Origin of the sequence: Streptomyces sp. cmx-4-9 (genome assembly GCF_046548835.1) — a bacterium.
Lineage (GTDB): Bacteria > Actinomycetota > Actinomycetes > Streptomycetales > Streptomycetaceae > Streptomyces.
The window spans coordinates 554,124-666,687 of the sequence record NZ_JAEBEE010000002.1; the positions used below are offsets into that span (position 1 = coordinate 554,124).

General features: G+C 74.1%; 105 protein-coding genes and 2 pseudogenes (2 of these 107 only partly in view). 64 read left to right on the top strand and 43 right to left on the bottom strand.

The window, feature by feature from the left end; translation table 11 throughout:
- From ACLJTM_RS08560 to ACLJTM_RS08570, 3 genes are all read right to left on the bottom strand, one after another.
- On the bottom strand, window positions 1–385 hold the beginning of the coding sequence (locus tag ACLJTM_RS08560) for a TOMM precursor leader peptide-binding protein (protein WP_411102823.1). Its footprint begins 1,607 nt before the window's first position; 385 of the gene's 1,992 nt are visible here — the first part of the coding sequence; it begins with the start codon at window positions 383–385; its stop codon lies off the left edge, out of view.
- The gene (locus ACLJTM_RS08565) at window positions 375–2,612 is read right to left on the bottom strand and encodes a TOMM precursor leader peptide-binding protein (protein WP_411102824.1); all 2,238 of its coding nucleotides are present in this window, start codon (window positions 2,610–2,612) and stop codon (window positions 375–377) included. Before ACLJTM_RS08565 ends, ACLJTM_RS08560 begins: the two co-directional genes overlap by 11 nt.
- A gap of 134 nt (window positions 2,613–2,746) precedes the next feature.
- Entirely contained in the window at window positions 2,747–4,369 is a 1,623-nt protein-coding gene (locus tag ACLJTM_RS08570; RefSeq protein WP_411102825.1) for a BTAD domain-containing putative transcriptional regulator, read from the bottom strand.
- Between the two features lie 578 nt (window positions 4,370–4,947).
- Here ACLJTM_RS08570 and ACLJTM_RS08575 point away from each other — a divergent pair.
- Together ACLJTM_RS08575 and ACLJTM_RS08580 are read left to right on the top strand one after the other, a co-directional pair.
- Window positions 4,948–5,610, top strand: a complete 663-nt coding sequence (locus tag ACLJTM_RS08575) for an NADPH-dependent F420 reductase (protein ID WP_411102826.1) — start codon at window positions 4,948–4,950, stop codon at window positions 5,608–5,610.
- 127 nt (window positions 5,611–5,737) lie between these two features.
- Window positions 5,738–7,186 carry an MFS transporter gene (locus ACLJTM_RS08580; RefSeq protein WP_411102827.1) on the top strand — a complete coding sequence of 483 codons (1,449 nt, stop codon included), beginning with the start codon at window positions 5,738–5,740 and terminating at the stop codon, window positions 7,184–7,186.
- Here the strand turns inward: ACLJTM_RS08580 and ACLJTM_RS08585 are convergent.
- The 3 genes from ACLJTM_RS08585 to ACLJTM_RS08595 form a co-directional block, all read right to left on the bottom strand.
- Window positions 7,176–7,382 (bottom strand): cold shock domain-containing protein, encoded by a 207-nt coding sequence (locus ACLJTM_RS08585; protein ID WP_411102828.1) that lies wholly within the window; start codon window positions 7,380–7,382, stop codon window positions 7,176–7,178. The genes ACLJTM_RS08580 and ACLJTM_RS08585 overlap by 11 nt on opposite strands.
- A 282-nt stretch (window positions 7,383–7,664) precedes the next feature.
- Window positions 7,665–8,174, bottom strand: coding sequence for a mycothiol transferase (locus ACLJTM_RS08590; RefSeq protein ID WP_411102829.1), 510 nt, complete (start codon window positions 8,172–8,174; stop codon window positions 7,665–7,667).
- 86 nt (window positions 8,175–8,260) lie between these two features.
- Window positions 8,261–9,814, bottom strand: coding sequence for an MFS transporter (locus ACLJTM_RS08595; protein ID WP_411102830.1), 1,554 nt, complete (start codon window positions 9,812–9,814; stop codon window positions 8,261–8,263).
- 145 nt (window positions 9,815–9,959) lie between these two features.
- Here ACLJTM_RS08595 and ACLJTM_RS08600 point away from each other — a divergent pair, with 145 nt between their 5' ends.
- Complete coding sequence (locus tag ACLJTM_RS08600) at window positions 9,960–10,400, top strand: MarR family winged helix-turn-helix transcriptional regulator (protein WP_411102831.1); 441 nt, start codon at window positions 9,960–9,962, stop codon at window positions 10,398–10,400.
- Between the two features lie 5 nt (window positions 10,401–10,405).
- Entirely contained in the window at window positions 10,406–11,005 is a 600-nt protein-coding gene (locus ACLJTM_RS08605; protein ID WP_411102832.1) for a HutD family protein, read from the top strand.
- Window positions 11,006–11,039: 34 nt separating this feature from the next.
- Here the strand turns inward: ACLJTM_RS08605 and ACLJTM_RS08610 are convergent, their stop codons facing one another.
- Window positions 11,040–12,956 (bottom strand): galactose oxidase-like domain-containing protein, encoded by a 1,917-nt coding sequence (locus ACLJTM_RS08610; protein WP_411102833.1) that lies wholly within the window; start codon window positions 12,954–12,956, stop codon window positions 11,040–11,042.
- Between the two features lie 80 nt (window positions 12,957–13,036).
- Window positions 13,037–14,080 carry a LacI family DNA-binding transcriptional regulator gene (locus ACLJTM_RS08615; RefSeq protein WP_411102834.1) on the bottom strand — a complete coding sequence of 348 codons (1,044 nt, stop codon included), beginning with the start codon at window positions 14,078–14,080 and terminating at the stop codon, window positions 13,037–13,039.
- 249 nt (window positions 14,081–14,329) lie between these two features.
- Between ACLJTM_RS08615 and ACLJTM_RS08620 the strand changes: the two genes are divergently transcribed.
- The 4 genes from ACLJTM_RS08620 to ACLJTM_RS08635 all read left to right on the top strand — a co-directional run bounded on the left by ACLJTM_RS08620 (window position 14,330) and on the right by ACLJTM_RS08635 (window position 21,062).
- Entirely contained in the window at window positions 14,330–15,610 is a 1,281-nt protein-coding gene (locus tag ACLJTM_RS08620) for a peptide ligase PGM1-related protein (protein ID WP_411102835.1), read from the top strand.
- A 138-nt stretch (window positions 15,611–15,748) separates the two neighbouring features.
- Window positions 15,749–16,864: a glutamate--cysteine ligase gene (locus ACLJTM_RS08625; protein WP_411102836.1), complete on the top strand. Its 1,116-nt coding sequence runs from the start codon at window positions 15,749–15,751 to the stop codon at window positions 16,862–16,864.
- A gap of 282 nt (window positions 16,865–17,146) precedes the next feature.
- Window positions 17,147–18,928: an N-acetylglutaminylglutamine amidotransferase gene (locus ACLJTM_RS08630; protein WP_411102837.1), complete on the top strand. Its 1,782-nt coding sequence runs from the start codon at window positions 17,147–17,149 to the stop codon at window positions 18,926–18,928.
- A gap of 37 nt (window positions 18,929–18,965) precedes the next feature.
- Entirely contained in the window at window positions 18,966–21,062 is a 2,097-nt protein-coding gene (locus tag ACLJTM_RS08635; RefSeq protein ID WP_411102838.1) for a S9 family peptidase, read from the top strand.
- A gap of 116 nt (window positions 21,063–21,178) precedes the next feature.
- Here ACLJTM_RS08635 and ACLJTM_RS08640 read toward each other — a convergent pair whose 3' ends face one another.
- On the bottom strand, window positions 21,179–21,400 hold the full coding sequence (locus tag ACLJTM_RS08640; RefSeq protein ID WP_411102839.1) for a hypothetical protein: 222 nt from the start codon (window positions 21,398–21,400) through the stop codon (window positions 21,179–21,181).
- A 320-nt stretch (window positions 21,401–21,720) separates the two neighbouring features.
- On the opposite strand from ACLJTM_RS08640, the gene ACLJTM_RS08645 reads away from it, so the two are divergent.
- On the top strand, window positions 21,721–21,918 hold the full coding sequence (locus ACLJTM_RS08645; RefSeq protein WP_411102840.1) for an acyl-CoA carboxylase epsilon subunit: 198 nt from the start codon (window positions 21,721–21,723) through the stop codon (window positions 21,916–21,918).
- Between the two features lie 62 nt (window positions 21,919–21,980).
- Here ACLJTM_RS08645 and ACLJTM_RS08650 read toward each other — a convergent pair whose 3' ends face one another.
- Entirely contained in the window at window positions 21,981–23,609 is a 1,629-nt protein-coding gene (locus tag ACLJTM_RS08650) for an FAD-dependent oxidoreductase (RefSeq protein WP_411102841.1), read from the bottom strand.
- A gap of 275 nt (window positions 23,610–23,884) precedes the next feature.
- Between ACLJTM_RS08650 and ACLJTM_RS08655 the strand changes: the two genes are divergently transcribed.
- From ACLJTM_RS08655 to ACLJTM_RS08685, 7 genes are read left to right on the top strand one after another with little or no spacing between them, the layout of a single operon-like run.
- Window positions 23,885–24,985 (top strand): SchA/CurD-like domain-containing protein, encoded by a 1,101-nt coding sequence (locus ACLJTM_RS08655; RefSeq protein WP_411102842.1) that lies wholly within the window; start codon window positions 23,885–23,887, stop codon window positions 24,983–24,985.
- A gap of 60 nt (window positions 24,986–25,045) precedes the next feature.
- The gene (locus ACLJTM_RS08660) at window positions 25,046–25,489 is read left to right on the top strand and encodes a cupin domain-containing protein (RefSeq protein ID WP_411102843.1); all 444 of its coding nucleotides are present in this window, start codon (window positions 25,046–25,048) and stop codon (window positions 25,487–25,489) included.
- Window positions 25,486–26,757, top strand: coding sequence for a beta-ketoacyl-[acyl-carrier-protein] synthase family protein (locus ACLJTM_RS08665; RefSeq protein ID WP_411102844.1), 1,272 nt, complete (start codon window positions 25,486–25,488; stop codon window positions 26,755–26,757). The genes ACLJTM_RS08660 and ACLJTM_RS08665 overlap by 4 nt, the downstream gene beginning before the upstream one ends.
- Window positions 26,754–27,992 carry a beta-ketoacyl synthase N-terminal-like domain-containing protein gene (locus ACLJTM_RS08670; protein WP_411102845.1) on the top strand — a complete coding sequence of 413 codons (1,239 nt, stop codon included), beginning with the start codon at window positions 26,754–26,756 and terminating at the stop codon, window positions 27,990–27,992. Before ACLJTM_RS08665 ends, ACLJTM_RS08670 begins: the two co-directional genes overlap by 4 nt.
- A gap of 41 nt (window positions 27,993–28,033) precedes the next feature.
- Window positions 28,034–28,288 carry an acyl carrier protein gene (locus ACLJTM_RS08675; protein WP_411102846.1) on the top strand — a complete coding sequence of 85 codons (255 nt, stop codon included), beginning with the start codon at window positions 28,034–28,036 and terminating at the stop codon, window positions 28,286–28,288.
- 1 nt (window position 28,289) lies between these two features.
- Window positions 28,290–28,769 (top strand): SRPBCC family protein, encoded by a 480-nt coding sequence (locus ACLJTM_RS08680; protein WP_411102847.1) that lies wholly within the window; start codon window positions 28,290–28,292, stop codon window positions 28,767–28,769.
- Window positions 28,770–28,797: 28 nt separating this feature from the next.
- Entirely contained in the window at window positions 28,798–29,130 is a 333-nt protein-coding gene (locus tag ACLJTM_RS08685) for a TcmI family type II polyketide cyclase (protein ID WP_411103275.1), read from the top strand.
- 76 nt (window positions 29,131–29,206) lie between these two features.
- On the opposite strand, the gene ACLJTM_RS08690 is transcribed toward ACLJTM_RS08685, so the two are convergent.
- Together ACLJTM_RS08690 and ACLJTM_RS08695 are read right to left on the bottom strand one after the other, a co-directional pair.
- A complete protein-coding gene (locus ACLJTM_RS08690; RefSeq protein WP_411102848.1) occupies window positions 29,207–31,693 on the bottom strand; it encodes an ATP-binding protein in 2,487 nt (828 codons plus the stop codon).
- The gene (locus ACLJTM_RS08695; protein WP_411102849.1) at window positions 31,690–32,430 is read right to left on the bottom strand and encodes a response regulator; all 741 of its coding nucleotides are present in this window, start codon (window positions 32,428–32,430) and stop codon (window positions 31,690–31,692) included. Before ACLJTM_RS08695 ends, ACLJTM_RS08690 begins: the two co-directional genes overlap by 4 nt.
- A 198-nt stretch (window positions 32,431–32,628) precedes the next feature.
- Here ACLJTM_RS08695 and ACLJTM_RS08700 point away from each other — a divergent pair, with 198 nt between their 5' ends.
- The 4 genes from ACLJTM_RS08700 to ACLJTM_RS08715 all read left to right on the top strand — a co-directional run bounded on the left by ACLJTM_RS08700 (window position 32,629) and on the right by ACLJTM_RS08715 (window position 35,227).
- A complete protein-coding gene (locus ACLJTM_RS08700) occupies window positions 32,629–33,012 on the top strand; it encodes a hypothetical protein (RefSeq protein WP_411102850.1) in 384 nt (127 codons plus the stop codon).
- 124 nt (window positions 33,013–33,136) lie between these two features.
- Window positions 33,137–33,424 carry a hypothetical protein gene (locus ACLJTM_RS08705; RefSeq protein WP_411102851.1) on the top strand — a complete coding sequence of 96 codons (288 nt, stop codon included), beginning with the start codon at window positions 33,137–33,139 and terminating at the stop codon, window positions 33,422–33,424.
- Window positions 33,425–33,601: 177 nt separating this feature from the next.
- Entirely contained in the window at window positions 33,602–34,525 is a 924-nt protein-coding gene (locus ACLJTM_RS08710) for a MurR/RpiR family transcriptional regulator (protein WP_411102852.1), read from the top strand.
- A gap of 315 nt (window positions 34,526–34,840) precedes the next feature.
- Window positions 34,841–35,227, top strand: a complete 387-nt coding sequence (locus tag ACLJTM_RS08715; RefSeq protein WP_411102853.1) for a hypothetical protein — start codon at window positions 34,841–34,843, stop codon at window positions 35,225–35,227.
- A 71-nt stretch (window positions 35,228–35,298) separates the two neighbouring features.
- On the opposite strand, the gene ACLJTM_RS08720 is transcribed toward ACLJTM_RS08715, so the two are convergent.
- Window positions 35,299–35,673, bottom strand: coding sequence for a toxin Doc (locus tag ACLJTM_RS08720; RefSeq protein ID WP_411102854.1), 375 nt, complete (start codon window positions 35,671–35,673; stop codon window positions 35,299–35,301).
- Window positions 35,674–35,851: 178 nt separating this feature from the next.
- Between ACLJTM_RS08720 and ACLJTM_RS08725 the strand changes: the two genes are divergently transcribed.
- The gene (locus ACLJTM_RS08725; RefSeq protein ID WP_411102855.1) at window positions 35,852–36,271 is read left to right on the top strand and encodes a MazG-like family protein; all 420 of its coding nucleotides are present in this window, start codon (window positions 35,852–35,854) and stop codon (window positions 36,269–36,271) included.
- A gap of 99 nt (window positions 36,272–36,370) precedes the next feature.
- On the opposite strand, the gene ACLJTM_RS08730 is transcribed toward ACLJTM_RS08725, so the two are convergent.
- A complete protein-coding gene (locus ACLJTM_RS08730; RefSeq protein ID WP_411102856.1) occupies window positions 36,371–37,201 on the bottom strand; it encodes a serine protease in 831 nt (276 codons plus the stop codon).
- Window positions 37,202–37,509: 308 nt separating this feature from the next.
- On the opposite strand from ACLJTM_RS08730, the gene ACLJTM_RS08735 reads away from it, so the two are divergent.
- The 4 genes from ACLJTM_RS08735 (at window position 37,510) to ACLJTM_RS08750 (ending at window position 39,819) form a co-directional block, all read left to right on the top strand.
- The gene (locus ACLJTM_RS08735) at window positions 37,510–38,004 is read left to right on the top strand and encodes a hypothetical protein (RefSeq protein WP_411102857.1); all 495 of its coding nucleotides are present in this window, start codon (window positions 37,510–37,512) and stop codon (window positions 38,002–38,004) included.
- 140 nt (window positions 38,005–38,144) lie between these two features.
- On the top strand, window positions 38,145–38,396 hold the full coding sequence (locus ACLJTM_RS08740) for a hypothetical protein (protein ID WP_411102858.1): 252 nt from the start codon (window positions 38,145–38,147) through the stop codon (window positions 38,394–38,396).
- 175 nt (window positions 38,397–38,571) lie between these two features.
- A complete protein-coding gene (locus tag ACLJTM_RS08745; protein WP_411102859.1) occupies window positions 38,572–39,012 on the top strand; it encodes a hypothetical protein in 441 nt (146 codons plus the stop codon).
- 234 nt (window positions 39,013–39,246) lie between these two features.
- Entirely contained in the window at window positions 39,247–39,819 is a 573-nt protein-coding gene (locus ACLJTM_RS08750; RefSeq protein ID WP_411102860.1) for a GNAT family N-acetyltransferase, read from the top strand.
- Window positions 39,820–39,877: 58 nt separating this feature from the next.
- Here ACLJTM_RS08750 and cutA read toward each other — a convergent pair whose 3' ends face one another.
- Window positions 39,878–40,225, bottom strand: a complete 348-nt coding sequence (gene cutA / locus ACLJTM_RS08755; RefSeq protein WP_411102861.1) for a divalent-cation tolerance protein CutA — start codon at window positions 40,223–40,225, stop codon at window positions 39,878–39,880.
- A gap of 281 nt (window positions 40,226–40,506) precedes the next feature.
- On the opposite strand from cutA, the gene ACLJTM_RS08760 reads away from it, so the two are divergent.
- Window positions 40,507–40,941 (top strand): GNAT family N-acetyltransferase, encoded by a 435-nt coding sequence (locus ACLJTM_RS08760; RefSeq protein ID WP_411102862.1) that lies wholly within the window; start codon window positions 40,507–40,509, stop codon window positions 40,939–40,941.
- Window positions 40,942–40,945: 4 nt separating this feature from the next.
- On the opposite strand, the gene ACLJTM_RS08765 is transcribed toward ACLJTM_RS08760, so the two are convergent.
- The 6 genes from ACLJTM_RS08765 to ACLJTM_RS08790 all read right to left on the bottom strand — a co-directional run bounded on the left by ACLJTM_RS08765 (window position 40,946) and on the right by ACLJTM_RS08790 (window position 48,658).
- Entirely contained in the window at window positions 40,946–42,376 is a 1,431-nt protein-coding gene (locus ACLJTM_RS08765; protein WP_411102863.1) for a multicopper oxidase family protein, read from the bottom strand.
- A gap of 225 nt (window positions 42,377–42,601) precedes the next feature.
- Window positions 42,602–42,913, bottom strand: a complete 312-nt coding sequence (locus ACLJTM_RS08770) for an NIPSNAP family protein (protein WP_411102864.1) — start codon at window positions 42,911–42,913, stop codon at window positions 42,602–42,604.
- Between the two features lie 7 nt (window positions 42,914–42,920).
- Window positions 42,921–43,583, bottom strand: a complete 663-nt coding sequence (locus tag ACLJTM_RS08775) for a hypothetical protein (protein ID WP_411102865.1) — start codon at window positions 43,581–43,583, stop codon at window positions 42,921–42,923.
- A 142-nt stretch (window positions 43,584–43,725) separates the two neighbouring features.
- Window positions 43,726–45,750 (bottom strand): RICIN domain-containing protein, encoded by a 2,025-nt coding sequence (locus ACLJTM_RS08780; protein ID WP_411103276.1) that lies wholly within the window; start codon window positions 45,748–45,750, stop codon window positions 43,726–43,728.
- A 454-nt stretch (window positions 45,751–46,204) separates the two neighbouring features.
- Window positions 46,205–47,596, bottom strand: coding sequence for an AMP-binding protein (locus tag ACLJTM_RS08785; RefSeq protein ID WP_411103277.1), 1,392 nt, complete (start codon window positions 47,594–47,596; stop codon window positions 46,205–46,207).
- A 417-nt stretch (window positions 47,597–48,013) separates the two neighbouring features.
- The gene (locus tag ACLJTM_RS08790) at window positions 48,014–48,658 is read right to left on the bottom strand and encodes a LysE family translocator (RefSeq protein ID WP_411102866.1); all 645 of its coding nucleotides are present in this window, start codon (window positions 48,656–48,658) and stop codon (window positions 48,014–48,016) included.
- A 123-nt stretch (window positions 48,659–48,781) separates the two neighbouring features.
- Here ACLJTM_RS08790 and ACLJTM_RS08795 point away from each other — a divergent pair, with 123 nt between their 5' ends.
- From ACLJTM_RS08795 to ACLJTM_RS08815, 5 genes and pseudogenes are all read left to right on the top strand, one after another.
- Window positions 48,782–49,441: a DUF2278 family protein gene (locus ACLJTM_RS08795; protein WP_411102867.1), complete on the top strand. Its 660-nt coding sequence runs from the start codon at window positions 48,782–48,784 to the stop codon at window positions 49,439–49,441.
- Window positions 49,442–50,415: 974 nt separating this feature from the next.
- On the top strand, window positions 50,416–51,783 hold the full coding sequence (locus ACLJTM_RS08800; RefSeq protein ID WP_411102868.1) for an MFS transporter: 1,368 nt from the start codon (window positions 50,416–50,418) through the stop codon (window positions 51,781–51,783).
- A pseudogene (locus ACLJTM_RS08805) lies at window positions 51,780–52,984 on the top strand (anhydro-N-acetylmuramic acid kinase). The gene ACLJTM_RS08800 and the pseudogene ACLJTM_RS08805 overlap by 4 nt, the downstream one beginning before the upstream one ends.
- Before the next feature lie 141 nt (window positions 52,985–53,125).
- Window positions 53,126–54,580 (top strand): Ig-like domain-containing protein, encoded by a 1,455-nt coding sequence (locus ACLJTM_RS08810; protein WP_411102869.1) that lies wholly within the window; start codon window positions 53,126–53,128, stop codon window positions 54,578–54,580.
- Window positions 54,581–54,776: 196 nt separating this feature from the next.
- Entirely contained in the window at window positions 54,777–55,040 is a 264-nt protein-coding gene (locus tag ACLJTM_RS08815) for a hypothetical protein (protein WP_411102870.1), read from the top strand.
- On the opposite strand, the pseudogene ACLJTM_RS08820 reads toward ACLJTM_RS08815, so the two are convergent.
- Window positions 54,952–55,389, bottom strand: a pseudogene (locus ACLJTM_RS08820) (GNAT family N-acetyltransferase); the annotation flags it as partial. The gene ACLJTM_RS08815 and the pseudogene ACLJTM_RS08820 overlap by 89 nt on opposite strands.
- A 238-nt stretch (window positions 55,390–55,627) precedes the next feature.
- Here ACLJTM_RS08820 and ACLJTM_RS08825 point away from each other — a divergent pair.
- From ACLJTM_RS08825 to ACLJTM_RS08880, 12 genes are all read left to right on the top strand, one after another.
- Window positions 55,628–56,500, top strand: a complete 873-nt coding sequence (locus ACLJTM_RS08825) for a SigB/SigF/SigG family RNA polymerase sigma factor (protein ID WP_411102871.1) — start codon at window positions 55,628–55,630, stop codon at window positions 56,498–56,500.
- Between the two features lie 285 nt (window positions 56,501–56,785).
- The gene (locus ACLJTM_RS08830) at window positions 56,786–57,028 is read left to right on the top strand and encodes a hypothetical protein (protein WP_411102872.1); all 243 of its coding nucleotides are present in this window, start codon (window positions 56,786–56,788) and stop codon (window positions 57,026–57,028) included.
- 42 nt (window positions 57,029–57,070) lie between these two features.
- Window positions 57,071–57,976, top strand: a complete 906-nt coding sequence (locus ACLJTM_RS08835) for a S41 family peptidase (protein WP_411102873.1) — start codon at window positions 57,071–57,073, stop codon at window positions 57,974–57,976.
- A 562-nt stretch (window positions 57,977–58,538) separates the two neighbouring features.
- Window positions 58,539–58,778, top strand: a complete 240-nt coding sequence (locus tag ACLJTM_RS08840; RefSeq protein ID WP_411102874.1) for a polyprenyl synthetase — start codon at window positions 58,539–58,541, stop codon at window positions 58,776–58,778.
- Complete coding sequence (locus ACLJTM_RS08845; protein WP_411102875.1) at window positions 58,775–59,845, top strand: polyprenyl synthetase family protein; 1,071 nt, start codon at window positions 58,775–58,777, stop codon at window positions 59,843–59,845. The genes ACLJTM_RS08840 and ACLJTM_RS08845 overlap by 4 nt, the downstream gene beginning before the upstream one ends.
- Before the next feature lie 14 nt (window positions 59,846–59,859).
- Window positions 59,860–61,026: an oxygenase MpaB family protein gene (locus ACLJTM_RS08850; protein ID WP_411102876.1), complete on the top strand. Its 1,167-nt coding sequence runs from the start codon at window positions 59,860–59,862 to the stop codon at window positions 61,024–61,026.
- A 146-nt stretch (window positions 61,027–61,172) separates the two neighbouring features.
- On the top strand, window positions 61,173–61,718 hold the full coding sequence (locus tag ACLJTM_RS08855; protein WP_411102877.1) for a hypothetical protein: 546 nt from the start codon (window positions 61,173–61,175) through the stop codon (window positions 61,716–61,718).
- A 138-nt stretch (window positions 61,719–61,856) separates the two neighbouring features.
- Window positions 61,857–62,348: a DUF2243 domain-containing protein gene (locus tag ACLJTM_RS08860; protein WP_411102878.1), complete on the top strand. Its 492-nt coding sequence runs from the start codon at window positions 61,857–61,859 to the stop codon at window positions 62,346–62,348.
- A complete protein-coding gene (locus ACLJTM_RS08865) occupies window positions 62,345–63,220 on the top strand; it encodes a cytochrome c oxidase assembly protein (protein ID WP_411102879.1) in 876 nt (291 codons plus the stop codon). Before ACLJTM_RS08860 ends, ACLJTM_RS08865 begins: the two co-directional genes overlap by 4 nt.
- Before the next feature lie 34 nt (window positions 63,221–63,254).
- Complete coding sequence (locus tag ACLJTM_RS08870; protein WP_411102880.1) at window positions 63,255–63,998, top strand: hypothetical protein; 744 nt, start codon at window positions 63,255–63,257, stop codon at window positions 63,996–63,998.
- A 2-nt stretch (window positions 63,999–64,000) separates the two neighbouring features.
- Window positions 64,001–64,435 carry a phage holin family protein gene (locus ACLJTM_RS08875; protein WP_411102881.1) on the top strand — a complete coding sequence of 145 codons (435 nt, stop codon included), beginning with the start codon at window positions 64,001–64,003 and terminating at the stop codon, window positions 64,433–64,435.
- Complete coding sequence (locus tag ACLJTM_RS08880) at window positions 64,411–65,079, top strand: DUF3618 domain-containing protein (RefSeq protein ID WP_411102882.1); 669 nt, start codon at window positions 64,411–64,413, stop codon at window positions 65,077–65,079. The genes ACLJTM_RS08875 and ACLJTM_RS08880 overlap by 25 nt, the downstream gene beginning before the upstream one ends.
- A gap of 114 nt (window positions 65,080–65,193) precedes the next feature.
- On the opposite strand, the gene ACLJTM_RS08885 is transcribed toward ACLJTM_RS08880, so the two are convergent.
- From ACLJTM_RS08885 to ACLJTM_RS08910, 6 genes are all read right to left on the bottom strand, one after another.
- Complete coding sequence (locus ACLJTM_RS08885) at window positions 65,194–67,467, bottom strand: catalase (protein ID WP_411102883.1); 2,274 nt, start codon at window positions 67,465–67,467, stop codon at window positions 65,194–65,196.
- 387 nt (window positions 67,468–67,854) lie between these two features.
- Window positions 67,855–68,088 carry a hypothetical protein gene (locus ACLJTM_RS08890; RefSeq protein ID WP_411102884.1) on the bottom strand — a complete coding sequence of 78 codons (234 nt, stop codon included), beginning with the start codon at window positions 68,086–68,088 and terminating at the stop codon, window positions 67,855–67,857.
- A gap of 75 nt (window positions 68,089–68,163) precedes the next feature.
- A complete protein-coding gene (locus tag ACLJTM_RS08895; protein WP_411102885.1) occupies window positions 68,164–69,708 on the bottom strand; it encodes an FAD-dependent oxidoreductase in 1,545 nt (514 codons plus the stop codon).
- A gap of 143 nt (window positions 69,709–69,851) precedes the next feature.
- Complete coding sequence (locus ACLJTM_RS08900; RefSeq protein ID WP_411102886.1) at window positions 69,852–70,256, bottom strand: STAS domain-containing protein; 405 nt, start codon at window positions 70,254–70,256, stop codon at window positions 69,852–69,854.
- A complete protein-coding gene (locus ACLJTM_RS08905; RefSeq protein WP_411102887.1) occupies window positions 70,253–70,387 on the bottom strand; it encodes a hypothetical protein in 135 nt (44 codons plus the stop codon). The genes ACLJTM_RS08900 and ACLJTM_RS08905 overlap by 4 nt, the downstream gene beginning before the upstream one ends.
- Window positions 70,384–71,976 (bottom strand): PP2C family protein-serine/threonine phosphatase, encoded by a 1,593-nt coding sequence (locus ACLJTM_RS08910; protein WP_411103278.1) that lies wholly within the window; start codon window positions 71,974–71,976, stop codon window positions 70,384–70,386. Before ACLJTM_RS08910 ends, ACLJTM_RS08905 begins: the two co-directional genes overlap by 4 nt.
- A 307-nt stretch (window positions 71,977–72,283) precedes the next feature.
- On the opposite strand from ACLJTM_RS08910, the gene ACLJTM_RS08915 reads away from it, so the two are divergent.
- Both ACLJTM_RS08915 and ACLJTM_RS08920 read left to right on the top strand, forming a co-directional pair.
- The gene (locus tag ACLJTM_RS08915) at window positions 72,284–72,781 is read left to right on the top strand and encodes a MarR family winged helix-turn-helix transcriptional regulator (RefSeq protein ID WP_411102888.1); all 498 of its coding nucleotides are present in this window, start codon (window positions 72,284–72,286) and stop codon (window positions 72,779–72,781) included.
- A 163-nt stretch (window positions 72,782–72,944) separates the two neighbouring features.
- Window positions 72,945–74,141: a PP2C family protein-serine/threonine phosphatase gene (locus tag ACLJTM_RS08920; protein ID WP_411102889.1), complete on the top strand. Its 1,197-nt coding sequence runs from the start codon at window positions 72,945–72,947 to the stop codon at window positions 74,139–74,141.
- Here ACLJTM_RS08920 and ACLJTM_RS08925 read toward each other — a convergent pair.
- The 3 genes from ACLJTM_RS08925 to ACLJTM_RS08935 all read right to left on the bottom strand — a co-directional run bounded on the left by ACLJTM_RS08925 (window position 74,133) and on the right by ACLJTM_RS08935 (window position 76,977).
- Window positions 74,133–74,615 (bottom strand): MarR family winged helix-turn-helix transcriptional regulator, encoded by a 483-nt coding sequence (locus ACLJTM_RS08925; RefSeq protein WP_411102890.1) that lies wholly within the window; start codon window positions 74,613–74,615, stop codon window positions 74,133–74,135. The genes ACLJTM_RS08920 and ACLJTM_RS08925 overlap by 9 nt on opposite strands.
- Before the next feature lie 212 nt (window positions 74,616–74,827).
- Entirely contained in the window at window positions 74,828–75,997 is a 1,170-nt protein-coding gene (locus tag ACLJTM_RS08930; RefSeq protein ID WP_411102891.1) for a PP2C family protein-serine/threonine phosphatase, read from the bottom strand.
- A 293-nt stretch (window positions 75,998–76,290) separates the two neighbouring features.
- Window positions 76,291–76,977, bottom strand: coding sequence for an HSP18 transcriptional regulator (locus tag ACLJTM_RS08935; protein ID WP_411103279.1), 687 nt, complete (start codon window positions 76,975–76,977; stop codon window positions 76,291–76,293).
- 142 nt (window positions 76,978–77,119) lie between these two features.
- Between ACLJTM_RS08935 and ACLJTM_RS08940 the strand changes: the two genes are divergently transcribed.
- The 4 genes from ACLJTM_RS08940 to ACLJTM_RS08955 all read left to right on the top strand — a co-directional run bounded on the left by ACLJTM_RS08940 (window position 77,120) and on the right by ACLJTM_RS08955 (window position 80,007).
- Window positions 77,120–77,566, top strand: coding sequence for an Hsp20/alpha crystallin family protein (locus ACLJTM_RS08940; RefSeq protein ID WP_411102892.1), 447 nt, complete (start codon window positions 77,120–77,122; stop codon window positions 77,564–77,566).
- A 106-nt stretch (window positions 77,567–77,672) separates the two neighbouring features.
- A complete protein-coding gene (locus ACLJTM_RS08945; RefSeq protein WP_411102893.1) occupies window positions 77,673–78,068 on the top strand; it encodes a DUF2267 domain-containing protein in 396 nt (131 codons plus the stop codon).
- 352 nt (window positions 78,069–78,420) lie between these two features.
- Entirely contained in the window at window positions 78,421–78,750 is a 330-nt protein-coding gene (locus ACLJTM_RS08950; protein ID WP_411102894.1) for an STAS domain-containing protein, read from the top strand.
- Between the two features lie 906 nt (window positions 78,751–79,656).
- Window positions 79,657–80,007, top strand: coding sequence for a MerR family transcriptional regulator (locus ACLJTM_RS08955; RefSeq protein ID WP_411102895.1), 351 nt, complete (start codon window positions 79,657–79,659; stop codon window positions 80,005–80,007).
- A 112-nt stretch (window positions 80,008–80,119) separates the two neighbouring features.
- On the opposite strand, the gene ACLJTM_RS08960 is transcribed toward ACLJTM_RS08955, so the two are convergent.
- Entirely contained in the window at window positions 80,120–80,275 is a 156-nt protein-coding gene (locus tag ACLJTM_RS08960) for a hypothetical protein (RefSeq protein ID WP_411102896.1), read from the bottom strand.
- Between the two features lie 191 nt (window positions 80,276–80,466).
- Here ACLJTM_RS08960 and ACLJTM_RS08965 point away from each other — a divergent pair, with 191 nt between their 5' ends.
- A complete protein-coding gene (locus ACLJTM_RS08965; RefSeq protein WP_411102897.1) occupies window positions 80,467–82,101 on the top strand; it encodes a hypothetical protein in 1,635 nt (544 codons plus the stop codon).
- A 62-nt stretch (window positions 82,102–82,163) separates the two neighbouring features.
- Here the strand turns inward: ACLJTM_RS08965 and ACLJTM_RS08970 are convergent, their stop codons facing one another.
- Window positions 82,164–82,505, bottom strand: a complete 342-nt coding sequence (locus tag ACLJTM_RS08970; protein WP_411102898.1) for a HopJ type III effector protein — start codon at window positions 82,503–82,505, stop codon at window positions 82,164–82,166.
- A 276-nt stretch (window positions 82,506–82,781) separates the two neighbouring features.
- On the opposite strand from ACLJTM_RS08970, the gene ligA reads away from it, so the two are divergent.
- Together ligA and ACLJTM_RS08980 are read left to right on the top strand one after the other, a co-directional pair.
- A complete protein-coding gene (gene ligA / locus ACLJTM_RS08975; RefSeq protein ID WP_411103280.1) occupies window positions 82,782–84,974 on the top strand; it encodes an NAD-dependent DNA ligase LigA in 2,193 nt (730 codons plus the stop codon).
- Between the two features lie 99 nt (window positions 84,975–85,073).
- Entirely contained in the window at window positions 85,074–85,718 is a 645-nt protein-coding gene (locus ACLJTM_RS08980) for a LysE family translocator (protein ID WP_411102899.1), read from the top strand.
- Between the two features lie 7 nt (window positions 85,719–85,725).
- Here the strand turns inward: ACLJTM_RS08980 and ACLJTM_RS08985 are convergent, their stop codons facing one another.
- A complete protein-coding gene (locus ACLJTM_RS08985; RefSeq protein ID WP_411103281.1) occupies window positions 85,726–86,970 on the bottom strand; it encodes an MFS transporter in 1,245 nt (414 codons plus the stop codon).
- A 298-nt stretch (window positions 86,971–87,268) separates the two neighbouring features.
- Window positions 87,269–87,511 carry a DUF6296 family protein gene (locus ACLJTM_RS08990; RefSeq protein WP_411102900.1) on the bottom strand — a complete coding sequence of 81 codons (243 nt, stop codon included), beginning with the start codon at window positions 87,509–87,511 and terminating at the stop codon, window positions 87,269–87,271.
- 193 nt (window positions 87,512–87,704) lie between these two features.
- Between ACLJTM_RS08990 and ACLJTM_RS08995 the strand changes: the two genes are divergently transcribed.
- A complete protein-coding gene (locus ACLJTM_RS08995) occupies window positions 87,705–88,094 on the top strand; it encodes a DUF4180 domain-containing protein (RefSeq protein ID WP_411102901.1) in 390 nt (129 codons plus the stop codon).
- A gap of 597 nt (window positions 88,095–88,691) precedes the next feature.
- Here ACLJTM_RS08995 and fusA read toward each other — a convergent pair.
- Both fusA and ACLJTM_RS09005 read right to left on the bottom strand, forming a co-directional pair.
- Window positions 88,692–90,794 (bottom strand): elongation factor G, encoded by a 2,103-nt coding sequence (fusA, locus tag ACLJTM_RS09000; protein WP_411102902.1) that lies wholly within the window; start codon window positions 90,792–90,794, stop codon window positions 88,692–88,694.
- 469 nt (window positions 90,795–91,263) lie between these two features.
- Window positions 91,264–91,659 carry a hypothetical protein gene (locus tag ACLJTM_RS09005; protein ID WP_411102903.1) on the bottom strand — a complete coding sequence of 132 codons (396 nt, stop codon included), beginning with the start codon at window positions 91,657–91,659 and terminating at the stop codon, window positions 91,264–91,266.
- 61 nt (window positions 91,660–91,720) lie between these two features.
- Between ACLJTM_RS09005 and ACLJTM_RS09010 the strand changes: the two genes are divergently transcribed.
- From ACLJTM_RS09010 to ACLJTM_RS09025, 4 genes are all read left to right on the top strand, one after another.
- Window positions 91,721–92,314 (top strand): hypothetical protein, encoded by a 594-nt coding sequence (locus tag ACLJTM_RS09010; protein WP_411102904.1) that lies wholly within the window; start codon window positions 91,721–91,723, stop codon window positions 92,312–92,314.
- 271 nt (window positions 92,315–92,585) lie between these two features.
- Window positions 92,586–92,996: a hypothetical protein gene (locus ACLJTM_RS09015; protein ID WP_411102905.1), complete on the top strand. Its 411-nt coding sequence runs from the start codon at window positions 92,586–92,588 to the stop codon at window positions 92,994–92,996.
- A 7-nt stretch (window positions 92,997–93,003) separates the two neighbouring features.
- A complete protein-coding gene (locus ACLJTM_RS09020) occupies window positions 93,004–93,951 on the top strand; it encodes a hypothetical protein (protein WP_411102906.1) in 948 nt (315 codons plus the stop codon).
- Between the two features lie 59 nt (window positions 93,952–94,010).
- Complete coding sequence (locus ACLJTM_RS09025) at window positions 94,011–97,616, top strand: CHAT domain-containing protein (RefSeq protein WP_411102907.1); 3,606 nt, start codon at window positions 94,011–94,013, stop codon at window positions 97,614–97,616.
- A 110-nt stretch (window positions 97,617–97,726) separates the two neighbouring features.
- Here the strand turns inward: ACLJTM_RS09025 and ACLJTM_RS09030 are convergent, their stop codons facing one another.
- Complete coding sequence (locus ACLJTM_RS09030) at window positions 97,727–98,776, bottom strand: tetratricopeptide repeat protein (protein WP_411102908.1); 1,050 nt, start codon at window positions 98,774–98,776, stop codon at window positions 97,727–97,729.
- Window positions 98,777–99,171: 395 nt separating this feature from the next.
- On the opposite strand from ACLJTM_RS09030, the gene ACLJTM_RS09035 reads away from it, so the two are divergent.
- Entirely contained in the window at window positions 99,172–100,380 is a 1,209-nt protein-coding gene (locus tag ACLJTM_RS09035) for a cytochrome P450 family protein (protein ID WP_411102909.1), read from the top strand.
- Window positions 100,381–100,445: 65 nt separating this feature from the next.
- Here the strand turns inward: ACLJTM_RS09035 and ACLJTM_RS09040 are convergent, their stop codons facing one another.
- The gene (locus ACLJTM_RS09040; RefSeq protein ID WP_411102910.1) at window positions 100,446–101,702 is read right to left on the bottom strand and encodes a histidine kinase dimerization/phospho-acceptor domain-containing protein; all 1,257 of its coding nucleotides are present in this window, start codon (window positions 101,700–101,702) and stop codon (window positions 100,446–100,448) included.
- Between the two features lie 191 nt (window positions 101,703–101,893).
- Window positions 101,894–103,084, bottom strand: a complete 1,191-nt coding sequence (locus ACLJTM_RS09045; RefSeq protein WP_411102911.1) for an MFS transporter — start codon at window positions 103,082–103,084, stop codon at window positions 101,894–101,896.
- A 418-nt stretch (window positions 103,085–103,502) separates the two neighbouring features.
- Between ACLJTM_RS09045 and ACLJTM_RS09050 the strand changes: the two genes are divergently transcribed.
- The 3 genes from ACLJTM_RS09050 to ACLJTM_RS09060 all read left to right on the top strand — a co-directional run bounded on the left by ACLJTM_RS09050 (window position 103,503) and on the right by ACLJTM_RS09060 (window position 105,391).
- A complete protein-coding gene (locus ACLJTM_RS09050; protein WP_411103282.1) occupies window positions 103,503–104,081 on the top strand; it encodes a hypothetical protein in 579 nt (192 codons plus the stop codon).
- A 166-nt stretch (window positions 104,082–104,247) separates the two neighbouring features.
- Window positions 104,248–104,481 carry a hypothetical protein gene (locus ACLJTM_RS09055; RefSeq protein WP_411102912.1) on the top strand — a complete coding sequence of 78 codons (234 nt, stop codon included), beginning with the start codon at window positions 104,248–104,250 and terminating at the stop codon, window positions 104,479–104,481.
- A 139-nt stretch (window positions 104,482–104,620) separates the two neighbouring features.
- On the top strand, window positions 104,621–105,391 hold the full coding sequence (locus tag ACLJTM_RS09060) for a hypothetical protein (protein WP_411102913.1): 771 nt from the start codon (window positions 104,621–104,623) through the stop codon (window positions 105,389–105,391).
- Window positions 105,392–105,412: 21 nt separating this feature from the next.
- Here the strand turns inward: ACLJTM_RS09060 and ACLJTM_RS09065 are convergent, their stop codons facing one another.
- Window positions 105,413–107,503, bottom strand: a complete 2,091-nt coding sequence (locus tag ACLJTM_RS09065; protein WP_411102914.1) for a SpoIIE family protein phosphatase — start codon at window positions 107,501–107,503, stop codon at window positions 105,413–105,415.
- A 406-nt stretch (window positions 107,504–107,909) separates the two neighbouring features.
- A complete protein-coding gene (locus ACLJTM_RS09070) occupies window positions 107,910–108,563 on the bottom strand; it encodes a fasciclin domain-containing protein (RefSeq protein WP_411102915.1) in 654 nt (217 codons plus the stop codon).
- A 556-nt stretch (window positions 108,564–109,119) separates the two neighbouring features.
- On the opposite strand from ACLJTM_RS09070, the gene sigK reads away from it, so the two are divergent.
- The 3 genes from sigK to ACLJTM_RS09085 are packed head-to-tail and all read left to right on the top strand — an operon-like array spanning window position 109,120 to window position 111,476.
- A complete protein-coding gene (gene sigK, locus ACLJTM_RS09075) occupies window positions 109,120–109,716 on the top strand; it encodes an ECF RNA polymerase sigma factor SigK (RefSeq protein WP_411102916.1) in 597 nt (198 codons plus the stop codon).
- Window positions 109,713–110,459: an anti-sigma factor gene (locus tag ACLJTM_RS09080; protein ID WP_411102917.1), complete on the top strand. Its 747-nt coding sequence runs from the start codon at window positions 109,713–109,715 to the stop codon at window positions 110,457–110,459. The genes sigK and ACLJTM_RS09080 overlap by 4 nt, the downstream gene beginning before the upstream one ends.
- A gap of 48 nt (window positions 110,460–110,507) precedes the next feature.
- Window positions 110,508–111,476, top strand: coding sequence for a TAXI family TRAP transporter solute-binding subunit (locus ACLJTM_RS09085; protein WP_411102918.1), 969 nt, complete (start codon window positions 110,508–110,510; stop codon window positions 111,474–111,476).
- 4 nt (window positions 111,477–111,480) lie between these two features.
- Here ACLJTM_RS09085 and ACLJTM_RS09090 read toward each other — a convergent pair whose 3' ends face one another.
- Window positions 111,481–112,564: the 3' portion of an ATP-binding protein gene (locus ACLJTM_RS09090; protein WP_411102919.1), read on the bottom strand. It continues 311 nt past the right edge of the window; 1,084 of the gene's 1,395 nt are visible here — the last part of the coding sequence; its start codon lies beyond the right edge, outside the window; the stop codon is at window positions 111,481–111,483.

Here is a 112,564-nt window from a genome sequence, read left to right on the forward strand (position 1 = left end):
TGGGTCCGCCGAGCTCCAGGGCGTCCCGCAGGGCGACGGACCGTACGGCCTGCCAGCGCCGCTCCAGGCACAGCGCGCACCCGGGGCGCCCCGCGGACACCACCGGGCCCACCACGGCCTGCCAGCCGTACAGGTGCACCGGAACCGCGCCTGCGGACCCGGCCGCGGCCGCACCCGCCCGCCCCGAAGCGCCGGGCGCGGCGAAGGCATCGGCCAGCCCCAGGACGGCCAGGTCGACCGGCGGGCCGCCGAGGGCGGCCAGCGCCTTCCCCAGCAGGGCGGAGAACCGCGCCGCCGCCTCGGGCCCGAGCCCGGCCCCGAGGCCGTCCGCGGCCACGCGCCCGTCCCGGGCCGCGGGGACCGCCGCGGGCCCGCTACGCGTCATCGCCCGCCTCCCGGACGGCCGTGAGGAGCACCCGGACGGTGTACAGGCCCGCCGCGGCCAGGTCGCCGGAGCCCGTCGGGACCACGTACGCGTCCCGGCCCGCCGCCACCAGGCGGCGCTGCACCTCGGCCCAGTCCACGGCGGGCCGCTCCAGCTGCGGGTCGGCGGCGCCGGACACCGCCAGCGCACGGGCGTCCAGGTCCCGCAGCAGCGGGTCCCCGGTGTCGGCCGGTCCGGCCCCCGCCTCGTCCCGGGCGTACTGCACCGCGCCGAGCAGCTCCCGCAGGGCGGCCACCGCAGCCGACCGCCGGTCCCGTTCGCTGCCCACGGCCCAGCGCTCCCCGGACCGGGCGAGCAGGACCTGCACACCGCTGCGGTCGCCCTCACCGAGGTCCAGCAGCTCGACGGGCACGCCGAGGCGCTCTGCCGAGCGCACCAGGAACAGCAGCTCGGGATCGGCCGCGGAGTCCGCGGGGTCCGGCAGGGGCACGGCGCGCGCCGCCGCACCCCGTACCGTCCTGGTCAGCGCGTCGTGCGCGAGGGCCGAGAGCAGCCCCGCGGCAGCCGCGTCCGCCGGGGCGGGCCCGGCTCCCGCGCCGGCCCGGGTGGGTTCGAAGAGCGCGTCGCTGTTGTGGGGGCCGAAGGGGCGGACGGCGCCGGCGGGGACGAGGACCGGCTCCTTCGTCAGGAGGGAGACGCCCTGCTGGTGTACGGCGGCCTCGCCCGGCAGCCCGGAGGCGGTGGTCAGGGAGGCCGCCGCGACGGGCGCGCCCGGGCCGGCCGCCCGCGCCGGTGCGGGCACCACGTGCTCGGCGTACACCAGCGCCGCCGCGTCCAGGGCGCGCATCCGGGCCCCCGCGACGTGGTGTACGTCGAAGGCGGCCACGGAGCGGACCCGCGCGTGGCCGATGCCCAGCTCCACCACCCCCAGCTTGAGGGGGATCTGGGTGAGCGATTCGTCCGCGAACCGGGTGAACACCCCTGCGTACGGCCGGACCAGCGCGGAGCGCCGGTTCAACTCCTCGACCAGCGCGTCCGCCTCGCGGGCCGTCTCCAGCGTCGGGAGCGCGGGCGCGCCCGAGGTGCCGGCCGCCGTCAGGTCCACCGGCGCGGGCTCGGTCCCGGGGTCCGCGCAGAACGGGCAGCGGGGGTGCGCCGCCAGCGGTTCGGCGGTGACGTCCAGGGAGTCCATGTCCTGCACGATCAGCCGGCCGGCCGTCTCGGCGGGCAGGGCGCCCGAGGCGGCCCGGAACACCTCGTAGCCGAGCAGGTTGCCGATCATCGCGGCCAGGGGCCGGCCCGGCACCGGGCCCGCGTCCTCCGGACCGCCCGGGAGGGCCAGGGCGCTCCACAGGTCGGCGGCCGCGCCCGCGCCGCCCTGCAGGCCCGCGCCGTCGGCCGGGCCGCGGGCCGTGCCCAGGCGCAGGGCCGCGCAGGCCCAGCAGCCGGTGTCGCCGTGCGTCATCAGCGGGCCTATGACGGCGTCGGACCCGTAGGACCAGGCGGGCAGCAGGGTGCGTCCCTCGGGCACCCCGGCGCGCAGCAGGGGCAGCAGGGCGGCGGGAGCGGCACGCCCGCCGGTGACCACGACCGTGTCGTAGTCCGCGAGTTCCGTCCAGCCCAGGCCCTCCGCGCGGTCCGACAGGGTGCGCACCTCCACCGGCGCGCCGTCGGCCACCGCCTCGGCGACATCGATGTCGAGCGTGGCGCGGTCGAGCCCCGCCGGGACGCCGACGAGGGCGCAGCCGTTGCGGACCAGGCTGGTGGCGCACCAGCGGGCCACGGCGTCGTCGCCGAGGACGGCGACCCGGTTCGAACGGAACCGCAGGAAGCGGGCCTCGGCCTGGTCCGCGTAGTGCTCGGCGTAGGCGATCTGCGGGGCGAACCGGCGGGCCACGTCCGAGGGGAGCACGCTGTCCGGCCCGGTCCCGGCGTCGGCGTCGGCGTCGGCGGAGCGTGCGAAGTCCCGCTCGTACAGGGTTCTGACGAGCTCGCCGACCATGGCCCGCTGCGCCTCGCCCAGCCCCTGGCAGAGCTCGGCCACCGTGTGCTCACCGGTCAGGTGCGGGACGATCAGGGTGGCGAAACGGTACGCCGCCTTGGCGGTCAGGCGGAATCCGCCGTCGGAGTTGTGGAAGAGCACGCCGTCGGGCGTCTCGGTGAAGAGCACGTCCCGGCGGATCCGGGGCCGGGTCGTCGCGACGGACGTGTAGCTGGCTTGGGACATGGGACACCCCTGGGTGCGGTCTGGGCGGGAGGGAGCGGAAAGGGCGTGTGCGGGGAGGCGAGCCGTCTCTGTCGGATACGTCTCTGTCGGATAACGCAGAGCCGACACGATCCGAAGGAGACGACCTGGGCCGTCTAGCGCGGTGCGGCCGCCGCGGCCTCAAGGCGTCCGCGGGTGAACCAACGCGCGTAGATACGAAGGAAGTCGTGCATCCGGTACGGGGTCGGGGGCGGTCCGTCCTCCAGGAGCCCGGCGTCCACGAGCTGTTCGAGGACGCCGTCGGCGCCCGCCTCGGCGAAGGGGGCCCGCGGGTCGAGAGCGCCGAGCCGCAGGAACGCGGCACGCGGCTCCGGACCCAGTGACTCCAGCGCCTGGCCGAAGACCTCCGGCACGGACAGCCGCGGATCCTCGGCGAGGGCCAGCCGGGCCGGCGGGTCCTCGGCGAGCCAGGCCGCGCAGTCGGACACGGACAGCCCGGGCCGGGTCAGCAGCCGGCCCGCCGCGATCCGCAGCGCCAGCGGGAAGTGGCCGCAGACGCGGGCGAGCCGCGCCGCGTCCGGGGCCTCGGCCGCGATCCGCTCCTCGCCGACGAGCCCGGCGAGCAGCCCGTACGCCTCGGCGGGCGCCAGGACGTCCAGCCGGTGCACCGCGCCGCCGTGCGTGGCGACCACGGCGGCGAGTCCGCGTCTGCTGGTCACCAGTACGGACGCGTCCCCGGTGGCCGGCAGGAGCGCGAGGACCTGGCCGGCCCCCGCCGCGTCGTCGAGGATCACCAGGCGCCGCCCGCCGCCTGGTCCCGGCAGCTGTCTTCGTACCTCCTCGGCTCCCGTGCCCGTACCGTCCCCGCCGGCCAGGTCGAGGGTGAACACCCCGCCCGGGAAGGCGTCCTGGACCTCGTACGCGCACTGGCGGGCCAGCGCGGACTTGCCGATGCCGGGTGCGCCGGAGACGACCGTCAGCCGGGGCCCGCCGGTTGAGGTGAGCCGCGCCGCGAGCGCCGTACGGTCGGCCTCGCGTCCCGCGAAGCCGGGTACCGGCAGCAGCCGGCCGGTCCGCGCCGGCTGCCCGGGCGCCAGTGCGGGCGGCTCGGGCGCGGCGGGCAGTGCCGGGGCGGCCGGCGCCCCGAGGTCCTCGGCCCGCAGGATGGCCAGCTCCAGACGGCGCAGCCCGGCGCCCGGGTCGACCCCGAGCTCGTCCCGCAGCCGCTCGCGGACGGTCCGGTACTCGGCCAGTGCCTCGGCCTGCCGCCCGGTGCGGTAGAGGGCCTCGACGAGCTGCTCGGTGAAGCGTTCGCGCACCGGGTGCCTGCGGGCGCTCTCGTACAGGTCGACGAGGACCTGGTGGCAGTTCCCGGCGGCGAGTTCGAGGTCGCAGACCCGCTCCAGGACGCGCAGGCGCTCCTGTTCCAGGACCGGCACCGCGTCGCGCTGGAGCATCCGGGAGGCCACGTTGGCCAGCGGGGCGCCGTGCCACAGGGACAGGGCCTCGCGCAGCCGGTAGAGCTCCTCCGCTCCGCCGGACGGGCCGGCAGCCCCCCGGGCCCGGGTGACCAGGGAGCGGAACAGCGACAGGTCGAGGGTCTGCGGGTCGTTGGGCATGCGGTACCCGCCCGGTACGGCCTCGATGGTGGTCGCGGAGATGCCGTACTTCGCGAACAGGCGGCGCAGGCGCAGCACGCAGGTCTGCAGTGCGGCGCGTGCGGTGGCGGGCGGTTCCTCGTCCCACACGGCGCGCAACAGGTAGTCGGTGGACACCACGCCCCCGGGGTGGAGGAGGAGCGCGGCGAGGAGGCTGGTCGGTTTGGATGGTTTCAGAACGACGGATTCTGGGCCGTGGGCAATGCTCAAGGGCCCCAAAAGCTGGAACCGCATGACTGGATCCCCCGTGTCGGTTCACATGAAGCGCGATGCGGCATGGCGGGGGATCTGACCGGTCGAGGTGTTATCCAGACGTACTCCAGAAAAACTCCTGAAATAGTCCAGACCACACCCGTGGCCGAACTGGGCCCCCCGTTGGGCGATGTTGGGAACCATACATAACGGATCTTGTGAAAGTCGAGGCGCGGGCTGTCCTGATTTCCTTACCCGTCAATAAGGTTCACGGCTGAACGAATTGCGGTGCGGGCGTCATCCAAGCACGGAGCGATGATCGATTTAAGGTCCATATTGCGCCAGCGCCATGGCCGGATTCCCGTGGGTCCGGCCGGATCCAGGCCCCGCAGGGCGGTTCGCCCGCATCCGCCGTCCGAGGGAGGGCGGAACGCCCGCGGAATGCATTGCCCCTCAAGGCAGTTCGTACCGGAGCGATACCCGACCCCGTATGCACTGGAGAGCTCATGAAGATCGGCATCATCGGCGCCGGCAACATCGGCGGAAATCTCACGCGGCGGCTCACCGCCCTCGGGCACGAGGTGTCCGTGGCCAACTCCCGTGGACCGCAGACGCTCCGCGCCCTCGCCGAGGAGACCGGCGCGACACCCGTCACGGTCGCCGAGGCGGCGCGCGGAGCCGAGGTGGTCGTCGTGACCGTCCCGCTCAAGAACGTGCCGGACCTGCCGCAGGGACTCTTCGACGGAGCCGCCGAGGGTGCCGCCGTGATCGACACCTGCAACTACTACCCGCAGCAGCGCGACGGCAGGATCGGCGGCATCGAGGACGAGGGGCTGACCGAGAGCCGCTGGACCGAGCGGCAGATCGGCCACCCGGTGGTCAAGGCCTTCAACGGCACCTACGCCCAGGACATCCTCGACCGGCACCGGCCGGCGGGCGCCCCCGACCGCATCGCGTTGCCCGTGGCGGGCGATGACGAGGCGGCGAAGAAGACCGTCCGCGCCCTCATCGACGAACTGGGCTTCGACAGCGTGGACGCCGGCGGCATCGACGACTCCTGGCGCCAGCAGCCCGACACCCCCGTCTACGGACTCCGGGAGGGCGCGGACGCGGTGGCCAAGGCCCTCGCCGAGGCCTCCCCGGTCCGGCCCGCGGGTTTCCGCGGCTGAGCTGCACCGCACCGCTCACCGCTCCCGGCCCGCCGACAGAGCTGCGAACCGGCGCGGCCCGCCCTCACGGGGCGGGCCGCGCCGGGCGGTGCCACGATGGTCACAGAGGCGGAAGGCAGGCAGCGGCATGACGGCGTCCGCGAGCGCCCGGCCGGACCGGGGGTTGTTCACCCGGCGGGACCGGGGGTTGTTCACCCGGCGGGACCGCGCCGTGATCGCCGCTGCCGCCCTGGCCCTGCTGCTGGTCCAGATGGACTGGTTCGCGTTGAACCTGATGCTGCCCGTCATGGCCAGGGACTTCGCGACCCCCTCCACCGACCTCCAGTGGCTGGTCAGCGGCTACATGATGGCCCTCGGCGCCCTCATGATCACCGGCGGCCGGGCGGCGGACCTGTTCGGGCGCCGCCGGGTGCTGGTCATCGGGTTGACCGGCTTCGCCGCCCTCTCCGTCGTCTGCGCCCTCGGACAGGACCCGGCCTGGCTGACCGCAGGGCGGATCGTCCAGGGCGCGTTCGCCGCCCTGGTGTTCCCCGTCTCGGTGGCCGTGGTCACCGCGTACTTCCGCGATGCCCGGCAGGGCCGGGCCGTGGCCACCGTGCTCGCCTTCAGCGCGATCGGCATCGCCCTGGGGCCCTTCGTCGGCGGAGCCCTCGCGGAACACCTCGGCTGGCGCGCGGTGTTCCTGCTCAACGTACCGGTCTGCGCCGCCGCCCTGCTCATGCTGCGCCACGTGCCCGAGACGCGCGACGAGCACGCCGCCCGGGGCCTGGACCTCCCCGGCGTCCTGGTGCTGACGGCGGGGCTCGCCGCGCTGATGACCGGCGTGGACCAGGGCCGATCCTGGGGGTGGGGCTCCCCGGCCACGCTGGCCTGCCTGCTGGGCGGGGCGGCCCTGCTCGCGGTGTTCCTCGGTGTGGAGCGCAGGACCGCCGAGCCGCTGCTCGACCTGGGCCTGCTGCGCAACGGCCCCTTCGTCGTCGTCACCCTGGCCGGTTCGCTGTCCAACATCGTCTACTGCGTGGTTGCCGTGCTGTCCGCGCTGTACCTGCAACAGGTGCGCGGGCTGTCCCCGTTGGAGGCGGGCCTGGTGTTCCTGGCCCTGTCCGTCGGCGCCGGGGCCGCCGGCCACTGGTCGGGGCGCCTGGCGCAGCGGTGGCGGCCCGAGGCGCTGATGGCGGCCGGCATGCTGCTGTGCGGCATCAGCCTCCTCGCCCTGACCTGGGCGCCGTCCCTCATCGTGTACACGGCCGTCTTCGCCGTCGTGGGGATCGGGGTGGGCCTGGGCTGGGCCCTGACGAATGTCGCCACCCAGTCCTACGTCCCCGAGAACCGGCTCGCCGCCGCGTCCGGCCTCGTGCTGACCTCGCTGGTCCTGCTCGGCGCCGTCGCCGTCGCGGTGGCCGCCGCCGTGCTGGAGGTGCTCAGCGGTTCGGCGGCCGCGGCCGCCTCGGACGGCCCGGCCATCGAGGCGGTGCTGCGCGCGGCCGCCCTGCTGTCCCTCCTGGGGGCCGCCGTACCGGCCGCGCTCGTGCACAGGGAGCGCAGGGAGCGCAAGGAGAGAAGGATCAGGGCTTGACGTGACGGGCCGCCATACGGCCCAGGCCCAGTTCGATCGTGAAGGTCACCTGCTGTTCCTCGGAGAGCACCTGGGGATCGCCCTCTATGTCCTCCTCCTCGACGAAGACGGGTGTCGTCCCGCCGAGGGGGAGGATGAATCCGTACCCCCCGTCGCGGTTGTAGGACTGAACGAAGCCTTTGACGCGTGATTCCATCGTGCACCTCCCGTGACGACCGTGGCCCACCGTGGCCGCCGCCGCTCGACGGTGATGCCGATCGGGTGAATGCCGAGTGCGTCATATTCCGGAGGAATGAGCGGCTCGTACACGATTCAATAAGCCGCAGCGGTGAGCGCCGGCAAATCCCCGCCCCTGCACAGGTTCGCCCGGACTGCCCGGCGTTTTGGGCGGCTGCGGACCGGGCCGGCCGTTACCTGGAATTTCCCGCTCCGCGCATGCGCCGTTTCCCGTAGCCGGTGGCCGGCTGCCGGGATTCCGTCAGCCCCGCTCCAGCAGGCCCCGTACGTAGGCGGCCTGGCCCGCGTGCTGGAGGTCGTCGGCCAGCACGCTCACCAGGCGGGCCCCCAGGGTGACCGGGGGGTCCCACCGCTCGTCCACCACCCGGTCCAGGTCGGCCCCGGCAAGCCCGCGGACGTAGCGCAGGGTCTGCTCGTGTACCGCGTCGTGGTACTCCAGCAGGAGGTCGCCGGAGGCGACCTCCACCGTGCCCGCCTGGCGTGCGCTCTGCCCGTACCCGGTCGCTCCGGCGGGCAGCGGCAGGGCGAAACGCGCCGCGAACTCCCCTGCCTGCCAGACCTGTTCGCTGCCGGCCGCGTCCGCCACGTGGTCGTCCTGGACCCGGGTCAGGTGCCAGACCAGCCAGGTGACGGAGTTCGCCGCCGGGTCGACACGGGCGTTCAGCTGCTGCGCCGAGAGCCCGTCGACCACCTCGTGCACGATCTCCTGGATGCGGCCGAACCCGTCGGCGAGGATCTCCGAAGCCTTCATGCCACCACCATGCGGGACGCCCCGCTCCGCCCGCCGCGAGCGACACGCGGCGGGCGGAGCGGGGCGGGCGGATGTGCGGGCGCGGGTCAGCCGGCGGCGCCGACCTTCCGGGCCTCCTCGGCCCCCGCGGACGCACCCTGCTGCCCGGCCGCCCCGGTCCGGCCGGCGGCCGCGGACCCCGTGGACCGGGCGGACCCGGAGGCGACGGTCCCGTGGTTGCCCCGCAGGCCGATCCAGCTGATCACCGCGACCAGGGCGAAGGCGGCGGCGCCGATCCCGAAGGTGAGGGTGAAGCCGGATTCGGCGGGGAGCGCGGGCACCCCCGCCGGCAGGCCCCCGAGGGTCTTGGAGGCCAGGATCGTGGTGACCACGGCGCTGCCGATGGCACTGCCCGTGGAGCGGGAGATCGAGTTGATGCCGTTGGCGATGCCGCTCTGGTGGTGCGGAACGCTGGACATGATCACGGCGGGCATGGCGGCGTAGCCGAAGCTGACGGCCGCGCCGACGACGAGCCCGGCGCCGATGACGGAGGCGCTGTGGGAGTGGTCCAGGGTCAGCCAGCCGAACCCGACGGCGCCGAGGGCGGCGGCCAGCGCGAGGGCCGTGCGCGGGCCCCGGTGGCGGACGAGCTGCCCGCCGATCGGCGAGGCCAGCAGCGAGACGATCGCGCCGGGCAGCAGGAACTGGACGGAGGCGCGCAGGATGGAGGCGTCGAAGCCGTAGCCGGCCAGGGCCTCGGGCATCTGGACGAGGTACGAGACGCCGAGGAAGTTGGCGAACATGCCGAACCCGACCAGGACGCCCGCCAGGTTGGCCATCAGCACCGGTCGGTGCACGAACATCCGCATGTCGACGAGGGGTTCGCGGACCTTGAGCTCGGTGACCACCCACACGGCCGTCATGGCGGCGGCGCCGGCGAAGCTGCCCAGGGTACGGCCGGAGGACCAGCCCCACTCGTGGCCCTGGGAGATCGGCAGCAGGAGCAGCAGCAGGGTGATGCCGAGGGTCAGCGCGCCGAGGAAGTCGGTGCGGCCACCCGTCTTGTGCCGGGTCGCGGGGACCAGGAACACGACGGCCAGCAGGGCCAGGACGGCAAAGCCGGCCGCCATCCAGAAGGCGTTGCGGTAATCGGCGTCGGAGCCGGAGGTGAGCAGGCCGGTCGCCACGAGCGCGAGCCCGCTGCCGAAGGCGAGGGTGCCGCTGACCAGGGCCATCGCGCCGGGCAGCTTCTGCGGGCGGACCTCCTCGCGCAGGACGGACAGGGCCAGCGGGAAGATCGCGGTGGCGGCGCCCTGGAGCACCCGGCCCAGGATCAGCAGCGGCAGGGAGGTGGCCAGGGCGGCCACCACGGAACCGGCGACCATGACGCCGAGGACGGCCACCAGGGTGGGCTTCTTGCCGTGCTGGTCGCCGAAGCGGCCGAGGAGCGGGGTGAAGACGGCCGCCGAGAGCAGCGTGGCGGTGGTCACCCAGCTCACGTTCGCCGTCGAGGTGCCCAGGTCGGCGCGGATCAGGCCCAGGATCGGGACCGGCAGGGTCTGCATCATCGACACGACCATGGCGGCAAGGCTCAGGGCGAAGACGATGACCGTTTCGCTCCGGTGCCCGGCGGCCGGGGCGGCGGGGGAGGGGGTGCTCATGGCTGGCAGGACCTTCTTCGGGCTTCAGAGCTTCAGAACGCAGATGTTTGACGTCATCAAGTAACTGAGCCGACGGTAGACCGCAATAGTTAAGGTGGTCAAGTAAACAATTGATAATGTCAATCATCAGGGGTAGGCTCCGGTCATGAGCGACACCGCACCGCGCACCCCCACGAAGCTCGAGCTGCTGGAGCTGCTGGCCGCCATCGGCACCGCGCAGTGGCGCGATTTCGCGGCGGCCGCGTCCCACCACGGGCTCACCTCCACCCAGGCCCGCGTCCTCGCCCAGCTCGACGGCCCGCTGCCGATGCGCGGTCTCGCCGCCCTGCTGGTGTGCGACGCCTCGAACGTCACCGGGATCGTGGACCGCCTGGAGGCCCGCGAGCTGGTCCGCCGCGAGGCGGACCGCACCGATCGCCGCGTCAAGAACGTCGTGGCCACCGACGCCGGCCGTGAGGTCATCCGCCGGGTCCGGGCGGAGATGCAGGCCACGCACGGCGCACTCGACACCCTGGACGGGGCCGAGAGCGCCACGCTCTTCGCCCTGCTGGAACGCCTGCGTCCCACGGTGGAGAAGGACGCCTGACGGCCGTGGCGGACCGCGGCGGCACGGTACGGGTCCTGCGGGCGGCCGACCGCCCCGCCGAGGCCTGGAGGAACGGCGGGGGCCTCACCCGGCAGATCGCGGCATGGCCCGAAGATGCCGGGACGGACGCCTTCGCGTGGCGGGTGAGCCTGGCCGACGTGGCCGCCGACGGGCCCTTCTCCAGCTTCCCCGGGATCGACCGCACGCTGACCCTGGTCGAGGGGGCGGGCATGGACCTGACGGTCGCCGGCGTGCACCGCAGGATCGCCGAACGGTACGCGCCGCAGGACTTCGCCGGGGACGAGCCGACCGACTGCCGGCTCCTCCACGGGCCCGTCCGGAACGTCAACGTGATGTACCGCAGGGACCGCGTCCGGGCCGAGGTCGCCGTCGTCCGGGGCCGGCTCACCCTGACCGCGGCCCCGGGCGAGACCCTGCTGGTGGCCGCCCTGGACGGGCCGGCCGCACTGGACCCGGCCGGAGCGCCGGGCCCCGCCCTCGCACTGGCCCCGTACGACGCCGCCCTGGCGACGGGCCCGTACTGCTGGAGCCTGCGTACCGAAGGGCGGGCGGCCGTGGTGCGCCTCGCCGCGCGGCCGTCGTGAGGGCCGGGAGGGCGAGGCGCACCACGGCCGCCGGTCAGGACGGCGGTCGCACCCCCAGCTTCACCCACTTCGCGGTGCTGGACACCCCGTCCCCGTCGAGCAGGAACAGCATGTAGTACCCGGGCGGGGCGTCGGCGGCCCCTGGCGGGGTCCGCAGGGACAGGCTCCCGTCCGCCACCCCGGTGATCCGCAGCTCCAGGTGGCGCTGGGTGGTGTTCACGGAGTGGGTGACCGTCGTGGGCGCCAGCAGCACCGCGCGCCGCACGGCCTTCGCCGTCGAGGAGCGGACCCGGAAGACGGTGTCGTGGCCGAGTTCGCCGGCCGGCACGCTGTCGAGCGCGGGCCTGCTGCCCGCCGCGCCCCGGTGCAGGTAGGCGGGCTCGTAGAGTTCGATGCTGCCGTCCATGCCGTCCCCGATGTCCGGGTCGTTGGCGATCTGCTGGAGTTCGTCGCCGGTGACCATCATCCGGCCGTCCGGCAGCACCAGGGCGTTGGAGTGGTAGCCGCGCGGCAGCCGTTGGGCCGGGCCGAGCCGCCAGCGGCCCCGGGTGTCGCGCAGTTCGATCTGCCGGTACTTGGGATCGGCCTTCGGATTGAACGGCCCGTTGCCGTAGTCCCGGGTGTCGGGAGCGCCGTTGACGGTGAGCAGGGTGCCGTCGGGCAGGATCAGCGTGTCGTCCTGGGTGCGGCCGAAGGCCCTCGGCTCCTCGGTGGTCCAGCCCTTCCCGGACAGCCGGTACGTGTGCGGGTCGCGCGGGTCGCCGCCGAGCACCAGGACGGAGTCGGGGCCGCGGTGGCCGGCGGGGAGCGGCACCGCGGAGCCGTAGCCGCGGAAGTCGGCGGGCCTCCTGGGCAGATCGGTGCGGCGGTCCGCGACCGGGTCGAAGGCCCACTGCTGGTCGGCGTCGCGGCCGAGGCCGTAGACCAGCCCGTTGCGCATCGTGAACAGGTGCGGGTAGTCGTTGCGGAAGGGGGCCGTGGACCGCAGCGGCTGCGAGGGCAGGTCCACGGGGATGTCGTACGGGCGCCAGGGCACGGGGAGGCCGAGGGCCGGGAAGCGCTCCACCACCGGGGTGGGCGTGCCGGTGCCCCGCTCGGACTGACCGGACATGATGATCTGGCGGCCGTCCGCCGCGGTCACGGACGAGGGGTACCAGCGGCCCACGGACATGTCCCGGTTGCGGTACCAGAGCTCGGTCCAGGGGTCGAAGACGAAGGACAGCCGGGCGCCGCTGCCGCCCTTGCCCCCGACGTTGCCGCCGAAGACCGCCACCATCCCGTTGGGCAGGAAGGAGTGCCCGGCGCAGAAGAACGGCGCCGGACGCGGTGCGTGGGTGCCGTCGGGCACCAGCACGACCGGGGGCGGGACCTTCTTGAAGGCGCGGGCGCCGGTGCCGCGGCCGGGGTCCCAGAGGTAGGCGCGGCCCGCGTTCGTCCGGCCGACGGTGTTGGTGGGGCCGGTCTCCTTGGTGGGGTCGGCCTCCACGCGCTCGAAGGAGAACAGCAGCACCTTGCCGGTGGGCAGCAGGGCCGTGTGGACCCCGAAGTCGGGAGAGGGGAAGAAGTCGGTGAAGCGCCCGGCCACGGCCGCCGGGAACCGCTGGTTGGTGCCGAGCTGGGAGTTCCGCAGGGCGGCCAGGCTCGTGGTCCGGGTCTGCTGCGAGTAGCCCCCCGTGCCCTTGACGGCCTGCCGGAGCCTGGCGTGCGCCCGGGCGTGCTCCGCGCCCAGGACCAGGGCCTCATCGGCTCGCGCGGGGGGAGGTGCGGCGGAGTGCGGTGCGGCCGGGGGCGGGGCCGGAGCGGCGGGGGAGGGGGCGGAAGCGACGGCGCCGGCGGGGCGCCCGGCGGGGCGCCCGGCGGGGGAGAGCGGGGCGGCCGACGCCCCGGCCACGGCCAGGGCGGAGATCATCACACAGGCCGACAGGACGGCGGACCGTTGCGCGCGGGGCATGGAACTCCTCAGGTTCGGACCCGCTGATCCTAGGAGGAACCGGACGTATCGCCGTGATGGCTCGACGGGTCCGGGCGCCGTCAGGCGGAGCCGCGTCGCACCAGCGAGGTGGCGGTGACCACCGATGCCGGAGCCGAACGGTCCGCCGTGCGGGCCGCGTCCAGGGTGCCCAGCAGCAGACGCACCATCAGGCGGCCCATCCCCTCGATGTCCTGGCGCACCGTGGTCAGCGGCGGATCGGTGCCCGCCGCCGCCTCGGCGTCGTCGAAGCCGATCAGCGCCACGTCCCCGGGCACCGTGCGGCCGCGCTCCCGCAGGGTCCGCAGGGCCCCCATCGCCATCAGGTCGTTCGCGGCGAACACCGCGTCCACCCCGGCACGGCGGTCCAGCAGTTCGGCCATCGCGCGGGCCCCGCCCGCCTCGGTGAAGTCCCCTTCGGCGACCAGGGCGTCCCCGGCCGCGGGCAGGACGTCGCGGTAACCGCTCAGCCGGTCGGCCGCCGAGGTCTGGTCCAGGGGCCCGGAGATGTGCGCGATCCGCTGCCGCCCCCGCTCCAGCAGGTACCGCACGGCCGCACGGGCGCCCCCTCGGTTGTCGACGTCCACGTAGGCGACCTCGCCGTGGTCCCCGGGGGCGGCGGTCCAGCCCGGGCGGCCCCCGTAGACCGTGGGCATGGCGATGCGGCGGGTGAGGGCGGGCAGCGGGTCGTCCGCGTGCAGCGAGAAGGCGAGGGCCCCGTCGACGTGGCCGCCCGCCAGATAGCGCTCGATGCGGTCGTAGTCCCCGCGGTCCTCCACCAGCAGCAGCACCAACTGGGCGTCGTGCGCGGTCAGTTCCTTGCTGATGCCGCGCACCTGGCGGGAGAAGAAGGGATCGGAGAAGATCCGGACCTCCGGCTCCGCGATGATCACTGCGACGGCGCCGGTGCGCCGGGTGACCAGGGCCCGGGCCGCGGGGTTGGGCACGTACCCGAGGTCCCGGACGGCGGTGCGCACCCGGTCGGCCAGGTGGGGGCGGACGCCGTCCCCGCCGTTGACCACGCGGGACGCGGTGGCCCGGGAGACTCCGGCGCGCGCCGCGACCGCCTCCAGGGTGGGGCGGCTCCCAGGGCGCTGTACGGGCACGGGTGCTCCTCACGCGGGTCCGCGGGCGGGTGCCCCGCCGGACAGCAGGGTAGCCGGTGCCGCCGGGGCCGGACCGGCTTTCCCGGCCGCACCGGCCCCAGCCGCGCCGGCCGCGGCGGACGGGCCGCGGCGGACGGGCCGCGGCGGACGGGCCGCGGCGGACGGGCCGCGGCGGACCGGCCTCCCCGGCCGCCAGGGGGCATGATGGACGGGTCCGGTGCGAGTCCACGGGGGGCGAGAGGAGCAGCCGTGAGTGAGGCGGGCCCGTATGTCGTCTTCGCCAACTTCCTCTCGGACCTGGCGGTGGACCTCGACGAAGGGCACGTGCTGGCCCAGTGGGCCCAGCAGGCGCCGCGCAAGGCCTGGCTGCTGCGCCCGGGGGACGTGCTGGTCACTCCGGTGCCCCTGAGCCGGGAGTTCCTGCGGTACGTGCACGAGCTGACGGGGGTGCCGCCGTCGGCCGTGACGGTGGTGGAGGTGCCCCCGGCGGGCGCCGTGCCCCTGGCGCTGGCGGTCCGGCAGGCCGGACTCGTCGAGCACATCCGGGCCCTGGCCGCCGACCGCGGCGCGGCGCTGCTGCCGACGGCGCTGGACGCCTCGGTGATCGCCTTCGCCCGGGACCTGGGGCTCACCGTGCACCCGTACCCGGATGTCGATGCCGCGGCGGCCGCGCTGGAGACGGTGATGCTGCTCAACACGAAGGCCGGCTTCCGTGAGACGGCCGGGCGCCTGGGGATGCGGCTGCCGCACGGGCGCGTGTGCCTGCGCCCCGAGGTCGAGGGGGTGGTCCGCGAGCTGCTGGAGGACTACGAGCGGGTCGTGGTCAAACCCGACCGCTCGGCCGGGGGTCACGGCATGCGCTTCGTGTCCCGCGCCGACCTCAAGGGCGGGGCCGACCTGGAACCGGACCCGGTGGGGGGCCCGCTGGGGACGTGGGTGGTGGAGGAGTGCCTGGAGGTGGCCGCCTCGGTCAGCGTCCAGCTGGAGACCACCGCCACCGGGACCCGCGCCCTGTTCAGCGGCGAGATGCGGACGGCCGACGGCTCGTTCACCGGGTACGTCTCCCCGCTGCCGCCGCCCTGCGCGCACGCGGCCGGGGACCTGGAGGCATGGGGGACGGCCCTGGGCCGCCACCTGGCCGGCCGCGGTTTCGCCGGGCCCTTCGGGCTGGACGCGCTGGTGGACGCCGACGGGGCGGTCTACGCGAGCGAGAGCAACATCCGGCGCACCGCCACCACCACTCCCCACGCGATGATCACCCGCCTGACCGGCGCGCGGGCCGGCGCGCCCCCCGCCTGGACGGTCGCGAAGGGGCTGACGCCGAGCCCCCTCGGCTTCGAGACGGTCCTCGGCCGGCTGCGGGAACGCGGCCTCGCCTTCGACCCGGCCCGCGGTGAGGGCGTCCTCCTCTACGGCGACGTGCCCCCCGACGGCCGCTCCTGGCGCTACGCGGTGGTGGCCCGGAACGCCGGGGACCTGGCGGAGCAGGAAGCCGCGCTGTCCGAGGCGCTCGCCTTCCAAGGCCGCTGACCGGTCGGCGGGGCCGGCCGGGGACGGGTTCCCGGATCCGCCCGGGGCATGGGCGCGGTGGCGCAGGGCAGGCGGGCAGGAAGCCGGCACCCGGTACCCGGGACGCGGCACCTCGACGACTCGACCGTGGGCGGCGACATGCGAAGCGTAGGCGTGGAAGAAGAACTGCTGCTGGTGGACGCGCGCAGCGGTGAGCCGCTGGCCGTCTCGGGGGCGGTGCTGGCATCCGCGGAGCGCCACGCCTGGCAGCGGCCCGGCGGCGGCGCCGTGAGGGCCCACCCGTTCGAGGAGGAACTGCAGAAGGAGCAACTGGAGTTCGCGACCTCACCGGTGACGGAGATGGGCGCACTGCAGGAGGAGATCAGCCGCATCCGCCGCGAGGCCGCCCTGCACGCGGTCACCGCCGGCGCCGCGGTCGCCGCCGTCGCGACCTCCCCGCTGGCCGTCCGGCCCTCGCTGAACGCGGGCAACCGCTACCGGTGGATGGGCGAGCAGTTCGGGCTGACCGCGCAGGAGCAGCTGACCTGCGGCTGCCACGTCCACGTGTCGGTGGCCTCCGACGAGGAGGGCGTCGCCGTCCTGGACCGGATCCGGCCCTGGCTGGCGGTGCTGACCGCGATGAGCGCCAACTCCCCTTTCTGGCAGGGCGAGGACAGCGGGTACGGGAGCTACCGCAGCCGGGTGTGGAACCGCTGGCCCTCGGCCGGCCCGGTGGACCTGTTCGGTTCGGCCGACCGCTACCACGAGCAGGTCCGCTGCATGGTGGGCACCGGCGTGCTGCGGGACGAGGGCATGGTCTACTTCGACGCCCGGCTGTCGGCCGCCTACCCGACGGTCGAGGTCCGGGTCGCGGACGTCTGCCTGGACGCCTCCACGCCCGTCCTGCTCGCCGCGCTCATCCGCGGCCTGGCCGAGACCGCCGCCCGTGCCTGGCAGGACGGCCGGCCGCCGGCCCGGGTCGGCACGAGCCTGCTGAGGCTGGCCTCGTGGCGGGCGGGCCGCTCGGGCCTGGACGGCGCGCTGCTCCATCCCGAGACGATGGAGGAGACCTCTGCCGCCCATGCCGTCGAAGCCCTCTACCAGCACGTGCGCGAGGCCCTGGTGGACCACGGCGACGACGAGCGGGTCCGGGAGGGAATCGCCCGCCTGTTCGAGCACGGGAACGGCGCCCGGATCCAGCGGCAGCTTCTCGCGAGCGAGGGCAGTCTGGCCGGCGTGGTCACCCGATGCGCCGAGCTGACCGCCCGGGGGTGACACACGGTGCCCGCGCCGCCACCCGCCGGCCCGCCCGGCCGCCGGTCCCTGCTCCTGCGGGCGTGGCCGGCGGGGCGGGGCCGCCGGAGAATGCATCGGCTTAAGGGGCAGGCGAGCGGGCAGGCGCGGGGTATGTCGACCGCCCGTTCGGACCGGCTCTGCCTGTGCCGGGCCGAACCGGCACAGGAGTGCAGAGATGGTGTACGTGAACCGATCCTTCACGGAGAGTGAGGTCGCCCGCGGGCTGCAGTGCCGGGGCGTCGGACCATCGGCAGGTGTCCCGTGTGCGGCCTGAGCGGGGAAGTGCGGTTCGACGGCGGCCGGCCCGACCTCGCCGCGGTCGAGCGGATGACGGACGTCCTGGAGCCGCGCGGACCCGACGGCCGGGGGGCCTGGTCGCAGGGGTCGGTGGCCCTCGGGCACCGGCGCCTGAAGATCATCGACCTGTCCGAGCGCGGCGCCCAGCCCATGGCCGACCCGCAGCTGGGCCTCACGGCCGTCTTCAACGGCTGCATCTACAACCACCGCGAACTGCGCGCCCGCCTCGAAGCGCTCGGACACCGCTTCTTCTCCGACTCCGACACCGAGGTCGTCGTCAAGGCGTACGCCCAGTGGGGGCGCTCGTGCGTCGACCACCTCGTGGGCATGTTCGCCTTCGCCGTGGTCGAGCAGCTCACCGGCCGCGTCATGCTGGGCCGCGACCGCCTCGGCATCAAGCCCCTGTACGTCGCCCAGGACCGCGACCGCCTCCGCTTCGCCTCCACCGTCCCGGCTCTGCTGGCGGGCGGCGGGGTCGACACCTCCCTCGACCCGGTCGCGCTCCACCAGTACCTCAGCTGGCACGGCACGGTGGTCGCGCCGCGCACCGTACTGGCCGGCGTACGCAAGGTCCCGCCGGCCACCGTCCGCGTCATCGAGCCGGACGGCACCCAGCACGACCACTGCTACTGGCAGCCGTCGTACACCCGCCGCCCCGAACTCGGCGAGGACCCGGCGCTGTGGCAGGAAGCGGTGCACGAGGCGCTGCGCACGGCCGTGCGGCGGCGCACCGTCGCCGACGTCCCCGTGGGCGTGCTTCTGTCGGGCGGACTGGACTCCAGCCTCATCACGGCCCTGCTCGCCGAGGAGGGGCACGGCGAACTCGCGACCTTCGCCATGGGCTTCGAGGAGGAGAACGGGGAAGCCGGCGACGAGTTCCGGTACTCGGACCTGGTGGCGCGCCGGTTCGCCACCGACCACCACCAGTTCATGATCCCCTCCGACCGGCTCCCGTCCGCCCTGGACGCGGCGATCGGCGCCATGAGCGAACCGATGATCAGCCATGACACCGTGGCGTTCCACCTGCTGGCGGAGCAGGTGTCCAAGGAGGTCAAGGTCGTCCTGTGCGGCCAGGGCGCGGACGAGGTCTTCGCCGGCTACCACTGGTACCCGCAGATCGCCGCGGCCGCCCGGTCCGACGCGGACGAGGCGTACGCCGCCGCCTACTTCGACCGGACGCACGGCGAACTCACCGCCATGCTCCACCCCGACTTCGCCGCCGGCCACGACGCCTCGACGGAGTTCGTCCGCAGCCACATGGCCGCTCCCGGCGCCGACACCGCCCTCGACGCGGCCCTGCGCATGGACGTGCACGCCCTGATGCCGGACGACCCGGTCAAGCGGATCGACAACATGACGATGGCCTGGGGCCTGGAGGCGAGGGTCCCGTTCCTGGACCACGAACTCGTCGAACTCGCCGCGGCCTGCCCGCCCGGGCTGAAGCTGGCACAGGGCGGCAAGGCCGTCCTCAAGGACATCGGGCGCACCCTCCTGCCCGCCGAGGTCGTCGACCGCCCGAAGGGCTACTTCCCGGTTCCCGCGGTCCGGCACATGGCGCAGCCCGTGCTGGCCCGCGTACGGGAGGCGCTGACGGCCCCGGAGGCCCGCCGGCGGAACATCTTCGACCAGGGCAACGTGGCCGGACTGCTGGCGGCGCCCGACCGGCACCGCACCCGGCGCGGGGCCAACACCCTGTGGCAGGTGGCCACACTGGAGATCTGGCTGCAGGCACACGGCATCCACTGAACGGTCGGTGCCCCGAGCGGTGCCGGGAGAGGCGGCCATGCCCCTGGAACAGACCGAACCCCTGGAACGCGCGCCCGCGTCGGCCCACGGGCCGACGGCGCCCGCCCCGGCCTCCGGGCGGGCGCCTGGGCCCGCCCCCGCGGCAGCGCCCGCCCCGGCGCCCGATCCGGTGCCGGCCCCGATACCGGTCCGGCTGGCCGACCGGCGCAGCCCCGACCCGCCGACCCTGCTGGCCGCCCACGGCTGCTGGTACCCGTCGGCCGACCCCACCGGGGAGCACGTCGCCTTCATCTGCGACCGGGCCGGGGTCCCGCAGCTGTGGAGCGGGCCGGCCGGGAGCGACGAGGCCCACGTACTGGACGGCGACCCCGAGCCGGTGACCGAGGTCTCCTGGTCGCCCGACGGGCGCTGGATCGCCTACACCTCGGCGCCGGGCGGCGGCGAGCACACCCGCGTCCTGGCGGTGAGGCCGGACGGCACGGGACGCCAGGTGCTGGCGGGCGCCGAACCGGGCAGCTCGGCCCACCTCGGGTGCTGGACGCGGGACGGCACCGCCCTGGCCGTCACGGTCGCCCCGCCCCCCGGGGCCGGCCCCGAGCAGGGCGGACCGGGACCCGCCCGGCCGGCCGCGGGCCGCTCGCCCCTCCCGGACCTCGGGCCCGCCCGAAGCGGCGGCCTGGCCGCGTACCTGGTCGACCCGGACGGGGCGAACGCACCGGTCCTGCTGTACCGCGAGGCGGGAGCCGCCTCGCTGCGCGTGTGCGACATGAGCGCGGGCGGCCGCCTCGCGCTCCTGCGCCGCGGCCCGCGCGGCCGGCGCGAGGCCCTGGTGCTCGACACCGTGACGGGCGGCACCGCCTTCGCCCTGCACGTCGCCGACGGCGACCCCTGGATCGGCCGGTTCTCCGCCGACGCGCGCACGCTGTGGCTGCGCAGCGACACGGACCGGGAGTTCGCCGCCCTGCTGCGGGTGCAGCTGGACGAGGCGGGCGCCGGCCGGGGTACGGCCGTCGCCGCGGAACGCCAGGAGTCCGCCCTCGACCTGCTCAGCGTGCCCGACCACGGCCGGTGGGCCGTCCTCGCCTGGAACGTGCACGGCGCGAGCGCGCTGGAGAGCGTGGCGCTCCCCGCCTCCCCGGCGGACGGCGGCGTCGGACCGTACCACCGCCCTGCCCTGCCCCACGAGGTGGTGACCCGTATCACCCCGCTGGAGAAGGGCGGACTCTTCGCCGCCCTGTCCGGGTCCCGGCGCCGACCGGGGATCTGGAGCCTGGACGGCGCCCTCGTACCGGTGCGCGCCGGCTGGTCGGCCCGGGACGAGGAGGCCGTCCCGCCCGGCCCGCCCCCCGTACGCCCCGTCCCCCTGCGCTGCCGGGCCCGGGACGGACTGGTGCTCGGCGGCTGGTACTACCGCGCGCCGGGCCGGGACCCGGGCCGGCCGGCCCCCTGCGTGATCCACCTCCACGGCGGCCCCGAGGAACAGGAGCGGCCGGTCTTCAACCCGCTGTACCACGAACTCCTCGGCCGGGGCCTGGACGTGTTCGCCCCGGACGTCCGCGGCTCGTCCGGCTGGGGGCGCTCCTTCGTGGACGCCGACCTCGGCGCCGGACGGTTCGCCGCGATCGACGACGTCGCCGACTGCGCCGCCCACGCGGTCTCGCTCGGGTACGCCGACCCGCTGCGGCTCGGGGTGATGGGCCGCTCGTACGGCGGGTACCTCACGATGGCCTCCCTGGTCTGGCACCCGGAGCTCTTCCGCACCGGGGTCGCGGTCTGCGGGATGTCGGACTTCGCCACGTTCTTCGCGGGCACCGAACCGTGGATCGCGCAGTCCGCCGCCGCCAAGTACGGGCACCCCGAACACGACCGGGAGCTGCTGCGCGCCCTGTCCCCGATGAGCCGCATCGACCAACTGCGCGCGCCCGTCATGGCCGTGCACGGCGAACACGACACCAACGTGCCGCCGGGGGAGTCGGAGCAGTTCGTCCGCGCGGCGCGCGAGCGCGGGGTGCCGGCGCGGCAGCTGACGCTGCGCAACGAGGGCCACGATTTCCTGCGGGCGGACAACCGGCGGCTCTACCGGCGCGCCGCCGCGGACTGGCTGCAACGCCACCTCGGCCGGGATCCGGGCTGACCGGCCCCGGCGACCCGCCGTCAGACACCGGCCATCCGCGGCCGCCGCCGGCGGGGCGCCCGCCGCGCAGCCGCGCGCCGCAGGCGTCCTCACCCGTACGGCCGAACCCGCCGCACTCAGCAGGGCGGCCCCAGCACCTCCCGGGCCCCCAGCAGGTCGTGGACCGAAACCGCGGTACCGGTCAGCGGCAGCAGGCCCTCGAACGGGCACATCAGCGCGGGTACCTCGTGGTCGACCTCCCACTGGCCCGCGGTGTTGCCGCCCGCGTGGTCCGTGGTCCGTACGGCGTACAGCTGCCCGGAACAGCCCCGGCAGACCAGGGGCCAGTGGGGGCTCATGCCGGGTCCCGGTGACGTGCGGCGGCCGTGCCCGCAAAGGAGGGCGAACTCCGCCCCGTGCGCGGGGCGGACGGCCGGCGGCCGGGGCCCGCCGGAGTGCCGCCGCAGCCGCGCGCTTGTAGCGTCGGTCGCGTCAGGAGTCCCGGTGACCCGACAGGAACCCGCCGGCCGGTCCGCTCGCGCGGACCACGGTGCGTCAGTGCGCCGAGCCGGCCGCGTGCCGCCCCCGCCCGCGCCGGGCCGCTCCGCCCCGCACACGGCGGCGGGAAGCACGCGCAGCCCCCGTACGAGAGGCCGTGCCCATGTCGATGGATGCCCCGATGGCGAGCCTGCTCCGTGTCGAGAAGGGCCTGGCGGCGCCCGAAGAACTGGCCGCGATAGCGGTCGTGGTGGCCTGCTGCGCACGCCGCACCGCCCAGGACCGGGACGCCGCCGGGAACGCCGGCCGCGAGAGCGGACGGCGGCGCGCCGCCCGGCCGGGCGCCGGCTGCTGGGCAGGCTGCTGGGCCTGCCGCTGACACCGCTGCTGAGCCGCACCCGCCGGCCGCACGGGCGGCCGGCGGGAGGCAGGGGGAGACGGTCACGCCCGGCGCAGCACCGTCGAGAGCACGTCGGCCAGCACGGCCTCCGGATCGTCCACGGCGCCCTCCGAGCGCCACGCCACGAATCCGTCGGGCCGTACCAGCACCGCGCCCGCGGCGGTCAGCCCGTGGAGCTCCGCCCAGTCGGCGCCGCCCTCCGGGACCAGGTCGGCGCCCGTGCCGACGGTGTACGCGTCCAGCCGCACCGAGGTCCGCGCCGCCGCCCGGCGGGCCGCCTCCTGCCACGGCGTCCCGGGGGAGCTGAGCAGGACGAAGGAGCGCTCGTAGAGGTCCAGGGCGGACAGCCGCTCGCCGTCGGCCCGGGTCAGCCACAGGTGCGGGGACCGCGTCCCGGTGTCACCCGTCAGGCGCAACGCGTCCGGGATGATCGCCCGGCCGCGCTCGCCGCCCACCACCGCACCGTCCGGGTAGCAGTAGCCCATGGCCGTGGGAAGGACCCCGCTGCCGGGCCCGCCGCCCATGGTGGGCGGCGGCGCGTAGCCGGGGTGGCTGTGCTCCGCGGAACGGGCCGAGGCGCGCTCGCTGGTGGCCTTCGCCACCGGAAGCCGCTCGGATTCGTAGGTGTCGAGCAGCTCCATCCCGGCCGACCCGTCCAGCACCGACGCGATCTTCCACGCCAGGTTGTGGCCGTCCTGGATACCCGTGTTGGACCCGAAGGCCCCGGTGGGGGACATCTCGTGCGCGGCGTCCCCGACCAGGAAGACCCGGCCGACCGCGTACCGCTGCGCCACCCGTTCGGCCGCATGCCACGGCGCCTTGCCGCCGATCTCCACGTCCAGGTCGGGTGCGCCGATCGCGTTGCGGATCTGCTCCACGCACCGCTCGTCGGTGAAGTCCTCCAGCGTCTCGCCGTTCTCCGGGTGCCACGGCGCGTGGAAGACCCACTGCTGGTCGTTGTCCACCGGCAGCAGCGCACCGTCCGCACCCGGACGCATCAGGTAGCAGACGATGAACCGCAGGTCCCCTAGGACCTTGATGAGCCCCTCGGAGCGGAAGGTGATGCTCACGTTGTGGAACAGCTCGCCGCTGCCGGTCTGCGGGATGCGCAGCTGTTCCCGGACGGGGCTGCGCGGACCGTCCGCGGCGATCAGGAAATCGGCGCGCACGGTGGTGTGCTCGCCGGTCTCCCGGTTCTTGACGACGGCGTTCACCCCCGTCGCGTCCTGGTCAAAACTCATCAGTTCGGTGGAGAAGCGCACGTCGGCGCCCTGCGCCCGACTCTGCGCGGCCAGCACCGGCTCGATGTTGTTCTGGCTGCACAGGCACCAGCCCGTGGGGCTGAACCGGCGCAGCGCACCCGCCGGATCGATCTCCTTGATCAGCCAGTTGAGCTCGCCGCCCGTCAGCGACTGGGCCTGCAGGATGCCCTGGACGCCCTCAAGCACGGCCGCCGCCCGGCGGATCGCACCCTCCGCCCCTGCCGTACGGAACAGTTCCATGGTCCGGGCGTTAATGCCCCGGCCCCGCGGATGCGGCGAGGTCCCCGAGTGCTTCTCGACGAGCAGGTGCCTGACTCCGAGGCGGCTCAGGAACAGCGAGGTGGACAGGCCCACGAGAGAGCCGCCCACGACGAGAACCGGTACACGAACATCGGCTTTGTCTTCCATCAGCTGCGGGCTCCTGTTTTCTGTGTGGGGGAGTGGACTCTTTATGCCCCCGATCGGTGACGAGGCCCAAGCGATTCGCCGGTTGTCACCCGCTTGATCCGGACATGTAGCGGTACGTCCCCCTTCGGATGACGATGAGCGACAGCGGCTCCCCCCGAGAAGTGCCGGCCCGCTCTGCCCGAGCGGGGCAGCGGCCGGCCCGGGCAGACGCCTCCGATGACGGACGAGGGGTCCGTGCGCGATGGATCTCCACCCCCTCACGAAGGAGTGAGTAGATGACAACCACCCTGTCCGAACGGGTGTCGCAGTCAGCCTTCGACGGCTCCATGCTCCGGGTCGTGCTGCTGATGGACCTCCACGAGGGGACCCAGCAGCGGTTCTTCGAGGCGTACGAACAGCTCCGCCACGACATCGCTTCGGTGCCGGGCCACATCAGCGACCAGCTGTGCCAGTCCTTCGAGAACCCCTCGCAGTGGCTCATCACCAGCGAGTGGGAGAGCGCGCCCCAGTACCTCGCCTGGGTGAACAGCGAACACCACGCCGAACAGGTGAAGCCGCTGGGAGCCTGCGCCCGCATGATGCGCCCGCTCAAGTTCACCGTGCTGCGGGAGACGGGCCGCGGCTACGACCAGGCGGCCCGACCCGCCGGCGCCCGGCTCCAGCCCACCCCCCGCCTCGGCGCCGGCATCGTCCGCCACGCCCTCACCTTCACGGTCACGCCGGGCAGCGAGGAGAAGGTCGCCGCGATCCTCTCCGACTACGCCTCCCCGACGGCCCGCGTCGACGACCACACCCGCCTCTGCCGGACTTCCCTGTTCATGCACGGCAACCGGGTCGTCCGCACCGTCGAGGTCCAGGGCGACCTGATGGCCGCCCTGCGCCACGTGTCGGAGCAGCCCGAGGTGCGCGCCGTGGAGCACGCCATCAACCCGTACCTGGAACAGGACCGCGACCTCAACGACCCGGAGTCCGCGCGCATGTTCTTCATGCGCGCCGCCCTCCCCGCGGTCCACCACATCGCCGCCCCGGAACCGGAGTCCGCCGACGTCACCCGGCACGCCGTGTTCTACCCGGCCCGCCCGGGCCGCGGCCCGCTGCTCGCCCGCTTCCTCGCCCGACAGGACGAGGAGGCCGCGCGCCGCCCGGACAGCCCCGTACGGAGCAGCAGCATCTTCCAGCGCGACGACATCGTCGTCCGCCTCATCGACGTCCGCGGCCCGCTCGACGCCGAGCCCGAGACCACCTTCGGGATCCACGGCGCGCGCAAGGCGGCGGTGCTGGACCGGCTGACCACCCCCGGCACCGGCGCGCGCGCCGGCGCCGTACGCCACACCATGAACCTGATCACCGACCGCCGGGCCCCCGCGCAGTCCTGATCGCACCCCCGTCCCCGCCCCAGCCCGTCCAGGCTCCCCACACGCCAGGAGGAACCCGCCATGACCAGACAGCGCCCACGCATCGTGGACCTCAGCGAGACGCCGCCCAACCGCCGGCGCGGAGGCGACCTGAGGGCCGTGCTCACCCCGACCTCGGTGGGCTCGACCAGCGGATTCATGGGCATGGCGATCATGGCCCCCGGTGAGTCGATCGCCGAGCACTACCACCCGTACTCCGAGGAGTTCGTGTACGTGGTGGCGGGCCGCCTGGAAGTCGACCTCGACGGCGAGCCCCACCCGCTGCGCACCGACCAGGGACTCCTCGTCCCGCTGAACGTACGCCACCGCTTCCGCAACACCGGCGACACCGAGGCCCGCATGGTCTTCCACCTCGGCCCGCTCGCCCCCCGGCCGGAACTCGGCCACGTGGACACCGAGGAGGCCCCGCACCCGGAGAGCACCGCCTGGGAGCAGCCCCCGGACCGCACGGGAGCGGTCTCGTGAACCGCCGCCGTGTGGCGGTCACCGGGGTCGGCGTCGTCGCCCCCGGTGGAATCGGCGTCACCGCCTTCTGGGACCTGCTCTCCAACGGCCGTACGGCCACCCGCGGGATCACCCTCTTCGACCCGAAGGGGTTCCGCTCCCGCATAGCCGCGGAGGTGGACTTCGACCCCGCCGCGCACGGCCTGGAACCCGAAGAGGCCGCGCGGGCGGACCGGTACATCCAGTTCGCCCTGGTCGCCGCCCGGGAGGCGGTGCGCGACGCGGGACTCGACCTCGACACGGACCAGGCCTGGCGGACCGGGGTCTCCCTCGGCACCGCCGTCGGCGGCACCACCCGCCTGGAGCACGACTACGTGGCCGTGAGCCAGTCGGGCGCCTGGTGGGACGTGGACCACAAACTCGCGGGACCGCATCTGCACCGCGCCTTCACGCCCGCCACCCTCGCCTCCGCCATCGCGGAGCAGACGGGGGCCCGCGGCCCCGTGCAGACCGTCTCCACCGGCTGCACCTCGGGCCTCGACGCCATCGGCTACGCCGTCCACTCCATCGCGGAGGGCCGGATGGACGTGTGCATCGCCGGCGCCTCGGACTCCCCCATATCGCCGATCACGGTGGCCTGCTTCGACGCCATCAAGGCGACCTCGCCGAACAACGACGACCCGGCCCACGCCTCCCGGCCCTTCGACGCCGACCGGGACGGCTTCGTCCTCGGCGAAGGCGGCGCCGTCCTCGTCCTCGAAGAGCTGGAACACGCCCGCGCCCGCGGGGCGACCGTCTACTGCGAGATCGGCGGCTACTCCACCTTCGGCAACGCCCACCACATGACCGGGCTGACCGCCGAGGGCCTGGAAATGGCCCGGGCCATCGAAACCGCCCTGGACCAGGCCCGGGTCTCCGCGTCCGACGTGGACTACGTCAACGCCCACGGGTCCGGCACCAAGCAGAACGACCGCCACGAGACGGCCGCCGTCAAACGGGTCCTGGGCGAGCACGCCTACAAGACGCCGATGACCTCCATCAAGTCGATGGTGGGCCACTCCCTCGGCGCGATCGGCGCCATCGAACTGGCCGCCTGCGTGCTCGCGATGACGCACCAGGTGGTGCCGCCCACCGCGAACTACCAGACCCCGGACCCCGAGTGCGACCTGGACTACGTGCCCCGCACCGCCCGCGGTCGCACCCTGCGCCATGTGCTCTCCGTCGGCAGCGGTTTCGGCGGATTCCAGTCGGCCGTCGTCATGACCCGGCCGAAGGAGGAGGTCTCGTGACCAGCCCTACGGTCATCACCGGCATCGGGGTCGTCGCGCCCAACGGCATCGGCGCGGACGCCTTCTGGAAGGCGACCCAGTCCGGGCTCAGCGTGCTGGACCGGGTCACCCGCGCAGGCTGCGAACACCTGCCGCTGCGCGTCGCCGGAGAGGTACGCGGGTTTGAACCCGGTTCCATGGTCGAGGAGCGCTTCCTCGTGCAGACGGACCGGTTCACCCACCACGCCCTCGCCGCGGCCGACCTGGCCCTGGAGGACGCCCGGCTCGGCCGGGCCGACTACGAGGACGAGCCCTTCTCCGTCGGCGTCGTCACCGCCGCCGGATCCGGCGGCGGCGAATTCGGCCAGCGCGAACTCCAGCGGCTCTGGGAGCAGGGACCCCGCTACGTCGGGCCCTACCAGTCGATCGCCTGGTTCTACGCCGCGAGCACCGGCCAGATCTCCATCCGCCGCGGGTTCAAGGGCCCCTGCGGAGTGGTGGCCAGCGACGAGGCCGGCGGCCTCGACGCCTTCGCCCACGCCACCCGGGCCATCCGCCAGGGCAGCCGCGCCATGCTGGCCGGCGCCACGGAGGCCCCGCTCGCCCCCTATTCCATCGTCTGCCAGCTGGAGTACGAGGGCCTCAGCACCGGTGACGACCCCGAACGGGCCTACCGGCCGTTCACCGCGAAGGCCGCCGGCTACGTCCCCGCCGAGGGCGGCGCCATGTTCGTGGTGGAGTCCGAGGCCGAGGCACTGCGCCGGGGCGCCACCGTACGCGCCGAACTCGCGGGCCACGCCGGGACCTTCACCGGCACCCGGCGACGGGACCCGTCCGGGGAAGGACTGGCGCACGCGATCCGCGGCGCCCTGCGCGAAGCCGGATGCGCCCCGGAAGACGTCGACGTGGTCTTCGCCGACGCCCTCGGAACACCCGAGGCCGATGCCGCCGAGGCGGCCGCCCTGGCCGACGCCCTCGGCGCCCACGGCCGGCGGGTGCCGGTGACGGCGCCCAAGACCGGTACCGGCAGGGCCTACTGCGCGGCGCCCGCCCTCGACACCGCGGCCGCGGTCCTGGCCCTGGAGCACGGCGTGATCCCGCCGACCCCGAACGTCTACGACGTGTGCCACGACCTCGACCTGGTGACCGGCGGCGCCCGCCCCGCCGAGCTGCGCACCGCGCTCGTCCTGAGCCGCGGCCGGATGGGCTCCAACTCCGCGCTCGTCCTGCGCACGGCACGGGCCTCCTCCGCCTAGCCGGACGGCCCGCGCAGTCCCCTCGTAGGAAGAGAGACCCGATGTCCGACCGACTGACCATGGAGGAGCTGGCGGCCCTGATGAAGACCGCCGGCATCACCGTCAACCCCGCCGAGATGGCGGACCGCGCGGACGCCGCCTTCGACGAGTACGGCCTCGACTCCCTGGGCCTGCTCGGCATCGTCGGCGAGCTGGAGAACCGGCGCGGCCGGGCCCTGCCCACCGACGCCGACCGCTGCAAGACCCCCCGCGAATTCCTCGACCTCGTCAACAACAGCCTGATGACAGGAGCCTGACATGGCAGGGCACACCGAGAACGAGATCACCGTCAACGCCCCGGTGGAGCTGGTCTGGGACATGACCAATGACCTCCCCAACTGGCCCCAGCTGTTCAGCGAGTACGCCTCGCTGGAGGTGCTGGAGCAGGACGGCGACACCACCACCTTCCGCCTGACCATGCACCCCGACGAGAACGGCAAGGTGTGGAGCTGGGTCTCCGAGCGGACCGTCGACCGCGAAGCCCTCACGGTCCGGGCCCGGCGCGTGGAGACCGGCCCCTTCGCGCACATGGACATCCACTGGCAGTACTTCAAGGTGCCCGGCGGCACCCGGATGAAGTGGACCCAGGACTTCGCGATGAAGCCGGACGCCCCCGTCGACGACGCCTGGATGACCGACAACATCAACCGCAACTCGCCGATCCAGATGGCCCTCATCCGGGACAAGATCGAACAGCGCGAGCGCGAGAGCCGCACCCCCGCCGTCAGCCGCGTCTGAAACGAAAGGCGAGCACCGGATGTCCCCCATGCACCGCGCCCTCATCGTCGCCCGGATGGCTCCGGACGCGGCACCGAACATCGCCGAGCTCTTCGCGGCCTCGGATGCGGGCGAACTGCCCGCCCTGGTCGGCGTCACCCGGCGCAGCCTGTTCCAGTTCGGCGACGTGTACCTGCACCTCATCGACTCCGACCGGCCACCGGGACCCGCCATCGCGCAGGTCACCGAGCACCCGGAGTTCCGCGACCTGAGCGACCGCCTCACCGCCTACATCAGCCCGCACGACCCCGAGACGTGGCGCAGCCCGAAGGACGCGATGGCCAACGAGTTCTACCGCTGGGAACGCCCCGGCAAGCGGTGAACCGAGCGGCCGGCCGGGACCCGCACACCACGTGTGCGGGTCCCGCCGCGTGCCTGCCGCGCCCCGGCGCGCCGGATCAGCCCGCGGACTCGGCTGCGCCGGTGCCGGTGCCGGTGCCGGTGGCCGCGTGGCCGGTGGTCGCGTGGCTGGTGGGGCCGGTGGCCGCGTGGCCGGTGGGGTCGGTGCTTGCGGGGCCGGTCGCGGTCAGGTCGACGTCGACCTCGGCCCAGGTGAGGTCGGGGGAGTCCTCCACCTCCGCCCGTTCGCCCGCGAGCACCGCCCGCAGGGCGGCGGCCCGGCCGGGATCGCCCGGCACGGCCAGCAGGCTGACCCCCGCCCGCCGCACCCCGTACTGGATGCTCAGTACCAGCTCTGCGGGCGGGTGACGGTCCCGGAGGGCGGCCGTCAGCAGTCCGCGCACCAGCTCCGGGCGCACCCCGGCGGCGGCCGGCCCGTCGTCCTCCTCGGCGTAGGCATGGACGGTCACCGTGCAGCCCGCCCCCCGCGCCGCGTTGACCAGGGAACGCAGCGGCCGGTCCATGACCCCCGGCAGGTGCAGCTCGTCGCGCAGCGACTGCCCGAGCCGCTTCGCCCGCCCCCGCACCTCGTCGAGGTCCCCCACCGGGCCCGAGGCCAGCACCCGCAGGAACGGCAGGACCAGGTCGTCCAGGTCGGCCAGCCGTCTGCCGTACTCGGCCCGGCGCGCCCGCGCCGCGGACTCGGCGGCCGCCACGGCCGTACGGGTGGCCTCGGCGTCCAGGACGGCCCCGCCGAGACGGGCCACCGTGCGGCCGATCACGGCGCCCATCACCACCCCCATCACCGGGGCGGCCAGGGCCGGCAGCGCCGTCGTCACGGCCTGCAGCGACGAAGCCCCCTCCGGCGGCCGCGCCGCCATCAGCACGACGATGCCCGCCTCCTCACACGCCAGCGCCCACAGCACCTCCCGCCGCGGACGGACCGTCACCAGCAGGGTCAGCAGCGGGGTGATCGCGCCGATCGGCCAGGAGGTGTAGTCGGCGATGCCCTCCGGCGGCATCACCAGCAGGCTGCTGAGCGAGCCGCCGACCGCGAAGACCGTCCACCCCAGCGCGGCCCGGCCCCCCACACCGCGGTCCGCCCGGGCCAGCAGCATGCCGGTGGCCGCCGCGAGCAGCCCGTACCAGGGCAGGTACCAGACCATGCCCGGGGTACGGGGTGCGTGCACGGCTGCGACGCAGGCCATGACGGCCAGGAACGGCAGGCACACGGCTGCCAGCGGCCGCCGGACGTCGCCGATCGCGGCCCGGATCGTCGCCGCCTGGCCCCGCGGCCGCGCCGGACCGGAGCCCGTACGCGACCGGGCCCCGGCGGGCCGCCAGCGCAGGCGCACCGTGGTGCCGCGGCCGGGCGCACTGATCACCTCGGCGGTGCCGCCCACGTCCCCCATGCACTGGTGCACCGAACGCCGCAGCCCGAAGGAGTCCGGGCCCACCCGGTCCGGGGTGAAGCCCACGCCGTCGTCGGAGACGGTCAGGGCCACGCCGACCGCCCCTCCCGGCAGGACGCCGCCCCCGGAGTCGCCGGGGTCCGCGGACGCGTCGGCGTCCAGCCGCACCCGGACCCGCGTGGCGTCGGCGTACCGCCCGGCATTGCTCAACGCCTCCGTCGCCGCCCGGACACAGGCCTCGCCCACCTCGCGGGGCACCAGCACGGGCCCGTCCGGCAGCTCGGCCGACACCCGCGGCCCCGCCCCGCGGCCCGCGGCGGCCGCCGCCGCGGCCACGGCCCCCGCGACGGCGCCCTCACCCAGGCGGCCTGCGAGATCGACCAGCGCCCCGGCCCCGTCCGGCCCGACCGGGCCCGCGGTCAGCCCCGCCACGGCACGCCGTGCCTGGGCGCGCTGCTCCTGCGCCGGGACACCGGGCCGGGCGGCGGCCCGCAGCGCAGCGCCCACGTCGTCGTGGAGCAGGCGCTGGAACTCCCGGTGCGCCCGGCGGGCCGCCTGCGCCTGCGCGGCCTGCGCCACCGCGGCCCGCTTGTCCCGCTCCGCGGCGTCCGCCCGCAGCCCCGCCGCGCGCAGGGCGGGGGCCAGCGCCGCGGCCGCCAGCGCGGAGGCCGCGGCCGGCCAAACCCCCTCCAGCGCCCCGAACACCCCGTCCGCACGCACGCCCGCCGCCACCTGCGCGGCGATGGCCGCCAGGGCGACGGCCCGGCCGGCCCGGCCCCCGAGGAAGCCCACCGCCAGCAGCACCGCGGCCACCGTCGCCATGCTCCGCAGGCCCACCGAGAGCGCCTGCGGCTGCTCGACGGCGTACGCCGCGTGGACCGCCAGCGCCGCCCCCAGGGCCGCCGGCGCGTCCTGCCGGCCGGACAGCGCGGTGCGCCGGCCCCGGAGCGCCGTGACCGCCAGCAGCAGGACGAACACCGCCGAGGCGGCCGCCGTCAGCGGATCGCGGACTCCGGCGGACGCGGCCGACGAGAGCGCCACCGCCGACCACACCGCCCCGAACAGCAACGCCAGCCCCGCATACGACCGTTGGAGCGCGCACTCCACCCCGAAGCGGTAGGTGTCCCGGTTCACCGCTCACGCCGCGGGTCCCGGGCGAGCTCGATGTGCCCGTCCAGCTCACGCCGCGGGTCCCGGGCGAGCTCGATGTGCCCGTCGACCACGGAACGCCACACCAGCTCGCTGTTGTCGGCCAGCCGGAGGCCGTCGGGGCGCGAGAAGGCCTCAAGGGCCCGCTTGCGGTGGGTGCCGACCGTCGCGGGGGTCATGAACAGGCGCGCCGCGATCTGCGGGACCTTCATCCCGCGTGCCATCAGGCTCAGGACCGCGAGCTGCTTCTCGCTCAGCCGCACCCGGCCCCGCGGGTCGTTGACGATCTGGAGCGCCAGCCGCCCGGACACGTACGACTCACCGGCGTGCGCCGCACGCACCGCCTCCACCAGCTCGGTCTCCGGGTCCTCCTTGAGGACCAGGCCCAGCGCACCCGCCTCGATGCCCCGGCGGACCACCACCGGCCGGTGCTCCTGGGTGAACAGCAGCACCCGCGCCCCCGCCTCGCGCAGCCGGGCGACGTTCTCCTCGACCTGGCTGCCGTTGCCCAGCTCGATGTCGAGCAGGACGACCGAGGGCGTCGCGGACGCCGAGGCCAGCAGCGCCCCCACGTCCACCCCCAGACCCACCCACTCGATGTCCGGGGCGAGTTCGGCGAGGCAGCTGCGCAGCCCCCACCGCACCACGGGATGGTCGTCCACGGCGGCGAGCCGGACCGGCTCCCCGCCTTCTTGCGTCCCGGCCGTCTCGCACCCGGTCATCCGTCCCCCTCGGGATCGCGCCCTGCGCGGCTTTCCGCTCCCCATCACTACTACCGCCCAACAGGCCCCGTCTGTCATGGAATCCGGGGACAGACGCGAGGGACCCGCCGGCCCGAGCATCGGGGGACCGGCGCACCCCGGACGAGGGGCGGGAGGGGCCGGCCGAACGGCGCAAGCCACCGAGACCGAGGAGTTCCCATGAGTACGTTCACCAAGCGCATCGGCAGTTTCGACTCGCCGCACTCCGTGGAGGACACCCTGAAGATCGTTTTCAGTGGGGTGTCCGAGCAGCTGAGCGACCCCGTGTTCGAGGTGACCGAGCCCGGCCTGGCCGCGGCCGTCTACCTCAGCCGGCTGGACCGCAGCGGGCTCACCGTCACGGCCGGCAACAAGATCGACACGTACTTCCGCTTCCTCGTCGACCTCACCCCCACCGACCGGGGCTGCACCGGCGAGGTCTACCTCGACCGGCGCATGGGGGCCATCCGCCGGTGGATGGGGAACGCCATCGGCCTCGCCGGCGGCCTGCAACTGGGCTTCGCTCAGTGCAGCGTGCGGACCCGCAGCTGGAAGACCGGCTGAGGAACGTCCGCCCCGCCGCCGCGCCGACGGGGCACGTCGGGACGGGGCCCGGGGAGAACGGACCCGGGGAGAACGGGCGCGGAGAGACGGAACACAGGGAGAAGGGGACAAGGATGGTGAACGCATGAGCCAGCTGAAATGCCGCCACGGCGAGACGCTCGAAAAGTGCTGCGACCGGGGGTGCAGCCGGTGCACCGCCGGCTACCGCTGCCCGCGCCACGGCAAGGACTGGGCCTACACGACCGGCGGCGGCCTCTTCGCCGCCGGCCGCGCAGGCAGCGGGGCGAAGTGCCGCAAGGACGGCCGGCCCGTGGTCAACTGCCCGTCCTGCCGCGGCCGCAGCGGCAGGACCTGCGGAACCTGCGGGGGCACGGGACAGACCTGCCCGACCCACGGCCGCTACTGGAACTGACGGAGACCGATCGGACCCGGGGCAGAGCCGGGTCCCGGGCCGAGGGCGCGGCCGGCACCGGCCGCGCCCTCGGCGCGCCCGGCCCGGACGGGAGGCGGGCCGGTACGCGGGCCGGTACGCCGAACACGGGGCGTGAGCTATGTTTGAACACGAGTGACATGAGAAGGAGGCCCTCGGGTGTCATCGGGCCAGCAGCAGGCACGCGCACAGGCGGCCGCGATCACGCCGAGCGGGCAGCCGTCATCGGAGCAGGGACGTGCCCCCGCCGACCGGCTCCTGGCCCTGTTCGACGGCCACCGGCTCTCCCCGGGGCAGCGGCGGATCGCCCAGTACATGATCGACCACCTCACCGAGGCCGCGTTCCTGTCGATCACCGAGCTCGCGGAGCGGGTGGGCGTGAGCCAGCCGTCCGTGACCCGCTTCGCCGTCTCCCTGGGCTACAGCGGCTACCCCGCCCTGCGCGAGGTGCTCCAGCCGATCGCGCTCAGTGCGGTCGCCGGGTCCCCGGACAGCCGCGAGGAGATCCGCCGCAACGAACTCCAGGCCGCCGTGGACGCGGAGATCGAGAACCTGGAGAGCGTACGCAGGCTCCTCGCCGACACCAACCAGGTGCTGGACATCGGCCGCGAGCTGGCCAGGTCGGTGCCGCTGACCGTCCTCGGCCTGCGGATCTCGGTCTCCCTGGCCGAGTACTTCGCCTACGCGGCGCGGCGCATCCACCCCGACGTACGGCTGGTGACCCGCGGCGGCAGCGTCGCCTTCGACGCCCTGCTCCAGTCCCGGGCGGCGGGCGGCAGCTGGGTCCTGGCCTTCGCCATGCCGCGGCACGCCAAGGAGACCCTGGCCGCGGTCCGGGCCGCCCGCAGCACCGGCCTGCGGGTCGTGCTGATCACGGACCCGACCCTGGGTCCGCTGGTGGACGAGGCGGACGTGGCGCTGACCGCGGGGACGGGGTCCCGGCTGGTCTTCGACTCGTATGCCGCCCCCGGCATGCTGTCCGCCGCCCTACTTCAAGCCATGGCCGACGCGGACCCGGAGCGGACGCAGGCCCGGCTCGAAAGTTATGAGCAGGCCGCTGACCAGCACGGTTTCTTCCTGTAGGCAGTTTCCGGGCGTGATCCGGTGGAATATATTCACGCCACTCAGCGTATGAAATTTTTCATGCGCTTGCGTACTCGACGGTATATATGTTTACTGACGGCGGCGCTCCGGATCCACCAGATGCCAAGGAGGACGTCCCCACGTCCCCCTAGAACGGACACGCAGCGTGATGCACTCCTCCTCACGTCACGCTGCGGGTCGAGTCAGGCCCTCGGATCCCGAAGAGCTCCCCTGGCGGCCTCGGTCAACCCCTGGGCCGAGGCCGCCCCCAGCACCATCTCGGTCAGAGTTCGACACCACTCGGAAGTGACGAGAATGCCCCAGACGGCCACCATCACACGCAGCCCGGACTGGCCCCTGCAGGTCAAGGCGCCCGGTACCCACGACTGGGAACGCTCGGCCACCCGCTGGCTCCGCGAGCTGCTGCCGGCCCGCTACGGCAGCTATCTGACCCTGACCCGCCACCATGCCCTCCTCGCCCGGCACGTCCAGCTCCAGCTGCAGCACGAGATGCGCGCCGTCCGGGTGGCGCTCCAGACCAGCCGGGCCGAACTGCCCACGCTCGGAATGGCCGAGTCCGTCATCGAGAACACCATCCGGATGTACGCCGTGGAGCTCGAACAGCTCGGCAGGCTCTCCCGCGGTGCCCGCCTCGTCAGCGACGCACTCCTGGTGAACAGCCCGGCCGCGCGCAGACGCTGACCTCGCGAGGCCGTGCGCTGAACCCGTGCACGGCCCGGTCGGCAGGACCCCCAGGCCGTCTCGGAGACGGCCTAGTCCGCCTGCCAGGAGCGCAGTCGGTCGGCCACGTCGAAGACCGTCAGGCGCAGGGACCGGACTGCCGTGACGAGGTCACGCCAGTGTGCGTACGGGGCTTCGACCGTGTGGCCGGACGCTTCGATGTAGGCGACCGCGACCCCGTAGGCGAAGAACTCGTTGTCGGCCGGGAGCGGGCGGAGCAGGACGATGGCCTCGAAGAGCGCGGCGGCGCGCCAGTAGGCGTCGGGGGAGTCCACCTGCAGGCTGGGCGTGTTCACCCGGTGCCGGGCCACGGCGGCGGACAGCGCCGAGTGGTCGGCGACCGCCACATCCTTGAACAGGGCTTCCTGGCGCTCAAGCAGCCAGCGGTGGTCGATGTGCAGTTCCACGCGCCTCACGCCGCCCGGGAGTCGGCGGGCCCGGGGCGGGGCCCGCGCGCGCAAGTCAAGATGTCGGCCATGCTCCGAGTATGGTGCTGCTCCGCCCGACGGGGGGCCGGGAGGCCGAATCCGCCTGCTGCCGGGGCCGTTGTGCGCGTCCGCGCGCGAACAGGGAGGACCCCGCACCATGACCGCCGCATGGGACACCGTCAGTGAACTCGCCGCCTGCTTCGACGCGGCCGACGCCGAGCGGGGCATGCCCCCGCAGGAGAGCCACATCCTGCAAGTGCTCAAGATCGGCGAGGAGTTCGGTGAGGCGGCCCAGGCGGTGATCGGGGCCAAGGGGACCAACCCGCGCAAGGGGCACTCCCACAGCTGGGAGGACGTCCACGACGAGGTGTGCGACGTGGTCATCACCGCCATGGTCGCCCTCGCCCGGATGCGGCCCGACGCGGAGCAGTATTTCAGCGAGCAGCTGAGGCTCAAGTCGGGCAAGTTCCTGCCGGCGGAGCCGGGTCCGGTCGGTTCGGTGGGTCCGGTGGGTCCGCCAAGTCCCATGGAGCCGGTGGAGCCGGTGGGTCCGGCCGCACCGGCCGACTCTGCCTGACCGGCACGCCGCCTCCGTCGACCGCGCTCCCGTCGGTGCCGCTCCCGTCGGTGCCGCGCCGCCCGGCGCCCGTGCCGGGGGCCGGGCGGCGCGGCGGGTTCACGGCTTGGGCAGGGTGCAGCCGGGGCGGTTCAGGTCCACGGTGCTGCCCGGGCCGATGCAGGGCACCAGGATGTACGTCTGCTGGGCGTAGTTGATGCCCTGGCGGACCGTCACGGCGCCGCTCTGGTCGACCTCGCACGGGTTGTTCACCGTGCAGCGCCCGCCGTCCTCGTTGCCCGTGTTGTTGACGGCGACCACCTTGCCGGTCGACGTGTCGATCACCGGCGAGCCGGAGGTGCCGCCGATCGTGTTGCAGGAGGAGGTGTAGCGGACGGAGTCCTTCCAGGTCCAGCCGCCCTCCTTGAGCCGGTAGGCGAAGCCGTCCACGGAGCAGCTGTAGGTCCGCTTCCAGTAGGCGGACACCACCTTGATCGACGCACCCTGCGCCGGCCGGACGTCGTTGAGGGTGAGCGGAGCGATCCCGTACTGGCTCTGGATCTGCGCGTAGGACTTGGTCAGCTGGTACAGCGAGACGTCCGTGTCCGTCATCGTCGCGTAGGAGATCTTGCTGGCTCGCAGGGTCGCCACCTTCGTGCCCGCCGCGTTCAGCAGGGAGAAGGAGCGGGAGGAGGCCTTGTCCTTGACGACCTCACCGGCGGCCGGCATGCCGCTCTCCAGGCAGTGCCCGTTGGACAGGACCAGCGCGGGGTCGTCGGGCTGGGAGCCCGGGGCGCGCACGACGGAGCCGGAGCAGTTGCTGAGGGCGACGGTTCCGGCATAGGTGACCGCAACCGCCGGGACGGCTGGTGCCGGTGCGGCGACGGCGGGTGCGGCGGCGGCTCCCATGAGGAGCAGGGAGAGCGCGGCGCCGGCGAGAGGCTTGTTCATGTGGGGGTTCCCCTCTGGTGACGAGCGACCGAAGATCCTTCGGTTTGTCATGCGCATTGCTGGCAGGGACATACCAACTGGCAAGAGCGCAGGCCGAGTTGGGGATCGTTTTCGGGCAGGGCGGCACGGCGGAGGCTGCCGGTCCCACCGCCGGCCTCCCGGCCGATGCCGGGGGGTCGGCGCGGGATGCGCATGCACGCAGGCAGGGGCGGGCGCGTGGCTCAGGCATTTACCTGCGGCAGGGGTGTTCCGCAGGCAGCTTTCGCCTCCTACGGTCTGATCAGCACAGTTCCGGACCGGGAGGCAGCGTGACGCGCGAGATCGACATCGACCAGCTGGTGGCGGCGATGAGAACGGTGGACGAGGCCGGACGGCTCTTCGAAGAGGCGCTCGGGGTGTACGAGGCGCGCGGCCCCAAGCGCATCAGCGACGACTTCAAGGTGGCCGGCGGCAGCGTCCAGACCCTTCAGGGCGCCGAGGAGATGGCCCGCGGGGCCCGCAAGTTCCTCACGGACCTCGCACTGATCACCGGCTACGCGGTCGCCGGCCTGGGGGACCGGGTGGAGGGCAGGCTGGCGGCGGCCCGGGCCGGCTTCGCCGCCGTGAGCGGCGGCGGGTCCCGGATGGGCCGCCCCCTGCTCGACCCCACGCTGCGCGGCCTGCGCCTGCTGCAGACCGTCGACCTCTTCGGACCCGAGTTCACGGCCCAGGTGGAGGAGGTCCTCCAGGCGGAGAAGGCCACCTACCCGGACCCCTCGACCTTCCGTGTCGCGGAGTCCGCACCGGCCGTTCCCACCCCCTGACCGGCGCCCCCCGCAGTCGCACCGCGGGCAGGTCCCCGGCAGCCGTACCGCCGCTGTACGGGACCCGCCGGCCGGCGCCCCCGCGGGCCCGCCGCCCGCCTGCGGATGCGGGCCGCGCCCGCCGGGGCGAGGCTGGTGGCATGCACCATGCACCCGTCGTCGTGCACCGCATCTTCCCGTCGGGAGGGCGCCGGGTGACCCTGCGCACCCCCGGGATCGGTGAGGCGCACCTGGGGCTGGCCCGTTCGGACGAGGACGTCATCGCCCTGCTGCGGCAGGCCGGGCTGCCCGACCCGGACGACGTGGTCCTCGGGGACGTGCCGCTGCTGGAGTGGGAGGCGGACGCGCCCCACGTCTACCAGGTGGACCCTCCGACCGCAGACCTGCCCTGAACGGCCCCCTGCCCGCGGCGGAGTGCAACCGCACCCCGAGCAGCCGCCCCACGAGGCCCGTGCCCCGACGCTCCGGCGGAGCGGCACGCGTGCGGGGCCCCGCCTCCGGGGCGGGGAGTGACAGGTACTAGAGTCCCCTGTCTGTTCGATGGTGCTGCTGAGTGGGGGAGACGGGATGAGCACGCAACTTCGGGAGACGGCAGACGAATTGGCCGAGGTGCTGTGGCGGGAGCACACGGTGTACCGGGACCGCTCCGGGGGCGTCGTCATCCGGGGGGAGCACGTCCAGCGCTGGATCAGCCTCTCCACCGGCGCCGGCCGGGACGAGGTCCTGCTGCGCGCCGGCCGGATCCTCGACGGCGGTACCACCGCCCCGGCCCGCTCGGAAGCCGTCGCCCGCCTCTCCTCGGGCACCGGGGAGCTCGCTGCGGTCTGCCGCCGCCTGCTCGCCGAGACCGCAGCCGGACCGACCGCAGCCGCCCGCCCCGCCGGCCGCCCCCGGCCGAACCGCGCCGGCCGCCGACCCCGGCACACCAGCCTCCGCTCATGGCTGGTGGTGGCCTGCGTGGTCGGACTCGTCGTCCTGTACGCAGCCCAGGTGTGCGGAGCCGTCTAGTGCTGTGACCGGAAAGGTTCACCGGGTCGCGGCGCCCGGCACGGCGCCTCGCGGCGTTGTCGGACCACGCACGTACGTCCAGTACGAGACGTGGCCCTCCGCCTTGCGATGCACCGCACCGGACACCGCGACCCGGCCCGGGCGGCAAACCTTTCCGGTCACAGCACTGGTCACACCACCAGTCACTCCCGATCGCGGTCCGGCGCCGGCTGCCGCTCGTGCTTTCATGCCGAGGTGAACAAGGACAGCGACCGCGCACCCGCCGCCGGCCCGCCCTGCCGGGTCCGGCGCCGCTTCGACGGCGACCTCGACGCGTGTGTCCAGGCACTCGCCGCGGTCCACGGGCACAGCGGCTATCCCGTGAACTGGCCCGAGGACCCCGGCGGCTGGCTGACGCCGTCGTCGCTGCTGGCGGCCTGGGTCGCCGAAGTGGACGGCCGTGTCGTCGGCCATGTCGGCCTGTCCCGCAGCGGGACGGACGACCTGGCTCCGGGCCTGTGGGGCAGCCGCGAGGGCGTGGACGCCGACCGGGCAGCGGTGGTCAACCGGCTGTTCGTCGCGCCGACCGCGCGGGCCCGGGGGATCGGTGCGCTGCTGCTGGCGCAGGCCGTACGGGAGGCACGGGCCCGGGGCCTGCACCCGGTGCTCGATGTCGTGGTCTCGGACACGGCGGCGGCCGCCCTGTACGAGCGGATGGGCTGGGAGCACCTGGCCACCGTCGCACAGCAGTGGGGCCCTCGGCAGACCGTCGCCGTCCGGTGCTACGCCGGCCCGGTCCCCGCCCCGCAGCCCTCCCAAGCCGACTGACACCGCCCCGGCGGTCCGCAGGGCGGCGCGGTCAGCGGGTCCGGACCTGCAGGCCCGGCTACCGGTGGGCGGCCGTGGCCGGTCCCCGGGCGGTCTCGGCCCGTACCCAGTCCAGGTAGGGGGCGCTCCCGGTGACCAGGGGTACGCCGACCACCTCGGGGGTGTCGTACCCGTGGTGCTCCGTGATGAAGGCCTCCAGCGGCGCGGCGAGTTCGGCCCGGGTCTTGAAGTCGATGCGCCACTCGTCGGCCTCCCGGACCTCCCCCTCCCACCAGTACACGGAGCCCACGCGGTACACCTGGGCGCAGGCCGCCAGCCGCTCGCGGACCACGGCGGCCGCCAGGCCCCGGGCCTGGTCCTCGGCGTCATGGGTGGTGGTCACCACGATGCAGTCATGGGTCGTCATGCCGAGAGCCTACGGGGAGCCGGGGGCCAGGTCCGGGGGAGCGCACCGACGGCGGGACTCGTACGAGCCCCGCCGTCTGGTGTCACTTCGCTGACCGTCACGTACAACGACCGCCGCGGCAGCGGGACACGGGCGCGGGGCAAGGCGACCGTGTCCGGCCGGGTGGACCCGCGGTCCGCTCCAACGAATCCGCCCGCGCAGGAACGCAGTTCGCCCGGGCGGTACGGTGGACGCTCGGTGTTCGAAGGGGGTGCAGGCCCCCGTCCCAAGGAAGGCCACACGTGGACGGGAAGCCCACCTCGCCCCAGGATCCGCCCTACGAGATCGCCGCGGGGCTGCCGGGCATCGAGACGTACCGTCGGCTGCGCGGCGAGACCGGGCTCGGCGCGAAGACCGTGGAGGGGGCGGCGATCGGCCTGCCCCACTCCTGGTACTGCGTGACGGTCGAGCACGCGGGGGAGACGGTCGGCATGGGCCGCATCATCGGGGACGGCGGCTGCTTCCTGCAGGTCGTCGACGTCTGCGTGCTCCCGGACCACCAGGGCCGAGGACTCGGAAAGCGGATCATGGCCGCGCTGACCGCGGAGCTGGAACGGCGCGCACCGGAGGGCACCTACGTGTCGCTCATCGCCGACGGCGAAGCCCGCCGCCTCTACGCGCAGTTCGGCTTCGCCGAGACCGCGCCGTACTCGGTCGGCATGGCCCGCCTGCTGTGACGGGCTACTCGTCGATCTGGAGCACCGCCATCATGCCCCTGTCCTCGTGGTTGAGGATGTGGCAGTGCAGGACGGTCTTGCCCGGGTAGTCGAGGAAGCGGGTGCGGACGACGATGTTTCCGCGGGCCGGGACGAGCACGGTGTCGCGCAAGCCGTTGGCCGGCTGCGGCTGCCCGTTGACGCTCATCACCTGGAAGCTGTTGGTGTGGACGTGGAACGAGTGGTCCTCCTGGCTGTTGTTCCTGATCGTCCACTCCTCGACCGTGTTCAGCTTGACCCGGAAGTCGACGCGGTTGTGGTCGAACTGCTTGCCGTTCACGTAGAAGAGCGTGTTGTCCCGGTTCTCGGTGAAGGTGATGGTCTTGGAGTCCGCGGGCGTCTCCTGGCCGAGGTCCTCGACCGGGGCGAAGGCGGTCGGCAGCTCGGCCGGTTCCACGGGTTCGCCCGCGGACTCCACGGTGGCCAGGGTGGCCTGCGGGAACTGTCCGCCCGTGCGCCCGGAGTCGTAGGGGAGGGTCTGCAGCTCCGTGGTGCCGGCCGGGCCGCCCTGGACGAGCACGTCGTACCGGGAGCCCGCCGGGATCACCAGCGACTCGGCGCCGTACACCTCCTTCACCGGGTAGCCGTCCTGGGCGACGACGTGGAAGACCGAACCGGGCAGGGCCACCTTGTAGAAGATGTTGGCCCCGATGTTCGCGATCCGCCACAGCTGGGTCTCACCGGGCCGGATCCGGATGCGGGGGTTCACCTGGCCGTTGACCGTACGCGTCGTCTCCGCGTTCATCGTGAGGCCGGCGGTCTTGACCGCGTCGCCGTCGATCTGGAAGTCCTTGAGCGCGACGGTGCGTTCGGTGATCCCGCGCAGCGGCTCGGGCAGGTGGGCGTCGAGTCCGTCGACCACGACCAGCCCCGCCATGCCGCCGGCGACCTGGGCCGTCGAGAGGGAGTGGGCGTGCGGGTGGTACCAGTACGTCCCGGGTCTCAGGTCCTTCGGGAAGGCGTAGCGGTACGCGAACGTCTCGCCCGGTCCGACGGAGAGGAACACGTTGTCGGCGGCTTCGCCGGGCGACACGTGCATCCCGTGCACGTGCAGGTTCGTCTCCTGGTCGAGCTTGTTCTCGAAAGCGATCTCCATGCGGTCGCCCGGCTTCAGCCGCAGGGTGGGGGGCATGTACAGCCCGTTGTAGGTCAGCGCCCACACGTCGCTCCCGGCCAGTCGCACCTTCTTCCGTTCGACGGCGATGCTCGTCCGGAGCACCCCGTTGCGGCTGACGACCTGTGCCGGGTCGAGGAGGTCGGCCGTGGCCCGGAGCGGCGGCGCCTGGTGCCCGCGCGGCTGCGGCCCGGACGTGCCTGCGCAGCCCGCGGCGAGCGCGAGGGCGACGAGGACGGAGCCGAGGACGGGCCAGGACCGGCGGAGGGCGTGCGGAGGCAAACGGACTCCCCAGGGAGGCGCCGCAGGACGGGATCGGTGCGGCTTTCGGCGGCCATCATGCATGGGCGGGGAGGTGGATCCGCACGTGACCCGCGAGGAGCGGGCGCCGGTCACCCTGGGTGGACGCAGCCGATGACGATCGTGGCCGACCGCACCCCCGGCGGCCGCACGCCGAGGAGGACGGGCACGCCGGCGCCCCGTGACGGCGGCTCCGGCGGTGTCTCCTCAGGCGGTGCCCTCCAGGGGCCGGAGGAAGCGCCGCTCGTACCGCTTGATGCAGCGGGTGCGGCGCGCCAGTTCGAACGCCTCCTGGCACTCCGGATCGGACATGCTGTCGGTGCGGTACTGCTCGTAGGCGGCGAAGCCGGGGAAGGAGAAGAGGGCGTAGGCGATGTCGCTGTCGCCCTCACTGGGCAGGAAGTAGCCGTGGTGGGTCCCGCCGAAACGGTGCACCAGCCGGACCCAGCGGCGCCCGTACTCCTCGAAGTCCGCGAGCTTGTCGACGTCGATCTCGTACTTCAGATGAATGGTGATCACACCGCCATCATGCCGCGCCCCGGTCCCGCCGTGCCCGGCGCCGCCGCAGCAGCAGGCCGACGGCCGCCCCCGCCAGGGCCGTGGCCGCGACACCCGCCGTGGTCCACCAGAGCGGACCCCCCGAGGCGGCGCCTCCGGCTCCCCCGCCCTGCTGCGCGGACGCCGTGGGGGCCGCGGGACCCGCGGGCGCGGACGCGGACGGGGTCTCGGGAACGCCGGGCGCGGACACGGGCGCGGACGTGGACGCGGAGGGGGCGGCCGAGGCGCTCGGGGCGGGGGCCGGGTCCACCACCGGAACGGAGACCTCCTGCTCGCCGTGCCCGAGGTCGGGGAAGCCCACGTCGATGGAGACCTTCCACGAACCCGGCGGCAGCGCCTCCGCGGTGGTCCAGCCCGCCGGAGGGGCGGTGGCGTCGCGGATGAGCCGCCAGGGCCCGAGGGTGCGGGTGCCGTCCCCGCTGACCGCGTTCACCGTGGCGGCGACCGCCTCCTCGACGGCGTCCCCGTCGTTCTCCCAGGTGACGTCCGCGGTCACACGGCCTTCCCGCTGCCCGGTCACCACCACTTTGACGGTGTCGCCGTGGGCGTGGGCCGCGGCGGGGGCCAGCAGCAGGAGTCCGAGGGCGGTCAGGGCGGTCAGGGCGGCCGGGAAGGCGATTCGTGCGCGCATCGTCGCAGTCCTCCGGTGGGATGAGGGGTGGACGGCGGACGGCCGCAGGGGCGGCCGTCCGCCGCAGTGGTTCACTGAGTCAGGACGGTGGGGCCGGGGCGCCGGCCGGGGAGGCCGGCGCCGGCGGCCCGCTCCGCCGGGTTCAGCCCGTCTTCTGGAGCGTCCAGGCCTGCGTCGGACGCCCGTCCGCACGCTGGAGGTCGAGCAGCCAGGTCCCGTAGTACGGGCGGCTGCTCACCGTGAGGGCGAAGCCGCCCCCCGGATCCGTCACGGTCACCGTGCTGCCGCGGGTCGTCAGCCGCCAGGCCTGCGCGCCGTTGCTGCCGCACGGCTGCTGGGCGACCCACATGCCCGCCGCGGGAGTGCCGCCCGGCTGCAGGCACTTGCCCGAGGCCGCCGACCGGATGCGGACCTGCCCGCTGCCCGCGTCGTCGAAGAACCACTGCTGCTGGGCGTAGCCGTTGGCCCGGGAGCCGACGAGCACCGTGCCGTCGGCGGTACGGCCGCCCCACAGCTCGGCGGCCATGCCGGTGCTGCCGTTGCCGAGCACGTAGCGGGTCCCGGCGGTCGTCGTGCCGCCGCCCGCCCGCGCGGTGCGGAACGAGGTGGCCTTGCCCGGTCCGCTGTCCCGGCCGGAGCCGTCGCGGACGGAGACGGCGACGGTGTAGGCGGTGTCGGGCCGGAGGTTGTAGATGCGCAGCACCGGGGACTGCACCCAGGTCAGGTGCTTGCCGCCGAGCATCACCTGGTACCAGGCGGCGCCTTCGGCCTTCGGCCAGCTCACCACGACGGAGTCGGGCTGGATCTGGCTCGTGGTGACGGCCGGTCCGCCGCCGGGCTTCTTGGTCGGCGTCGGGGTCGGCGTCGGCTTCTTGGTCGGGCTCGGCGTCGGATCCGGGTTCGGGCCGGGGTCGGTTCCGCCGCCGCCCTTGTTCCGCATCAGGAACTGGTTGTCGGCGATGTTCCAGTGCGTGGCCAGATAGCTTCCTGCCTTCGGGCTGGTGTGGAAGTAGTCGTCGTGGTTGCAGTCCAGGATGTTCTCGGCGGCCTGGTTGGTGCAGACGTTGCGCATCTTCGGGTAGTTCGGGCTGTCCGAGTAGCACATGACGTCGTATTCGTCGGTGCAGTGGGCGCCCAGACTGGTGTTGGGCGCGCTGTTGTTCACGGCGCCCAGGTTGTGCCCGAGTTCGTGCGCGGCGGTGTGGCCGCCCCAGCAGCCGGAGTCCGTACGCCCGTAGGACGGGCCGAAGTTGCTCTGGTTGGCCTGGCCGGGCCGCTCGTCACCGGCGAAGGTGCCGATGCCGCAGTAGACCTGGGTGTCCGCGAAGATCATGTACTTGCGGTCCCGGCGGTCGAGGCCCTTGCCGGCGAGCGCCCGGTTGGTCGCACTGAACTCGGCCAGGGCGGAGTCCGGGAGCTCGATGTTGAGCACGGTCGGCGTGCAGTCGGCGGCCGTCACGTAGCGGATGTACCGTACGCCGCCGGTTTCCTGGGCGCTCGCCGCGTAGATGACGTCGGCGTCGGCGGCCCACTTGCGGAACGAGGCGACGTACTCGGAGTAGCGGTCGCGGCCGGGCCCGTGGACGTACACGACCTGGACGCGGTTGCCGGTGCTGCCGTCGCCGTCGCACTGGACGGTCTGCCCGGCCGGGCCGGCCGCGACGGCCTGGCTGCCCGCCGAGGCTGCGGGGGCGGGGGCGGCGGCGGACCGGGCGGCCTCGGCGTCGGCGGCGGGCGTGTCCTGAGGACGCCCGCCCTCCTGCGCGGCGGCCGGGTCCTCGGCGGCGGGCTTGGCCGGATCCGCAGCCGGGGCAGTGGACTTGACGGCCGGGGGTATGTCCTTCTTGATGTCGACGCCGCTCGGCGGGGCGTCGGGCCCGTGGGTGCAGTGGCCGGCGTCGGTGCGGTACACCCCGGTGCAGGGGTCGCCCTTCGGCGCGGCCTTGAGGCCGTCGTAGACCATGCCGCGCGCGTCCTCGTTGGCGGGCGCGTCGGAGAGGGGCTCGGGGTCCTGGTCCCGGGCGGGCGCGGAGGCGGGGGCGGCGGCCTCCGCGGGGGCTCCGGCGGCCAGGGCAGGAGCCGCCGCGCCGGCTTCGTCGCCGAGGCCGGAGTAGGCGATGCCGGCGGCCAGAACCGCCGCCGAGGCCATGGCGGCCGTCAGGAGCATCAACCGCCTGGGTCTGCGCCGGTGTTCACGGCGTCTGCGTCGTCCTGTCATGGGCACCTCAAAGCGTGATCGGAAGACTGGGTGCGCGGAAGCCTGCCAGACGTACGCCGCGGAGAATTCGGACAAAGAGGCTCGGGCTTCGAGAAATCGTTCCGTTACCTGTCGACGTTTTTTGACGAACCGTCAAAAAGGTTTATCCGCGCGGGAGTTATGCGCGTAGCGTGTTAATGGTCCAGGCCTTTTCGGGGCAGTCGTTATCAAATCGAGATAAGGGTCGCCGGCTTATTGACGGGAATTCAGTCGAGGATTCACCTAATTACTACCTGTCGAATTGCCTCCGTTACGACCCGTGAGGAATCGCGCGCTCCGGCAGCCGCAGGCAGGGGCAGGCAGCGCGGGGCAGGGCAGGGCGGGGCAGGGCAGCGCAGGGCGGGGCAGGGCAGCGCCACTCCCCTCAGGACGCCGGCGGACCGTCCTGGACGCCGGCGGTCCGCCGCCCCTGGTCCCCGACGCGGCCGGTGACCACCAGGTCCCCCGCGGGGGTGCGGCGCGCGAGCACGCCGGTGCGCAGGTAGCCGTCGGCGGTGAAGGAATGGGCATCGTGGCCGGGTGCGCGGTAGGAGCCTCGCGGGACGTACGGGCCCCGGGCGAGCAGTTCGCCCGTCTCCCCTTCGGGCACCTCCCGGCCGTCGGCGCCCACCAGGGCGATCTCGTCGTCCGGGGAAAGCGGTCGGCCCTGTGAACCGAGCACGCGCTCGTCGGGATCGGCGGGCCGGGTCAGCGTGAGCACCCCCTCGACCGTGCCGTGGACCTGCTGCAGACGGCAGCCCAGTTCGGGCCCCACCCGTCCGGCGGTCGCCCGGTCCAGGGGAGCGGACGCGCCGCCGACCTGCACGAGCCGCAGGGTGCCCGGACCGGCGCCGGCGGCGGGCAGCGCATCGAGCCACCGCCGGATGACGCCGGGCTCCACCGACGTGAGGGTGACCTGCGCGCGCCCGACCGCCTCCCGGCAGGCGGCGGCCCCCGCGTCCTCGACGAGGACGACGGCGCCGCCGACCGACAGCGTGCCGACGATGCCGGGGCACCCGAAGGCGAAATTGGAGGCGGCCGGCAGCGCCGCCAGGTACACGTCGTCCTCGGTGAGCGACACCAGCTCGGCAGCGGCCCGCGCCTGGTAGGCGTAGTCGTCGTGAGTGCGCGGGATGAGCCGGGGCGCTCCTGCAGGGCCGTCGGAGGGCAGGAGGAACGCCACCTGGTCGGCCCTCTGCGCGAGCGCCCTGTCCGGCGGGGAGTCGACGGAGCCCAGCGGGAAGTAGTGGCAGCCCGACGGGTCGGTGGTGAACCCGCCGTACGGGGACGAGGTGCCCGGCGCCTCCAAGGGGAACACCCGGCGCAGGAAGGGCCCTTGAGCGGAGATGTCCGCCGCCATCGCGATGTGGTCGAAGCCCTGGTAGGTCGCCGGACCGACGTAGGCGACGGCCTGCGTCACCCGAACGAGGTGGGACACCTCGGGGGCGCGGTACGTGACCGGGCACAGGGCGGGGACCAGGCCGGCGCGCATCAGGGCGAAGACGGTGACCACGAACTCGGGGACGTTCGGCAGCTGGACGACGGCCCGCTGCCCGGGACGCAGTCCGCGCAGCCGGAACCCGGCTGCCATCCGGTCCACGCGCCGGTTCAGGTGCGCGTACGTGAGGCGGGTGTCGCCGTGCACGAGTGCCGTTCGCGGGCCGTACTGCAGGGCCCAGTCGCGCAGCAGGTTGTCCAGGGTGTTGCCCCGCCAGTGCCCGGCCGCCCAGTAGCGGTCGACGAACTCCTGCGGCCAGGGTGTGGAGCCCTCCGGCATCGGTGTCACTCACTTCCTCCGGCCCAGGGGGGTCGGACCCGTACGGCGGCGGACCGGCGCTGCGGCCGGGCGGCTGCGGCGCCCGGGACGGTGCGGGGTCCGGAGGGCAGCCGCGGCCCGCGGCCCGCCCGCCCGCGCTGGGCGGCCCGCGGTGGGCGGTTCGCGGAGCCGGCCGGGCGCGCGGTGCGCCGCGGCGGCGCCCCGCCGTCCCACGCCGTCCCCCGCTGCCCGGCACGGCGACGTCCCCGCTCTGACCTGGACCATCCAAGCCGCCGGCTTGGCGGTGCACCATGTGCTGTCCCCACCACGGCCGCCGACCGCGATCATCGGAAAGCCCAAGAGGCGCCGCTGACCAGCCCGAACGCAGGCGACCCGGACAGGAACCCGACCGGCCTCCCGGACGGCGCAGGAGAGGGCCTACTCCGAGCGGCCGGTCGCGGCGACCGTCACGCCCAGGCCGATCAGGGTGACGCCGCCCGCGCCGCCGACCATCGCCAGGCGGCGGGGCGAGCGGGCGAACCACGTGCGGGTGGTGGCCGCGACCAGACCCCACGCACTGTCCGACACCAGCGCAATCGCATTGAAGACCAGGCCGAGCAGCAGCATCTGCACGGTCACGTGCCCCTGACCGCGATCGACGAACTGGGGGAGCACGGCGGCGAAGAACACCATGGTCTTCGGGTTGGCCACGCCCACCGCGAAGCCGTCCGCCAGCGTCCGCAGACCGCCGTGGCGCGGGCCGCCTCCGCCGCCGAACGCGGCGGCGTGCAACTCCCCGCGTCCCCGTACGGCCTTGACCCCCAGATACACCAGGTACGCGGCGCCCAGCAGCTTGAGGGCCGTGAAGACGAGGACCGAGCGCTCCACGACGGTGCCCACCCCCAGGGCCACCGCCACGACCAGCACGTACGCCCCGAGGGTGTTGCCGACCACGGTGGTCAGCGCGGCCCGGCGCCCGTGCGCCAGCGCCCGGCCGATCACGAAGAGCACGCTCGGCCCGGGAACCATGATCAGCAGGAAGGACATGGCGGCGAAGGCCAGGAAGCGGTCGGTGGACACCATGACGCCCATGTAACACGGCCGGCGCCCCGCCCCGCAGCCCCATTTTCCCCGGTGTGCGTCGCCCGGTGTGGTGCAGGAGCGGCGGCGTTGGTGTGCAGGGCGGGGGTGGGGTTGACTCGGGGTATGCCGCTCGATGACTACGGTGTGCTGTCCGGGACCCTGCACCGCCGTGACCGCGACCAGCCCGACGCTCTGGGGCGCTGGTCCCGCGTCCGCTTCGAGGTGGACGCGCCCGAGGGACGCCACCACTGCGCCGTGGACGTGGACAGCGCGGAGCCCTCCGTCGGAATCCGGTGGAAGGTGTTCACCCTGGCCGCGTCCGTGCTCGAACCGGTGCCCGCGCTCCCGCCGGGCTACCACCGGCTCGCGACGAGCTCGGGCTCGGGCGCCCTCGACCTCCTACGGCACCCGGCCCTGGTCGACCGCCCCGGCCGCCTCTTCCCGCGCCGCCCGCCGGCCTGGCTGCAGCACCTCCGCGACCGGCTGAGCCCGCCCCGGCCCTGGGTCGGCGGCTCGCCCCTCGACGCCACCGGGGCCGTGGAGGCCGTCCTCGTACCGGGCCGGCGCATCCTGGTCTTCGGCCGGCCCTATGGCCAGGGGCCCGGCATGCGCGACATCCACCAGAACCAGGGCGATCCGCCCGGCAGCCCGTGGTGGACGCAGAACGGAATTTGGCAGGACGGGGCCGTCCTCACCCGTCGCCCCGACGGCCGCTACGACGTCTTCGTGAGCGCGTTCTCCGACCAGGCCGACCAGACGGACACCAACGGCCACCCAGCCTGACGGCCGCCCGGCTCGGCCGCCCGGGCTGACGGCTACCCGGTTCGGCCGCAGGGTCTGACGGGCGCCGGGCTTGACGGCCAGCCGGCCTGGCCGCCGGGCTTGACGATCACCCGGCCCGCCACCGGGTCTGACGGCCACCGGGCACGGCCGCCCGGGCTGACGGCTACCCGGCCCGGCCGGGCGGCTACCCGGTTCGGCCACCGGGCTTGACGGCCACCGGGCCTGACGGCTACCCGGCTTGGCCGGGCGGCTACCCGGTTCGGCCACCGGGCCTGACGGGCGCCGGGCTTGGCCGCCGGGTCTGACGGGGGCCGGGCTTGACGGCCGCCCGGCTTGACGGTTACCCAGCCCGGCCACCGGGCTTGACGGCTACCCGGCCCGGCCGCCGGGCTTGATGGGCGCCGCGCTTGACGGCCACCGGGCCTGACGGCTACCCAAGCCCGGCCGCCCGGCCTGGCGGCTACCCGGCCCGGCCGCCCGGCCTGGCGGCTACCCGGCCCGGCCGCCCGGCCTGGCGGCCGCCCGGCCCGGCCGCCCGGCCCGGCCGCCCGGCCCGGCCGCCCGGCCCGGCCCCCCGGCCTGACGGCCCCCGGCCTGACGGCCCCCGGCCCGGCCTGACTGCCCCCGGCCCGGCCGCCCGGCCTGACGGCCTCTCGGCCCGGCCAGCCGGCTCGGCCGCTGGGCCTGATGACCGCCGGGCTTGACGGCCGCCCGGCCTGACGGCCGCCCGGCCTGGCGGCCGCCGGGCCTGACGGCCACCCGGCCCGGCCTGACGGCCCCCCGGCCCGGCCCCCGGCTCGGCCCCCCGGCCTGACGGCCCCCGGCCCCCGGCCCGGCCGCCCGGCCCGGCGGGTGCTCGGTGTGGCGGGCGCGATCCCACCCGGTGGGCCCGGCTTGGTGGCCGGCCGACGCCGATCTGCTGAACCGCGCCGTCCCGGCGCATTCCGTGGCCGCCGACCGGGCACCCAGCACGCGTGACCCCTCTCGCGCTGCGCGCCGACGACCCGCCCGGCCCCGGCCCCGTCCCCGTCCCCGTCCGCGGCCGTCCGCACCGCGCCCTGCTCGCCGGGTCCGTCGGCAACCTCGTCGAGTGGTACGAGTTCGGCGTCTACGGCTGCTTCGCCACGGTCATCGCCGCCCACTTCTTCACCCCCGCCGCCGGCAGCGGAACCGGTACGGGCGGCGGCGGGGCCGGACCGCTGGTGGCCACCTACGCCTCCTTCGCCCTGGCCTTCTTCTTCCGCCCCGTCGGAGCCGTGCTCTTCGGCCGCCTCGGCGACCGCGCCGGCCGCCGTACCGCCCTCGTCGCAGTCGTCAGCCTCATGACGCTGGCCACCACCCTGATCGGCCTTCTGCCCACCCAGGCCCAACTGGGCCCGGCCGCACCCTGGCTGCTCACCCTGCTGCGCATTCTGCAAGGCCTGTCCGCCGGAGGGGAGTTCGGCGGCGCCGTGGCCCTGATGACCGAGCACGCGCCACCCGGCCGCCGCGGCCGCCACGGCGCCTGGCAGTCGTTCACCCTCGCCCTCGGCCTGCTCTGCGGCGCCGGCACCGCCACCCTGGTGGCCACCCTGCTCCCCCCGCAGGATCTGTACGCCTGGGGCTGGCGGATCCCGTTCCTGCTGGCCCTTCCGCTGGGCCTGGCCGCGCTGTGGCTGCGCACCGGCCTGCCGGAACCCCCTGCGCCACCACCCGGCCCCGGTACGGGTCCCGGTCCCGGGGGCTCCGTTTGCGTTCCCGTCGGAGCGGGTCCGGTCGCCCGTGCCGTCGTCCTCGGCGTCGGGCGGATCATGGGCTGGTCGGCAGCCGGGTACACCTTCCTCGTGGTGCTGCCCTCCTACCTCCAGTCCACGCTCGGCGCATCCTTCCGGGAAGCCATGGCCGCCACCGCCCTCGCCAACCTCGGCTTCGCCGCCACGATCCTGCCCGCCGGAGCGCTCAGCGACCGGATCGGCCGGCGCCCCGTCATGCTCGGCGGCGCCCTCGCCGTCACCGTGCTCGCCCTGCCCCTCCTCGACCTGCTGCAGGACCCCGCCACCCCGCCGGCCGCCCGGGCCGCCGCCGTCCTCGGCGCAGGCGCCGCGGTCGGGCTCCTCGCCGGCCCGGGGCCCGCCATGCTGGCCGAGATGTTCCCGGCGCGGGTGCGCTGCACCGGGCTCGGCGTCGCCTACGCCCTGGCCAATGCGGCGTTCTCCGGCTGCGCCGGCCTGGTCGTCACGGCCCTGGTCGCGAGCACCGGCAATCCGGACGTTCCCGCGTACTACGCGGCCGGCGCCTGCGCCCTGAGCGCGGTCGCCCTCGCGAGCCTGCGCGGCAACGGCCACCGGGAGCCCCTGCGATGAAGGTCATCGGACTCATGTCGGGCACCTCGTACGACGCGGTCGACGCCGCCGCGGCCGACCTGACCTTCGAGCAGGACGGCGACGTCCTGCGCCTGCGCCCGCTCGGCATGGTCAGCGCGCCCTACGAGGAACCCCTGCGACGGGCTCTGGCCGCTGCGCTGCCGCCCGCCCCCACCACCCTGGCCGAGGTGTGCCGGCTCGACACGCTCATCGGCCAGGCCTTCGCCCGTCTCGCCGTCCTGGCCGACCGCGAACTCTGTTCAGGCCGGGCCGAGTTGCTTGCCTCACACGGGCAGACCGTCTACCACTGGGCGGACGGCGGGCAGGTGTACGGCACCCTCCAGCTGGGCCGGCCGGCCTGGATCGCCGAGGCCTCCGGCCGTCCCGTCGTCGCCGACTTCCGCCCCGCGGACGTCGCCGCCGGCGGTCAGGGCGCCCCGTTGGTGGCCCTGGTCGACCTGATGCTCCTGCGCGGACGGCCCGGCGTACCGGCCGCCCTGAACATCGGCGGGATCGCCAACCTCACCGCCCTGCCCGCCGCCGGCGGGCCCGTGGCCTTCGACACCGGCCCGGGCAACGCCCTGCTCGACGCCGCGGTGCACGATCTGACCTCCGGCCGCCTCGGCTACGACGAGGACGGCGCCCTGGCCGCCGCCGGCCGGGTCCTCGAACCGCTGCTCCGGCGCCTGCTGGCCGAGCCCTACTACCGGCTGCCCGCCCCCAAGACGACCGGCAAGGAACTGTTCCACCGCGGCTACCTGCGCACCGCGCTGGCCGGCTCGAGAGCGCCGCCCCGCAGGACGTCCTCGCCACCCTGACCCGGCTCACCGCCCGGACCGTCGCCGAGGCCCTGCGTCCGCTCGGCGCCACCGAGGTCGTCGCCTCCGGCGGCGGCACCCGCAATCCGGTGCTGATGGCGATGCTCCGGGAGGAACTCGCCGCCGGAACCCGGCTGCTGACCTCTGACGCGCTGGGGCTGCCCGTGGCCGCCAAAGAGGCCTACGCCTTCGCCGTCCTCGGCTTCCTCACCCTGCACGGCCTCCCCGGCAACCTGCCCGGCTGCACGGGGGCCCGGGGGCCGCGCGTCCTCGGCTGCCTCACCCCCGGCCGCGGTCCTCTGCGGCTGCCGTCCGCGCCCGCCCGGCCGCCGCGCTCCCTGGTCGTCGGGCCGCCGCCGGCCGGCGGGGATGCGGGCGGGTGAGCGGCGCCCGGGGCCCGGCGCTGCTCCGTACGAGTTCTCTTCGGGTGCCCGTTCGGCCGTAATTCCGAGTTCATGATCATCATTTCGGCTCCCGATCGTTCTACTGCTGCCATCGGGCCGTGTGAGATCTGGGAGGGCTACGTGACCACGTCACGGGCGCAATGGACACAACCGACCAAGAAGTGGGGCGTCGCAGCCGCCGTGGCCGGGGCCATGCTGGCCGTCGCCGCTGCGCCGGGCAGCGCCCCCGCGCACGGCGCGCCCCCGCGGCCGTCCGGCGGACCGCCGGAGGCCGCCCTGACGCTGCTCGTCGGCCGGGCGGTGGACGAGGGCCACGCCTCGCCCACCGGCCGCTGTACGGCGGGCACGTTCGGGCCCGCACTGTGCGGCGCCTGGCGGGAGCAGCGGGTGCTGGCCACGGCCCGGGGCGTCGGCTCCTTCGTCCCGGAGCCGCACGTGGACGGAGCCGGCCGGGCCGCCCGTACCGGGGCGCTGCCCACGGACGCCCGCGGGCCGCTGGAGATCACCCTGGCGGATCCCGGGCACCTCACCGACGTGACCGTGCGCGACGGGCGCGGCCGGCACCTGGCCGGGCACCTCGGCCGGGACGGCGGGCGCTGGCTGAACACCGAACCCCTGCGCGCGGGGGAGAGCTACACCGTGCAGGTCGGCGCACAGGACCCGGCGGGCCGCCCGGTGGGCGTGACCATGGCGTTCAGGACCGCGCCGCCCGAGCCGGGGAGCAGGCTGACGGCCGAGTTCGGGCCGAGGCCGGGAACGTACGGCGCCGGCCAGATCGTGACGGCGGCCCTCAGCCGTCCGGTGCCCGCCGGCGACCCGGCGGCGCGGGCCCGCCTGGAACAGGCACTGGAGGTGACCTCGGAGCCGCAGGTCGAGGGCGCCTGGCACTGGGTGGACGATTCGACGCTGCACTTCCGGCCGCGCACGTACTGGCCCGCGCACACCGTGGTCCGCGTCCACAGCGGCCTCGACGGGGTCCGGATCGGCGACCACGCGTACGGCGGCCCCTCGGAACCCGTGGAGTTCACCGTCGGGGACCGGATCGAGGCCGTCACCGACTCCGCCGCCCACGAGATGACCGTACGCCGCAACGGACGCGTCATCAGGACGATCCCGGTCACCACCGGCAAGGCGGGCTTCCTCACCCGCAGCGGCATCAAGGTCGTGCTCGGCAAGGAGCCCAAGGTTCGGATGCGCGGGGACACCGTCGGGATCCAGCGCGGCACCAAGGAGTTCTACGACCTGCCCGTGCTGTGGGCGACGCGGGTCACCTGGAGCGGCGAGTACGTCCACGCGGCGCCCTGGTCGGTGGAGTCGCAGGGCGAGGAGAACGTCAGCCACGGCTGCACGGGCATGAGCACCGAGGACGCGGCCTGGTTCTTCGACACGGTCCGCGAAGGGGACGTCGTCGAAGTGGTCAACAGCGGCGGCGAGGAGATGGCCCCCTTCGACAACGGCTTCGGCGACTGGAACCTGGACTGGCGGACCTGGCTGGCGGGCAGCGCCCTCGGCTCCGCGGACACGACCCCGCAGGAGGCGGGGTCCGCCCCGACCCGGCTGCACCCCACGACCTGAGCACACCGGGCGGCCGGACTCCGAGCCGCACTGTGCGGGCCCCGGCGCGGCACCTGCCCGGAAGGCCGGTCCGGGGGAGCCGTACGCCCGGCGCCGACGGCCATTCGGCCGCTGCTGCGCCACCCGGCGGGCCCGGCCGCGGGGCCGGGCGCGCCGGAGCGCGGAGCGGGCACGTCAGTGCGGGGATGATGGGGTCATGAGTGAGCAGCAGCCCTTCCGCCACAACCTCCGCTTCGAGAACCACGGCGCCGACCCCGACCCGCAGCACGGCGCCGATCCGTCGCCGTCCGGGCGGGCCACCACCGGTGCGACCACGGTGACCTGCACGTGCGGGCTCGACACGGGCGCCCTGCCCAGTGACGACGCCCGGCTCATGTACGAGGTGCACCGCAACGAGATCCGGGACCAGGTCCGCGGCTGGATGCCCCCCTCCGCGGCGGCGGACGGCCACCAGGACTGAGTTGCCCGCGGCCGGCCGGCGCAGCCCGCCCCCCGGGCCCGCCGCGCCTGAGGTCCCGGGTGAAGCGGAGGCCCGGACGGCCGTCGAGCACGGTCTCCCCGACCGGGGTGAAAGCCGTACGGGCCAGCACGGCGCGGGAGGCGGCGTTGTCGAGCGTGGTCTCGGCCCGCAGCCCGGTCAGGCCGTACGCGGTCACCACGAGCCCGCAGGCCTCCCGGACGGCGGCCGTGGCCGGTCCGCGCCCCGCGGCCTCCTCGGCGATCCGGTAGCCGAGCTCGGCCGAACCGCCGGCCGCGTCCACCAGGTTGACCCGCCCGAGGATCTCGCCGGAGTCGTCCACCAGCAGGTGCGCTGCTCGAACTCCAGGAGGGCCGGCGCGTGGTCGGGGCAGAGCGGTCCGAGGTGCGGCATGGCCCGATGCCATGCGGCCGGTCACCACCGCTGCACGACACATAGGAAATTGTTTTCACGTATTGCTTGACGGGTGTGGGGGTGAGGGGTGATGCTCTGTGCGCAGCCACACAGGACGCCGTGGTGGGGACGCTTCTGCGCACCGCTCCACGGCAGAGCACCTCAGGGAGTTGAGAGTGAACATCCTCGCCACGCAGCGGTCGGCCGACACGTCGCAGGACACCGTGGAGCCGGTCGCACCCTCACCTCTGCCGCAGGTCGTCAACGCCACTGAGGTCGCTCCGGGCGATGCCCGCGCCCTGTCGAAGGTCTTCTTCGAGCGGCTGCGCACGCTGGAAGAGGGCACTCCGGAGCGCCAGTACGTCCGCAACACGCTGATCGAGATGAACCTGTCCCTGGTCCAGTTCGCCGCCCGCCGCTTCCGCAACCGCACCGACGGCACGGACATCGAGGACGTCATCCAGGTCGGGACCATCGGCCTGATCAAGGCCATCGACCGCTTCGACCCCTCCCTCGGCAACGAGTTCACCACCCTGGCCCTCCCGTACATCACCGGGGAGATCAAACGGCACTTCCGCGACACCTCGTGGGCGGTGCACGTCCCGCGGCGCCTGCAGGAGCTGCGGATGCGCCTCGCGCAGGGCAAGGAGGAGCTCAGTGCGGTCCTCGACCGGTCTCCCACGGTCAAGGAGCTCGCCGCCCACCTGGAGCTGTCCGAGGACGAGGTGGTGGAAGGCCTGGTCGCCGCAGCCGGCCACTCGAGCCAGTCCCTCGACACCGAGGCCGACGACGGCGACAACAGCCCCCGGCCCCTGGCGGAAGTGCTGGGCGAGGACGACTCCGCGATGGAGCTCTTCGAGGACCTCCACACCCTCGCCCCGCTGCTGGAACGGCTGGAAGGCCGGGAGCGGCTGATCCTGCAGATGCGCTTCGGCCAGGAGATGACGCAGGCCCAGATCGGCGAGCGCCTGGGCATCTCCCAGATGCAGGTCTCCCGCCTCCTGTCCCGCACCCTCACCCGCCTCCGCGAGGGCATGCTCGCCTCCTGACGGAGGACGGGCCGCGGCTCCGGCGGCGGGCGGAACCTCCGGCGAGGCCCCGCCGTTCCGACGCGGGGCCGGGGCCGGGGCCGGGGCCGGAAGTGGGGGCGCCGGCCCCCGACCGCCCGTCCGCCCGTCCGCCGCGGCGGGACGCCGTACCGGGGTGCGGCACCGGGGTGCGGCACGGGGGCGCCATACCCGGACGCAGCCCGCGAGCGACTGCATCCTTCGGCCTACTGCGCAGTCGGCCCTGGGGAGGACGATCGTGCGGCGCCGCCGGGAGAGAGTTGCTCCGTGCGAACAACCATCGGATACACCGTCGAGAGCATCGGCTACGTCGTCGGAGCGCAAGGGCTCGTCAGCTACGCCTCCCAGACCTTCTTCGGCACGGAGTGGGGCTGGCTGCACAAGGTCGTCGACCTCCCTTCCCCCGCGTACCTGGGCGTCATCGCCGCGGGGCTGGCGCTCATCGCCACCGGGATGAAGACCCGCAAGGCACCCCTGCGCGGCCGATCAGGCAGGTCGAGCGGCGTGTAAAGGCGTTGATGCGTTCCCGAGGGCAGTGCTCTACTCCGTGCCATGACGACTCTGACGACGTTTCAGCCTGCCCCGGTCATCGACGAGACAGTCCGGCTGCTCACCGAGCACTACGTTTTCCCGGAGGTGGCCGAGCAACTCACCGGCCTGCTGCACGGGCGCCTCGCCGAGGGCGCCTACGACGTGGGCGACGCCGAGGAACTCGCCCGTCTGGTCACCGAGGACCTGCAGTCCGTCAACGGGGACAGGCATCTGCGGCTGAAGCACCACGTCGACCCGGTGCCCCCGAAGCGGGGGGCGGCCACCCTGGACGCCATGCGCCGGGACTTCGACACCTCGCTGGGCGGCGCCCCCCGGGTGGAACTGCTCGACGGCGCGATCGCCGTGGTGGAACTGGCGCCGATGCTGTTCCCGCTGGAGTGGGCCGCCGAACCGCTGAGCGCCGCGCTGACCCTGGCCTCCCGAGCCCGAGCGCTGATCATCGACCTGCGCGCCAACCGGGGCGGCGACCCGGACACGGTCGCCTTCGTCAGCAGCTACCTGCTCGACGAGCGCACCCATCTCAACACCATGCACTGGCGCGGCGGCGAGCGCAGCGAGCAGTCCTGGAGCCTGCCGCACGTCCCCGGCGCGCGCTTCGGCGGCAGCAAGCCGGTGTACGTGCTGTCCGGCAGCAGCAGCTTCTCCGCCGCCGAGGAACTGGCCTACGACCTCCAGCAGCTCGGCCGCGCCGTGGTCGTCGGCGAGCCCACCCGCGGCGGTGCGCACCCGTGCCAGGGCTGGACCGTGCACCCGCACCTGGAAGCCACCATCCCCGTCGGCCGGGCCGTCAACCCCGTCTCCGGAACGAACTGGGAGGGCGGCGGCGTGCAGCCGGACGTCCCCTGCCCCGCCGCTGACGCCCTCGACCGTGCTCACGCCCTGGCCCTCGCCCGACTGGCAGGCTGACCCCGGCCCAGCCGTCGAGGGGGGCGCCGGCACGGGGGGTTGCGCGGCTTCGGGTTGCGCGCCCGCGCACGGGGCGCCCTGCCTCTGCACCGGCCGGCACCTGTGCGCCCCTTCCCCTGCCTCGGACGACTGGTGGATCGTTGTGGGCCGCAGGGGACGCGGGATGTCTTCCGGTGTGCCTGGTCCACGCCTCGTGGCCCCCGCCCGGCAGCTGCCGGGCGGTGCAGACAGACCACAGGGAGCACATCCATGCGTCACCGGGTCGCCGTGCGGGTGTCGGCGGGCGAGCCCGCCCATCCGAAGGGCCGGTGCGGGCGGCGCCGGCGACCGAGTGGCCGCCTCGGGGGCCCGAACCGCCGCCCTGCACCCGCGTGTTCGAGCGGGCCTCCCTGCTCCTGGCCCCCGGCATGCCCCCGGCTCCCGGGCCCGGCCATCGCACCGCCCTCACCGAAGGAGACCGTCTGTGACACCCCCTGGCGTCCCCGGCCCTGATGGCGACCCTGGCGACCCTGGCGGCCGTGGCCGCCGCGGTGGCCGTGAGGCGAACCCCGCCGAAGAAGCCGTGGCCCTGGTGGCCGGCCTCGCCGACCTCGCCCTCAGCGGAATCAGCAGCGCGGTCGGCAGCGCGGTCGGCCTGCTGCGCCGCGCCGACCTGGGAGATCTCGTGGCCGACGGCCACGAGGACACCAAGGCCCGCGGCCGGCTCCTCCTCGACCGGCACGCGGGAACGGCGCCGGCCCACATGGAAGTCCTGGCCCGCACGGTCGTCGCCGCACGCCCCCGGGAGACCCCCACCCCGTGACCGACCAGCACACCCCCCTGAAAGACCGCGTCGACCGGGTTCTCGCCGGGTTCGTCGCCGCCGAAGCGCAAGCGCTGGCCGACATCGACACGGCCCTCGGCCCGGTCGGCGACCAGCTGCACGCCGCGACCGGCCACGGCAAACGGCTGCGGGCCGCCTTCTGCTACTGGGGCTGGCGCGGCGCCGGCCAGCCCGACAGCGACGCCCTGGTACGGGCCGCTGCCGCCATCGAACTGGTCCACGCAGCCGCCGTCGTCCACGACGACCTGATCGACCGCAGCAGCACCCGGCACGGCCGCCCCACCGTGCACACCGCCTTGCGCGAACCCCTCACGGACCACGACGCAGACCGCGCCACCGCCCGCGGCCCTGCGCGAGGCGGGGCCTCGGCCCTGGCCATGCTCGTGGGGGACCTGCTCATATCGATGGCCGGACAGCTGTTCGCCGGCTCCGGCCTGCCCGGTGCCTTCCTCCAGCGCGCCCGGCCCCTGTGGACGGTCCTGGCCCGCGAACTGGTGGCCGGGGAATGCCTGGAGATCCTGCGCACCGGGTGCGCCCCCGACGCGGAGGCATCCGTCAAGGTGATCCGGTACAAGACCGCCAAGTACACCGTTGAGCACCCCCTGCAGATCGGCGGCCTCCTCGCCGGCGCCCCGCCGCGGCTCCTGCGAACGTACAGCGACTACGGCCTTCCGCTGGGCGAGGCCTTCCAGTTGCGCGACGACCTCCTGGGCCTGTTCGGGGACCCCGCGAAGACCGGCAAGGACCCGGCCGACGACGTGACCGGCAACCGCCCGACCGTCCTGATGGCCCACGCACTGGACTCCGCCACCCCCGCCGAACGCGGTGAACTCCACGACCTGCTCGGCCGGGAGGACCTCACCGACCGGCAGGTGCAACGGGTCCGGGACATCGCCCGCCGCACCGGCGCCGTCACCCGCATCGAGCACATGATCACCGCCCGGCAGCGCGAAGCCCATGACGCCCTGGCCGCCGCCGACCTGACCGGTGAAGCCCACCGCGCCCTCACCACCCTGGCCGCCGAAGCCACCACTCGTACCCACTGACCCGGAGCGCGACGATGACGTACACCCCGGCCTCCATGGACGCCCTGCGCACGCAAGGCGACGAACTCGCCGACGCGACCGTGACGACCCTGTTCGAGCGCGGCGAGGTCGCCACGTTCAACACGCTCATGCGCTACGTCTCCACGGTCGGCCAGGACCTCCCCGAAGGGCTGCCCGATGTGGCCCGCGAGTACCTGCACGCCACCAGCAGGGCACCCGACTGGGTCGACTGGTCCGAAATGGAGAAAGCCCGGCTGTTCTTCATCGACAACAACGTGCACATCTCCACCGCCCTGTCGTTCGCCTCGATGCCCGCCTGCTACGTCCTTCCGCACGTCGCCAAACTGCTCTCGGCCACCCACTCGCTGAAGTACCCGTCCAAGCGCATGGCCGAGACCGGCCAGTTCACCGTCTACCTCATGCGCCCCGACGCCTTCGAAGCCGGCAGCCGCTTCCTCCCCGCGGCCCAGAAGGTCCGTCTCCTGCACGCCTCCATCCGCCACCACCTCCGGCGCGAGGACCGCTGGGACACCGCGGCCCTGGGCACGCCGATCTGTCAGGAAGACATGATCGGCGGCCAGATGATGTTCTCCATCCAGGTTCTCGACGCCCTGCACCGTCTCGGCATCCACATGAGCAACGAAGGCGCCGACGCCTACTACTACGCCTGGCGCGTGGTGGGCGCCCTCCTCGGCGTGGACCAGGCCCAGGCCCCGCAGACGCTCCAGGACGCCCGCGCGTTCTCCGACCTGTACATGACCCGCCACATGGGACCGAGCGAGGACGGCGCCAACCTCACCCGCCAGCTCATCGACCTCTACCAGGAGGTCGTACCGGGCACCCTCTTCGACCCCGTCGTCCCGGCCCTCATCCGCTACCTGATGGGCGACACCTGCGCCGACTGGCTCCAGGTGCCCCGCACCTCCTGGGACACCCTCGTCAAGGCGGCCCCCGCCCTGCTGGGCGTGCTGGAATCCCTTGAGGACCGCTCCCCGCTGGCGGCATGGGCCCTGGACCGCCTCGGATCCCTGACCAGCGTCCTCGAACTGTCCTCACTCACCCGCGGACGGGTCATGCACTACGCCATCCCCGAACAACTCAAGGCCGACTACGGGGTCACCACCAGCGTCCCGCCCAAGGCCCGCTGGACCCCGCCACCGGCCACCATCGGCCACGTGTAGGGCCCGCGCGGAGCCGCGGCCTGCGCCTCGGGAGGCCGCCCGGCCAGGGGCTCCGCCAGGAACCGTTCCGGGCGCAGGCTCGTCCCTTCCCGTCAGGAAGTCCGTGCCGGGGACGGGCGCGGACGCCGACGGGGGGTGGAGTACGGATGGCCGGGACCGGAGTCGCAAGGATCGGCACGACGGGGCTGCTGGCGGTGCTGGCCGTCGCGCTGGCGGGCGGTTGGTTCGTGTACGACCGGTTCGGCGGCCCCGCCGACAGCCGGGCAGCCATCACCGAGGCCTGCGAAGGGCTGGTCGACCCGGGCGCATTGATGCGCTTCGCGGGCAGGGGGAAGACGGTGGGAGCCGAATCGCCGGGGGACCGGGTGTGCCTGCTCAGCCGGGAGGTGACCTTCGAGGGCGAGAACCGCATGGACGAGTTCTTCTCGCTGTGGGTGGTGGCGTCCAAGGACGCCGAACCGGGCGTCAGCCGCTTCGAGTTCACCGCCCGGTCCGTCACGGTGACCGCCAGGTGCGCCGATCCGGGCCGGTCGGGCGGGGTGACCGCGCTGCTGGTGACCGCGGGCACCGAGTTCGAAGGTGCACACCGCGGCGAGCCGGGAGCCCTGCCGGCGCTGGCCCGCGAGGCGGCCCGGCGCGCGGCGGCCGAAGCGGGCTGCGACACCACCCTGCCCGCGGCCCCGGCCCTCTGACGTACAGGACCCCGGCACGCCGCCGGCCCGTGGGACCGGTGCGGTCACCCGAGTGCGGCCCCCGCCGGGATCAGCACGGCCGCACCGGGTACATGCACCGCGTCCGAAGACGCCCTGCCCGGTGGGAGAACTGTTGTGATGAGCCAGGAACGGACTGCGCCCGGTCCACAGGATCGGCACCGGCTGCCCCGGCGGTCGCTGGCCGTCGGAGCACTGCTCGGAGCAGCGGTCATGGCCGCCGTGGACGAGATCGTGTTCCACCAGATCCTGCACTGGCACCACTTCTACGACCGCTCCACCACCGGCATCGGCCTGCTGTCCGACGGACTGCTGCACACCGCCGAGCTGCTGGGCCTGGTCGCCGGCTTCTTCCTCCACGCCGATCTGCGCCGCCGCCGCGCCCTGGCCCCCCGGCACGCCCGGGCAGGATTCCTCCTGGGCCTGGGGGCCTTCCAGCTGTTCGACGGGATCGTGGACCACAAGCTCCTGCGCCTGCACCAGATCCGCTACCGCGTGGACGTCACGCCCTACGACTGGGCCTGGAACATCGCCGGGCTCCTCCTGCTGCTCATCGGCGCCGCGCTGGCTGTCCGCGCCGGACGGGAGAGCCGTACGGAACCCGCCTCGTGACCCTTGCGCACCTTCATCCCGGATACGCGCCCGGCCCCGGCCCCGTCGAGATGGTCCCCGCCGCGGGCGCCCTGCTGACGGCCACCCTCTACGTACTGGCCGCACGCCGTCTGCGACGGCGCGGAGACGTCTGGCCCTGGTGGCGGGACGCCGCATTCCTCGCCGGCAGTGCCGCCCTCGCCTGGGCGGCGGCCGGACCGCTGCCGGGCGCCCCGCTGACCGCCCACATGCACCAGCACCTGATCACCGGCATGGCAGCGCCGCTCCTCCTCGTCCTGGCCCGCCCCGTCAGCCTGGCCCTGCGCGCCCTGCCTCCCGGCGCGGTACGCCGCGGTCTGGTGGGTCTCGCCCGCTCGCGCCCTGCCGGCCGGCTGCTCTTTCCTCCGCTCACCGCCCTCCTCGACCTCGGCGGACTCTGGTTGCTCTACCGCACCCCCCTGTTCGCCGCCGCGCTGCGCGAGCCCTGGCTGCACGCACTGGTACACGCCCACGTCCTGGCCGTCGGGCTGCTGTACACCTTCGCGCTCTGCCAGCTCGACCCCGTACGGCACCGCTGGAGCGCCGGCGTCCGCGGGGCGACCCTGTTCGGCGCCGGCGCCGCACACGCCGTACTCGCCAAGACCCTGTACGCGAAGCCGCCCCCCGGCACCGCGTACACTCCCGCCGACCTGCATGCCGCGTCGCAGGTCATGTACTACGGCGGCGACCTGGTCGAAGCCGCACTCGCGGTCGTCGTGGCCGCTTCCTGGTACCGGGCGGCAGGCCGGGCCCGGCGGCGGCGTCCGCTCGGCTCCCCTGCCCGGTGTGATCAGCACACAACAAGTCCGGTATCGGTGGGTGAAGCGGTGAAAGGAGGGCAGGCGGTGCTGTGAGACGCATCACCGCCATTCATCAGGAGGAGGAGCCTTGAGTGACTTCCAGAATGCGCGCCGTCCGGACGAGAGCAGGACGACGGCCGCAGCACACACGGTGCAGGACAAGGCCGGCGAGAGCGTTTCGCTGGTCGGGGACAAGGCTGCCGAAGTAGGCGGGACGGCCAAGGAACAGGCTGCCAACGTCGTCGGTGAGGCCACCGCGCAAGCCCGCGACCTCGTAGGAGAGCTGCGGACGCAGCTGACCGGCCAGGCCGAGACGCAGACACAGCGCCTCGCGGAGAACGTACGGCGGCTCTCGCAGGAGCTGCGCGAGCTGGGCGAGAACGGCAAGCCCGACTCCACCATGGCCGACGTGGCCCGCCAGCTGGCCGACGGCGGGCACAAAGTCGCCTCGCACATGGACACCCGCGGCCCCGACGGGCTGGTCAGCGACCTGCAGAGCTTCGCCCGGCGCCGCCCCGGCGTCTTCCTCGCCGGAGCAGCCCTGGCCGGCTTCGTCGTCGCGCGAGCCGGCAAGGGCATCAGCGCCGCGGCCTCCTCGGAAACCACCGGCAGCGGCGGCACTTCCCCCGCCGGCGGTCCGGTCACCGGCAGCAGCGCCCCGGCAGCGGGCCGCCTCCCTGCGCCCGACCGCAGCGGCATACCCGCCGGGTACGAGGACCCCCTCGACACCTACGGCCAGTCGCAGCCGCCGCACGTCACACCGGCGCCCCCGGCCTACCCGCCGGCGAACCCGCCGGCCACCGGAACCCCGCGGCCCGGGGGAGGGATCTGAGCATGGCCCTCTCCTCCCAGGAACGACCGGCGGCGCCCGCGCCGCCCCCGCCGGCAGCCGCAGAACCCTCTCTTGGCGACCTGATCGGCGAAATAGGCCAGGACCTCTCCCAACTCGTCCGTGACGAGATCGAGTTGGCGAAAGCAGAGATCAAGCAGGAGTCCACGAAGGCGGGCAAGGCCGTCGGCATGCTCGGCGGCGCCGGCTACGCCGGACACGTCGTGCTGCTCTTCGGCAGTCTGACCCTCGTCTTCGCCCTGGCCAATGTCATGGACCCCGCCTGGGCCGCCTTGATCGTCACTGCCCTGTGGGCCGTGGTGGGAGGCGTCCTGTACGCCAAGGGGCGCGAACGCCTGCGGACCGTCAACCTCAAGCCGGAACAGACCGTTGAGACCTTGAAGGAGGATGCCCGATGGGCGCGACACCCGACGAGCTGAGGACCGATGTGGAGTACCGGCGCGCGCACCTTGCGCGCAATGTCGACCTCCTCGCCGACAGGATGACCCCGAGCAGGATGGCCCAGCGCAAAGTCGACTCGATGCGCCACCGGGTGAGCGGAGTGAAGGAGCGGGTCATGGGCAGCGCACAGGACACGGCACGTACGACGTCCGGCAGCCTGCACCAGGCCGCCGAAAGCGTCGGCTCGACAGCACGCGAGGCGGGCAGCAGCGCTCAGGAGGCCATCCAGCAGGCACCTGCGCAGATCAAGCGACAGACCCAGGGCAGTCCGCTCGCCGCCGGCCTGATGGCCTTCGGCGCCGGCATGCTCGCTGCCGCCCTGCTGCCGACCACGGAGGCCGAGGAGCACGCAGGACAGCGCCTGCGGGAGCACTCCGACGAACTGCTGGAGCCGGTGAAGCAGACCGCTCTGGACGCCGTCCACGAGGTCCGCGACGAGCTGAAGGAACCGGTGGCCCAGGCCGTGGACTCGGTCAAGGGCACGGCCCAGGAAGCCGCGGCGACGACGAGCGAGCACGCGCAGAGCGCCGGCCGCGAAACCGCCGAGGGGCTGCGCCAGGCCGGGCAGGACACGGCCGCCGAGGTGCGCAGCGACCCCCGTACGGGGGGCCCTGCCCAGTAGGGCGGATCGCAGGACGACGCAAGGCCGGGGCGCAGGCGGCGCCGCCCGGGGCTCCAGCCCCGAGCGCGCCGCCCCGCCCCGGCCTTCGTGTGCGCATGGTGTCCGACGGGTGCGTCACATGGCGGCGGGGAAACGCTCCCAGACCCGGTGACCTGCGAGGAGCTCCATGAGCTGCTGCGGCCCCTGGGCGCTGTCCGCGATGACGACGCCCGGCTCGCCCACGGAGATCCCCGCGGCCTCGAAGAGGGCCTCCGCCCCGTCCGTGCCGACCAGGGCCTTGCCGTGCCGGTAGGCCTCGGTGAGCAGAGCCAGGACCCGCGGGTCGCTCACGGGCGGCCGGGGCGCCCCCGCCTTGGCGTCGCGCGCCCCGTAGGCGTCGGCGCCCGCCGCGGGCACACCCACGAAGACGAGGGCGTCGAACTCGACGGACCGGGCGGTGGCGAAGGTGCGCTGCACGGTGACCGGATCATTGCCGGCGCCCAGCACCCCGCCGGCGGGCGCGGTGACCAGGGGCACCATTCCGGCTCCGAGAACGGCTTCGCGGACCGCCTGGACGCCGGCCGTGTCGGGCACCTGGCCGGTGACGATGCCGACGACCCGCCCGTCCAGCGGCCAGGTCCGGCCGAGCTGGGACAGGGCGGGGCTGGGGCGGACGTCGGCTGGGGGAGCGGTGGCGGCGGGCACCGGCAGGCCGAGCCCGACGGCCACCTGCGCGCACAGCTCGGGGTCGATACGGGCCAGCACCCCGAGGGTGCGCTCCTTGATGGCCTGCTCGTAGCACTTGCCGAGTTCGAAGGTGTAGGCCGCGATGATGTGCTCGCGCTCGACCGGGCTCATGCTCAGCCAGAAGAGGCGGGCCTGGGAGAAGTGGTCGTCGAAGGAGGCGGGAGCCTCGCGGACCTTGCGTCCGGTCGGCACCTCGACGGGTACTTCGATGAACGCCCCGGTCTCGGCTCCGGCGAAGAACGGGCAGCCGCCGTCGAGACTGTTCGGCTTGTACGGGGCCACGCCGCGGTGTACGGCCGTCTGGTGGAACCCGTCGCGGAGCATGTCGTTGACGGGGGCGTGGGTGCGGTTGATCGGGATCTGCGGGAAGTTGGGGCCGCCGAGCCGGGTGAGCTGGGTGTCCAGGTAGGAGAACATGCGCCCGGCCAGCAGCGGGTCGTCCGTCGCGTCGATGCCCGGAACCAGGTGGCCGGTGTGGAAGGCGACCTGCTCCACCTCGGCGAAGAAGTTCGACGGGTTCTTGTCCAGCGTCAGCAGCCCGACCGGCTTCACCGGGGCGAGCTCCTCCGGGACGATCTTCGTGGGGTCGAGCAGGTCGATGCCCTCGAACATCTGGTCGTCGGTGTCGGGGAACGTCTGGATGCCCAGCTCCCACTGCGGGAACGCACCCGCCTCGATGGCGTCGTACAGGTCGCGCCGGTGGAAGTCGGGGTCCACCCCGGCCAGGATCTGGGCTTCCTCCCACACGAGGGAGTGGACGCCCAGTTTCGGCTTCCAGTGGAACTTCACCAGCGTCGTCGTGCCCTGGGCGTTGACGAGGCGGAAGGTGTGGACGCCGAAGCCCTCCATCATCCGGTAGGAGCGGGGGATGCCCCGGTCGGACATGTTCCACAGGGTGTGGTGCGTGGCCTCGGTGTGCAGGGAGACGAAGTCCCAGAAGGTGTCGTGGGCGCTCTGCGCCTGCGGGATCTCCCGGTCCGGATGGGGCTTGCCGGCGTGGATGACGTCGGGGAACTTGATCGCGTCCTGGATGAAGAACACCGGGATGTTGTTCCCGACCAGGTCGAAGACGCCCTCCTCGGTGTAGAACTTCGTCGCGAACCCGCGGGTGTCGCGCACCGTGTCGGCCGAGCCGCGCGAACCGAGGACGGTGGAGAAGCGGACGAACACCGGCGTCTCCACCTCCCGGGCCAGGAACGCGGCCTTGCTGACCGCCTGCGCCGTCCCGTAGGACTGGAAGACGCCGTGGGCGGCCGCGCCGCGGGCGTGGACCACGCGCTCCGGGATCCGCTCGTGGTCGAAGTGCATGAGCTTCTCGCGCAGGTGGTGGTCCTGCAGCAGCACCGGCCCCCGCGGTCCTGCCTTGAGCGAATGGTCGCTGTCGGGCAGCCGGACGCCCTGCGCGGTCGTCAGGTACGCCCCGCTCTGCGCCATCCTCGCCTGCTCCGCACCGGTGGGCTGCCCGGTCGGGCTGACCGTTTCGGGTCCGCTCTGATCCGCCTTCGGCGGCATCGGTTCCACGGGCGCCGTGGGCTCGGCGAGCTGCGGGGAGACCGGGGCCGGCTTGCAGGGGACCCCCTCTTCCGGGCCCCCTGCCGGATCGGCACGCATGACGTCGGCAATCTTGTCGGCGACGGCCTTCACCGGATTCTTCTCGGACATCACTTCTCCAGGTGCAGGGGACGGACCCTCGGGCCCCTACACGTGTGACCCGGGCGACGGACGACGAAACCCCGGCCACACCCGCGCCACGCCCACCCGGCGCCTCACCCTCCACCGGGCACACCCGCCCGCCCCGGCCCGCCGCTCCGCCGTGTGCCCAGGTGAGCCGAGACCTCGGCAGGCCAGCGCCCGGCCCGCCTGGACAGGTCCGCAGGGCCGAACTGCACGGCGTCCGAGAGGGTGAGGGCGGTGGGGGCGCCTGCCCCGTTCGGGTGCCCTTCGGGCCGCGGCACGGGCGCAGGGGAAGACCGCCACGACGCCGTCCCCGACGGCCGGGCCCTTCGCCCGCGCACCCCGGCGCACGTGAGGAGGGGGGCGGGCGCGTCCCTACTCTGCTGCGCCGCCGGGCAGGGACCGGTCCTCCCGTACTCTCTCCTCTTCCGGCTCACGGGTGTCGTTCGCGCGCCGGACCCGGGCCGCATCGGCCGGTGCGTACCCGTCGGCGCCGACCCGGGACGGATCGCCCGGGCGGCGGCCGTGCTCATCCACCGGAACGCCCCGGTCCGCAACCGGCGGGGCCGCCTGCTGCTCGTTCTCCCGTTCGCCTCGGTTCGCATCCATGCCGTTGTCCTCCCGTGTCGAGATGGCCGGTACCGGGCACGCCCGCCCACCGCGTGCCCGCGCGGGTTTCCTGCCTCAGAGATCTTCCGGGGTACGCCGTTCCAGTGGCTCCAGTGCCGGTCCCTGCAGCACGGCGCCGTCGATGCCGAAGCGGGAACCGTGGCAGGGGCACTCCCAGGTCCGTTCGGCATGGTTGAAGGCGACGAGGCAGCCCATGTGGGTGCACACCGCCGATACGGCGTGCAGCTCACCCTGGTCGTCGCGGTGGACGGCGCACGGCTTCCCACCGGCCCGCACGACGGTGCCCTCACCTGGCCGCAGCCCGCTGACGGGCCCGTTGGTGCCGTCACCCAGAGTGTCCAGGCGGTCCTTGACGAAGTGCTTCCCGGTCTCCCACTGCGCTTTGGCGAAAGCGGGCGCCGAACGGAGTGCGGGGCCGAACCGGTGGGGATCGTAGAGCTCGGTCCACGGCTGGCGGACGCCTGTCACCAGGGAGGCGATGAGCTGTCCGGCCATGACGCCGCCCGTCATGCCCCAGCCGGCGAAGCCCGTGGCCACGTACACGTGGTCGCCCGCGGTGGGCAGGCCCCCGATCAGGGGGAGGGTGTCGGTGGAACTGTTGTCCTGCGCGGCCCAGCGCTGCGTGATCGAGACGCCGGGGAAGCGGTCCCGGGCCCAGGCCTCCAGGCGGGCGTACCGGGCTTCGGTGTCATCAGCGGTGCCCGGCGTGAAGGCCTCGCCGGTGACGATCAGGAGCCGCTGCCCGTCCGGGAGCGGCGCGGTGCGGACGGACCGCTTGCCGCCTTCCTCGGTGATGTACATGCCGTCGGGGTCCAGGTCCGCGGGCATCGGCCCGGCGATCACCAGGTCCCGGTGCTGGGTCAGGCGGGTGGCCAGCAGGGCGTGGTCGAAGACCGGGTGGTGGGTGGCCACGACCACGTGACGGGCGAGGACGGACACCCCGGACGCGGTGGTCACGCGGCACGGTTCGCCGCCCTTGACCTCCGTGACCTGCGTGCCCTCGTGGATGCGGCCCCCGCGCGCGAGGAGGTCGTCCACCAGGCCCCGCAGGTAGGCGAGCGGATGGAACTGGGCCTGGTCCTCGACCCGCACAGCCCCCGCCACTGCATACGGCAGCCCCGTCCCGGTGACGAAGGAGGCGTCGAGCCCGGCCGCCCGGGCCGCTTCCGCCTCGGCGCGCAGGGCCTCGACCCCGCCCGGGTCCTCGCAGTAGGTCACCGCGGGACGGCGCTCCAGCTGGCAGTCGACGCCGAGCTCCTCGGCCACCTCGATGACGTGGGCCATTGCCGCGCTCTGGGAGGCGGCGTAGAGGCGGGCGGCGTCAGCGCCGTGCCGGGTGCGCAGCGTGTCGTAGACAGCGGTGTGCAGCGCCGTGAGCTTGCCGGTGGTGTGCCCGGTGACGCCGCTCGCGATCCTGTCGGCTTCCAGCACGATGACACCCAGGCCCGCGCGGGCCAGTTCCCACGCCGTACTGAGGCCTGCGATGCCGCCGCCGATGACCGCCACGTCCACGTCCGCGGGGGCCGCCAGAGGCGGGAAGGAGGGGAAGTCGGCCGTCCGCATCCAGTGGGAGGGGCCCGGAACGTCAGAGGGGTTCATACGGGGCGGGTGCCCGGAAAGCACGCCGTCCAAGCAGGCCGCTCCCGCAGACCTGCCGGGGCCGGCCACACGAGGGGGTCACCGGGGCCCCGGCACGGGGCCCGCACCCCAGCCGACGACGTCCCGCCCGGTCGGTGCACGGGTCAGGTGCGGTGGTCGGGCTGCTGGGAGCGGGTCTGCCGGGACTCCGGCGCGGCGGACCCGGCGTGCTCCGCACCGGTGTCGGTGAGGTAGCCGAGGGTTCCCGTGAGGGCCAGGAGCCGCTCCAGACGCAGGGGCCGCCGGTCCAGGTGGAGGCGGGTGCCGCAGGCGCCGGTGAGCCGACGGACCATCAGCAGCGTGGACAGGCCGACCGAGTCGATGCCGGCAAGGGCGGCGCAGTCCACACGGAGCTCGTCCGGACCGGGGTTGCGGTGCAGGACGTCGGTGACCAGGTCGAGGAGCTGGTGGGCGCTCTCGTGGTCGAGGTCGCCGGACAGTTCCAGGTGGAGGGCGCTGCCGGTCTCGGTGTACGCCATCTGCAGGACGCCCGGGGGCAGGATGGTCATGGGGCGGTCCCGGTGGTGGTGAGGGGGGCGGCGGTGCGGCGGGTGGCGCCGGAGCCGCGGGGCGACTCGCGGCGCCCTTCCGGTTGTCCGAGCGCCGGGACGGTGCGTCCCAGGGTGAGAGCGTTGGTCATGCAGTGAACCTGCCCCGGGTGTGGCCGTCTACGGCGCTGAGATGGTGGGTCCGCGGCGCGGAGATCACCACGAGCGCCATGTCGTCGTGCCGCCCGCCCCCGATCCACTGCGAGGCGAGCATCTGCACCCGTTCCACGATGGCCTCGGCGGGCATGCCCGCGCACTCCGACAGGGCGCGGCGCAGCCGCTCCTCCCCGAACAGGACGCCCCCCATGGGGCCCCCGCGGGCCTCGCTGATTCCGTCCGTGTACAGGACGCAGGACTCGCCCAGCGCCAGGGTGACGTCGGCGGAGACGGCGTGGAAGTCGGGCAGCGCCCCGACGAGGCTGCCCCACGTGGGCGCCTCCTCGACCTGCCCGTCGGCGCGCACGATCAGCGGAGCGGGGTGGCCGGCGGCGGTCAGCCGTACGCGCACCGCGTTCCCGTCACGCTGCGCGGAGGCCAGGACCATCGTGGCGAAGCGGGCATCCCGTGTGTTGAGGAGGGCGGTGTTGAGCAGGGTCAGCATCCGGTGGTGGTCGCCGGCCATGGGCAGCAGGGCGTGCATCGTGTTGCGGATCTTGCCCGTCAGCACGGCGGCCTCCAGGCCCTTGCCGCACACGTCCCCGAGGACGACCAGGGACGCGTCGCCTTCGGCGGCGGCGGGGTGGACGTCGTAGAAGTCGCCGCCCACTCGCTCGTGGTCCTTCGAGGGCCGGTAGCCGCCCGCATACCCGACCCCCGCGACCTGGTGCAGGGCAGGCGGCAGCAGCTCCCGCATCAGGGTCTCGGAGATCGCCGCCTGCTCCGCGTACAGGCGGGCGGCAGACATCGCCGCCCCCGCCCGCGCGGCGAACAGCCGGGCGAAGACCTCCTCGGTCTCCGTGAAGGTCGCAGCGCCCGCACGCCGCAGCAGCAGCAGCGCACCGGCGGGGACGCCGTGTCCGGGCAGCGGGGTGATCACGATCGACCCTGCCGTGCCGAACCCCTCCGGGACCAGCCAGGCCGGTGCGACGGCCGGGTCCATCCACCGCGAGGGGACCGGAGGGAACCCCTGCAGGGCTTCCGCCAGCCCCGGCACGTCCTGCGGGTCGGCCGCCACACGGGAGGTGACGGGTGCTTCGCCGCGCAGGCAGGTCACCACGGGGAATTCACGCCGGCGGGCGGGGGCGATCACGATCGCGGCGTCGGCGAGGTGCTCGGCGGCCATCCGGGCCGTGACGTCCATGCACCGCTGCAGGTTCAGGGAGGACAGCAGCACGTTCGAGGCCTCGGTGAGGAACGCGGTGCGTTCCCGCTCCACCAGGAGGGCTTCCCGGGCCAGGCGGTGGTCGGTGTCGTCGACCAGCCACCACACCACGGTGCCGTCGTCCCGCACCGTGGGGTGCGCTTCGTAGGCGCGACCGGCGACCCGGCCCTGCACGGTGGCGTACCCGGCAGCAGCAGCGGCAGTGGCAGCGGCAGTGGCTGGCGGGCGCGGCACGGGAGCGGCCGCCAGCCACGCCGGGACCACCTCGGCCATCGCGGACCCGGGACGGGCGTCCGGGAAGATCAGCGCAGCGGCCGCGTTGACGAAGAGCAGCACGGCCTGCCCGTCCGCCACCAGCACCGGGTACGGTGCATCGCCCCACGGATCGCGTTCCACGGTCGCAGCGGGCGGTGTCGTCTTCGTGGAATTCACCACATGTTGGAGGCCCGCTGGGCGGACCCCTCACCTCATCATGTCGTTGTGTCAGAGAATAGTTTCCCTATGGAAACTATCCCTCCTGCCTGGCCTTGGCAACCGCGTCCTCCCTGCGCCGCCGCTCACCGTCAGGCCGCCACCCGCCCGCCCCCGTCCCCTTGTCGCCACCCGCCCCCGGTGGTCCGGGGCCTATGCGCCTGACAAACGGGCTCCCGGCTGACAGAGTGGGGCAATGCCCAGAGCCCTGCACCCCCTCGTCGACGAGCAGGAGGTTCTGGAGGCCTGTGCCGTCGCTGAACTGCTCGAGGTGCTGTGGCGCCCGAATCACGAAGCCGCCGTCGGTCCCGTGCCCCCGTCGCAACTGCGCGCCCTGACCGTCATCGAACAGCGGGGCGCGATCAATCTGCGTGACCTCGGACAAGCGCTCGGGTCCGCCCCGCCCGCCGTCAGCCGCCTGTGCGACCGCCTGGAAGCCGCGGGACTGCTCCAGCGCTCCCGGGTCAGCACGGACCGCCGCGAAGTCGAACTGACGCTGAGCCGGAGCGGACAAACCGTCCTGGCGGACAACCGCGCCTCGCGCGCGCTCAGGACCGCCGAAGTGCTGCAACGGATGCCCGCCGATAGCCGACGCGCCCTCGCCGAAAGCCTGGCCGCCTTCCGCGCCGCGGCCACCGGTCTCCTCGGCCTCGACGTCCCCCCGCGCGGCGGCACGTTCTCGGACACCGCCTGAACCGGGCCGCGGGGTACGGCACGGGGGCTGCCGCCCCGGGCGCCCCACGCGCGCCGGCCCCGGGCTCCCGGAGGGATGATGGGAGGACACGCCCTTCTCGGCGCCCGCGCCGGCGAACTGCCCGCCGCGTCCGACGGTGGCCACTGCGATGAGGGATGACGGCATGCGCAACTACTCCGAAGCCTGGCTCGGCGCCGCCGAAAGCGCCCTGCGTGCGGCGCCGCCCACCTCGCTGCTGTCCGCAGCCCGCGACCTCCTGGCCACCTACGTCCAGGCCGACGAGGTCACCCTCCTGCTGGCGGACTACGGACTGACCGTGCTGCAACCGGTCACCCGCCTGCCCCACACCGGGACGCAGGTACCCGTACGCGACGGCGCCCCCGCCGGCCGGGCCTTCTCCGCCGAGGCCCCCGTGGTGGAGGTCACCGACGACCCCGGCACGATCATCGCCCACCTCCCGGTCACCGTACGCGGCGACCGGATCGGCGTACTGTCCGTGCGGCTGCCCGAATCGGCCCAGGGCACTCCGGCCGTGCTGGACCTGGCAGCCTTCGCCACCGCACTGGGGCACGAACTCGTGGTGGCGGACCGGGACACCGACCTCTACCGCCTGGCCCGCCGGCGCAGGCGCCTGACCCTGGCCGCCGAGATGCAGTGGCAGCTGCTGCCCGGCCGCGGGTTCCACCGCCAGGAGTACACCCTCGGCGGCCACCTGGAGCCGGCCTACGCCATCGGCGGGGACAACTTCGACTGGAGCACCACCGAAGACTCCCTCACGGTCACTCTCACCGACGGCCAGGGCCACGGCATCGACGCCGCGCTGCTGACGAACCTCGCCGTCAACGCCCTGCGCAACGCCCGCCGGGCCGGGGTCTCCCTGGAGGACCAGGCCTGCCTCGCCGACCAGGCCATCTACGCCGAGTACGGCGGTGACCGCTACGCGCCGTCGCTCCTCCTGCGGTTCGACCTGGCGACGGGACAGGCCCGGGCGGTGGAGGCCGGATCCCCCCAGCTGTTCCGGCTGCGCGACGACCGGGTGGAGCAGGTGGTCTTCGAGGCGCAGCTGCCCCTGGGCATGTTCGAGGAGACCGACTACCGCCCCCAGGACTTCACCGTCGCCCCGGGCGACCGCCTGGTGATCGTCAGCAGCGGGGTCCACGGCCTGCCCTCGCAGGACGGCAGCGCCTTCGGTGAGCGGGCCCTCAAGGAGACCATCGCCGCCACCCGCCGGTCCTCGGCCCACGAGACCGCTCGCGCGCTCGTCGACGGACTCATGCAGCACGCCGGGGGCGCCGAACTCGCCAAGGACGCCGTCGTCGTCTGCCTGGACTGGCACGGCCGCCCGCCCGCGTCATCCTGAGTCCCCATGCGAAGCGGCCTGGCTTTCGCGGGCTTCCGTCACGTCGGTGAAGGCCTGCAGGCCGTCGAGCAGATGCCGGCGGTCCGCGGGCGGCATGCCCGCGAGGACCTCCTGCAGCGCGCTGCGCCGGCGCTCGTGCAGCTCGTCCACCGTGTCGTGGCCGTGCGTGGTCAGGACCAGACCCACCTCGCGCCGGTCGTCGGGGTTGCGCCGGCGCCGCAGCAGGCCCGCGGCCTCCAGCCGGTCGCACAGCCGGCTTGCAGCCGGGGGACTGGCACCCACCTCGTCGGCCAGCCCGGTGAGGTTGATGCCGGGGCTGCGGCGGGTGACCATCAGGGCCCGCAGCTGCAGACTCGACAGCCGCGGAGACGCGGCATGCGCGGTGCGATCCCACAGGTCCACCAGGGCGGCTGCGGCCTTCGCCACATCCTGCGCCATGACGGCCAGCGCGTCTTCGGGTCCCGCACGGTCCATGGTGGCCGTCACTCCCCAGTAAGCAGGTGCACCCCTCCGGCTGCGCTCTTGCCCGTCACGGGGCGTCGGCTGGAAGGGATGACCCCGAGTGTGCCCGCTGTGGCGGAATTATCCCCCGGGAGACGCCCCGATTGCATCGTGAAACCAATGTCGCCTCCCGCGTCGCCCCGCGGCCGTCGCGGGCACCTGCCGCGGGTGCCGGACGGACCCCGTCACGCCGACGGGCGGCCGAACCAGTCCAGGCAGGTGACCAGGGCGTCGTCGGCGGCGGCGGTGTCGCGGTAGGCGGCCAGCGCTTCGAGGATGGCGCGGGGCACCGCGGCAGCGGGCAGCAGGCTGGTGGCCTGGATCGCGCGGGCCAGGGCGCGCTCGCTGTAGGCCACCCCGCCCTTGTCCGCCGCCCCGTAGACGCCGTCGCTGACGAAGACCAGCCGGTCTCCGGGACGGGCCCGGAAGGGCTGCGCCGTGTACTGCGACTCGTCGAACATGCCCAGGGGGAACTGCGCCTCGAAGGGGACCCGCTCCACCGATCTGTCCCGGTAGCGCCACAGCTGGGGCGAGCCGGCGTCCACGACCTCGCCCTGCCCCGTGGCCAGCTCCAGGCACAGCAGCAGAGTCGACACGTACTCCCGTCCCTGGTGCTGGCCGTAGACCGCCTGGTCCGCCAGCGCCGCCTGGTCCGCGATGCCCACCCCGGCCCGGCGGGCGTTGCGCAGGGCGTTGACCGTGAGGTTCGTCAGGAGCGAGGCCTGGATCCCCTCGCCCATCCCGTTGGTGACGGTCAGGGTGAGGGTGTCCGAGGTGGTGGACCAGTCGAAATTGTCACCGTGGATGTCGTAGGCCGGCTCCAGCTGCGCCCCGATGGCGTACTCCGGGCGGGCGCAGGACCGGCCGGGCAGCAGCTGCCACTGCATCTCGGCCGCCAGGGTGAGCCGGTTCGCCCGGCGGGCCTGCAGGTACAGGTCGGTGTCCCGCTCGGCCACGATGATCTCGTGCCCCAGCAGCTCCGCGACGTCCCCGAGTTCCCCGACGACCTCCGGGCTGCTCAGGCGCTCGGGCAGGCGTACGGAGAGGATCCCGAGCCGGTCTCCCCGCACGGTCACCGGCAGGTGCAGGTCCAGGGCGTTGCCCTGAGCGGCGTACTGGCTGTAGGGCTCCTGGCTGCCGAAGGCACGGCCCTGCGGTGTGCTGTGCACCGCCAGCGGTTCCGCGGTGTGCGGAAGCGCAGTGACCTGCTGAAGGACGGTCAGGCTGTAGTCGGCCAGCAGGAGGTCGACCTCGGTGGCGCCGTAGTGGGTCGTGAGCGCCGCCCGGACCGTGTGCAGCAGGGCGTGGGGCGCAGCCGTGCGCAGAGCGCGTTCCACAGCCAGGAAATTCGTCATGGTGAGCGTCGTTTCTCACAGGGTGGCCGGCAGGTCGGACGCTCGTCCCGGCATCCGCTGAACCGCGCGAGTCCTGCGCGCAGGACTGACGCGCGCGGACCGGCGGCACGGCGGAGAGCCGTCGTCGAACCGACTGCCGACCACTGTTCATCACCTAAAAAGTTGCCATGCAGCAACTAAGCCGCAACTCTACCTCCGGCTGCTGCCCGCCGGACGCGTACGGCGGTTGACATCCGAACCGCGCTGGGGTTCCCGCCGGCGGGCGCCGCGCAGGGGCCGTCGCGGCCGACGGGTCAGGCCTTGCGCTGGTCGTGGGTGTCCTGGCGGAGCCGGTCGGTGTGCCGCGTCACGGCATCGACGCGGTCGGCCAGCTCGGAGTCCTGGGCGCGCAGGTGGGCGCGGCTCTCGGCCAGGGGTCCGACGAGTCGGGAAGCGTCGTCGGCGGCCAGGGCCTGGTTCAAGTCCTGCAGGGAGGGGGCTGCTCCGGCCGGCAGGCCGTTCAGCGAGGTGATCTGCCCGGCGAGGCGGCGCAGGTCCGCGGCATTGGCGCGGGCCCATGACGCGACGGTGCGGTCCGCGGCGCGCGAACTGCGGGTGGCCTGTACGCGCTGCTCCCCGGTACTGCCCGCTGCGCCCGGGCGCAGCCGCAGGTAGCGGCGTTCGGCTGCTTGTCGGCTGGCCACCCCCAGCGGCCCGGCGAGGTCGGCCCAGCTCGCCCCGGCCTCCCGGGCGGCGGCGATCAGACCGCTTTCCCAGCCCCCCAGTTCCTCCCGGACCCGGCGCAGGCACAGCAGGGCCGCCAGCGCCGCCTCCGGGTCGGCGGGCGGCCGTCCTTGCGGGTCGAGAGGGGCCCGCGCCGCCTCGTCCAGGAGGTCGCGTACGGACTCCAGGGCCGCGGCGGCGACGGCGAAGGACGGCGGCTGCCGGGATGCGTCGAGTGAGAGCGGCTGCTCGGTTGCTGCCACGGTCAGACCTCCCATCATCAGGTCCCATCAGGACGACATTCCGGGTGTCACCCTTCAGGTGACGTCGGAGTTGTCATCGGTTCGATGACATGGTACAACGGAGGCACGTTGAAGCGCATTGGCAGTTTCTGCCTGAACCAACTGGAGGTGTTTCGCGATGTTGATGCGCACTGACCCGTTCCGCGAGATGGACCGGATCGTCCAGCAGCTCTCGGGTACGTCGGGAACCTGGTCCAAGCCCTCGGTGATGCCGATGGACGCCTACCGCGAGGGCGAGGAGTACGTCATCGCCTTCGACCTTCCCGGCGTGAGCGCCGAGGCCATCGACATCGACGTCGAGCGGAACATGCTGAAGGTCAAGGCAGAGCGCCGCCCCACGGGCCGGCCCGAGGGTGTGCAGATGGACCTCTCCGAGCGGCCCCTCGGCGTCTTCTCCCGCCAGATCATGCTGGCCGACACCCTCGACACCGAGCGCATCCAGGCCGACTACGACGCGGGTGTCCTGACCCTGCGCATCCCGATCGCCGAGCGCGCCAAGCCCCGCAAGATCAGCATCGGCAGCGCCGACGGCCGCGGAGACGGCCGCAAGCAGATCTCCGGCTGAGTCCTCCAGCATCAGCCGGCCACGGAGGGCGGGGGAGAGCCGAAACCCCCTCCGGCGCCCCGCCCTCCGCACCCCTGCCCTCCTCACCTGCCCCGGAGGTGACGTGATGCCGATGCTCAGGGAGTCGTTCCTGGCCCACGTCCAGGAACGCGGCGAATACGGGACCGTGGAAGAGGCCGACCGCGTCGCCCGCGTCGTCCTGGCGCTGCTGGGCGCCCACCTGGTCGGCAGCGTGCGCGCCGAACTCGCCGCCCGCCTGCCCGAGACGTACGCCCTGATCCTCCTCAACCCGCTGCAGGCCGCCGAGCCGCTCTCACCGGAGCGGTTCGTCCGCGCCACCGCGGCCTGGATCGAGGGCGCGACCGAGAAGACCGCCCTGTGGGACATCGGCGCGGTCCTGTCCACGGCCGCCGCTGCCGCCGGCGACGTCCTCACCCGTGAGGTCCTGCTCCAACTCCCGCACGGCTACGACGTGCTCTTCGGCCACCCCCAGCCCGCCTGACACGACCGGATGCCGGACCCCGTCCACCGCTGACGGCGCCTGCGCCGGACCACCGTGCCGGACCCGTACGGACAGCCGTCAGGGCCGAGACCGCCACGCGGTCCCGGCCCTGACGGCTGTTCACCGACGTCCGAAGCCGCCCCTCAGTCCCGGCGTGCCGCGCGAGCCCCCGGATGCGGCTGAGCCCTGCCCGGGGGAGGGGGCGGGGCCCGGCAGGCGGGCCGAGCGTATGCGGGCCCGCCGTGAATCTCCGGGCCGGATCACGGAGGACCGGGCCTGTCCCGGTGGTGCCTTGGGTACGGTGGCCGGGAGCCGTCGTGGGTGCGGCCTGTGGTCGATGCGGGGAGCGGTTGTGGAACAGCGGGTGGAGGTGCACCCCGACGTGGACGGGGTGCGCGTCATCGCGTGTGCGGGGGAGTTCGACGGTGAGACCCTCGGCCCGCTCAGGGCAGCCTGCACGGTGGCTGCAAAAGCACCTGGGGTCCGGCGGATCGTCCTGGACATCGCGGCGATGACCTTCGCCGACTCCTCCATGCTCAACCTGATGCTGCTTCTGCTGCGCAGTGGTCGACTGGTGGTGGCCGGCCCTGTACCCCCGCAGTTCGGGCGGGTCCTTGATGTGACCTCGGCTCGGAGCCTGTTCCTGATCGCCGACGGCATCGAGGCCGCCCGCACCCGGTAGGGCGGGCCCCGGCCGGGCCCAAGCGCATGCCCGTGCCCGTGCCCGGGCGCCTGCCCGTGCCCAGGCGCATGCCCGTGCCCACGGACGCCGGGGAAGCGTGGGGCCCGCACGGCGCCGCCCCGCCTTGTTCCCTTGCGTTCGATTACCTCTCCGCCTGCAACACAAAAATCTATCTCCGCCGGAGTAGACATTGCCCGGTGGTGTGGTTATGGTTTCTCTCGTCACCAGAGAGACCGCAGGGCCCGGCAGAGACGAACTGCCGGGCAGGAGTACGCAGTACCGGCAGGTGCAGTACGCAGGACGGTGCGGTGGTGGAGTTCCGAAGCCGAGTGGTTGCAGGATGGCGACGGGGCTGACGACCGGACCGGGTGGCCCGCAGTGATCAGGGGCCACCGACGGCAGTACCCAGCAGTGAAGTGAAGTGAGCAGCACCTCGGTGAAGGCGTCGGCTGCGGGCGCGCGCACCGGGAAGTTCGGCAGTGGGGTTCCAAGCCAGGGCAGATGCAGGATGGGCGACGGGGCTGGCTGCCGGAGCGTGGCGCTGTGACAGGCCACGAGTGGAAGCAGTACGCATCACCAGCAGTAACGAGTGGAGCAGTACCCGCAGTTGGCAGTATCTGAAGTACCCGTAGGCAGGTAAGTGATCACCGAGGGTAGAACGGAGGGATTGACCGCCATCAGGATCGCCCGGACGCCACGCGAGTCCGGGTACCGCAGGACATCGATAGTGAGGTGGTCTCCGGTCACGCATCCGCGATCCCCGCACCCCCGACGGCGTATCGGTCGGGGCGGCGGAAACAGAGAGCCGGCGCAGTATCAGGGCCGGCAGATGGTGTAGCAGTTCCTTCGGGGCCCGGGTGCCAGTACGGCGCCCGGGCCCCTCCACGTAGGACACAGAGAGGTGCGATGACCACAGGCGACACACTCGGCCGCCTCAACGACGAGGACTACCCGGCCTACTCGATGGGCCGGGCCGCCGACCTGCTCGGCACCACCCAGAACTTCCTCCGCGCCCTCGGCGACCACCGGCTGATCACCCCGCTGCGCTCCGCGGGCGGGCACCGCCGCTACTCCCGCTATCAGCTGCGCATCGCAGCCCGGGCCCGCGAGCTCGTCGACCAGGGCACTCCCGTCGAGGCGGCCTGCCGCATCATCGTCCTCGAGGACCAGCTGGAGGAAGCCCAGCGCATCAACGCCGAACACCACCGCGCCGCGGCCGGAACGGCCAAGACGGCGCGCTTCCCCACGGCCTGCTGACCCGCGCCACCGGGGCGGGACGTACGGTTCAGGGGTGCCCCGCCTGCAGTCGCCGGCACCCCGCTCGCATCAAGCGCAGCCGACGAGCTGCGTTCAGGATGCACCCGCCGCCTCATCTCTCCCGGCTCGTGACCAGCAGTCCTCGGGTCCAGACGATCAACTGCTGCATGATGGTCGTGGCCTGCCCGCTGCGACGGCGGGAGAACGGCAGCACCAGCAGAGCAGGTACCGACGCCAGGGTCACGAGGGTGACGGGCACGAGAGCCAAGCCGACGATGAGTACGCGCGCGGCCCATCGGGCGCCGGCGAGGGCAGAAGTCCAAACGGTGGGCACGGGTCGTGGTCCTTCCAGCAGGGGTGGGCTGACCAGGCCAGCCTGGGGAAGACCGGGTACGTTGCGACAGTCGCAAGGATTGCCAGTGGCCGTGCAAGGCGATGGGGGAGGCCGGGATGCCGGACATGGCGCGCTCAGCTGCGAGTTCGTCCGCAGTCGAGCGGGGCGAGGTGCCCGAGGTTGCGGCCCTCGGCAAGACGTTGACAGGCCTGTTCAAGATCCTGGGGGTCTCGCAGGAGGCGTACGCGGTCCGCGTGTCCCTGGACGCTGCCACCGTCTCCCGGTTCCTGCGAGGGCGCCGGGTCGCCACCGAGGACTTCATCAACCGCCTTCTCCGTGAGGTGGAGATCAAGCTCGGTGCCCCGCTCCAGGAGGCGGCCCGGGGGGAGGTGCACCGCCAGCGCCTGGCGGCTCTGCGCGCCACCGACCCCGCCGGTTTCGAACTGGCCTCCCTCCGTCAGGAGATGGTGCACTCCCAGCGCATGATCGCCCGGCTGACCCGTCAGGAGGAGGCGCTGCACGACCTGCTGGTCAAGCGCGAGTCCGAGGTCAGGTCGGTGCGCGCCGAACTCGACTCCCTCCACCGCGACTGGTCAGCGGACCTGACCGCCGCAACCCGCCGCGAGGTCGAGCTTCGCCGCGCGCTCGACGACCACACCACCGCCCGCGACACCCTTGTGGAGGAGATCGCGAAACTCCGTGCCGACCTGGCCGACACCGCCGCTCTGCGGGCGGATGCCGAGGGCCGCTGCCGGGATTTGGAGGAGCGGGTCCTGGCCATGGAGGAGGAGCTGGCCGCTCTGCGCAGGGACGACGGGGAGGCGATGCAGGAGCTGGAAGAGGTGGAGGAGTTACTGGTACGCCTCGCCCGGTACCGCGCCGGTGGTGACATCCGCGCGCTGGGCCGCGAACTCGCCGACGTGGCGTGGGCCCGTCCCGCCCAGGACATCGTGGCGGTCCTGCTGTGGCTCGGCGACACCCGCGAACGTTCGCGATGGGAGTCCCTGATCAGCGATGTCGCCCAGGCCCGCCCCCTCGACGTGGTCATGGACGTCGGCGACCTGATACGGACCGGGCCATTCCAGACGGCCTTCCGATCCCACCTCCTCCGGTGTGCCGCCCGGTTGCGGCCCGTTCCCGAGCTGGCCGAACTGCACCGCTACTGGCGCGGCAGCCAAGGGCGCGCGTCCGACGACCTCCTCGTGTGCCTCCTGCAGTCGGACCGGCCGGCCGCCGACGCCCTGGAAATGATCTCGCTCCTGGTCCGTGACGGAATGCCCGTCCGCCCGAGTCTGTCGGCAGCCGCGGGCGCCTACCGACCCCGAGGCCGTGTGGTGGCCGTCCTTGCGGAACTCGCGCGCCGCGGCGGCGGGGAGCACGTCCGCATCCCCCTGGGACACCTCATGAGAAGCGTCCACACCACCGGCCTGGGACAGTCCTTCGCCGCGGATCGGGCAGCGCTGGCCGAGGAGCAGCGGCGCGGCCTGGCGCAGCAGATGGCCGCGGCGCCGATGAGGACCCTGCTGGACTTCCTCGACACCCTCCATTCCTCGGCCGAAGCCGCCCCGGCGGCCGCGGAGCTGCTGGAATGGATCGAGGCGTCGGGTCGCGGGGCCGCCGTGCGTTCGTACCAGGGCAAACGGGCCCGTGCGTACCCCCAGCACGAACCGGAAGAGCCGGAAGAGCCGGAAGGTCTGGACGCTCTGGACGCTCTGGACGATGCAGTGCGGGAGGCGGTGCTCGGCCCGGAGTCCCGGTAGGGAGGGGTGCGGGGGTGTCCGGGGTGACGTGGGGAAACTGCCCGGTGCCGGTGCGGTGCCGCTCAGCTCTTGCGGGTCAGCGGCTCCCCGTCGAAGTGCACCCCTGCCAGGCCATGGGCCAGGAGGTTGCGAATGTTGCCGTGGTCGGTGCCGTTCGGCGTCGCCAGCACACTGCGGTAGTGCTCACCGAACGCCAGCAGCGCCTCTTGGTCGGTCAGCCCCTCCAGCAGCGCCAGTCCCAGCGTCTTGCAGGAACCCTCGTTCTCGCCCGCGGCGTTGACCAGCTTCCCGTTGCGGAACCCCTGTGGCTGGTACGCGTAGTGCGCGGCGACGAAGGCCAAGGTGTCGGCGAACTCGTGCTCACCTGACGCAAGGGCCGCCCGAAGCGAGTTCAGATCAGTCATGTCGGCTCCCCTGGGTTGGACGGACGATCCGATGGCCGTCCGTGACCGGAAGACCATAGCCCGCTTTGCGCCGGCCGGAAACGGGCGACATGTCCGCACGTGGCGGTGCGCGATCGTGCGATCCGCCGAGACCCGGTGCCGGTGCCCGTGCCCGTGCCGGTACCGTCGCCGGGGCCCGTCCTAGGGGGCCGTCGTAGACGGTCGTCGTGTGGCACCCCGGTTGTCCGCCGGGGCGTCGCGGGTCAGGTGGCGGCGTTGTCAGTGGGGGACGCCATGATGACGTTCATGACCGAAAACAGTTCCCTGTCCTCGCCTGCCGATTACGTGAAGGCCGTCACCACCGCCGTGGCGGCTTCAGCCGCGTACTACGGCGACGGGACCACCCCGCTCGGTGACGACGAGTACGACGGGCTGCTGCGCGCCATCGCCGCGTACGAGGAAGCCCACCCGGACGAGGTGCTGGCCGAGTCGCCGACCGGGAAGGTCGCCGGTGGGGCCGTGCAGGGGGACGTGCCGCACTCGGTGCCGATGCTCTCCCTCGACAACGTCTTCGACGCCGACGAACTGGCCGAGTGGGCGGCGGGGCTGGAACGACGTCTCGGGCGCCCTGTGGCCGGGTGGTGCGTGGAACCGAAGCTCGACGGCCTCGCCGTGGCCGCCCGGTACCGGCGCGGCCGGCTCGTGCAGATCCTCACCCGCGGCGACGGCCAGGCCGGCGAGGACATCACCCACGCCGCCGACGCCGTCCTCGGTCTGCCGCCGGTACTCACCGAACCGATCGACGTCGAGGTGCGCGGCGAAGTCCTGCTGACGACCGCCCAGTTCGAAGAGGCCAACCGGACCCGGCTCGCCCACGAGGCCACCCCCTTCGCGCACCCGCGCAGCGGCGCCGCCGGCACGCTCCGGGCCAAGGGCCGTCCCTACCGGATCGAGTTGACCTTCTTCGCCTACGGTGCGATCGGCTGGGACGACCTCGGCCACGTCGCCCTGCTGGAGAAGCTGGCCGCGCTCGGCGCGAACACGGCCGCCGGCACGGCCGCCGCCCCGATGCGCTACGACACCGTGCAGCAGGTACAGGAGCGCATCGACGCGATCGCCGGGCTGCGCGGAGACCTGCCCTTCGGGATCGACGGAGTCGTCGTCAAGGCCGACTCGGCCGAGGACCAGCGGCAGGCCGGCAACGGCTCGCGTGCCCCGAGATGGGCGGTGGCCCGGAAACTGGCGGCCGAGCACAAGGTGACGCGCCTGCTGGCGGTGGAGTGGAACGTCGGCCGGACCGGGATCATCGCCCCGCGCGCCGTTCTGGAGCCCGTGGTCATCGACGGGGTCACGGTCACCTACGCCACCCTGCACAATCCGTCCGACATCGCCCGTCGCGGACTCATGGTCGGCGACCAGGTGTTCGTGTACCGGGCGGGCGACGTGATCCCCCGGGTCGAGGCGCCGCTCGTCGACCAGCGCACCGGTGCCGAGAGCCCGATCGTCTTCCCGGAGGCATGCCCCCGCTGTGGCGACGCGGTCGACACCTCGGAGCAGCGGTGGCGGTGCGTACGCGGCCGCAGCTGCCAGGCTGTGGCCTCGGTGATCTACGCGGCCGGCCGGGACCAGCTCGACATCGAAGGCCTCAGCGGCACGCGCGCGATCCAGCTGGTGGAGGCCGGTCTGGTCAAGGACATCGCCGACCTGTTCACCCTGACCCGCGAGCAGCTCCTCGGTCTGGAGCGGATGGGTGAGACCAGCGCGGCCAACCTCCTGGCCGCGATCGAAACGGCCCGCGGGGCCGCACTGAGCCGCGTGTTCTGCGCCCTGGGCGTCCGCGGCACAGGACGCACCATGTCCCGCCGGATCGCTGCGCACTTCGGGTCGATGGCCGCGATCCGGGCCGCCGACGCGGACACGCTGGCCGGGGTCGCCGGCATCGGCACCGAGAAGGCCCGCGTCATCGCGGCCGAACTCATCGAACTGGCCCCGCTTCTCGACAAGCTCCAGGCTCAGCGCGTCGGCACGCAGGTCACCCGGCCGCAGAAGCCCGCGACCGATACGGCCGATGCGCCCGGTGCGACGGATGCGTCCGGTGCGACGGATGCGATCGACCGCGCGGGCTCGGCAGGCGCACCGCTGGCGGGGGAGGCCGTCGTGGTGACCGGCTCCATGAGCGGCCCCCTCGCGACATTGTCCCGGAACGAGATGAACGAACTGATCGAGCGGGCCGGTGGCAAGGCCTCGTCGTCGGTGAGCAAGCGCACCACCCTCCTGGTGGCGGGTGAAAAGGCCGGCTCCAAGCGCACCAAGGCCGAGGAACTGGGCGTGCGCATCCTCGCCCCGGAGGAATTCGCCGTCCTGGTCGCCGACTTCCTTCCCGCGGTTGACCCCCCCGTACGCCCCCAAAGGGACGAGCACGGCACAAACCCGGTGATCCGCCTGAAGTCGGGGCGCCCGCGGTCGTGCACGGGCCGGAACGTATTCTGAGGCAGACGGTGCGGGTGCGTCGCATGAAGCCAACTGTCCGTTATGGCCGGTTGGTGTGGTCAGGGCATCAGGTGCCCGCCAGGGAACAGGAGTTGCTGAGTGATCAGTCTCGCCGCAGTGGGGGGAGTGGCCCTCGTCGAACTCGGCATGGCCCTGACCCCGGGACCGAACATGATCCACCTTGCTTCGCGTGCGATCACTCAGGGGCGTAGGGCGGGCCTGGTCAGCCTGAGCGGTACCGCCGTCGGGTTCGTGTGCTACCTGCTGGCCGCCGCTGCCGGACTGTCGGCGTTGTTCGCCGCCGTGCCGCTGGCGTTCACGGTGGTCAAGCTCGCCGGAGCCGCCTACCTGGCCTATCTGGCCTGGGGCATGCTCAAGCCCGGCGGCCGCTCGCCCTTCGCCCCGGCCGGCGACCTGCCCCCGGTCTCCGACGCCCGGCTGTTCTCGATGGGCCTCTTGACCAACCTGCTCAATCCCAAGATCGCCCTCATGTACGCCGCACTGCTGCCCCAGTTCATGGACCCGCAGGCCGGCCCGGACTGGGCGCAGCTCCTCCAGCTCGGGGCCGTGCAGATCACCGTAGGGATCTCCGTCAACGGCCTGATCATGCTGAGCGCGGCGCAGGTCTCGGGTTTCCTGGCCGCCCGGCCCCGCGCGATGTCCGCCCAGCGGTTCGCCGCAGGCGGCCTGCTCGGCATCTTCGCACTGCGCACCGCCTTGTCCCGTACGCCCGCCGCGGCCTGAGCCCTCCTCACCCGGGTGGTGCTCCCCGGCCGCCGGTTCCGGCGAGGAGACCCGGGGTGGAGTCGGCCCGGGTGCGTGCGAGGGTGCGCATGCGGGCGTACGCGTACACGCAGCCGGCCAGGGCGAGGTCGGACAGGAGCATGAAGCCGATGGAGTACGAGTCCTTCGCGCTGTAGACCGCGCCCATGAGCAGCGGGGGGACGAACCCTCCGAGGCCGCCCACGGCGCCGACGATCCCGGTGACGCTGCCGACCTGGGCCTGGGGGGTGACCTGGGAGACGAGCGCGAAGACGCTTCCGCCGGCCGCACCGAGACCGGCCGCCATGATCAGCATGGCGGCGGTGCCCAGCGGGTACAGCGGCGGATCGAAGGCCTGGACCACGGCGAACAGAGCGACGCAGGCCAGCGCCCCGGCGGTGACCAGGGCCGGGTGGAACCGGTCCGACATTCTGCCTCCGATGGGCCGTAAGACGACCGTGACCAGGGCGAAGCCCGCCGCCTTGGTGCCTGCGTCGGTGGGGGAGAGCTCGTACCAGGTCTTGAGGTACGTCGGGAGGTAGACGCCGAACGCGACGACGCCGCCGAAGCCGATCGCGTACAGGGCGGACAGTTCCCAGGTGACCCGCAGGCGACCCGCGCCGCGGAGGCGGGTGGAGAGCGGAACGGTGGCGGTGGGCCGGCCGGGACGGTCGGTGATGAGAAGGGCTGCGGCGACGGCGAAGAGGGCCAGTGCACCGGCCACGACCAGGAAGGGGAGGTTCTGGCCGTGGGCGGCGATCCGGGGGGTGAAGTACCCGGAGAGGGCGACCCCGCCCGTGCCCATGCCGAAGACACCCAGGGCGAAGCCGCGCCGGTGGGGCGGGAACCAGGAGTTCACGAGGGGGACGCCGATGGCGAAGGTGGTCCCGCCCAGCCCGAGGAGGAAGGCCGCCAGGAGGGTCCAGCCGTAGCTGTCGCGGGTGGGGATGAGCAGCAGGACGGGGACGATCGTCAGGGCCGAGACCAGGGGGAAGACCACCCGGGCGCCGAAACGGTCGGTCAGCGCGCCCGCCGGGACCCGGCCGAGCGAGCCGACCAGGACGGGGACGGCGACCAGGACCGCCAGCTGGATGTCACTGAGGCCCAGGCCGTCCTTGTATCCGGGGGCGAGCGGCGCGATGAGGTCCCAGGCCCAGAAGGTGAGGGTGAAGCCGATCGTCGCGACGGCGAGGTTCCGGTAGGCGCCGGGCGGAGCTTTCTGTTCCGTCTCCATGTCCATCCGGTCAGTCAAATCGATGGCGTCGGGCTCGTCCCCCGGGGTGGGCCAATGGGGGCTGTGCCGGATGCGCCCGGGGCGGTCCGCCCGTCACCCCGGGTCGGTCCGCGTCAGCCCGCTTCGGCCCGCGTCGGCTCGTCGGCTGGCGGCCGGGCTGTGCTCGACCGTCGATCCGGGGCCTGCCGGGGACCGCCCCTGCCCCTCGCCGGCATGCCGCGGGCCACGACCCCCCACCGGGTCCGCCGCCGGCGCACCGAAGGCGACCCGGGCACCACCCCGGCCCACGCGGGGCCGGTCAGGAGTCGCGGCGGCGGGCCAGGACGGGGTGGCTGAGCGCCTGCTGGCCGCCGGAGGCCAGCATCCGGACCTCCCCCTGGTCGCTGATCTCCGCGCGGATGATCCCGCTCTCGTCGGCGTAGACGGGATGGCCGCCCGGCCCCTTCTGCTCCGTGCGCGTGACGACGACGGTGTCCGCCGCCTCCGCGGCGCCGTCGCCCTCGAACACCAACTCGTAGAGATCCACCCGGTCCTCGCCCACCACGTACCTCCAGATCCCCGCCGTTGCGCCGACCGCGCCGACGGGCCGCGTACCAACGTGCCGCATGCACCGCCGGGACGGCACGCGCCACGCGGCATCGGGACCCGACCGGGGGACGACGGCACCCGCCTGCGCCCGTGCGGGCCAGTGAATTGCGTCGACGGCGTCCGCCCCGGTGGCTAGCCTCGGGCCCATGAGTACCTTGCAGACGTTCCACGACGTACCCGTCCTGATGTACGGCGCCGAGGGAGCGGCCATCGGGAGCGAAGCGGACGCCCTGGACCTCATCGGGAACGCCGGCTACGCGGGCGCCCGATGGGTCGCCGTCCCGGCGGACCGCTTCGACGAAGCCTTCTTCGCGCTGCGGACCAAGGTCGCCGGCGACATCATCCAGAAGTTCGCCAACTACCGCCTGGGCCTTGCCGTGCTGGGAGACATCTCCCGCCACACCGCGGACAGTCCGGCACTGCGCGACTTCGTCCGCGAGTGCAACCGCGGCCGCCAGACGTGGTTCCTCGCCGACGCCGACGAGCTGCGCAAGCGCCTTGAGCCGGCGCCCGGCCGGGGACCCGCGGCCGGCTGAGACCCCGCGGCCGGCCGGGACCCCGGCGGCCCGTCGACATCGCGGCGTGACCGCGGGCCGTCAGCCGACCCGCCCGTCAGCCCACCCGTCGGCCCGCCTGCTCGTCGGCCCGTCAGCCGGCCCGCCGGCCCGCCAGCCGGTCCGCCCGTCAGCCGGCCCACCCGTCGGCCCGCCCGCCTGCCAGCCGGTCCGCTAGCCGGTCCGCTAGCCGGTCCGCTTGCCCGTCGGCCCGTCGGCCCGTCGGCCCGTCGGCCCGTCGGCCCGTCGGCCCGTCGGCCCGTCGGCCCGTCCGCCCGCCCGCCCGTCGGCCCGTCAGCCGGCCCGGCGTGCCGCGGGCGAACCTTGTGCTCCGGGAGCCCAGGCAGCCGCCCGCGGTGCTCCGGCGGGCGGCGCCTCCCGCTTGGCCGTCGCCCGCACTGCTCCGTCGGCGGCGCCTCCCGCTCGGCCGGTGTCAGTGGATCCGTCTGTCCTTCCGTCTGTCCTCCGGGCCACGATGAGCACGCCCGCCCCCGCCCCACGAGCACGCGATCCGGCCAGGAGGACGGTCCCCGCCCCACCCCGCCCAGGCGCGGGGTAGGGCGGGGCGGGAACCGGCGGCTAACGGGCCAGGACGGCCGCGGCAACCGACGCCGGCACCGGGGCGAGGGCGACAGGCCGGGCGGTGAAGGTGCCCCGCCCCCGGGTCCGCCCGCGCAGCCGGGTCGCGTACCCGAACAGCTCGGCCAGCGGCACGGCCGCCGTGACCACGGCCGTCCCCGAACCGGACGTGGAGCCCGAGACCCGGCCGCGGCGTGCCGCGAGATCGCCGAGCACCGCGCCCACCCCGTCATCGGGGACGGTGACCGTGACCTCGACCACCGGCTCCAAGAGCTCCAGGGTGCTCGCGCGCAGCGCCTCGCGCAGCGCGAAGCGGCCCGCAGCGCGGAACGCCTGCTCCGAGGAGTCCTTGGAGTGGGTGGCCCCGTCGGTCAGGGTGACCCGCAGGCCCGTCACCGGATGGCCGCCGAGCGGGCCCTCGGCAAGGGCCTCCCGGCAGCCGGCCTCCACGGCCCGCGCGTACTCCGCCGGCACCCGGCCGCCGACCACCGTCGACCGGAACACGAAACCCGCCGCCTCCTCCAGCGGTTCCACATCGATGACCACGTGCGCGAACTGGCCGGCACCGCCGTCCTGTTTGACGTGCCGGTGGACGAGGCCGGTCACCCCGCGCACCACGGTCTCCCGGTAGGACACCTGCGGGCGCCCGACCACCACGTCCACGCCGTGGCCGCGGCGGACCTTCTCCACCGCGACCTCCAGATGGAGTTCGCCCATCCCCGACAGGACGGTCTGGCCGGTCTCCCGGTCGGCCCGCACCACCAGGGAGGGGTCCTCCTCAACGAGGCGGGCCAAGGCCTCCGAGAGCCGGCCGGTGTCGCCGGAGCGGACCGCCTCGACGGCCACCGACACCACCGGATCGGCCACCGGCGGCGGTTCGAGGACCAGCGGCGCCCCAGGAGCCGACAGGGTCGTGCCGGCCCGGGCCGCCTTCAGCCCGACCACGGCGACGATGTCACCCGCCACCGCCTCCTCCCGCTCCTCGTGCCGGTCGGCCTGCACCCGCAGGATGCGGCCGACACGCTCCATGCGGCCGGTGGCCGCGTCCCGTATGGACTCGCCCTTGCGCAGCGTGCCCGAGTAGACCCGTACGTAGGTCAGCCGCCCGGTCGGCGTCGCCGTCACCTTGAAGGCGAGCGCGGAGAACGGCTCCGCCGGATCGGGGGCGCGCTCCTGCTCCGCGCCGCCGACCGTGCCCGCGCCGCCGACCGCGCCCGCCGTGCCCCGGACCGGCGCCATGTCGGCCGGCGACGGCAGGTACGCGACGACCGCGTCGAGCAGTGGCTCGATGCCCCGGTTGCGGTACGCGGAGCCGCACAGGACCACCAGGCCGTCCCCGGCGAGCGTCAGCTCCCGCAGGGCGCGGACCAGCGTCGGCCCGCTCAGTGCCGCGGTGGTGCAGAACTCCTCCAGGGCCTCCGCGTGCAGTTCGGCGACCGCTTCCTCAAGGAGACGGCGACGGCGCTCGGCCTCCTCCTGGAGCTCTTGGGGCACCGGGCCGCTCTCGCAGGTGTCGCCGTCCGCCCGCCACAGCAGCGCGCGCATGTCCAGCAGGTCGACGACACCGGTGAAACCGTCCTCGATGCCGATGGGCAGTTGGACCACCAGCGGGACGACGCCGAGCCGTTCCCGGATCGAGGCCACGGCCGCGTCGAGGCCGGCGCCCGCCCGGTCGAGCTTGTTGACGAAGGCGATCCGCGGCACCCCGTGCCGGTCGGCCTGCCGCCACACCGATTCGCTCTGCGGCTCGACCCCGGCGACGGCGTCGAACACCGCGACCGCCCCGTCGAGGACGCGCAGGGAACGCTCGACCTCGTCGGCGAAGTCGACATGGCCCGGCGTGTCGATCAGGCTGATGCGGTGCCCGCCCCAGGAACAGCTCACGGCGGCGGCGGAGATGGTGATGCCGCGGTCGCGTTCCTGGGCGTCGAAGTCGGTGACGGTCGTGCCGTCGTGGACCTCACCGCGCCGATGGATCGCGCCGGTCGCGAACAGGATGCGTTCGGTGACGGTGGTCTTGCCCGCATCGACGTGGGCGAGGATGCCCAGGTTGCGGACGGTGCTGAGGGAAGGAGCGGCGAGAGGTCGCCGGTTGCTGCGCATGGCCCGAGGCCTTTCGAGTGGTGAGGAGGGCAGGCAGCGCGATTCCCCGCGACGGCACCCGGCCCCCGGCACCCGGCCGTGGCCGCTCCGGCCGTGGCGGCGCGAGCCGGCCGGGGGCGGGAGCGGAGGGCGGGACGGGAGCTAGTGCTGTGGGAACGTCACGGGCGTACGGTGGCGGCCGCGCAGCCGGCACCGGGCCACACGGGACACCGGGATCACGTCGTAGCGGGACGGGGGAACGAAGGCGGCGGTGCGGCGGTTGCACATGGCCCGGTTCCCCTTCTCTTCACTCACTCGGTACGGAGCACGCGGCGCCCGTGTCGGCGGCGCGTCCGGCGAGTGTAGGCACGGCGACCACGGCCGGGCACGGCATTTTTCCGCCCTCGGGCCGCGGGCGCGGGCACGGTACCGGCAGCGCACGGCAAGGGGCCGGCACCGTGCCGACGGGCCACGGGCTACGGGCTACGCGCTACGGGCCGACGGACCACGGCACACGGCAGATGTGCGGCGTCGGTTCGGCGGGGCACAGGGTTTCGAGGACCGCCTTGCGCAAGGCCCGTCGGGTCCGCAGGGAGCAGCGCACGCGCACGCACAGCTCGACGGAGGTGCGGGTCCCGCTGTCCTGGCCGGGGTGCTCATGGGCCCACTGCTCCGCCAGGATGTCGACCTCGTCCTCGTCCTCGTACCCGTGCTCGTGCTGGTGCTCGTCGGCGGCAGGCCGGCCGCTCCCGGCGCCGCCGTCCGCGAGGCTCAGCTGCACGAGGCGCGCGCTGTGTGCGGCCACGGCCTGTCGGATGATCCCCGTGACCCAGGCCAGGCCCGCCTCGTCGGCGTACACATCGAACCTCAACGTACGTGTCCTCATGGGACGATGATCCCCTGCACGGCAACCGGGGGAGGGCCGGGGGCGTCCTGGGGTGGGGGTGGTGAACGTGTCGGTGGCGGCGGTGGCACAGGCCTGGTCGGTCTCCGCGGTGCTGCCCTGCGGGGCCGCCGCGGCCCTGTTCGGCTGGGCCCGCTGGTACTTCGCGGGCGCCGCGCCGCCCGCGACCCCGGTCGCGGTGGCGGGGGGCGCCGTCATGATCGCTGCCACCTGCGCGGGGTACGGGCTGCGTGTGGGCGGCAGCGGGGGGTTCTTCGGCGCACTGCTGCTGTCCGTCGGGCTGCTGGCGACCGTGGCGGCAGCGGAGCAGGCGACCGCCCGCCCCGCGAGCGCCACCTGCGTCGTCACGGAGGTCCGCACCTCGGTGTCCGCTTCCTACGGTGAGGGTGCCCCCGAGGCGAAGACCGTGCACCGGTTCGCGCTGCGCTGCCCTGGTGGCTACCCCGACGAGCTCAAGGACGACCGGCCGGTCGCCGCCGAAGGAGCCGAGGTCCGGGTCGCCTACGATCCGGGGCGTCGGGTTTCCCCGGCGCTGGAGGGTGACACCTCGCCCTGGAAGGCCGCCCTGTGCGCGGCCCTGCTCCTCGCCGTCAGCACCTGGATCGCACGGGCCGCGACCGGCCCGCCGGCCGACTGACCACGCGGGTGGGGCGACTGCCGCCCCCGCCCCCGTCGTCCCCACACCGTGATCCGGGTGACGTCCCGGCCTGCACGGTCATCGCCGTTGGCGGGTAGGGTCGTTGGGCTGGAGCCGACGTACGGGCGGACTGGCCTGACGGACCGGCGGACGGCGGTCGGGCACCGGCCTCGGCACGGGCCTCGGCATCGGAAGCAACAGCAACAGCGACAGCGACAGCGACAGCGACAGCGACATTGACATCGGCATCGGCGGAGGGCGGCAACAGCGCATGGGCTACGGCATGCTGGTGGATCCGAGGGCCGAGGGCGAGGGCGCACCGCGGCTCGAACTGCCCGCGCAGACTCCCTTGGACGATGCGGCCGCTGCCCTGGGGCGGCTGCTCGCCGAGGACGAGCATCTGGACCGGGTCGTGCTGGTCGTCGGGGGGCAGGAGGCCGGGGCCACCTCCCGCTCGTACGCGCGGGTCGTCCTCGGCCTCACCTCCCGCGGCGCAGGCGACGAGACCCGTGCGGCGGCGCCGGGGGAGTCCACCCGCTTCAGCGTGATCGCCTTCCGCTGCGCCGCCTGCGGGAGCCGCGCCTACACCGCCTTCTACGACGACCGCTACCTGCCGGTGTGCCGGGTGAGCGACCACGGGCCGATGGAACTCCCCGCCGAGCCGCCCGCGGACCGGGGGTGACCCCGGCGTGAGCCTCGCCCCCGCGGTCCCCAAGCCCCTCGACGGCTCCGCGCGCTTCTTCTCGGTGGCCTACCTGCCGACCTACGCGGCCGCGCTGTTCGTCCTGCTGCTGGTCTGGGCGGGCGCCCCCGGAGCGGACCTCTCCCCCCGGCGCGCCTGGCACACCGCCGGCGGGATCGGCGCCGGGCAGGCGGTGTGGATCGCGCTCGGCACCACCCTGGTCGCCCTGGTCTTCCAGCCCTTCCAACTCGCCCTCGTACGACTCCTGGAGGGCGGCCCGTCCGAGGCGTCGGCCGCCGGGCCCGGCCGCGCCCTGCAACGCCGCAGGAAGGCGCGGCTGGCCGCGCGCGCGGAACCCGCCGGCCTGCCGCACGACGCCTCACCGGAACGGGTGCAGCGTGCGGGCGCTGCCGCGGCCCGGCTGCGGCAGCGGTACCCGCTCCCCGATCACCTGCTGCGGCCGACCGCCCTCGGCAACGTCCTGGCTGCGCTGCGCGACACCGCAGGCCGGGAGTACGGCTGGGACGCGGCCGTCGCCTGGCCGCGGCTGTACCCGGTGCTCGGGGACCAGGCGCGCGCGGTGGTCGACGACTGCCGGGACTCGCTCGACGGCGCGGCCCGGATGTGTGTCACCGGCGCGGCGACGGCCCTGGTCAGCGGCGTGCTGCTGCTGCGCTCCGGCTGGTGGCTGCTGCTCGCCGCGGTCCCGGCCGCGGTGGCCGTGCTCGCCTACCACGGCGCCGTCCAGGCCGCCCTCGGGTACGGGGACGCCGTCCGCGCCGCGATCGAACTGCACCGCTTCGACCTGCTGGAGGCCCTCCACCTGCCGCTGCCCGACAGCCTCGGCGAGGAACGGGCCCTGGCCCATGAGCTGTGCCTGCACTGGCGCCAGGGCGTGCCGCCGCCCACCCGGTACGAACACCCCCCCGAACCACCTGCGGACCAAGGGAGTTGAGGGGGACCGGGCCGAGGAACCGTACCCGGCCCGGTCCATGTGCCCGTACGGTGGACACCATGGGTGACGATGCGCGCCGCTCGCAACGGCTGTTCGGCCGATCCGTCCGCGGGTCCCTCGACGAACTGCACCGCCGCGGTCTGCAGGAGACCGGGCTCTACCTCCGTACCGGTGACCTGTCCGCACTGCAGCGGGCCCGCGAGCTCCACCAGCGGGTCGTGGAAGCCGGATCCGACCGCACCCGGGGCCGGGACGTGCACCTGGGGGGCTTCGCCGACGCGGAGGACCTCTGGTACCGGCACACCCGCGATCCGGCCGCCTTGCTGCGGGCCGTCGACCTGCACCGGCGCGCGCTCGCCGCCACCGCGGGCGGCCCCTCCGCCGGGAACCGCCTCCACGGCCTGGGGTCCGCGCTGCACCTCCTGCACCGGCACACCGGGGACGCCGCCCCGCTGGTGGAGGCCGTCGAACTGCTGCGCCTTTCCCTCCAGCCGCCGCCCGCGGTCCCTGCCGAACGGGCCGGCCGGCTCGCCGGACTCGCCGAAGTCCTGGACGAACTCCATGACCTCACCGGGGACCCCGAGCACCTGCGGGAGGCCGTCGCCGTGCTGCGCGCCGCACTGGACCACACCCCGCCCGGCACCCGCGAGGCGACGACCCGCCGCACCAACCTGGCCGCCTACCTGGACAGCTGGTACCGCCTCACCGGGGACCGCCCGGCGCGGGACGAAGCGGTGGACCTGCTGCGCCGGATGCGCGAGGAGGTCCTGCGCGACGGCGGCATCCCGCCGTGGCAGCCGACGGTCAGCCTGGCCGGCTGGCTGGCCGAGCGGTTCCGCCAGGACGGCGGGCTCGCAGAACTCGACGAGGCCGTTGCCCTGCTGCGGCGGGTGCTGGAGGTCGAGGCGGAAGCCGACGACGCGTCCTTCGACGAGACCTACCGGCTGGTCATGACGGTCCGGGTCGCCCAACTGGCCCTGCAGCGCGCCGCGCGCTCCGGACAGCTGCGCTGGGCCGACTGGGCCGTGCAGACCCTGACGCAGGCCGTACGAGCCCTCCCGTACGAGGACCTCAACCACGGGGTGCTGCTCTTCGAACTGGGCAAGGCGCACGCGGGCCGCCACCACCTCACGGGCGACCCGGCCGACCTGGAGGCGGCCGTGGACCGCCTGCGCGGCGCCCTCGACGCGCTCGGCCGCAGCGCCCACAACGCGGACAACCACCGGGCCGCCGCCTCCGAACTCGCCACCCACCTGCTGCACCGCCATGCCCGCACCGGCTCGCCGGCCGACCTGGACGAGGCCGTACGGCTGCTCCGGGAGGCGGTACGGGAAGCCGGGCCGGACGACCCGAACTTCGCGGCCCTGCACGGCGCACTCGGCCAGAGCCTGCTGGAGCGCTTCACCGGCCGGCACGACCTCGCCGACCTCGACCGGTGTGTCGACCACCTCCTGCGCGCCCTGGCGGTCCTGCCGCCCGGCGACCCCAACCGGGCACCGGTCCTGTCCACCCTCAGCAGCGCCCACCTCGCCCGCTACCACCACACGGCCCACCGCCCGCACCTCGACGAGGCGGTCGCGGCGCAGCGCGAGGCCCTTGAAGGCGCAAAGCCCGGGGACCTCGAAGGGCCGGCGCTGCTGGGGAACCTCGCCCTGCTGCTGCGGGTGCGCCTCGACGCGGACGGCGCCACCGGCCCGAGCGACGCGGACGAGGCCGTGGGGCTGCTGCGCCAGGCGCTCGCCCTGTGGCCCGGCCGCTCGGACCAGCACCGCACCACCGCGCACCAGTTGGCCGAGGCGCTGCGCACGCGGGCCGAGATCCTGGGGGACATCGCCGACCTGCAGGAATGCGTGGAACTGCTGCGCACGGTCGTGGACGGCTACCCGGCCGGCCACCCCGGACAGATCTCCTCGCGCAGTGCACTCGCCGAGGCCCTGCACAAGCTGTCGCTGGCCACACAGGACGGCCGACTGCTCGACGAGGCCTGGGAAGTGGCGCGCGGAGCCGTGGCATTGGATGCCGCCCCCGTGCACGCACGGCTGCGCGCCCGGGCCACGCTCGGGCAGGTGTGCGGGACGCGGCAGGACTGGGAGGGCGCCGGGCACTGGCTGACCGAGGCGGTCCGGCTGCTGCCACGGCTCGCCGCCCGCGACCTGGCCCGGACGGACCAGCAGTACGTCCTGGCCCGGGAACACGGCCTGGCCGCGGAGGCCGCCGCCTACGCCATCCAGGCGGGGCGGCCCGAACAGGCCCTGAAAGTCCTCGAACACGGACGCGGGGTACTCCTCGGCCGGCTCCTGCAGTCCCGCGAGACGGACCTGGCCCGGCTGCGGGAACGCGCACCGGAACTCGCCGAGCGCTTCGTCCGGCTGCGCGACGCGCAGGACCCGCAACCGACGGGCACCGCCCTGTCCGCGGGACCAGCGGGACAAGCGGGACAGGCAGTGCAGGAGTCCGAGCGGATCCGCGTCCGCGAGGTCGAATGGGACCTGCTCGTGGCCCAGATCAGGGCCCTGCCCGGCCTGGGTGACTTCCTGCGCCCGCCGGAAGCCTCCGAGATCGTGCGCCGGGCCGGGGAGGGAGGCCCCGTCGTGGTGGTCAACATCAGCGTCCGCTGCGACGCGCTGATCGTGGCCGACGGCCGGATCGAGGTGGTGCCGCTGAGGACCACCGCCGAGGAGGTCCACCACCGCGTCACCGGGTTCCTCACCGCCGTCGACACCCCGTCCCCGGGCACGGCGGGCACCGGGGTGGCCGAGCGGCTCGCACGCCAGGACACCGTGTCCGAACTGCTGGAATGGCTGTGGGACACGGTGGCCGGCCCCGTACTCGACCGCCTCGCGCCCGCCCCCGCCGCACCCGGCGCGGCCCCCCGGCGCATCTGGTGGTGCCCGCAGGGCCCACTGGCTTTCCTGCCCCTGCACGCCGCCGGATACCACGGCCCCCGCGCCGCCCCGGGCCGGCCGCGCTGCGCCCTGGAACGGGTGGTGTCCTCGTACACCCCGACCGTCGCCGCCCTCCACCACGCGCGGGCCCGGCAAGCACCCGCGGACCGCACCGGCGTCCGGCCGCTGATCGTCGCCATGTCCCGTACGCCGGGCCAGGGTGCGCTGCCGAACGCGGAAGCCGAGGCCCGCGCCGTCCGCCGGTATCTGGCGGACTCCGGCGCACCCCTCACCCTCGCCGACGGGGCGGCGACCCGGGACAGCGTGCTGGACGCCCTGCGCCACTCCGGGTCCGCGCACTTCGCCTGCCATGCCGTGGCCGACCCGCAGGACCCCTCGGCCTGCCGCATCCTGACCCATGACCACGCGACCCGGCCGCTGACCGTCACCGACGTCGCCGGCCTGCGGCTGGACGGCGCGCACCTGGCGTTCCTGTCGGCGTGCGCGACCTCCTCCACCCGGCACGACCTGGTGGACGAGTCCATCCACATTACCGGCGCCTTCCAACTGGCTGGATTCCGCCATGTGGTGGGCACGCTGTGGCCCGTCGCCGACGAACTAGGCCCCGAAATGGCCGAGTCCTTCTACGCCGCGCTCGCCCGGCCGGACACCGGCGGGGACGAGGTGGCCCTCGCCCTGCACGCGGCCGTGGCCGCCCTGCACGACCGTTACGCCTGGTTCCCGTCACTGTGGGCCGCCCACGTCCACGTGGGGGTGTGACGCGCCGACCTGGTGCGGTGACCGGCAAACCTTTCCGGTCACCGCACCAGGTCGTCTCTTGCGGACCGTGCCAGGGTGGCCGGGCCCCGACACGATCCGAAAGAGACGGCTTAACTCCCGCGGACCGTCCGCAGGTTCTCCCGGGCGCGGGCGGTCCGCGGGTCCGCGGGGCCGTAGCGGCGTTCGGCCGCGGCGACGATCCGGCGGCACAGGGCCTCCGCCTCCGCCCTGCGGCCCTGGCGGTGCAGCATCGCGGCGAGGCTGCTCAGGCTGTGCAGGGTTGCGGGATGGTCGGGGCCGAACAGCTCCGTACGGCTGTCCACCACGGTCCGCATCAGCGCCTCGGCCTCCGCGACCCGGCCCGCGGCGTGCAGCACCGAGGCCAGGTTGTTCTGCGCCTGGAGGGTGTCCTCGTGGCCCGGCCGGCTGCGGACCCGCTCCTCCACCACGGCGCGGTAGCTGCGCGCCGCCTCCTCCCACCGCCCGAGGTCGGACAGGACGGCCGCATGGTTGGCCCGGGTGTCCAGACTCAGCGGATCGGCGGGGCCGTACAGGCGCGCCGCGTCCTTCGCCACCTGCCCGTACAGGCGCTCCGCCTCCTCCGGCAGGCGCTGTGCGCGGAAGGTGGCCGCCAGGTCGTTGCGGCTGCGCAGAGTGTCACGGTGCTCCGGTCCCAGGACCCGCTCACGGCCCGCCAGCGCCTGCCGGGCCAGCCGCTGCGCCTCCTCGGGCCGGCTCCGCAGCAGGGCGAGCCGGGCCAGGTGGGCCAGAGCCCTCAACGTCTGCGGATCGTCCTCTCCCACGGTGCGTGCGTACTGCGTCCACACCGTCCGCAGCAACGCGTCCGCCTCGGCGGCCTCGCCCAGCTTCTCCAACGCCCGGGCGAGGAAGGAGGTCGCGGCCAGGGTGTCGGGGTGTCCGTGCCCGAGGACGGTCCGGCGGCCGGCGACGACCTGCCGCAGCAGGTCCACCGCCTCATCCGTCTCGGCCTGGGCCCACAGGGCCTCGGCCAGGGCGAAGGCCGCGGTGAGGGTCTCGGGCTGGTTTTCGCCGTGCTGTTCCTGCGCCGCGCTCAGGGTCCAGCGCGCCATCGCCACCGGCGTCATGCGCAGGGTGACGTCGATGACGGGGAGCCCGTCGGGCCCGTCCCGGGTGGTCATGCTGTACGAGGCGCCCTCACCCAGCTCCCCGGTCCGCGGCGCCTGCCCCCCGGCCTGGCGTGACGGTTCCCCGGCCTGCGGTGACGGTTCCCCGGCCCCCGCGGCGGGCACACCGGACCGCCGCCCGCGCCCCAGTCGCCGCCCCAGCCCGCGCCATCCATCGCTCATCGTCCGGCCCTCCCGCATTCCGGCCCCGGTCGTTCCTCCATGGTTGCGCAACGGCCCGCGCAGGGACAGGGTTACCACGTGTCCTGCACCGTCCTCGGCGGACCACTCCGCGGAGGGCGGCATCCGCAGCAGAACCCGTTCGTGGGGCCCGCAGATCCGGGTCTATCGTGAGGGGGCCACATGATCAACATGTGGCGCCGCCACGCATTCGATTCAGGGGGAATGGAATGGCGCTCAAGCCTGCCGTTGTCGATCTGCTGGAACTGAGCCCGGACTTCGTCCGCAACCCGTACCCGGTATACGCCAAGCTTCGCGAACTGGGCCCCGTCCACCACGTACGCACCCCGGATGGTGAGGAGTTGTGGCTCGTCGTCGGGCACGAAGCCTGCCGCACGGCCTTCACCGATCCCCGCCTGAGCCGTGACTGGCGCAGGTCCGGGGACATGAGCCAGATCATCAATGCCGATCAGGACCACCCGGCCCTCGCCCACATGCTGATGTCCGACCCGCCGGACCACACGCGGCTGCGCCGCCTGGTGGCCCGGGAGTTCACCCCGCGCCGCATCGACGCACTGGCGCCGCGCATCCAGGAGGTCACCGACGGACTGCTGGACGCCATGGCGGCCGACGGGGAGCGCCGTACCGACCTGATCGACGCCTTCGCCTTCCCCCTGCCGATGACCGTCATCTGTGAACTGCTCGGCGTACCCGAACTGGACCGCGACGCCTTCCGCGGCTGGTCCAACGAAATGGTCGCCCGCACCAGCCCCGAGGCGGAGGCCCGCGCGTACGAGGAGATGCCCCGCTACCTGACCGGGCTGATCGAGGCCAAGCGGGCCCGACCCGGCGACGATCTGCTCAGCGGGATGATCCACACCGTCGACGAGGGCGGCGACCGGCTCTCCGCCGCCGAACTGATCGGCATGTGCGTCCTGTTGCTCATCGCCGGCCACGAGACCACGGTCAACATGATCGGCAACGGGATGCGCGCCCTCTTCGCCCATCCCGACCAGCTCGCCGACCTGCGCGCGGACCTCGGACTGCTGGACGGTGCCATCGAGGAAATGCTGCGCTACGACGGCCCGGTGGAGACCTGCACCCAGCGACTGGCCCTGAAGGACGTGGAGATGGGCGGGACGGTGATCCCGTCGGGCTCCGTCGTACTGATCACCATGGCCGACGCGGACCGCGACCCGGCACGCTTCCAGGACCCGGACCGCTTCGACATCCGGCGCGACGCCCGGGGCCACATCGCCTTCGGCCACGGCCTGCACCACTGCCTCGGTGCGCCGCTGGCCCGGCTGGAGGGGCGGATCGCACTGCGCTCCCTGCTGGAGCGGTTCCCCGGCCTGGCCGCCGAGGCCGAGGACGCGGGCCTGTCCTGGGTGCCCGGCATGCTGATCCGGGGCGTACGGGAGCTGCCCGTCCGCTGGTGAACGCCGCGCGGCCGCCGTCGGGGCGGGAGCGGCGGCCGCCCGCGCCGGGGTCGGTCACGGGCGGGTCACGGGGCGGGAGGAGCGGGAGCGGGGCGGGAGCCGGCCGCCCCGGTGTCGGTGGCCGCCGGCTCCCCGAGGTCCAGGACCGCCTCCGCGCCGCCGCTCTCCGGGTTGCCGAAGCGGAGCCCCGCGCCGATCAGGCGGGCCTGTCCGGCGGCGATGGTCAGGCCGAGGCCGAGCCCCGTACCGGCCGCACCGGTACGGAAGCGCTGGGGTCCACAGGACAGCAGGTGGGAGGGGAAGCCGGGCCCCTGGTCGCGGACCCGCACCAGCGGGCCCGCCACCTCGATCACCACGGGAGCGGAGCCGTGGCGCAGCGCGTTGCTCACGAGATTGCTCAACACCCGCTCCACGCGCCGCGGATCGGTACGCACCCGGGCGTCCTCCACCACGTCCACGCGCACACCGGGAACCGGTGCGCCGGGAGCGGTACGCCCCTCGGCGGCCGCCCGCGCCGCCCGCCGGGCGAGCCCCGCCACCTCCACCCAGCGCAGGTCGGCCTCCTCGGCGCCGTTGTCCAGCCGGGCGACCTCCAGGATGTCCTCCACGAGGTCCCGGAGCCGCTCCGCCCGTTCCCTGACCATGTTCTCGGCCTTGCCGTCGGACAGCAGGCCCGCCGCAGCCAGCATGCCCGCGACGGGGGTGCGCAGCTCGTGGGCGATGTTCGCGGTCACCTCGCGCTCGGCCTGCAGGCGGCTGCCCAGCGCGTCGGCCATGGCGTTCACCGTGCGGGCCAGGGCGGTGATCTCGTCCCGGCCGTGTTCGGGCAGACGGGCCGTGAGCTCTCCCTCGGCGATCCGCTCGGCGGTCCGCGCGGAGACCCTGAGCCTGCGTCCGAAGCGGGCAGCGACGGCGACGCCGACCAGCCCGGCGACCCCCACCCCGACGGCCCCGGACTTCCACATCACCTGCTCCACCTCGCCGACGGCGGGGCTGCGCCGAGTGGTCATCACCAGGTAGTGGCCGCCCGTGGCCGTGCCCGCCCAGATCCGCTTGCCCTTGGGAGTGTCCTGTACGTAAGTGCTCCGGTGCCCCCGGGCCAGCCCTTCCAGCAGCGGCGCCGGCATGCCGGGCGGATCGAGCTGCGCGCCGTAGGCGGCCCGGCCGGACTGCTCGTACACCCGCTCGGCGAACCGCAGCCGGTCGAGGGCGGCTTCCCGCTCCCGTTCGGTGAGCATGGAGGGCACCTGTATTCCGGTCACCAGCACCGCGAGCGCGGCCGTGGCTCCGATCGTCGCCCCGATCTTGATCCGCAGACCCATTCGACGTCCCCCCGAACTGTCGTGTTCCCGTGCCCGCCCCGTACGCCGTCCCCCGTGGCGTGCAGGCCCCCACGTCCCGTCCCCGTACCGCCGGACCGCGGGCGGCGCCACCGGGCAACGGCCTGGTGATCATACCGGGAGGGACCGTGGCAGATCCGGGCCCGCCGCCCCGGGTGCCACCGCGTACCGGGTCAGGCCGCTGCGCCGACCGGACGGCGCAGCAGGTACAGGCCCGCGGTCGACACCAGCACGGCCATGCACGCGATGAACACCAGCCCCGCGCCCTCCAGGCCCATCGGCTCCGCCAGCACCCCCACGCCGATCACCGGCACCGAGATGCCCGTGTACGCCACCACGAACAGCGTCGAGATCACCGCGGCGCGCCGGTCCGGAGGGGAGGCGCCGGCCACCGCGGACAGTGCCCCGCGGAAGGCCAGCCCCTGCCCGCACCCGCCGACGAGGGCGCTGAGCACCACCAGCGCCAGCTGCTCCCACCACAGCGCGCCGGCGAGCAGGGCCAGCCCGGCCAGCAGGGCGGCGCAGCCGAGTGGCAGCGACCGCCCCACCCCGACCCGGCCGACCGCGAGCTGTCCGGCGGTGGAGGCGAAGAAGGCCAGGGCGACGACCAGCCCTGTCGCGGCCCGGTTGTGCACGCCCAGCGACTCCCCGAGGAAGGCCGGGCTGACCGACGTGAACACCCCGAACAGCGCGAACCCCACGAAAGCGGCCAGCGCCGCAGGCCCGAACACCGCCCGCACCTGCGGGGGCAGACCGGGCCGCTGCGGCCGTACGGTACTCAGCGGGCGCCGCTCCCGGACCGTCTCCGGAAGCCGGGTCAGGACGACGACCGAGACCGCCACCAGGACGAGGTGCACGGCGAACGGCAGGTACAGCGGCCGCGGGGCGTACTGCGAGAGGATCCCGGCGAGCAGCGGACCGCAGCCCAGCCCGCCCATGTTGGCGGCGGTCGCCACGAAGGTGGCCCGGGCGGAGCCGCCGCGCGGCGCCAGCTCCATCACGTACGCCGTGGCGGCCCCGGTGAACAGCCCGGCGGAGAGCCCCGACAGCAGCCGGCCCGCGTACAGCCAGCCGAGGCCGGTGGCGCACAGGAAGCAGACGGCGCTCGCTGCGGCGAACCCCAGCCCGGCGAGCAGGACGGGGCGCCGGCCCACGGTGTCGGAGGCGTTGCCCGCGAGCAGCAGTACACCGATGACCCCGAAGGCGTAGACGGCGTAGACGACCGTCACCAGCAGCTCGGAGAACCCGAACTTGTCCTGGTAGAGGCCGTAGAGCGGGGTGGGCAGCGTGGTGCCGGCCATGCAGACGGCGAAGACCGCCCCGGCGAGCAGACACAGCAGCCACCCTCGGCGATCACCGTCCATGGCGCCGACGGTAACCCGGGGCGCCCGGCTCGGCGGCGCGGCAGGCCGGTGGGGATCCGGTTCCCCCGCCGCCGCGCCGCCGGAACATGCCCTGACCTGTCACGACGAGGGCGCAAGCGCCCCGGGGGCGGCGTCGAGGGTCCGTCAGGCCGCGGGCGCTGCGCAACCGTCCCCGGCCCGCCGCGCGCCGGGGTCTCGGGCCGTTGACAGTCGACCCGGCACGTGCGAAAAAGACAGTAGGCCGTGTTCGGTCACCGTGTGCTCCCTCCTCGGCGCGAGGTCCGACCCCGAACCCCGCCCGCCGCACGGGCCCGTGACCGGCGGGTCGAGGCCGTGTGAAATCCACTGTCCCCACACGCGAATCTGTCCAACAGTGGGCACTCCACCGCATACGTGAACGGACGGCACCCCTTTGAGCATGATTCCCGCCTCCCGTGTCGCCGGACGGACCTGGACCGTCCGGCTCACCGGCCACGGAGACCACACGGTCTCCGTCGCCTGCAGCACCGACGCCTGCCGCATGCCGCCCCGCTCCAAGGACACCGCGGCGATGCGGCGCTTCGCCGCCGAGCACGTCCGGGCGCACGCCCGGCTCGCGACGGTCCGGCCCAACGCCGGCTGCGCCTGCCGCGCCGCCGAGTGCGCCTACCACGAGGACACCCGGACCGGCTGCACCGGCGTCCCCCTGCTCGTGCTCATCCACAACCCCGCCGTCGGGCAGGTGTGGACCCTCGCTGAGATCTGCCAGGCCTGCGCCCCGCTGATCTCCCACACGGCCATCCTCGGCAGCGCCAGGCGTGCAGCAGGCGGTGGAGCAGCCGCCGGCGCGACCGCGGGCGCCGCCCCTGCGGCCGGACAGGCCCCGGCCGCCGCCCCTGCCGCCCCGGCGCGCGTGGCCGTCCCCGGCGGCTTCTCCTCCCCGGATGCGGCCCCCGAGGCGCAGCCCCGCCGCCACCCGCACCGCGGCGGCCCCCACCGGCCCCGCCGCACCCGCTGACCCGCCGGGGCCACGGCGTGGAGACGATGCGGACGACCGTCCCGGACGGCGGATCCGGCGCGGGGAAGCCCGGGACCGCCCCCTCCTGCCCGGCGGGACCGCACGGCCGCCGGCCGGCACGCGGAGCGCCGCCGGCATGCGCCCGGAGCCGCACGGGGTGCCTGCGGTGAAGGACGTACCCGACGTACGGTGCACGTACTGCGGCGCCGTCGGTCTCGAACCCGGCTTCGTCGAGGACGCCGGCGAGGGCGCCCGCGGATTCGCCCGCTGGATCGCCGGGCCGCTGGAGCTCGGGTGGCTCGGCGGCGCGAAGCGGATGGGGCGGCCCCGGCGCCGCATCGATGCGTACCGCTGCCGGCAGTGCGGCCACCTGGAACTCTTCGCCACCGACCACGTGTGAGCGCTGCGGCGCCCCCGGCTGAACGCCCGCCGCAGGCACCGCGGTCTGCGGAACGACTGCGTCACCCCGGGGCCGACGGGCACACTGCGTACGGGCACGCAGGAAACGTCCGCACGACCCTCACCCTCGGGAGCAGCCGGTGTCGTCGCAGGAAATCCCCATCACGCTCACCCCCCGACAGGCCGCCCACGGAGTGATCCTCACCGTCCCGACGGGGACGGGCACCGCCCGGCTGCGCATCCCCTCCGTCCGCCACGGCGACCTGGTCCGGGCGCGCCTCGCGGACCAGGAGGTCCTGCTGCGCATCACGGTGGGCGGCGCCCCCGGGTCCGTCCCGCCCGCCCCCGGTGACAAGAAGGGCGTCGGCGGATGCCTGGCGGCGTGCGCCGTGCTGGCCGCCGTGATCGTGGGAATCATCGCGTTCAACAGCGGGGACGATTCCCGGAACGCCGCCTCCGACTCCCCGACCGCGACCGCGTCCCCCAGCCCCAGCCCCAGCCCCAGCTACAGCTACGGCTCCGGGGCCGGCTCCGACCCCTCGGCGACCACCCCCTCCTCCTCCGCCCCGGCTGCCGACCCCGTACCCGCCCCCGCCGACACGGCGGCCTGGCCCGAGGCGTCGCCCACGACCGCGGAGCCCAGTCCCTTCGACAAGGGGACCTGCCTCAACGGAACCCTGCCGGACTCGACGACCCCGCAGAGCGTCACCGGAGTGGAGGAGGTCTCCTGCTCGGCGTCCGACGCCCACTACCGGGTCATCGAGAGCTTCCCCTTCACCTCGGACCTCGACCGCTGCAACGACAACCCCAAGACGCAGTACGCCTTCTCCTACCGCTACAGCCGCGGTGCCACCGTCATCAACCAGTACGTGTACTGCCTCGTCGGCATCGGCTCCTACGGCCGCGGCTGACCACCTCCGCCCGCTTCACCCTCAACGCCCGCCCAAGGAGGGGCTGTTCGTGCCGATCCGGGCCGCCAGGAGGGCGATGTCGTCGTCGGCGGACGCCGGAACCAGATGCGCGATCAGCGTGTCGCACAGGTGGTCCAGGGGCTGTTGGGGCTCCGAGAGCAGCCCCGTCAGCTCCCTCAGCCGGTCGTCGATGTCCCTGCTGCGCGCCTCGATCAGGCCGTCCGTGTACAGGACGAGGACACTGCCGGGCGGCAGGGTGATCTCCGTGGTGGTGAAGGTGATGCCGCCGACCCCCAGCGGGACACCGGGCGGGGTCGCCACGAGGCGCACGACGCCGTCCGGTTCGGCCACGGCCGGCGGGGGATGCCCGGCACGGGTGACCGTACACCGACCGGTCGCGGGATCGCAGACCACGTACAGGAAGGTCGCGAGCATCGGCTCCGTCAAGTCGGCCAGGGCAGCCTCCATCTGGTGCAGCAGCGCCGTGGGCGGCATGTCCAGGCGCGCCAGGGCCCGGACGGTGGCGGAGAGCCGCCCCATCACCGCGGCCGCCGCGATGCCGTGCCCCATCACGTCCCCGATGAGGAGGGCGGCCCGGCCCCCGCTGAGGGGCAGCACGTCGTACCAGTCGCCGCCCACCTCGTTGACGTCGCTGGCCGGGAGGTAGCGGTGGGCGATCTCGATTCCGGGCGGCGGGGTGACGTGCTGGGGCAGCATGCTGCGCTGCAGGACCACCGCGGTCTCGTGCTCGTGGAGGTAGAGGCGGGCGTTGTCGATGCTGATGGCCGTGCGGGCGGCGAGCTCCCCCGCCAGCGTGACGTCGTCGGACCCGAAGGGCCCGGCGGGCCCGGTGCGGTAGAAGGTCGCGATGCCCAGCACCGTGTCCCGCGCCACCAGCGGCATCATCAGGAACGAGTGCACGCCGGTGTCGAGCAGTTGGGCCGGCTTGGGGGTGTGGCGGGAGGCCGGGGCGACGGTCTCGGCATCGAGGCGGGCGATCAGGAACGGCTGCCGGTCCGCGAGGGCCTGGGTGTAGGGGGCGGTCGGGGGGAAGGTCAGCGTCCGGCCGAGCGGAGCGAGGATGCGGGTGACCGGAGAGCCGGTCAGGGGCGCCTTGCCCAGCCGCCGCAGGTCGGTGCCCCCGGTCAGCCCCATGCCCGGCTCGTCGCCGCGGGCGAGGCTGTCCAGTACGTCGACGGTGACGGCGTCCGCAAGCTGGGGCACGGCGAGGTCGGCGAGCTCCTGGGCGGTCCGCTCCAGGTCGAGGCTGTCGCCGAGGCGGGAGCTCGCCTCGCTCAGCAGGGCGAGCCGGCGCCGGCCGGCCTCCGCCTCGGTATGGTCGCGCTGCTGGGCGGTGATGTCCAGCAGGGAGGCGATCACACCGATCGGACGGCCGCCGGGGTCCTGGACGCGCACGTACGAACAGGACCACACCCGGTCGCGCTCGGGATCGGCGGGGGTCCGCCCCGTGCGGCGGCGGTCCAGGACCGGTTCACCGGTCTCCAGGACCCGGTGCATCGCCGCCTCCATCTCGCCGGCGTTCACCTCGGGCAGCACCTCGGCGAGCCTCCGCCCCACGTGCGCGGCCTCCGAGAGCCCGTTCATCGTCTCCAGCGCCGGGTTGACCTGGAGGAAGCGCAGCTCGGTGTCGAGGACGGCGATGCCGACGGGCGAGCGGGCGAACAGCCCGTCCCACACCGCCGAAGACCCACGGATGCGGCGCGCGGCGTGCGCGTCGGCCGCGAACACCAGGACGGCTGCGGCTCCCTGGCGCCGGTCGGGCACGGGGCAGGCCCAGATCTCCAGCTCCAGCGGACGGCCGTCGCGGTGCCAGGCGGTGACCGTGCCCATGACCCCGCGCCCGGTGGCGGCGGTCTCCCACAGGGACCGGCCCAGGCTCCGGTCGGCTCCCGGGTGCAGCAGGTCGGAGATGTGCCGCCCGAGCACCTCGGGCGGGGCGTAGCCCAGCAGCTCCTGTGCGCCCTGGTTCCAGCGGACGACGACCCCCTCGCCACTGGTGGCCACCAGGGCCACCCGGAGGGCGCCGAGCCATCCCCCGGCGTCCTGGGCGGCTCCGCTGACCAGGTCGTCGAGCGGCGTCTCCTCAGGCATCGCGGGCCCGGTCGTCCAAGGCCGCGGGCTGCTCGGGCGACGACGGCTCGCCCGCCGCTGCCGGCGGCTGTGCTTCCTCCACCCCCTCATCCTCGCCCGCCCGGCCCGGGACCGCACCCGGCCGCGGACCGGGCCCGGCCGGACCGGGAAGCGGAGCCCCGGCCACCGGGTCCCTCCGGCGTACGTCCGCCACCGCCACGGGAGCCGGCACGGGGGGCGTGGGAGAGGGCCGCCGGGGGCGCCCCCTGCGACCTTCCCGGCTCCGGGCCCGGACCCCGGCGCGGCCCCGCGTCCCGGCACCCGGCCCTCCGGGAGGGAGCGCGAGCGCACCCGGCACCCGGCCCTCCCCGAGGGGACTGCCGGACACCGGGTGCGCTGCCGCTCGTCCCCGGGGCCGCCCTGGCCGCTACTTCGGCATCAGGACGGTGTCGACGATGTAGACGTTGGCGTTGGCCGTCTTGACGTTGCCGCAGACGACGTTCGACACGGAGTTGACCTTGTAGGACTCACCCGAACCGCTCGTGGTGAGCTTGGTCTTCTCCAGGGTGTCGAAGGAGCCGTTCTCCAGCTGCTTCGGCGCGAGGCGCTCGCCGACGACGTGGTACGTGAGGATCTTCGTCAGCATGTCCTTGTCCGCGAGGACCTTGTCGAGGTCCGCCTTCGGGATCTTCGCGAAGGCGTCGTTGGTCGGCGCGAAGACGGTGATCTCCTTGGCGTTGTTCAGGGTGTCCACCAGGCCGGCCTTCTTGACCGCGGTGACCAGCGTGGACAGTGCCGGGTTGTTCGAGGCCGCGGTGGCCACCGGGTCCTTGGCCATGCCGTCGAAGGACCCGGCGCCCTCGGCGGGAACCCCGGCACAGGCCGGCCCGAAGGGCTGGTCCCCGGTCGTCGGGGCGTCGGAGGTGGCCGGCTGGGAGGCGACGGCGTCGGCGCTCTTGTCCGCGCTGGATCCCGCCGCGGAATCACTGCCCGAGTCGGAGCAGGCGGCGAGGGAGAACGGCAGGAGGGCGGCCGCGGCGACGGCAAGGGCGGTGCGGCGGATGCGCAGGGTGCTGGACATGGGGTGTGTCTCCTGTGGTGTGACGGTTCTCGTAAGAGCGGTGGTCAGTGGCTTTCGGTGGCCGGGCGCTCAGCGGATCGGACGCTCAGCGGACTGGCCGGGGGCTCGGACCGCGGTCTCGTCGGCGGGCTCGTCGGCGGTCTCGTGGTCCGGTGGGGTCGGCCCGGCCCTTGGAACCGGCCGCCCGCCCTCCGGGCGCGGCACCGCGGGCGCCACGGGGGAGGAGGGTGCAGTGGTTGCTCACACCTGGGCTTCGGTGTGGGCCGTACGGCGGATTGGTCCTTCCCCCGAACGGGTTCGCAACGGTCGAGGATTGACCCCGAACGGGCCGGCCCGCCCGCGTCCGCGCCCAGGATGCGCGGCAGGGCAATCCGTACGGGCCCCGGCACCGAAGGGAGGATGGGACCGCCGTACGGCGAGCCTGCGGCCGCCCCCGTCCCCCGGGGCCGGTCCCGTCCGGGAGTGAAGGGTTGTCCATGCGAGGGATGCACGAGGGCGCACGCCCCGACACCGAACGGCGGCGCGCGACGCCGCCGCCGCACGGGAAGCGGCTGCGGTGAGCCGCCCCCTGCCGTTCGGCCGGCCGCGGGATGCGGGCGACTCCGGGGCCCGAGGACTGGAAGAGGTCATGCAGCAGGTGGCCCGCGGGGACAAGGAGGCGTTCTCGGTCCTCTACGACGGCGTCGTGAACACGGTGTTCGGCATCACCCTGAAGGTCGTCCGCGACCGCGCCCAGGCCGAGGAGGTCGCTCAGGAAGTGATGATCGACCTGTGGCGCCAGGCCGCCCGCTACCGCCCGGAGGCCGGCAGCGTGCTGACCTGGGTGGCCACCCTCGCGCACCGCAGGGCCGTCGACCGGGTCCGGTCGGCCCAGGCCGCGGCGGACCGCGACCTCAACACGGCGGTGCGCGATCAGCAGCGGCCCTTCGACGAGGTGGCCGAACAGGTCGAGACGCGTCTGGAGAGCGAGCAGGTCCGCCGCTGCATGCACTCGCTGACCGAACTCCAGCGCCAAGCCGTCACACTGGCCTATTACCAGGGTCTGACCTACCGCGAGGTGGCCGAGACGCTGCGGGCGCCGCTTCCGACCATCAAGACCCGAATGCGTGACGGACTGATCCGGCTGCGCGACTGCATGGGGGTGACCACGTGAAACACGATGAAGACCTGCACACCCTGGCCGGCGCGTACGCACTCGACGCACTGGGCCCCGAGGAGCACGACGCGTTCCTCGCCCACCTGGACCGCTGCGCCTCCTGTGCCGGCGAGATGAGCGGCTTCTCGGCCACGGCGGCCCGGCTGGCCGCTGCCGCCTCCCTGCCCGCTCCCGCGCACCTGAAGGAGGGCGTCCTGGAGCGCGTGGACACGGTCCGGCAGCTGCCGCCGCTCGTGCCCTCCGGACGCACCGTCCGCTTCGGCAGGGTGTGGCTGCGCAAGGCCGCCCCCTTCGCCCTGGCCGCCAGCCTGGCGGCGGCCGCCGCCTTCGGCGGTATCGCCGTCGTGCAGCACCAGCAGGCCGACCAGGCCCGCGCGCAGGCCCAGCGGGCCGACCGGCAGGTGCAGGCCATGACCGCCGTGATGGCCGCGCCCGACGCCAAGAGCGTCCACGGACGCACCAGCACCGGTGCCAGTACCTCCGTCGTCAGCTCGGCGCGGCTCGCCCAGGCCGTCTTCCTCAGCACCGGCCTGCCCGCGGCGGGCGAGGGACGCACCTACCAGCTGTGGTTCGACGACAACGGGGCCATGCGCCCGGCCGGACTCCTGCGGCAGGACGGAGCCGTCCTGTTGGAGGGAGATCCCGGGCGGGCCCGCGCAGTGGGCCTGACCCTGGAACCCGCGGGCGGCTCGGCGCAGCCCACCACCGCCCCGCTGATGCTGCTGCGGCTGCCGGCCTGACCCGGCCGCCGCTCCCGCCCGGCCCGCTCCTGCCCGTAGGCTTCGGCCGTGACCAGCAGGGGGCCGGACCGTCGACGGGTGGTGGGCGGCGTGCTCGGCGCGGCCGCCCTGGCCCTCGCCGGGTGCTCGGCGCCCTCGGACCCGGTGCGGCGCCTGCGCCTCGCGACGGGGCCGCCGGGCGGCCCGTACCACGCGTTCGGACAGGCCCTCGCGCAGGCCGTCGCCGCCGCAGGCAGCGGGCTGGAGATCACCCCGGTGAGCACCGCGGCCAGCGTGGACAACCTGCGGGAACTCTCCGAAGGCGCCGTCGACCTGGCCCTGTCCATGGCGGACACGGCCGAGGACGCGGCGCTCGGGCACGCGTCCTTCGCCCACCCCGTCGCGGTGACGGCGCTGGCCCGGATCTATGTGAACTACACGCACCTCCTCGTCCCGGCGGACGGCCCGGTGCGCTCGGTGGACGGCCTCGCCGGCCGGCCGGTCGCGGCGGGCGCGGTCGGATCGGGCGTCCAGGTGGTGGCGGAGCGCATCCTGCGGGCCGCGGGACTCGGCGAGGGCCCGGCGGCGGTCCGCGAACAGCGCCTGGGCCTCGCCGAATCGGCGCGGGCGCTCCAGGCGGGCGCCGTCGACGCCCTGTTCTGGTCCGGGGGCGTGCCCACCCCCGCCCTCGCGGAGCTCGCCCGGGCCCTGCCCGTTCGGGTCCTCGCACTGGACGGCCACGTCGGCGCGCTGCGCGCACTCCACGGTCCGGTCTACACGGCGGTCACCCTGCCGGCCGGGGTGTACGGGCTGACCGAGCCGGTGGCGACGGTCGGGGTCGGCAACTACCTCCTCGCCCGGGCCGGTTTGCCGTCCTCCGCCGTGCGCGAGGTGCTCCGGGTGGTCTACGGACACTGGGGCGACCTGCTCCGCGAGGTCACGGCGGGAGCCCGGCTGGAGCCCCGGTTCGCCATCTCGACCGGGCGGGTCCCGCTGCACCCGGGCGCGGTGGCCTACTACCGGTCCGTCTACGGCTGACCCGTCAGGGGCGGGCTCCGGCGGACGGCATCCGCAGTTCGACGACCAGGCCGTGCGGCGCATTCGCCCCGACCCGCAGCAGGCCGCCGCCGGCGCGGGCGATCTCGTCGGCGATGGCCAGCCCCAGCCCGCTGCCCGGCACGTTCTGGTGCCCGGGGGAACGGGCGAATCGGCGCAGCAGCAGGCCCAGTTGGTCCTGCGGAACGCCAGGCCCGTCATCAGCGACCCGGACGCGTACGCACCCCTCGTCCCGGTGCTCCAGAACCTGCACCTCCACCCGGCCGCCGTACGGGACGAACTTGACGGCGTTGTCGAGGAGCGCGTCCAGGACCCGCCCGGCCGCATCGGGCAGGGCGCGGGCCCGCAACCCGTCCGCGGGGCCGGTGGCCGTCAGCGTGAGCCCGGCCGCCTCGAACACCCCCGACCAGGCACGCACCCGTTCCCGTACGGCCCGGGCCACGTCCTGGTCGGCCGGTTCCGCCACCGCCGCCTCCACCCGGGCCAGCGCCAGCAGCCCGTCGAGGAGTTCCTCCAGGCGCTCCGCCTCGTCCAGGGCGCGGGAGTGCTCCGCCCGGCCGGGTCCGGCGGGAAGGTGCGGTTCGATGTTCTCCAGTTGCAGTACCAGGGTGGCCAGCGGATTGCGCAGCTGATGGGAGGCGTCGGCGACGAAGTCGCGCTGACGGCCCAGGGAATCGGCCATCGCCTGCGCCATGGCGTTGAAATGCAGCCGCAGACGGCGCAGTTCGGGCGGGCCGGTGGCGGACACGGCGCGGGCCTGGAGGCTGCCCGCGGCCAGCCGCTCCACCGCCCGGTCCAAGTCCAGGACCGGCCGCAGCAGCCAGCGGGCGGTCCCGGCGGCGACCAGCGCCGCAGCCGTGAACGCCGCGGCGGCCCCGGCCGCGATCAGCGACCAGCGGACCCCCACGTCCCGGCGGGCCGCCGCGGTCGGCACGGCCATCAGCACCGCCCCGCTGACCCGTTCGTCCCGGCCCACCGGCTCGGCGATCACCGCGGTCCGCGGGCCCCAGGGGTGCACGGTCGCCAGCCGGTCCGTGGAACGTCCGGTGAGGGCGCGCCGCAGGGCCTGG

Coding starts and splice junctions, on each gene's coding strand:
- ACLJTM_RS08565 (WP_411102824.1), bottom strand. CDS start 2,612: ATGTCCCAAGCCAGCTACACGTCCGTCGCGACGACCCGGCCCCGGATC.
- ACLJTM_RS08575 (WP_411102826.1), top strand. CDS start 4,948: ATGAAGATCGGCATCATCGGCGCCGGCAACATCGGCGGAAATCTCACG.
- ACLJTM_RS08580 (WP_411102827.1), top strand. CDS start 5,738: ATGACGGCGTCCGCGAGCGCCCGGCCGGACCGGGGGTTGTTCACCCGG.
- ACLJTM_RS08585 (WP_411102828.1), bottom strand. CDS start 7,382: ATGGAATCACGCGTCAAAGGCTTCGTTCAGTCCTACAACCGCGACGGG.
- ACLJTM_RS08590 (WP_411102829.1), bottom strand. CDS start 8,174: ATGAAGGCTTCGGAGATCCTCGCCGACGGGTTCGGCCGCATCCAGGAG.
- ACLJTM_RS08595 (WP_411102830.1), bottom strand. CDS start 9,814: ATGAGCACCCCCTCCCCCGCCGCCCCGGCCGCCGGGCACCGGAGCGAA.
- ACLJTM_RS08600 (WP_411102831.1), top strand. CDS start 9,960: ATGAGCGACACCGCACCGCGCACCCCCACGAAGCTCGAGCTGCTGGAG.
- ACLJTM_RS08610 (WP_411102833.1), bottom strand. CDS start 12,956: ATGCCCCGCGCGCAACGGTCCGCCGTCCTGTCGGCCTGTGTGATGATC.
- ACLJTM_RS08625 (WP_411102836.1), top strand. CDS start 15,749: ATGCGAAGCGTAGGCGTGGAAGAAGAACTGCTGCTGGTGGACGCGCGC.
- ACLJTM_RS08635 (WP_411102838.1), top strand. CDS start 18,966: ATGCCCCTGGAACAGACCGAACCCCTGGAACGCGCGCCCGCGTCGGCC.
- ACLJTM_RS08640 (WP_411102839.1), bottom strand. CDS start 21,400: ATGAGCCCCCACTGGCCCCTGGTCTGCCGGGGCTGTTCCGGGCAGCTG.
- ACLJTM_RS08645 (WP_411102840.1), top strand. CDS start 21,721: ATGGCGAGCCTGCTCCGTGTCGAGAAGGGCCTGGCGGCGCCCGAAGAA.
- ACLJTM_RS08650 (WP_411102841.1), bottom strand. CDS start 23,609: ATGGAAGACAAAGCCGATGTTCGTGTACCGGTTCTCGTCGTGGGCGGC.
- ACLJTM_RS08655 (WP_411102842.1), top strand. CDS start 23,885: ATGACAACCACCCTGTCCGAACGGGTGTCGCAGTCAGCCTTCGACGGC.
- ACLJTM_RS08660 (WP_411102843.1), top strand. CDS start 25,046: ATGACCAGACAGCGCCCACGCATCGTGGACCTCAGCGAGACGCCGCCC.
- ACLJTM_RS08675 (WP_411102846.1), top strand. CDS start 28,034: ATGTCCGACCGACTGACCATGGAGGAGCTGGCGGCCCTGATGAAGACC.
- ACLJTM_RS08680 (WP_411102847.1), top strand. CDS start 28,290: ATGGCAGGGCACACCGAGAACGAGATCACCGTCAACGCCCCGGTGGAG.
- ACLJTM_RS08685 (WP_411103275.1), top strand. CDS start 28,798: ATGCACCGCGCCCTCATCGTCGCCCGGATGGCTCCGGACGCGGCACCG.
- ACLJTM_RS08695 (WP_411102849.1), bottom strand. CDS start 32,430: ATGACCGGGTGCGAGACGGCCGGGACGCAAGAAGGCGGGGAGCCGGTC.
- ACLJTM_RS08700 (WP_411102850.1), top strand. CDS start 32,629: ATGAGTACGTTCACCAAGCGCATCGGCAGTTTCGACTCGCCGCACTCC.
- ACLJTM_RS08705 (WP_411102851.1), top strand. CDS start 33,137: ATGAGCCAGCTGAAATGCCGCCACGGCGAGACGCTCGAAAAGTGCTGC.
- ACLJTM_RS08715 (WP_411102853.1), top strand. CDS start 34,841: ATGCCCCAGACGGCCACCATCACACGCAGCCCGGACTGGCCCCTGCAG.
- ACLJTM_RS08725 (WP_411102855.1), top strand. CDS start 35,852: ATGACCGCCGCATGGGACACCGTCAGTGAACTCGCCGCCTGCTTCGAC.
- ACLJTM_RS08730 (WP_411102856.1), bottom strand. CDS start 37,201: ATGAACAAGCCTCTCGCCGGCGCCGCGCTCTCCCTGCTCCTCATGGGA.
- ACLJTM_RS08740 (WP_411102858.1), top strand. CDS start 38,145: ATGCACCATGCACCCGTCGTCGTGCACCGCATCTTCCCGTCGGGAGGG.
- ACLJTM_RS08745 (WP_411102859.1), top strand. CDS start 38,572: ATGAGCACGCAACTTCGGGAGACGGCAGACGAATTGGCCGAGGTGCTG.
- cutA (WP_411102861.1), bottom strand. CDS start 40,225: ATGACGACCCATGACTGCATCGTGGTGACCACCACCCATGACGCCGAG.
- ACLJTM_RS08775 (WP_411102865.1), bottom strand. CDS start 43,583: ATGCGCGCACGAATCGCCTTCCCGGCCGCCCTGACCGCCCTGACCGCC.
- ACLJTM_RS08780 (WP_411103276.1), bottom strand. CDS start 45,750: ATGCTCCTGACGGCCGCCATGGCCTCGGCGGCGGTTCTGGCCGCCGGC.
- ACLJTM_RS08785 (WP_411103277.1), bottom strand. CDS start 47,596: ATGCCGGAGGGCTCCACACCCTGGCCGCAGGAGTTCGTCGACCGCTAC.
- ACLJTM_RS08790 (WP_411102866.1), bottom strand. CDS start 48,658: ATGGTGTCCACCGACCGCTTCCTGGCCTTCGCCGCCATGTCCTTCCTG.
- ACLJTM_RS08795 (WP_411102867.1), top strand. CDS start 48,782: ATGCCGCTCGATGACTACGGTGTGCTGTCCGGGACCCTGCACCGCCGT.
- ACLJTM_RS08815 (WP_411102870.1), top strand. CDS start 54,777: ATGAGTGAGCAGCAGCCCTTCCGCCACAACCTCCGCTTCGAGAACCAC.
- ACLJTM_RS08835 (WP_411102873.1), top strand. CDS start 57,071: ATGACGACTCTGACGACGTTTCAGCCTGCCCCGGTCATCGACGAGACA.
- ACLJTM_RS08850 (WP_411102876.1), top strand. CDS start 59,860: ATGACGTACACCCCGGCCTCCATGGACGCCCTGCGCACGCAAGGCGAC.
- ACLJTM_RS08855 (WP_411102877.1), top strand. CDS start 61,173: ATGGCCGGGACCGGAGTCGCAAGGATCGGCACGACGGGGCTGCTGGCG.
- ACLJTM_RS08860 (WP_411102878.1), top strand. CDS start 61,857: ATGAGCCAGGAACGGACTGCGCCCGGTCCACAGGATCGGCACCGGCTG.
- ACLJTM_RS08875 (WP_411102881.1), top strand. CDS start 64,001: ATGGCCCTCTCCTCCCAGGAACGACCGGCGGCGCCCGCGCCGCCCCCG.
- ACLJTM_RS08880 (WP_411102882.1), top strand. CDS start 64,411: ATGGGCGCGACACCCGACGAGCTGAGGACCGATGTGGAGTACCGGCGC.
- ACLJTM_RS08885 (WP_411102883.1), bottom strand. CDS start 67,467: ATGTCCGAGAAGAATCCGGTGAAGGCCGTCGCCGACAAGATTGCCGAC.
- ACLJTM_RS08890 (WP_411102884.1), bottom strand. CDS start 68,088: ATGGATGCGAACCGAGGCGAACGGGAGAACGAGCAGCAGGCGGCCCCG.
- ACLJTM_RS08895 (WP_411102885.1), bottom strand. CDS start 69,708: ATGAACCCCTCTGACGTTCCGGGCCCCTCCCACTGGATGCGGACGGCC.
- ACLJTM_RS08900 (WP_411102886.1), bottom strand. CDS start 70,256: ATGACCATCCTGCCCCCGGGCGTCCTGCAGATGGCGTACACCGAGACC.
- ACLJTM_RS08905 (WP_411102887.1), bottom strand. CDS start 70,387: ATGACCAACGCTCTCACCCTGGGACGCACCGTCCCGGCGCTCGGACAA.
- ACLJTM_RS08915 (WP_411102888.1), top strand. CDS start 72,284: ATGCCCAGAGCCCTGCACCCCCTCGTCGACGAGCAGGAGGTTCTGGAG.
- ACLJTM_RS08920 (WP_411102889.1), top strand. CDS start 72,945: ATGCGCAACTACTCCGAAGCCTGGCTCGGCGCCGCCGAAAGCGCCCTG.
- ACLJTM_RS08925 (WP_411102890.1), bottom strand. CDS start 74,615: ATGGACCGTGCGGGACCCGAAGACGCGCTGGCCGTCATGGCGCAGGAT.
- ACLJTM_RS08930 (WP_411102891.1), bottom strand. CDS start 75,997: ATGACGAATTTCCTGGCTGTGGAACGCGCTCTGCGCACGGCTGCGCCC.
- ACLJTM_RS08935 (WP_411103279.1), bottom strand. CDS start 76,977: ATGGGAGGTCTGACCGTGGCAGCAACCGAGCAGCCGCTCTCACTCGAC.
- ACLJTM_RS08940 (WP_411102892.1), top strand. CDS start 77,120: ATGTTGATGCGCACTGACCCGTTCCGCGAGATGGACCGGATCGTCCAG.
- ACLJTM_RS08945 (WP_411102893.1), top strand. CDS start 77,673: ATGCCGATGCTCAGGGAGTCGTTCCTGGCCCACGTCCAGGAACGCGGC.
- ACLJTM_RS08955 (WP_411102895.1), top strand. CDS start 79,657: ATGACCACAGGCGACACACTCGGCCGCCTCAACGACGAGGACTACCCG.
- ACLJTM_RS08965 (WP_411102897.1), top strand. CDS start 80,467: ATGGCGCGCTCAGCTGCGAGTTCGTCCGCAGTCGAGCGGGGCGAGGTG.
- ACLJTM_RS08970 (WP_411102898.1), bottom strand. CDS start 82,505: ATGACTGATCTGAACTCGCTTCGGGCGGCCCTTGCGTCAGGTGAGCAC.
- ligA (WP_411103280.1), top strand. CDS start 82,782: ATGACGTTCATGACCGAAAACAGTTCCCTGTCCTCGCCTGCCGATTAC.
- ACLJTM_RS08985 (WP_411103281.1), bottom strand. CDS start 86,970: ATGGAGACGGAACAGAAAGCTCCGCCCGGCGCCTACCGGAACCTCGCC.
- ACLJTM_RS08995 (WP_411102901.1), top strand. CDS start 87,705: ATGAGTACCTTGCAGACGTTCCACGACGTACCCGTCCTGATGTACGGC.
- fusA (WP_411102902.1), bottom strand. CDS start 90,794: ATGCGCAGCAACCGGCGACCTCTCGCCGCTCCTTCCCTCAGCACCGTC.
- ACLJTM_RS09005 (WP_411102903.1), bottom strand. CDS start 91,659: ATGAGGACACGTACGTTGAGGTTCGATGTGTACGCCGACGAGGCGGGC.
- ACLJTM_RS09015 (WP_411102905.1), top strand. CDS start 92,586: ATGGGCTACGGCATGCTGGTGGATCCGAGGGCCGAGGGCGAGGGCGCA.
- ACLJTM_RS09025 (WP_411102907.1), top strand. CDS start 94,011: ATGGGTGACGATGCGCGCCGCTCGCAACGGCTGTTCGGCCGATCCGTC.
- ACLJTM_RS09030 (WP_411102908.1), bottom strand. CDS start 98,776: ATGACCACCCGGGACGGGCCCGACGGGCTCCCCGTCATCGACGTCACC.
- ACLJTM_RS09035 (WP_411102909.1), top strand. CDS start 99,172: ATGGCGCTCAAGCCTGCCGTTGTCGATCTGCTGGAACTGAGCCCGGAC.
- ACLJTM_RS09040 (WP_411102910.1), bottom strand. CDS start 101,702: ATGGGTCTGCGGATCAAGATCGGGGCGACGATCGGAGCCACGGCCGCG.
- ACLJTM_RS09045 (WP_411102911.1), bottom strand. CDS start 103,084: ATGGACGGTGATCGCCGAGGGTGGCTGCTGTGTCTGCTCGCCGGGGCG.
- ACLJTM_RS09050 (WP_411103282.1), top strand. CDS start 103,503: ATGATTCCCGCCTCCCGTGTCGCCGGACGGACCTGGACCGTCCGGCTC.
- ACLJTM_RS09065 (WP_411102914.1), bottom strand. CDS start 107,503: ATGCCTGAGGAGACGCCGCTCGACGACCTGGTCAGCGGAGCCGCCCAG.
- ACLJTM_RS09070 (WP_411102915.1), bottom strand. CDS start 108,563: ATGTCCAGCACCCTGCGCATCCGCCGCACCGCCCTTGCCGTCGCCGCG.